This window comes from Methanocalculus alkaliphilus (genome assembly GCF_024170505.1).
Lineage (GTDB): Archaea > Halobacteriota > Methanomicrobia > Methanomicrobiales > Methanocorpusculaceae > Methanocalculus > Methanocalculus alkaliphilus.
Map to the genome: position 1 here is coordinate 1 of NZ_JALJYG010000003.1, position 111,191 is coordinate 111,191.

Sequence of the window (111,191 nt, forward strand, 5' to 3'; positions counted from 1 at the left end):
CTGGAAATGATGGGGAAGAGATCGCTGGGGATGGCTGATTGTTGATTCGGAGTGATGAAATTCAACGGATCATGGGAGCTGCCTCGCAAAGTGAGGTAGATGGCAATTGCGAGGACGACGTAGACGATCCAATGCATTGCTATTTATTGGGTTTCCGTCATCTTAAAACCACAACGTATCTCAAAAATCATCGAGAGAAGACTGATTCTGCCGTGCAAGGAGCGCAGAGACGGTCTTCCAGCTTCTTCTGGCACACGGGGGAGGGGAGCGATGCTCCCGGATATAGTCGGTGAGAAACCTGATCGTTGCTGGATCAGACGGGTAGCCGCTCCCAATCGCTCCGTACTCTTCTTTGAGAGCCTCGACAGCCCGATCCCGTGTCACCTTGGCAATGATGCTGGCAGCCCCAACGACAGTATAGGAGTGATCTGCCTTGTGTTCTGCGATGACAGTACATGAAAAGGGAAGAGAACGGGAGACATTCTCACCGAACCTCCCTGCATTGACGTCGCATGCATCGAGGTACGCAATCTCCGGGGAGAGTGCGGTAATACAGGCTGCATCTGCCTCAACGATGAGATGGTTGATGGTGGTCCCGGCGAGGGCAGCATCAATAGCAGATGGAAGATACGAGACAACATAATATGGGTATGATGAGACGAGATCATCAAACAACAGCTCACGCTGGCGGGGCGAGAGGGATTTTGAGTCGCGTATGCCAGAATTCCCGATTGAAGCAAGGTCAGAGACACAAATGGCCGCAACCACCATCGGACCAAGAACTGCGCCTTTCCCTGCCTCATCGACCCCACAGATCATACAGAGAGATCGTGTCGCAATCTATTTCAATATCTCCGCAGGCTAATCTTTATTATGTACATCATTGTGGTCGGTCTTGGTGGCATCGGGAGGAATCTTGCGGCTATCGCTACGGAGAATGGTGACAGTGTTGTGGTCATCGATCGGGATGAGGACCGGTGCGCCGATATGCTTGAAGAGTATGATCTCCTTGCCATTACCGGCAATGCAACAGACAAAGCCGTCCTTGAGGATGCCGGAATCGATCACAGCGATGCGCTCATCGCAACCACAAGTGACGATGCAGCAAACCTGATGACCTGCTGGCTTGCCAAGCGCTATTCTGTTCCCAATGTCGTCTCTGTCGTAAACCAGAAGGAGCATTCGGAGCTTTTTAATGAGGTCGGAGTCAGGATTAGTGAAAATCCTGATGAGATCGTCGCCAGAACACTCTATACCTGGGCTGAAAACCCAAATACACAGGCACTCGCCTCAATTCCGGGGGGCAGGATCTTTGAGATAACCGTCGAGGAGGGGTCAGTAGGAGTCGATAAGGAGATTCGTCAGCTTGAGGTGAAGAACTATATATTCATCGCTATCCACCGGGCAGGAGATCTCATCATCCCAAGTGGTGAACTTGTTATTTTACCCGGAGATACAATCACCGTCTTCTCAAAGAAGGACTCTGAGGTTCAGAGCCTTCGGTACCTCAGTCAGCAGTTTCAAAAAAGTAAATGAGGGCCATCAGACCCTGCATCTCATAGAAGTGAACGAAGGTGCCTCAGCTCAAGGAGCAGTGATGGATTTGCCTTCATTATCTCCTTAAGCAGCATAAGGGTGCTGAAATGCTCCAGGTTGATCTTAGATATGGAATGAACGATAGAGTTGAGCTTCTCATCATTGAGTTTGGTAAAGAACTCTTTTATGGCATAGTTTCTATCAATGGCCTTCCCCATCTTTGATGCCCGCCAGGTTGTATCATAGGGCATCAGTGCATCCCTGCTGGTATCACCCGCTTCAATCGCGGTGACAGCGGTCTCTCCGGCAAGCCGGCCGGTATACATTGCGTTGTAGATGCCCCCACCGGTTATCGGATCAGAGATGCGTGCCGCATCGCCAACGATCAGCATGTTATCAGCCACGGTTGATGGAAGAGGTCTGCAGACCGAAACACCACCGATGATCAGTTCAATCGTCTTTCCGTTGGGGAATCTGCGCGCAATGAAGCGATCAAGATAGTCCTTGGCCCGGTGGCCGTTTCCACTCTTCCCACCGCCGATACCAATGCCGACATTGGCAGTACCATCCCCTTTCGGGAAGATCCAGAGATACCCGGCCGGTGCAACCTCATTTCCAAGATAAAAGCTCGTCCTGGTGGAGTCGATATCAAGTCCCGTCATCAGGTACTGGGCACAGGTCTCAAGCTCCCTGTATGGCACAGTGGTGTCAATACCTGCCCATCGTGCAAACTTTGATTCAATGCCATCGGCTGCGATAACAATATCGGCATCGATCTCGTATCTCTTCCCATGCTGTTCGATAACTGCACCGGCAACAGCACCATCCCTCATGATCGGTGCAGTCGCCCGGGCCTTTACATAAGTCTCTGCCCCGGCCTCCGCCGCCTTCCAGACGAGCTCCCGGTCGAAGACCTTGCGGTCCAGGACATAGCCGATCTCATTTCCTGCCTTACTCGGCTCAAGGAGCATTGAAAAACCATCAGGTGCAACGAGCTCGGCACTCTCGATATCCGTGCAGATCCATTTGGGATCAGGGGGGAGAAAATCGGTGAGAAGCTCCTTTCCGATACCCTCGGCACAACGTACGGGAGTTCCGATGGCCGGCCTCTTCTCGACAAGACAGACAGAGAGACCTTTCTCAGCTGCAGTCTTTGCGGCAAACGCCCCGCCGGGTCCTCCGCCGACAACAAGCATGTCATACCGCCGCTTCATTCCTTGATAACCTCCAGAGCTCCAAGTGGGCATATCTTCTCACAGATACCACAGGTACTACAGGTATCTTCCACTGTAAGATACGCATCGACCAACTCAAGGGCACCTTCCGGACAGACGGAGACACATGCTCCACAGTATCCACAGATATCCCGTCGTATATTGAGCATTGTAAGATTCATTGATCATCCGAACCTTTAATGATATTGTTTTGATTGACAAAAGAAGGTGAGACTGAATCTTTCAGGCAGAAATACCAATACCTATTAAGAAAAAGCGCCAATACAAACGGACCAGCAGGCGGGTACAACCACCTGATTGATGCCCTATGACGACGAGTCCGTTAAAAGGGGGACCGACACAGCCCGAGGTCTGTGCGGTCTCGCTCCATAAACTTGGGGTACAGAAGGACGATATCGCAATCGATATCGGCTGTGGTACCGGGACGGTCAGCCTTGCCATCGCTGCAACAGCCCGGCAGGTCTATGCCGTTGATATCAGGCCTGAGGCAGTCGGGACTGCACGAGAGAATATCAGATCAGCAGGCTGCTCAAACATCACTCTCGTCGAGGGTGATGCCATCGCCCTCATCAGGGAGATGGAGAGGATTGATGTCGCCTTCATCGGAGGAACACAGGGTCTGACCGGGATACTCACCCTTCTTGCCGAAAAGAGGGTCAGATCGATCGTCGTCAATGCGGTTCTTATTGAGACTGTGGCCTCTGCTATTGAAACAATGAAGTCCCTGGGAATCTTTCAGGACGCGGTCCTGCTCCAGGTTTCACGATCCCATGATCTCCTCGGGAAAACGATGTTTAAGCCAATTAATCCAGTCTATATCATTCATGGAGGTGTTGTACCATACTAATTGCAGTCGGTCTTGGACCAGGTGATCCCGAGCTTCTTACAATCAAGGCTGCACGGCTCCTCAGGGAGGCGGATGCAGTCTATGTGCCCGGGGAGATGGCATATGATCTCGTCGCCCCGTATCGGAGTGACGCAGTCACCCTTGACTTCCCGATGACACATGATGAGGCGTATATCGAGCGGTGTATGGAAGAGAACGCTGATCGGATAGCCCCTTCTGCGCTCTTTGGGACTGCAGTCTTTGGGATCATCGGAGATCCCAACTTCTTCTCGACATTCTCACGGTTAACAGCGATATTGCAGAGAAAGCATCCGGAGATAGTATGTGAGACCGTTCCCGGGATCAGCTCAATCACCGCCTTCTCTTCAGTTGCGCAGATTCCGGTCTCCTCCAGCTTCTCGGTCTCGGACGGATCAGAGGAGCAGGTGGCTATCAGGCTCAAGGTTCGGCGGCCGAGGGATCTGGCAGACCAGCTCAGGCAGGACGGCTACACCGGGTTTACCCTGATCGAACGGATGTACATGGATGGGATGGCAGTCTTCACAGGCGATGACCTCCCGGAGGAGAGCAGTTATTTCAGTATATTATATGCGAGGAAATAGATGACAACATTTTATATTGTAGGTGCAGGATGCGGCGATCCGGGTCTCATAACAGTGAAAGGGATGGATCTTCTCAAGAGGGCCGATCTCCTCATCTATGCAGGATCACTCATCAACCCCGAACTCATCGAGGCCTCCGGTGCAGCCATGAAGCTCGACTCTTCGAAGATGAACCTCGATGAGATCTGTGGTGCCATCAGAGAAGGCATCTCCCGTGGAGAACTTGTTGTGCGTCTTCATTCGGGAGATCCAGCCATCTATGGTGCGATAGTCGAACAGATGGCCATCCTCTCACAAGAGGGGATCGAGGCAGAGATTGTCCCGGGGGTCTCCTCCCTCTTCGGGGCGGCTGCGGCACTGAAGACACAGCTGACCCTCCGTGGCGTCTCTGAGAGTGTCATCATCACCAGACCGGCAGGAGCAACCCTTGCGGAGGATCGGATCAGGGAGCTCTCCCGTATCGGTGAGACCCTTGTCATCTTCCTTGGAACAGAGAAGCTCAGGGAGATCATGGAACGGGTCGAGTATCCACAGGATACACCGGTCGCCGTCATCTATCACGCAACCTGGGATGACCAGAAGATCGTCAAAGGAACGGTTGCCGATATTGCAGAGAGAGCAGATGAAGCCGGAATAACCCGGACAGCCCTCATCATCATCGGAAAGGCCGTCCTTGGGATCGAGAGCGATTTTACCCACTCACACCTCTATTCATGAAGATCGCCGTCATCACCCTGCCCCGGTTTAAAACCGCAGGAGAGGAGATAGCTGAAGCGGTTGCAGGTGATCTCCTCATGTATGACGACAAGGTCTTTGAGCGGGCTTTTTCGGAGTATAAAGCCATCATTGCGGTCATGTCTGCGGGTATCGCGGTACGATCCGCAGCACCACTATTACAGGATAAATGGCATGATCCGGCGGTCATCGTTGTCAGTCCGGACTGCCGGTATGCGATTCCCGTGCTCGGAGGCCATCATGGCGGAAACGAGATAGCAAAACGCCTCTCTGCACGTGGGATTGTACCGGTGATCACCACTGCAACCGAGGTGCATGGCCGGCCTTCGGTTGAAGGGATAGCAGACGAGGCGGGATGCCGGGTCATCAACCGGCCATCGACACGACGAGTGAATGCCGCTTTCCTTGATGGCGAGGTTCCTGTTTATGAGATCCCGGAGCCTGGCATCGTCGTCGCCGGCCCGGGTGTATCGGTCCTTATCCAGGAACGTCCATATATGGTCGGGATTGGAGCACGGCGCGGGATTACCGCAGCCGAGGTCATCGATGCCATCAGATCCGCACTCTCCTCAGAAGGAATCAGCCAGGAGGAGGTCGGGGCATACGTGACGACAGAGAAGAAGCGGGGTGATCCCGGCCTGGCAGAAGGGATTGCCGGGATAGGTGGCGTACTCATCTATCTCAATGACGAAACGATCAATAGAACAGAGACACCATCCCCATCACGGGCAGGACTCATCGGGCTCTCAGGCGTTGCAGAGCCATGCGCAGTTGCCCTGGCAGAGGTGGGGAGGCTGGTTATGAAGAAGAAGACCTATGGAAGGGTTACCATTGCAATCGGACGATAAAAAGACCGGAATCCTCTCAATTGTCAGCACAGGACCGGGAAATACACAACAGCTGACTCCTGCCGCCCTCAAGGCGATAGCGAAGGCAGAGTATATTATTGGGAATAACGTCTATATCGATCTCATCAGACCGCTCATTACAGGGAAAGAAGTGGTCAAAAGTCCGATGGGTGAAGAGGTGAACCGGGCACAGATGGCGCTCGATCTTGCGGCAACCCACAGGGTTGCAATGGTCTCCGGGGGCGATGCCGGCGTCTACGGCATGGCAAGTATCGTCCTTGAAGTCGCTGATCGTACGCAGTCGAAGGTTCCGGTCGAGGTGATCCCCGGTGTGACGGCGGCAACTGCTGCGGCATCCCGCCTCGGATCCCCGCTCTCCGGAGATTATGTCACCATCTCCCTCTCTGATCTCCTCACCCCATGGGAGGTGATCGAGGAGCGGCTTGATCTTGCATCGCGTATGGGAGTTCCCATGGCCATCTATAATCCCCGAAGCCGGGGACGGCCACATAACCTTGATACGGCGATTGGGATCATCGGCCGGCATCGGGGAGATGAAACCCCGGTTGGTGTTGTAAAGAATGCCTACCGACCAGGTGAAGAGGTGCATGTCATGACACTGGCGGAGCTGAGAGCCGACACCTCCCCCATCGACATGCATTCGATTGTGATCATCGGCGGCACTGAAAGCCGGATTTGGAAGGTTGAAGACGATGTCAGAGGAATTATCACCCCACGGGGATACCACCGGAAATACGTATATTGACCTTGGCGCAGACACACGCGAAGGGTATGCAATTGCATCGGCGAGCCGGAGGCTTGCACGTGAGACGATCGGGGATTTAACCCCGGAGGATCGGATTCGACAACGCTGTTCGGTTGCAGTGGGCGACTTTGCAATGGCTGACCTGATGCGGTTCTCCAATGATCCGATCACTGCCGGTGTCTCTGCGGTCAGGGAGGGTGCACCCGTCTTCACAGATATCAGAATGGTGCAGATCGGCATTCTCAAGAAAGGACACCAGTGCAGTATCGAATGTGCCCTCGATTATGGTGCGAATATTGCAGAGGAGACCGGTATTACCCGGACATCCGCAGGGTTCCTCGCCCTCAGGGAGAGACTCCATGGATCGATCATTGTCATTGGAAACGCACCGTCTGCCCTTCTTTCCATCTGTACGATGATCGATGAGGGGATCATCCCCCGCCTCGTCATCGGGACGCCGGTCGGATTTGTGAATGCGGCAGAATCAAAAGAGCTTCTCAGGACTAAGCCGGTTCCATCGGTCTCAAACCTTGGCACACGCGGAGGGACACCAATCGCCGTCGCCAGCATCAATGAGATCATCACGTTATCCTTATGATCGATCCCGTGACAGGGTTTCCCTATCCTGATGACTGGGTATCCCGTATTGAAGACGATACGGCCCGTGCCCTTGTTGAAGAGGGAAGAGCCGTGCTGACCGCATCCGGAGCAATCCTCAGACGGGGAATAACAACAGGGGCGACGGCCGCCGCTTCGGCAAAGGCAGCCGTTCTTTCTTTTAAAGAAGCTGTGTCAGAGGTGAATCTCCTCCTCCCCTGCGAAATCCGGGTGGCTGTTCCGGTATCTGGTGAAGAGGGGCAGGGCAGGGCTGTCAAGGATTCTGGGGACTATCCGGAAGATCGGACGGCAGGCCTCATCTTCAGGGCAGACGCGGTTTTGGAAGGGGATGGAATCATCATCCGGGCTGGTGAGGGGATCGGGAGGTTCACCCGTGATACACCACGATATCAGAAAGGCGAGCCTGCGATATCCCCACCCGCCCTGGAGTGTATCCTGACCGCAATCCGGGAAGCACTATCTGAAACCGGGTATCCAGGCGTCTCAGTCACCCTCTCTGTTATTGGCGGGGTTGAAGCCGGAGCCGACACCTTAAATCCGAAGGTCGGGGTTGAGGGGGGCATATCTCTCCTTGGAACAACCGGATTTGTCGAGCCATGGGACGATCACCTCGGTTCGGCGATGGAAGACAGGATCAGGGGGGCGGACCGGGTGGTGATCACCACCGGGCGTATCGGCCTTCGGATCTCACGCCTCCTCTTCCCGGATCACGAGGTGATCCTTGCCGGATCAAGGATAGGCCAGGCCCTTGGTGCATTGGAAGGAGAGGCAGTACTCTGCGGCCTTCCCGGACTGGTTCTGAAGTTCCTGGTCCCGGATATTCTTAAAGGAACCGGATTCCAGACGGTTGAAGAATATATGGCAACAGAAGAGGGAATGCAGAGAATGCAGGCGATTCTCAGGGAGAGGAAATATCCGGATATCCGGGTCGTCATCGTCGATCGACATGGCGGAATCATCGGTGATTCGCGATGAAGGTGGTTGGTGTCGGATGCGGCGAGGGGATGCTCACAGAGGAGGCGATTGCGGCGATCCTCTCTGCCCGGCTCATCTATGGATCCGGACGGGCAATCGAACGGGTGAATCGATATATTCACCCTGATTGTGCTGTCAATACAATCACCGACTACAAGGCGCTTAAGGGTCTTCCTGATGATGCAGTCATCCTCTCGACCGGAGATCCCCTCCTCGCTGGCCTTGGATACCTTGGAGGGGAGATCATCTCCGGGATCTCATCACTTCAGGTCGCTTTTGCACGAGTCGGTGTACCATGGAGTAACGCCTCCGTGATCGATGCCCATGGAAAGGATCATGAGAAGGCAGTCGATGATATTCGTCATGATCTCAGCCGGAACCGTCCCGTCTTCGTCATCGCGGATCCGAAATTTCCGGTACACACGCTTGCAGGTGCACTGCGTGGGATGGATTGTGTGATATATATCTGTCAGGATCTTGGGGAGAAGGAGGAGCGGATCATCACCGGTACGCCCGAGAAGCCTCCCGTTCCGGATTCAAAGCTCTTCTGCTGTATTGTTTCACCAGGCCCGGCAGAGTGAGATAGTCTTTTTTGCTACCATAGAACGATCTATTCTGAATCAATAAGACATATTTTTATAGTAGTCTATCGTATCGAAGTAGTATAACCATATTCATAGGTGATTGTACTAATGATTACGTATAAAAGATTTGTATTAACATGTATTACGTCTATCCTGGTTATGACACTGTTATGTTTGCCGGTATCAGCAGACCGGATGACAGTTGAAAGCCTTGAGATCATTGACAGGAGTGTCAGGGAAGTTACCGCTGACCTCCATGGCGATCACTGGCACGGCAGGCTCCCGGTTGTTATCCAGGGTAAGCATATCTCGCTTGGGGGAATATTCACCGGAGCAGATGGAGAGGCTATCCCACTCATGGAAGAAGATACATTCTATGATACCGGGAGGGGAACCTTTACCGGAGATTATATCTTCAATGTCCGGCTCGCCGAAGGTGCACCGACAGGCATCGTCACACTTGTCAATCATGGCGATCATGTCCATGTACGTGGCCAGCAGGCAGGAGAGACTGAGATAGTGTTCCTGCTCCAGCAGGATGATGCGGTCGTCTGGGAGTCACCCTCAATCGGAGTCAATGTACGGAAGGACGATACACCGACAGAGATTGTGGGAGATGGTACGATCCAGATCTCTGAACTGACGATCATCGACAGGAGTGTCAGGGAAGTGACAGCTGATTTCCATTTTGATCACTGGCATGGCAGGCTTCCTGTTGTGACGAAAGGGAAGCACATCTCACTTGGAGCAGAATTTACAACCGATGATGGAGAGATGGTTCCGCTGATGGAAGAGGATATCTTTTATGATCCCGGACGTGGAGTATTCACGGGAGCATATATCTTTAATGTGCGACTGGCCGATGGTGCACCAACCGGTATCGTCGAACTCCTCTGCCATGGCGACCATGTCCATGTCCGTGGCATACAGGACGGGAGAACGTCTATCGTCTTCATGCTACAGCGGGATGATGATGTTGTCTGGGAGTCCGCTGAAATCAATGTGATGGTTGAAGATCCGGATATGGCACCTGCAACTCCTGGAGCTCCAGTAGAGAGTCCGGGATTTGGTCTCCTCGCAGCTCTGGGCGGGCTTATGGTCGTGATCTATGCATCACGGAAATAATACCGGTATAATCAGGAGATCCACTTCCCACTTTTTCCTTTATATTGAGTGTTCTTCTCTAAATCAATGGTTTTTATAACCGGTGACTGATATGGTTCATGTATCCGATGGAATTCTCCCCATGCCGGTAGTTGCAGCAGGCTGGATTATTACCATTATCCTGCTTGCAACAACCTACCGCTGGGTGGGACGGGAGGAGGATCTGGCAGCACAGATACCAAAATTATCAGTGATGACAGGTGCATTCTTTGTCGCCTCGCTTGTGCATATCGACATTCCCCCTTCCAGTGCACACCTTATCTTAAACGGGCTTGTCGGAATCGTGCTTGGTCCACTCTCTTATATTGGCATCTTCATCGGCATCACGCTCCAGGCGCTGCTCTTCCAGCATGGAGGTATCACCGTCATCGGGGTGAATGCCGTGATACTGGGTGTCCCGGCTCTCATCTGCTATCTCTGCTTCCTGATAACCTCTGGGCGGGGACTGCCACTCACCCTCATTAGTGGTATCATTGGCGGGCTTGCCGTTCTTCTCAGCGTCCTTCTTCTGGTTGCAACCCTTGTCATCTCAGGAAGCGAATTCAGTGCAATCGCAGGTCTCCTCGCAGTTGCACATATTCCGATTATCATTACCGAAGCGATCATTACAGGAGTGATAGTGGGGTACCTGGTGCGTGTAAAACCCCAATTATTACCAATTCAACTGAAGGGAGGGAAACGATGAAGAGATATATCAATTTACTCCTGGCCGGCCTGATGATCATTCTCCTGGCATCTGCACTCATCGTACCGGTATCTGCACACAGAGGATATGTTGGTGCATTTTTGACTGGTGACCAGTACGATGAAATACTGATCAGGGCATGGTATGAAGGAGGAACTCCCATGGCACATGCGGAGATTACCATCTATACCATCAGGGATGGAAATGAAGAAAAGTACATCCAGGATACCGCAGATGAGCTTGGGTTCTATGCCTTTGATCCCGAATGGAGAGTGACAGAATATCGGATCATCGCCGAACATACAGGACATCGGGCAACAATGACCCTTGATCTCACATCAGGCATGACAACCGGAAGAGAACCCGAACTCCCGGTTGTGGCACGGATCATCGCCGGGTTCGGTTACCTGACAGGGCTTGCAGGAATTGCCATGATCTATTCCGCAAGAAAGAAGCAGAAGGAATGATCCCGCCATTTGCAACCGTTCTGAACCTCGCTGTTTTTAGTCTCCTTCACAGTCTGACAGGTAGCAGACCCAGAAATCAGCCAGGAGAGGAATGACACGATTTTTTCTTCTTTACCGCCTTTTTCACGGTACTCAGCCATATCTCCGACCAGAGTATATTTCTCTCCCCGCGCCATATGCCATAATTAAGGAGAGGAGCTGCTCATTGTCAGATAACCAGATACATATCCCAAGAATAGTCATCGCAGGCACGCACAGCGGCTGCGGAAAGACCACCGTCGCTACCGGGCTGATGGGGGCCCTGACCGCACGAGGACTGAAGGTCCAGCCATTCAAGGTCGGCCCCGACTTCATCGATCCCACGCATCATACAGCGATCTGCGGGAGGAGTTCACGAAACCTCGATCCCTACATGATGGGGAAGGATGAGGTGATGAGGACCTTCACCTCTGCCTCGGAAGGAGCGGATATCGCCGTCATCGAAGGGGTGATGGGCCTCCATGACGGTATCGACGGCACAGGCATTTCAAGTACCGCCGATTGTGCGAAGATCCTCTCAAGCCCGATCATCCTCGTCTGTGATGTCAAGGGGATGAGCAGGAGCGTTCATGCATTAATCATGGGGTATACAGGCTTTGATCCGGCAGTCACCTGCTCCGGTGTCATCTACAATCGTGGGGGATCTGAACGCCACCGGAGTATGATACGTCTCGAAGAGACGATCCCATCGTTTGGCTGGATCCCCCGGAATGATAGTCTCACCGTCGGAAGCCGCCATCTCGGACTGGCAATGGCAGGCGAGGGAGAGGGGATGGAGAAGACCAGTGCGGTCATCGAGGAGTGCTGCGAGATCGAGGGGATCATCAAGGCGGCTTCTGCTGCTCCCCCCCTTCCAATGAGGAGAGAGGAGGGAAGCAGTGAATCCGGGAAGGTCCGGATCGGTGTTGCGATGGACCAGGCGTTCTGCTTCTATTATGCAGAGAACCTGACGCGCCTCCGGAGAGCGGGTGCGGACCTCATCTTCTTCTCTCCGATGACCAACCACCTCCCGGATGTTGATTGCCTGTACCTCGGCGGCGGGTATCCCGAGCTGTACGCCAAGGCGCTTGAAGAGAGCCCCTGTCGACAGGAGATACAAAAGGCTGCTGAAGGGGGACTTCCAATCTATGGTGAGTGCGGAGGTCTCATCTACCTCTCCCGATCGCTCAGCACGGATGAGGGAAGGTACAGCCTGGCGGGTGTTGTCCCGGCAGATGCAGAGATGAAGAGCCGTTTCCAGGCACTTGGCTATATCGATGGAGAGGTCAGCCACACATCTTCATCATTTACGAAAGGGCTCTCCTTCAGGGGCCACGAATTTCATTACTCAACCGTCTACCCGGATACTGATACACGCTACGCCTTTACTCTGAAGAGGGGAAAAGGGATTATGGATCAGCAGGACGGGATTATTGCGGGAGAGACCATCGCAGGATACAGCCATCTCTACTTCACGGACCGGTTTGCAGAGGAGCTCGTTGCAATGGCTACGAAATACAGCTCAGAGTGAGAAGGATCCATACTGCCCGCCGCCACCGGGATGAAGGGTTACCCTCCCTTCCCTGAAGGCGGCGACGGCATCGCCCACACCCTGATGAACCGACCGGATCTCATCAGGAGGAATCGCAACCAGAAGGGCAAGCTCATTATCGAAGACCTCGATAAGTTCATTGTAGAGGAGCCGGCACCTCTTCGTTATCGGAGAACTGGTCCCAAGAACCGTGCTGATGATCTCCGGCAGCGGGATGATATGGAGGTAGGGAGGGCGTCCCTTCGGCTCACCACTGGATAGTTCCAGGGCGCGATCCCTGACCCCTTTCTTGATCCTCCCTTTATCAACCGGGCACCGCCACCCGTACTCCTCTGCCTCAGCCAGCGAGTACTGGTGATAGCACCGGGTACAGGCCGTTCGGTTATACTTGCCTTCTTCAGGGAAGAATCCGATATTCATCTCAATGGATCCCGATTGGATCGCCCGGAGAAGGCTTGCGGGAGTCGGCGATGATAGCGAGAAGATAGTACATTCCCGACCGAGCTTTGCCGGGTGCGGACTGTGGGCATCAGAGTTTGTCAGAAATGGAATCTGTGCAAGCTCACTGATCCCGGCACCATCCCTGCTGTCCGCAGAGAGGCCAAGCTCCAGAAAACCGACCTTTGCATCGCCATAGCAGTCCTGAAGCGAAGAGAAAGCGGCATAGATCGACCGCCACGGGGTGAAGGCATGAGCCGGGCCGATCACCCCGCCTGCTTCATTGACATACCGGGCAATCTCAGAGCCGGCAAGGCGAAGGTGCGGCCTCCCTGATGTTTGGATATGGGAGCAGTATGGAGAGAAAGTCTCCTCAAGTGCTGCAAAGGTCTCAAAATCCTCAGAGACGATCAGGTGATGAACCCGGTTCTGATCCTCGACCTCCGCCGTCGGAAGGATGATGATACCCTCCGGATTATCAGCATCCCCCCACATCCGCCTCCATTCCGGATGAAGAGCATCCCCACTTCCGATAGCATTGAGACCCTTTATCCTGCACCCGGCGAGGATATGGTCAGGGAGCATATCCTTCGACGTTGCCATCGAAAAACAGGAATGGATATGCAGATCAGCTGCAACACGGATCATATCTACCCGATATAGGAGAGATCATCGCGTTCCCGATCAGCTTCAGACTCCTTCAGCTTTTCAAGGGCTCCTTCAAGTTCTTCAGCCGTCCTCTGAAGACGTGCGGGATCGAAGTCCCTGCCGATGAGTTTTGAGAGGACCGTGATGACGGCACGTGCGCTGATCGGATCAACGAGGTACCCTGAGGTCTCCCCGAGAAGTGCAATGCCTTCAATACCACGGAGGGAGCCAAGGGCGACGAGGAGACCGGCTGCACCGATGATCCCTCCAGGAGGTTCGTCCGGTGAAAAGGTACAACCTGCTTCCACTGCCAGAGTGACAAGCGCAGCCTGATCAGCTGCACAGAGAACCCGGGGCGTCTCGACAAGGTGGCCGACACCATATCCGCCGAGGGTATAGATGCGGGTGACACCAAACACAACGGCGAGATCAAGATAATGACCGGTCATGATATAATGGCCTTCAGGGGAGACACTCTGGCAGTCTCCCGTCAGAATGAGCATCGGCTGATCGCCGGGAATGTAGTAAAGCTCGTTTTTGGGGAGATGAACAGTACCCTCCCGGTCGATCATCACCTGCGGTGGAAAGTGGGGCGAGATGATCTCTGCAACCAGAACTCCCTCGAGTTCGTCAACGATATGATCGGCGACGAGTTTGCCGACATGGCCGACACCCGGAAGCCCCTCTATCATAATCTGAGCGGAGTAGTCATCCGGATTATCAACTGTATAGGTGATTGTTACTCGATCCATGAACGCATCTGCCTCCTGTATCTGCCATAGCGATCCTGTGGTGAGAATCGGGGTGGATGCACCGGTCGCGTGCGAAGAGCACACCTGGTGCAGATCTGAGAAAAAGTATAGGTGCCATCCTCAGGGCACCGTCTCATCCGGCCAAACATAGTACCGGCTATCTTATTTCTGTTTACGGATCAGCTTTCCGGTTCCGCCAGCTCTCTCAACGACACCAATGACGTTTGAAGTAACCTTCTCGATCGCCTTCTCTGCAACCTTGTAATCGGTGGCGGTGACCTTGACCTGGTATCGTGGGGCGCCAAGATAGGTGATATCGACATCGACACCGGGGATCTTCGTCTCGGCACTCCTGAGGGCGCGCCTGATGATATTCACACCATCCGGTTTATCAGACATCATGTCGATGATTCCCGAGATCATCACCCTCTGAACCTTCACATTCTCGGCTGCGACATTCATGAGCGCTTCAATCACAGGGTCAGGCAGATTAAACCGGCGGAGGGCATCATCGCCCTGAATGACAAGCTCTTCAAACAAGGGATAGAAGAGCGAATACTCTGCGCGGAGGGGATCAATGATTTCGGCAGGATTAATACCGGTCGCCTCTGCGGCAAATCCTATCCATTTATGAGCCTTCTGCTCGTTCTTCCATTCCTGGATCTTCTCACGCCGCTGGTGATCGTTGACATCCTTTAATGAGAGGTCGATATGCCCGCGCGAGGTATCCACATGAAGGACTTTACAGACGACTTTCTGCCCCTCACGGATATAATCACGAATATATTTGATCCACCCACGCGCGATCTCGGAGATTGGTATGAGACCCTGGCGGCCTTCATATTCATCCAGGGTAACAAATGCTGCGAAGTCCTTGACATCAACGACGGTGCAGACGACCAGTTCTCCATCTTCAGGCCATAACCTCTCGCTCATCAGACAATCACTCAAATGTTGATACGATCTCAGCCTTTATCATTGCTTTGCCGCCGGTCGGCTCAGTAAGAAGATGGCCACAGACGATACAGTCCACAGCCGTGGTTGCCTTCTCAAAGACGATCTGCTCATTCTCACAGTCCGGACACTTCACTTTCATGAAGCTGCTCCGGTTCTCACGTGTTAATTCAACCATTGATAGACTCACTCCGTCAGTTCAAATTTCGCAATGCGGTATCCTTTTCTCAGGTGGGCTTTGGAACATGTCTTGCAGCGGTACCTGACATTGATCTTCTTTGTTGGCTTGTCGCCTCCAGGCACCTTGCTGAATTTCCCCATATTTCCGACACGGGGCCTGCGAGCCTTCTGTCGGTCAATCCAGTGAAGACCTGTCGTCTTCCCCTTCTTGACCTTCTCGATCTCATGCTCGGTGTGTGTCCGGCAGAACGGACAGTAGGTGTTGAATTTTGCTGGTCTTTTCATGAAAAATACCTCGATTTCAGGAACCCGAATACCATATTTATTTGCGAATCCTTGTATTTAAGGCTATGTTGCGGTTGCAGAGGACATCGGCATTTGGCCGGGGAAGAACGACGATGTCACCAGGGAGAAGTGAGTATGTCCTTCCATCATACCCCATAAACTGCTCAACAGGGGTGGTGATTCGGACCGGCGTCACCTCCTGGGGGGTGATCACCTCCCCAGCCTCCTCCTCCACCTTCTCCTCAATAACCGGGGTCTTTCTCCGGATATGAAGTTCGACCATCGTGCTGCGTGCATGGGAGACGGCCTGGGAGACATTATCGAAGAGAAGCCGTTCCTCGGAGGTCATGAGTCGCATCATCTCCCGGTCGATCATATCCCCGTTCGCTTTGGCGGTGGCAAGCTCGATGATCCGGCTCGTCCGGATAGCGAAGATCTCCTGGAGGAAGGACTTGATACTCTCAATCTGGCGGATCATATCCTGCGTCTCCTCAGAGAGGGGATCACCGGAGTCATAGAGAGCCCGGTACATCCGTTCGATCTCTTCATGGACGTTCTGATAGAACTCAGACGGTATATCAGTCAGGGTGCCGCTCGCCCGTTCATCAAAGAGGATCGATCTGAGGCGATCAAATGAGATGCTCATACCATACCCCCTCCATACTCCGCAATACCCCTGGAGCAGAGGAAGATACCAAGTGCTTCAGGCACAGTATTGATCCCCTTTTCGATGGCATAGTTGTTTCCAAGGATCGGCATCTCCAGAGCAAAGGATGATTCCACATTCACCGGACGATCGGAAAAGACGACCGCATCGATGAGCGGATCAAAGTCATCAACCTCGCGCAGATCAAGAGGAGTAACCCGGAGTCCACTCCCCCCGTGAAGAGACGAGGGGTGGCGGATGAGCCGCCTGATATCGGTCGTCACCGGCTCATCTGCAAGCGCAGCCTGATCCCGTATCTTTTTTGAGAGAATACTCTCCGGATCAGAAAACATCGCCTGCATTACCCGGTCATGAATGCAGAATGAATAATCATTCCTCTCGATTGAACGAATGAGACCTGCACGCCGCTTCAAAAAGCTGCCAGCACCCTGTGGGGAGACCCCCCGGACAGCCGAGAGGAGTCCTGCCTGCTCATCCTGAGGCAGGGATCCGATGGTATGGAGGGTCTCTGAGACGGCCTTCTTCAGCCTCAGCCTCCACCCGCGATCCGGCAGATTCGACGGGCTCAGAAGGAGAGTCGGGGATAGCCCCGTTCCACAGACATAATCCACAAGCTCACGCCGTTCTGCACTCTTCCATGACCTCATCGCAGTGGAACGGAGATGGATATGATATCCCCGCCCTCCTGAGAAGACTATCGAGAGTTCCCGTTCAGGGTCAATCCCGCAGTCATTTGAGAGCATCTCGATCAGTTTGAGAAGCTCGTCTTTTACCCTGCCAAGCATCTGATCATAGGGGCCGCGCATGATATGATCGGCATCAAGATCAAAGATGAGATCCGCACCCCCCCACTCCTTCTCCTCCATCACCGGGGCAGCGGGATGGTCATAATAGGCTGTCGAGTAGTAGACATGGGCCGGTGTCATCGATCTGAGATAGGAGAAGAGTTCTTCCCGTGTTGGAAATGAGAGATGACGCCGCATACCCGGCGTTATCCTGGTCCCAAAGAACATGAAACCCCATTCCCGTTGGGAGAGTGCCTCCGGTATGCCAAGAGGGGCGGTCTTTGGTATACGCCCCCCATAATAGTCAGAGAACCGGTTTTTGAGAAACTCAACGGTCGCAGATTTCATATAATTCGTTTCACCATATATGGTCCTTCTCGCTGATATCCCTGCTTCCGGTAATATGGACGGACACCGATGCCGCTCATCACGGCAAGACGGTGATATCCGCCGGACCGTGCCATCTCCTCTGCGGAATCAAGAAGGAGCTTCCCATAGGATCTGTGCTGCCGTTCATCCCCCAGGGGATCGGCTGTAAGAGGGACGATGCTCCCATAGACATGCAGCTCCCGGATAAGGGCGGTATCCTCAGGACCGGGGGTGAACGCCTTCCCCGGGAAGCGAAGCCGCACAAAACCAATCAGCGAGTCTCCTGCCACGGCCTGTATGAAGAACTCACGGCCACCACAACAGTCATAGGCAACAGATTGGATATCCCCTTCATTCGGATCAGGACTCCGTCCAATCTCACGGCACCTGATACACCGGCATCGTTTTCCTTCCGATATGAGGTGCTGCTGCGCAAGCTGCCTGAAGTTTCCATGCCGGGAACCTGCCACGATCAGTTTGGCAGGAATATCACGCTGGATCCGCTGGAGCCGGGTATACTCAGGAAGCTGCTCCTTTGCATAGGCGACGAGGGCGACAAGTTCATCCTCATCATACGGCCGGTACTCCCCACGATGATAGAGCGCCTCTATCTCGGATCCTGGTGTGACCAGTGTCGGATAGATCTTGAGGAAATCAGGACGAAAATCCGGATTATCAAAGAGTTCGCGAAACATCCACTGATCGGTTTCGATAGTACTTCCTGGAAGGTTGGGCATCACATGGAACCCGACCTTGAGGCCGGCATCCCGCAGGAGCCGGTTTGCCTCTATCGTCTCTGCAACGCTATGACCTCGCCGGTTATAGTCGAGGATATTGTCGCGTAGATGCTGAACTCCGATCTCCACCTTTGTCACACCAAGACCAAGCATCTGCCCGATATGCTCACGCCTGCACCAGTCGGGCCGGGTCTCAAAGGTGATCGCAACACATCGGACTGCTGCATGCTCATTGGCTGATGCCGCCTCCTCATACGTACATTCAGCCGATGATCTCTCCGGAAAATCATTCATCGCACGCAGGCATGAGGTGACAAACCATTCCTGATATGCGGGATCCCGTGCAGTAATTGTTCCACCCATCACGATCAGCTCCGCCTTATCGACATGATGTCCAAGGAGGCGGAACTGGGAGAGGCGGGCATGTACCTGTTCATATGGATCATAGGCATGCTCACGCCCACGGAGAGCCGCAGGTTCCTCACCCGTATAGCTCTGGGGAGAGCCGAAGAGGTGGTCAGGGCCTCCCGGACAGGGAAGACAGATCCCATGCGGACATGGATGGGGAGATGTCATCGCTGCGATTGGAGCAACACCTGAGAGGGTTCTTGTCGGCTTGACCATCAGAATTCGCCGGAGATATTCACGTTCATCAGGTCTCGCCGCCGCAAGGATGGCGGAGTTCTTCGGCATCACCGCGAGGCGGTATTTGCGGCAGACAGAGAGCTTGACCCGCTGGATATCCTCAGGCGTAGCTGCAGAGGGAAGAAGGGAGATAATCTCCCGATACGCAGTTTGTTCGTCCATGAAGAAGTCAGGGTTTGATTGCAATTACAGGAGAGGATTTGTTCTGGTATTCTGAATATACTCCATGACTAGTCCCGATCCGCTCAACCAGCTCTTCTGCCAGTGTGAGAAGGGCTTCTTTATGGGAGTTTTTGTTTTTATGGATATGAACGGGAGAGATAAGGAGAGAGTCATATTTGTTCGTCGTAATCGCGTCGCCGGTGACGGTCTCGTAATACTTCTTTACTGTGACCATCAACATATGGAGATGTAATAATTCTTCTTTCTGCACCCAATCACCTGTATAGTAAACACTCACGTGAGTATCATGATATAATTTATTGGTGATCTTTATATTCCAATTCACGCGCATACCCGGATCCCTCATTGGGCTTGCAATTGGCGACTCCTTTGGTGCGCCCTTTGAAGGGATGGAGAATATCAGTCTGATTCCCGAGCGTATGATGGGAGGAGGTCCTTTTCGGACACGCCGGGGGGAGTACACCGATGATACGCTCCAGATGATCGCGCTTGCAGAGAGCCTGGTCACCTGCCGGGGTTTTCAGGCCATCGACTTTGTGAAAAGACTGCTCGGCATCTATGCAATACACCCCGAATACTTTGGTCCGACGAGCCGTCTGGTGCTTGAGAAGATCAGATCCGGCGTACCAGTGAGGCAGGCTGCAATGCTGCCGGATGGAGCCATGGGAGGGAGAACCAACGGCGCAGTGATGCGGGGTGCGCCAATCGGGATCTTCTACAGGCCGGATGATGCCCTCGCAGTGAGCAGGGTGGCTGCAGCGGTCACCCATCCCCACCCTGTGGCCATTGCCTGCTCAGGTTTTGTCAACCAGATGATCGCAATCCTCTGCCGGGGAGGAACAAAAGAGACCGCATTCTACCGGGCACTTGCATCATGTGACAATGGGGAAGTCAGACGAAGGGTCGCTGCCCTCTCCCTGGCAGAAGTCATCCCTTCGCTTGATGCGCTGGATACAACACATGCCGCGATCACCTGTTTCATGGAGGAGGAGACCTTCAGGGAGATGATCCGGCGTGCGGTCGGGTATGGCGGGGATACCGATACCATCGCCGCAATCGCAGGTGCACTTGGGGGTGCCTGTCTTGGTATCGAAGGGATACCAGAGCACTGGATCGCAGAGGTCGAGGGAGCAGGCGGTATCCTTGCTCTGGAAGATGCGGTATGGCGTGCAGGAACGATGTAATCACACTATTATAACGGAAGGAGTTCAACGAGTTTCATATTCTTCCTTCCCCGGAGACATTCATCAGGGGCGTTACCAAGGATTTGTGTAATAATATAACGCTCTTTTTCATTCAGGCCTTCCGGATGGCAGAGATCATAGCTTCGGCAGTCGTCGCGGTTGCATGGATACTCAAAGACAATTCTCGAATTCATTATTGCCATCTCCCCGGCGATGAGTGCAACGACCGGCGCCTCGATCACCTCAACGACCTGTGCACCATCCTCGAAGACGGAGCAGGTATGGGTTGTCGGCCTGACGGTTTCAACCCGGTAGCGCCTCCCTTCCAGAAGATTATGGCATGCCTTCCTGACTTTACACCCCTCACATGCCGGAACGGATCCGACATAGATGAACTCCTCACCAGGTTTGGCCATCTTAATACCGATGAGTGTCACCCGGTTCTTCGCCTCTGTCATCTTCCTCACTCCTGATAGAGCATCCGGACAAGCGTCGCCGCTGATGCTTCCGTGATACCCATATCAAATATCGTAAAGCGTTCAGGACGTATCTCTTTTGCCCTGACCAGCGCCTCTGCAACGATCTGATCGGAGAGGCCCGCCTCCTTCGGGGTGACGGGGGCGCCAATCATCCTGAGGGAGTCCCGTATCCCCTTCCAGTCTCCGCCATGAAGGTACATCGAGATGATCGATCCGATCCCGCAGGCCTCTCCATGCAGGATTGTTCCGGGAGCCAGCCGTTCAAGTGCATGGCCGAATTTATGCTCTCCACCACTTGCGGGGCGTGAGGACCCGGCGATGCTCATTGCCACGCCAGAGGAGACGAGGGCTTTGGTAACGATCCATGCACTCTCCTCACTCCGCGGGCGGATAAGATGGGCATCCTTTACAAGAATCTCAGCAGTCATCCGAGAGAGTGCAACAGCATATTCAGAGATCGGCTCCCCCCGGAGGCGATGGGCAAGCTCCCAGTCAAGGATTGCGGTATAGTTTGAGATGATATCCGCACATCCCGATGCGAGGAGCCGGTGTGGTGCGCCAGCAATAATACCGGTGTCGGCAACGACGGCTACAGGAGGATGGGCATCAAGGGAGGAGTTTCCCTCATCGGTTGATACCGAGGCGCGTGAGGAGGCGATCCCATCGTGAGACGCCGCCGTTGGAACACTCATGAACTGAATATCCAGGTTGAAGGAGGCTATTTTTGCTGTATCAATGACACGCCCCCCGCCGACAGCGATGATGACATCAGATCCGGCGCCGGCAGCTTCTATTGCAGCAATTGAGGCCGGGCTGATGGTATCAGCCGTCTCGGTCCGAATCTGAAATGAGTCCTCAAGGAGTCCGGCGACCCTGGAGCCAACCTTCTTCATCGTCTCCGGTCCGCTCAGAAGGAGGACATTGCTCCCGATTTTGAGATCATCAAGTACCCGTGGAATCTGATCAAGGGCATCATGGCCAATGACGACATCGCGGGGAAGCTGCATCCATTTGGACTTATCAAAAACTTTATTTTTGAGTATCTTGAAGTATTCTGAACCCATCAGGATCGTTTCATGATTAGTGACTTCATATACAAATACTACATCGATCCCATCCGCTACGGAGAGGCATATACCCTGGTCGATACCCTCACCTATGCACTGATACTTATCATCTCAGTCTTCCTCGTCTACCGATGGCTGGAGAGGGCAGGGATCAGAATCGATGCAGATTTTATCCTTGCCACAATACCATATGTCGTATTTGGAGGATTCCTCCGGGTTATCGAAGATACCGGGATGATACAGAGTGATCTCCGCTTCCTGCTGGTCACCCCCCTCATATTTTTTGCGATCTTTGGAATCACCATCTTCTGCCTCTTCATTGCGAAGGGGGTCGAACGTCTGGGGGCTGTACCATCCTATCTGACGGCATATCGATGGCTGGGAGTGCTCATCTCATTCCTGACGCTGGGGATGCTTCTCTGGTGGGGGATGGTGGAGACACAGATTGACCTTCCTGTTGCCCTCATCATCCTTCTGATGGCAGGTGCCAGTACAGCCCTGACATATGCCGCCATCAGGTACGTGTTCAGATGGGAGTATGTACAGAACCCCCTCTACATTCTCCTCATCTTCGGCCATCTTCTCGATGCAAGCGCAACAAGTTATGGGATCGATATCCATCCAATCAGGTATGTTGAACAGCATGTCGTCGGCGCGGCACTCATCGACTGGGCAGGGACGGCCTTTGCAATGTTCCCACTGAAGCTCGCCGTCCTTATTCCCGGCATTTACATACTTGAGATGTACAGGAGGGAGAATGGCGAAGGGGGACTCTGGTACCTCCTCCTGCTTGCAATGATCGTGGTCGGAATGGCACCCGGGATCCGGGGTATGATGAGGATGATCATCCATGTCTAGGGATCTCTTCATCAGTACGCTCATCGCAGTCCTGATCTTTTCAGGATCGGTCGCCGCCGGTGCGGGCCTTGTGTACATGAATCCGGATATCGGAGATGCTTTCATGGAGCTTGCACATGAAGCTCTCAATATTGAAGAGATGATGGGCAGTCCACCTTCCACACTCGCCCTCAATCTTTTTATCAATAATGTTCAGGCCTGCATCATCCTCTTCCTTGGGGGGGTGACATTTGGCCTGCTGACAACCTTTGTGCTGATCGCAAACGGGGTTCTTGTCGGTGCCGTCGCCCAGATAGCAATGAAGCTTCAGGGCATCACCTTTGTCATAGCCGCTCTTGCACCCCATGGGATCACCGAACTTCCGGCACTCTTCATCTCAGGAGCACTCGGCTTTATGCTGGCCCGGGAGATGAGGAGAGAGCTGGAGGGAGAGGGGGATGCCGCTTCTGAAGCAGGAAAGTACGCAGCGATCTTTGTAAAGGTGGTCGTCCCTCTCCTTCTCATTGCAGCGATTACGGAGGCTTTTATAACGCCCGCTATCATACTTATGGTCGTTTAGGTGTCAGATTATGGAAGAGAAGACCGACGCACTCCCACCAATTGCCGATTTCAGTGCATGGTATAACGAAATTCTCAGGCGCGCAGAGATTATGGATGTTCGCTACCCGGTGAAGGGGCTGTACGTCTGGTACCCGTTCGGGTTTGCGATCCGGAAGAATACATACAACCGGTTACGGGCACTCCTGGATACTGATCATCAGGAGACCCTCTTCCCTCTCCTCATCCCTGACCATGAGTTTATGAAAGAGGCGGAGCATATCAAAGGATTTGAAGAGGAGGTCTACTGGGTGACCCGGGGCGGACTCTCCGAACTTGATGTGAAGCTCGCACTCCGCCCGACGAGTGAGACATCAATCTATCCGATGTATGCCCTCTGGGTGCGCTCACATGCCGATCTCCCCCTGAAGCTCTATCAGATCGTTAATACCTTCAGGTACGAGACGAAGCATACACGCCCACTCATCAGGCTCAGGGAGATAACCTCCTTCAAAGAGGCGCATACCGTTCACTGCACCTGGGAGGAGGCGGCTGCACAGGTTGAGGAGGCTGTCCGGTTATATACAGAGTTCTATACCGGTCTTGCCGTTCCCGTACTCATCTCGAGGCGGCCCGACTGGGATAAATTCCCCGGTGCCGATTACACCATTGCTGTTGATACCATCATGCCGGATGGAAAGACCCTCCAGATAGGAACCGCCCACCATCTCGGGACACACTTCTCAAAGACATTCGGGATCACCTATGAGGATCTGAATGGGGAACAGCAGCTCGCATACCAGACCTGTTATGGGATCTCCGAGCGGTGCATCGCCTCGGTCATCTCGGTCCACGGAGATGACACCGGGCTTGTTCTCCCCCCCTCCGTCGCACCGGTCCAGGTCGCCATCATCCCGATCATCATCGGGAAGCGGAGAGACGAAGTGCTGGCAGCAGCAGAAGGGCTCCTCACCGAGCTGAAGAGTATGGGAATACGTGCAGAACTTGACACCCGTGATATGCGCCCAGGGGCAAAATACTATCACTGGGAGCTGCACGGCGTCCCGCTCAGGCTTGAACTTGGCCCCCGTGACATTGATGCCGGTACGATTGTTGCTGTCGACCGCTTCAAGGTCAAACGCCAGATCAGTTCAGCCGCAGAAGTTGCACCCCTCCTCGATGAGATTCAGGAGATGATCCGAGTACGTGCAGAAGATGCACGGGAAGCAAAGATCAGACTCTGTCACTCAATCGAGGAGATCAGATCAGCAGTTATGGGAGGGGTTGCAGTTGCAGCATGGTGCGGCGACCGTGCCTGTGCGGATCAGATCGAGGCTGAGACCGATGCGCCACTCCTTGGATCAGATCTCCGTGGTCCGTACAATGAACGGCTTGGAGATTCTGGATGTATCGTCTGTACAAAGAAGGGAACGGCAGCCCTCATCGGGCGGTCGTACTGATTTTTTTATCAGCTGTCTTTTGTATATGCCGGTACTCGAAGTCCGGATTCTTTCAGGTTGTTTCAAAAAGGCGGATCGTATCCTCGATCCCCTCTAATGCCGCATCCAGTTCACCCAGCCTGACCGCCACGGTATCTGCATGCTTTTTTCTTTCCGTACATGCTGACGAGATAGCGCCATGGGTTGCCTCGATGGTGAGGGAGAGATGCGTTTCAAAATCTGTGCTGAATTTTCTGAATGCCGAATCAATATTCTGTATCGTCTCCCATCTGAGATTCTCAAGGTTTTGCACCAGCAACGATTCGATATGCCGCTGTGCACGATCCCTGGCACGTTTTTTCCGAACTGCTCCGGGTAACAATTTTCCGACAACGCCAGGGGGGACGGGAGAGAAGGTCCGATCCCATGCACGATCGATCCAGGAGGTCCGTCGTACCGGTTCGTATACCCGTTGTCCATCCGGGGCATGGTACGGAATATCAAAGAGATCAGCTGCAGCTTTCCGGATGGATTCGATCAGGAGGTCCGCCTGTACCTGATGCTCTTTCAGGCGCATGGCGATCTCCCTGTCCATCCTCTCGGTGAGTTTCCCAAGTTCACCCTCAAACCATCCGGGGATAGCGTCTGCAAGAGCCTCCTGAGCTGCATTGTCCGGATCATCCTCCGAGTTCAGAATGGCATTCTCCGCAACCGAGGTGAGCATGTCACGAAGCGGATCGGAGAGATCCCTGATATGATTCTCAAGCAGTTCACGGACACGCTTGTGGTCGCCAGCCAGAATATCGCTCGTTGTTATTCTCCGGGAGTTGATCTCGCTGATTTTCCGGTCAAAGAGTGCAAGCCTCTCTTCAAGCTGGTTGAGAGGCAGTTTTCGTGCTTTTCTCTCAAGGCTCAGCTGGAGGTGGATCTCCCGGAAGATATCATATGCCTTTATCCCAATTGCTTCTCTCAGGACACGATTCTTATCATGAGCGAGAAAGTTGACGATATGGTCGTAGATCGCTTTAAGCCCGCTCTCCTTCCAGAGTGCGGCATCCCCTGACAACTGAGCCTCAAGCCCTTGCCGTGCAGAAACGGCAAAAATCGGCGTTGCGGGATCAATGCCAGCATCCTGAATTAATATGGTGCGAAAAAAGTCAAGAGCCCTGACCCGGTCGGTATCGTTGAGATAATCGACCTTATTGAGAACAAAGAAGAGATACCCGACGCGGTTTTTCACTTCCCTGAGGAATGCAACCTCAACTTCGGTGATGGGTGGATCTGCGGAGATTACAAAGAGTGATGCATCACATTGCGGCAGGAAGTTCATCGTAGCTTCTGTATTGTGCCTGTATATCGAACCGATGCCGGGGGTGTCAATCAGGACCACATCACGGAGCAGCTCTCCGGGATGATCGATCTCAACCTCGCGAATCCCTTTACAATTCTTTGGATTTTCATCCTCACTGATATACTGCATCAACTGATTGTTCAGCCAGAGGGATGAGTCACCATTCAGTACAATGTCAGGCCTGGTATCAATATAACGAACCCTCAGTGTCTGCTGATCGCCATACCGGATAAATGTCGGAAGAGCGGTGAGCGGGATCACTGAGCTTGGGAGTACATCCTCTCCGATCAGCGCATTCAACAGTGTGCTCTTGCCACGCTTGACCTGGCCAAGAACCGCGAGATGGAATCTGCCCTCCAGAAGGCGCTCCTCAAGGTGACGCAGCCGCTCTGCATAATGCTGGCCCCACGAGCCATTCTCCTCCAGACGACGTTGTTGATCAGAAAGTACTTTCTCAAGATTTTCAGGAATTGATAGCCGTGTATCATCCATTGCCGTATTTCCTCCGGTTTTCATGCGAATAGCCGATACCTCTTCTGTTGACGTACCATTGGCATTCGGATGAGCAGGAGTTATCAGCACAAAATGCGGTTAACGGTGAACTCCATCACCAGATAAAGATTATATGCCGACAAAGATAGTTAATCCTTTGTTTATCCGGCGATTATATCTGAAAAAGAAAACTATTTGCCGGATTACTCATCATCTTTAACAGTCAATGGCGATGAGGTCCGCCATAACCGCCCAGCGGGCTGATGACTTCTGTTTTACCGATGAACCGGCTGGTTCCTTTCCCTGGCAAATCAGGACCTGTCAATGAATGCGACTCATGATGCCGGATCAGTCTGCAGTTCATCAGAAAGACCACAAAGAGATGAGCAGGTGACGTACGAGATGATGAAGACAGCAATAGCAACGATTCATGGGCGTGAAATACTTGATTCGCGGGGAAACCCAACAGTCGAAGTGGATATTGTTCTCAATGATGGTACAATGGCACGGGCAGCTGTTCCTTCCGGTGCATCAACGGGAGTTCACGATCTAACAGGCAGGAAGCCCACGACTTCAGTCGTGGGATGAATGCCGACATAGGTATGTTTAAATATACTTTTGAGATATGTATATATAATGCTTCTAACAGTGAAGGTGAAACTCCATCCAACCGAGGATCAGCACCAGAAACTGCTCCGTACAATGGAGCGTTTCAACGAAGCATGCAACTATATTTCAGAATTCGCCTGGAGAAACAAGGTTTTTAACAAAGTCGACCTTCAAAAGAACCTGTACTATGACATTCGCGGTACATTCTCCCTGTCATCTCAAATGGTAATTCGTGCGATTGGCAAAGTATCCGAAAGTTATCTTGCGGATCGATCCGGTTACCATGAGTTCAGGCCTCATGGAGCAATCATCTATGATCAACGTATCCTGGCGATAAAGACTCCTGATACCTGTTCTATCCTGACACTTGACGGAAGAGAGATGGTATCGATGTCATATGGCAGATACCAGCCTCTCGATCTCAAACGGGTAAAGGGTCAGGCTGATCTCGTCCTCGTCAAGAACCAGTTCTATCTCCTGATCGTGGTAGACGTACCTGAAGAACCACAGATTGAACCTGAGGAGATCATCGGAGTCGATCTCGGTATCGCCAATATCGCAACAACATCGACAGGTGAAACCTTCTCCGGGCAGAAATGTACTGAATCCAGAAAGAGATACACCCGTATTAAAGCGGATCTTCAATCCGTTGGTACATGGGACGCAAAAAAACATCTCAAAAAACTCAGTGGAAAAGAACGCCGATTCAAGAATGATACAAACCACTGTATCAGCAAACAGATCGTCGCTGAAGCCAAAGGCACACAATCCGGTATCGCGTTGGAAGATCTGACAGGTATCCGTGATCGGACACCCGGTTATAAGGCGTTAGCAGCGGCAATCGGTAAATGGGCGTTTTATGAGATAGCAATGTACATCCGATATAAAGCACATATGGCTGGTATCCCGGTCTACCTCGTTGATCCCCAATATACATCCCAACAATGTTCTCATTGTGGATATACGAGCAGGGAAAACCGGAAAACCCAGTCTGACTTCTTCTGTATCAAATGTGGATATACGGATAATGCGGATATCAATGCCGCAAAAAACATTGCATCAAGGGCTGATGTCAACCAGCCTATCGCACTCCGTCCTGAACCTAAACGGTCAGGAAGATGGAAGGGCAAGCCCACGACTTCAGTCGTGGGTAGTTGACGAGGCGACTGAACTTCGTGACAATAATCATGAGCGGTTCATGGGAATGGGCGTTCTTACTGCCGTGGATCACGTGAATCGAACTCTCGCTCCATCCCTGATCGGAATGGATGCAGGAGATCAAAGGGCCATTGATCTGACCATGATTGATTGTGATGGCACCCCGAATAAGAGCAGGATTGGTGCAAATGCGATTCTCGGAGTATCAATGGCAACAGCCCGCGCCGTTGCGCTATCACAGGGAATCCCGCTGTATGAGTATCTGAAGATAGATGCAGGATATCTGATGCCGGTCCCGATGATGAATGTTCTCAACGGAGGAGTGCACGCGCAATGGCAGGGAGCGGATTTTCAGGAATATATGATTGTCCCCTTCGGTGCCCCGGATTTTCGCACAGCACTTCAATGGGGGGCTGAAACCTATCATACATTACAGATCCTCCTGAAGAAGAAAGAGTACCCGACTGCTGTAGGGGATGAGGGTGGCTTTGCCCCGAAGGTGGCATCCAATGAAGAGCCGCTTGAGCTCATCACCGAATCAATTGAGGAGGCGGGATATACACCGGGCAGAGAGATTGGCATATCACTCGATCCTGCATCAAGCGGCTTCTTTTCTGATTCGAAATATGAACTGAAGCGTGAGGGGAGGAGACTGGATAGCAACGAAATGATTGCATATTACCGATCACTTGTTGAATCATACCCCATCATCTCAATCGAGGATGGCCTTGCCGAAGATGACTGGAAAGGGTGGGTAAAACTGACAAATGAGCTTGGAGAGGATATCGAGATTATTGGAGATGATATCTTCGTCACATCCAGGCCGCTTGTACAGAGAGGAATTGAGACAGGGGCAGCAAATTCCGTGCTGATAAAGCTTAATCAGATTGGAACCGTTACCGAAACACTCAGCACAATCAGATCTGCACGGGATGCTGGCTGGGGTATCAATATATCCCATAGGAGTGGAGAGACGTCCGATTCCTTCATTGCAGATTTTTCCATCGCCACATCCGCAGGAAAACTCAAGACCGGTGCACCCTGCCGGGGCGAACGTGTTGAGAAGTACAATCAGCTCCTGAGGATTGAGGAAGAATTAGGGAGTAAAGCAATGTACGCAGGAAGAAAGGCATTCATACGGTGATTTCCCTGACCAGTACAAACGATGGCAGGATGAATGAACACCAGGAACGTCACCTTCGTACTACCTGCCGCCATATCGATAGAAAGATCGCAGAAATAGAAGAGATATTGGACGGTTCAGGGGCAGATACTCTCTTCCCGAGGTATTGTACGGATCTAACAGCATATCAGAAAAGGGCAGTCAGAGAGTATTGTTCCCTCATCCGGTCACGGCTCATCACGATACTTGACGAAGAGGGGATCTCAGGAGACTCATCAGCGATTCCCATGAAGCGAGCGATTCAGAGCAGACTCTGTTCCATCGATTGCGCAGCAGAGGAGCTCAGGCCAAAGTACACAGAAGGGTTTGGTGACGTTGCAGAAACCCTCGCTGCAAAACTCAACCGGATCGCTGGAGAGCTCCAGGATCCCGTCATCCACCTCATGCAGTACCTTGAGACGGAGAGCGAGGAAGATCCGGATACCACCCTCGAAGAACAGGATACGGCATAGGTCCGGAGCAGATAAGAACGTTTAGGGGGGAAACGCTCTGTTATGGCCTTTTCCTGATCATCTGTACCTGCTGGATAATTACCAGCCCGTGCTCCACCATCTCCTCCACCTCAGGTACAACAGCCATAATCCTCTCGCTTGTGTCTACCAGATCGATGACAACCGGAAGGTCCAGTGAAAGGTTAAAAACATCCACTGTCCTGAGTTTCTTCTCATGACCAAAGCCGATCATACCCCGGAAGACGGTGCATCCTGGAAAGCCTTTCTCTTTGAAATACTCAACAAGAACCTTATACCCTGTTTTACCATTAATTTTCGCCGATTCAGCAATATAAATGCGAAGTAACAATCCATCGTCCAACATACTCATTTCTCCATTCTTAGCAGCATAGTATCAGCAGATATCCAAGGCCCACTCCAAGAATACTTCCTGCACAATTTAACAGGATATTTACCCCCATTGTGTTATAATCATGGTTTTCCAGCATCCTGAACGTCTCAAAGCTGAATGTTGAGAAGGTTGTCAATCCCCCAAGAGATCCGGTTGCTATGAGGCGAATCGAATCTTCAAACATAACCGAGAAGACGATAACGGATAGGAGGAAGCTGCCAATTACATTAACGAGCAGCGTTCCGGTCGGAATACCCCCAAGCGGCTGAAGCTTTGAGATTTCGTACCTGAATACCGATCCGACAGCCCCTCCGATACCAAAAAGAAGTATGGATTCCATCTCAAATCCCTCGTTTGTAGGTTATCAGGTACCTGCCGATATAGATCCCGGAAAGCCCCATGAGGAGGTTCGTAATAATATTCATAACTGCAATATGCGGAGTCGCAAGAAAAGTCTCCACAGCGAGCGTCGAAAATGAAGTGAACGACCCGGTCATACCAACTCCAAAGAAGAGACGCGCCTCACGGCTGAATGCCCCGATGTAAATTGATTCGTACATAAAAATACCGATAAAGACACAGCCGACAACGTTCGCAAAAAGGGTTCCAGGGAGTGATGGAATCAACTGTTCAACACATTTATGGAGAGCCGCCCCGATGAAGCCCCCCAGTGCGATGAGGAGGTAGAGAACATAATTACTCTTCATTCTGTGTTTCTCCTGTCAGAATTTCCGGATAATTCGTATTAGATTCCCGGAGTTTCGCTGCCTCATGTGATAGAGAAGCTCTCGCTTTGCCGATTACGTCTGCAAACCCCTCACCAAGACCGCCGTACCTGATGTCCCGTATTACACCATGAAGGAAAATCTGGTAATAGATGCATTTCTCATCAAATTCAGGCTCGGAGAGGCCGGAAAGCTGATTTACGAGGATCGTCTGGCGATATATCTTTCGTATTTCATCAGGAGATTCAAAATGACATAACGTGTCAAAGAACGTATGCGAAGCTCTGACCATCTCATCAATAAGCTCCGGCAGATCGCCGTGCAGGGTTTTGAATGGTCCGGTAAAAATCTCGCAGAACCACGGTACTCTTCGAATCTCCGGGCGTAGATCATGAAATTCCGGATAGTGATAGACCTTCAGCAGTGCTTCGCGATTCCGGTTCAACTGGCAACAATGTCCCGTCCCTCCCTTCTCTTTCTTTCTTACGATAAATCCGGCCCGTTCAAACGAATCTATCCATTTCCTGATCGTCGCTACCCTGGTAAACCCGACACCGGTTGCGAGATCGATCTCACGGTGGGATTTGCCATCAAGCAGAATCCGCATCAGCGGAGCCTTGACCGGTGATTTCAAGGAAGGAGTTCCTCCTTACCCGTGTCAGAGACGGTCCGGCAGGCCTTTCGCACTACCACAGACGGGTGGTGATTCAGCCTTTCCAGTAAGCGGCGGCTTTCATCAGTGCAGAGTAATGAGAGGGAAAAAACGATCTCCCGCAGAAGATACACATCCGTTTCGGTAGTGACAAGATGTGCAAATACCGGTAGTGCAGGTTCAAACCTCAGTTGCCCGAGTATCTGTATCGCAATCATTCGTTGTGCCGGGATCGGATGGTTCAGGGAATGAAGGAGACGTTCCTCATATGGAGTTTGTCTCCAGGAATCAAGGCCTTTTCCGCATACAGGGCAGACCTGGAGATCAGTTGATCCTTCAGCCCAGCAAAAGGGACAGAAATACGTTATGCTCATCTCCGGAGACCACCCTCAGGCAACTGCCAGGAGATCAGATCTCCCTTCGGCATTATCATTTCGGCTAATCCTGATCATCCGCAATGCATCCAGCGCGTAATACGTATTTTCCAGCGTCGTCGAACCTCCAAAAATCGATCGTACATATCCACCGTTTGCATGGTAGCATCTCCGAATGAATGATTCACAGTGGCGAAGGAAAGAGGAACGGTATCCGAGGATTGAGGATGCAAGAAGGCCGGCATGAACATCCTCAAGATACGAGGGGCGTACGCCGGGCATGGGAAGAAAACCATATTCCAGGTCCTCACAACGCTGAATGAATAGCTCAGACCCAGGTACTGCAACAGGGTACCCAAGATTATGAAGTATTGAGAGAGCATGAGAGGTTTCTGCCATGGTTGGAGATTGAGAGCCAAACCCCCCCTCATTATTTCTCTGATTACGAACTGCAGTACCGATTGTTTCGCATCTCTTTTCGGGAAGGGTGATGCTCAGGCACCGGCAGAGACTGGTCAGAAGATACAACTGCCATAAGCCAGAAGACGATTCTATCGGCCGGGTTCGATCAGACGGCGGGAGGAGCGAAGAGAGGATCCAGTCTGATGGGTCCCTGGATGGCTTGTCGCCGAGAAGAATCAGGCTTCTGATCACCGCATATCCGACATACACATTTGAGAAACTGCCATCCTCTCTCTGAAATGTATGAAGAAATGAGAGAGTATCTTCATCGTCTTCAGGGATCGAATCGAGCATCTGAAGCGATGCAAGAGCATAGTATGTATCGGAGGCATTTGGTTCATTCAGGCGGTAAAAACAATATCCGCCATCCTGACACCGTCTTTCCCGAATATACCGGATAGTGAACTGAAAAGGATGTATCATCGGCATCATCTACCATTATCTGGTAGAAGTCATCAGCCGACGAGGCAGTTTTGGCGGACTTCATCGCCATTGGAAATACTATTGGAGATTCAGAGAGTGTATCACTTGTCTTGTGTACAGACACAATCTGAGCATAAAAACCTGATCGTCATATCACCATGCACAAGATCACCGATGATCTTCTTGGCACCACCGAAGAATATGACCCGTCTGCATGTGGAGCACCGTTTCGGAAGTATCCTCTCCATCCTCGAGAGATCCGCATCAAGCGCAAACCGGGTGTTCTCACCGGGGACGGCCGGGCATTCGCCCTCCTCATCGATCCTGGAAAGGAGTCTGTATACCTGAAGCGGATGCGCTCCATACTCCTGGAATTTTCTAAAGAGGAAATACTGCAGCACAAGCCATGATAATTCTGACCGCTCGATGCTGTCATCAAACTGGATCTCTTCCTCTGAGGCATCAACATCACCGACTGATGAACCACAGAGGGGGCAGTCACCGCCGACGAGCTCTTCAATATAAACTTCTTCACGACACCCAGGGCATGTGGTGTGGCGTGCGTGTGTACGATATCCCATACCTTTCTCTCCGGACTCAACCATTCCTATTCAGCATGCTCATCTGGGCCGGTATCGCCGGTACCACACGCCCCCGGTAGACAGGGGGTTCCGTTCAGTGATAGATCTTTGTTATTAGATCATATAAATATATTTCTCTATGCAAAATAGGACTTTCATTTCAAAAAATGGATATTTTAAATTTTTACGAATATATAATCAATTTACCACCTCAAGCTTCTTTGCTGGTGGAGTATATCCCTTCAGGAGAAGGGAGAGAGAGACGATGGTGACAGAGGAGAGCGCCATGGCAAGACCGGCATACTCAGGCCGGAAAGTAACCCCAAAGAACGGGGTAAGGAGCCCGGCTGCAATCGGGATGAGAAGAATGTTATAAATAAAAGCCCAGAAGAGATTGCCCCTGATCCTCCCCATCACCTTTTGTGAGAGCTGGATCGCGGCCGCCGCATCAATGAGATCATCATGCATCAGAACGATCCCACCGGTCTCAACCGCTACATCGGTTCCACCTGATATGGCAATGCCGACATCGGCCTGTGCAAGCGCCGGAGCATCGTTGATCCCATCACCGATGAAGGCGACAACACCCCCCTGCTCCTGAATTCTCTGCACCTCCAGAGCCTTTCTGTCAGGGAGAACACCGGATAATATCTTCGAAATACCAACCTTCTCACCAATGACACGGGCAGTTCGCTCATTATCACCTGTGATCATCACCACGGCGAGCCCCATTTCCGTGAAAGCTTTCACAGCAGTTGCTGAGGTTGGTTTGAGGGGATCGGTGATGGCAAAGAGACCGGCATACCGCCCATCCACAGCAACGAGCGGAACGGTTTTGCCTTCATTTTCCAGTCGAACCATCGAACCGAGAGCCTTCTTTGGAATAGAGACCGAGCGGCTTTCCAGGAAGGCACGGGTACCAATCATGACGGACTGGCCATCTATCACTCCCAGAACTCCCTGGCCCCCTATCGTCTCAAATCCGGTCACATCTCCGGCAGCAATTCCGGCTCTCCCGGCCTTCTCTGCTATCGCCGTTGCCAGAGGATGAAGGGAGAGTTTCTCCACAGACCCGGCAAGATAGAGGAGGTCGTCTTCGGATCTCCCGGAAGGAACGACATCAGTAACGACAGGGCGGCCCATCGTCAGGGTGCCGGTCTTATCAACAGCAACAGTGGTGATCGCACCGGACCGTTCCAGTGTCTCGCCGCTGCGGATGAGAATACCAAGTTCGGCACCCCTGCCGAGACCGACGGTGATCGCCGTCGGGGTCGCAAGCCCGAGCGCACATGGACAGGCGACGACAAGGACGGAGATGAGTGCCGTCGTTGCAAAGAGGAGTGTTTCACCGAGGATAACGTACCAGAGAAAAAACGAGACGGTGGCGATCAAAAGGACAAAAGGTATGAAGATTGAGACAACGGAATCCGCAATCCGCTGAACAGGGGGTTTTGTTCCCTGCGCCTCCTCAACCATCCGGATGATCTGTGCAAGAACGGTATCCCTGCCGATCCGTGTTGCCGTGACGGTGAGGGTTCCGCTGGTGAGGATCGTTCCCCCAATAACCTCGGATCCATCCACCTTCATCACCGGGACCGACTCACCCGTCACAAGAGATTCATCAACTGACCCTTCACCCTTTATTACAATGCCATCAACGGCGACAGCTTCCCCGGTTCGGACGAGGATCTGATCTCCGGCCTGGATCTCATCTGCTGGGACCTGTATCTCTGTACCATTCCGAAGCAGGGTCGCTCTCTTGGGCTGGAGCGAGATGAGGGACCGGATGGCTTCGCCTGTCCTGCCTTTGGCACGTGCCTCAAGGTACCTGCCGAGGGTAAGAAAGGCAGCAAGCATGACAGCCGTCTCATAGAAGTTGAATTCACCTGTAAGGAAGATATTAAAGGTCGATAGGACACTGGATCCATAAGCGGTTCCGATACCCATCGCATACATAACATCCATATCAAGGATGCCATTGGAGAGGGAACGTACTGCTGACCGGAAGATGGGATAGGCAAGGTAGAGGAAGAATGGGGTCGAAACCAGGAAGAAGAAGTACGGCATCGGGAGGGGGAGCGGGGGGTGGAGATACATCACAAGTATCAGAACGGCAGAGACGGCAAACCCGATGATCGAACGGGTGAGTTTCTCTCGGAGATCCTTCTCCTGTGCTGCCTGCTCCTCCTCTGCTCCTTCATCACCAGTGCTATGGGCGGTATACCCGGCAGAGGTGATCGCTTTCTTCAGCTGATCAACCGATATAATGCCAGGATGATAGCTGATGGTCGCCTGTTCGGTTCCGAGATTAACAGATGCTGAAACGACACCGGGGAGTGAGGAGAGGATCTTCTCAACCCCCGCCGCACACATCGCACAGGTCATCCCGCCAATACGAATGGTGATCGTCTGAGCTGCAGGGGTGAAGCCGGCTTTTTTGATCGCTTCTTCTATCTCCGGTAAGGGAATGGTCTCTCCACCCAGTACAACCCGTACCTTTTCGGTGGCGAGATTCACGGTGACGGAATCGACGCCCTCGATCTCTGATACGGCCTTCTCCACCGCGAGAGCACAGCTTGCGCAATGCATCCCGACAATTCCAATATCAACTGCCTTTCTGTTCTGATCGGTCATTCCGACTCCTGCAAAAAAGAAAAGATATCTGTATCAGCGCTTCCCGAGATGGTGATCAAGCTGGAAGAGACCACCGGTGGAGTCGCCGATCTTCTCAAGCTTGGCGACAAGTTCCGAAGCATTTGCCTCTTCCTCAACCTGCTCGGAGACGAACCAGTGAAGCATGACCTCCGCTGCATAATCCTTCTGTTTGATTGCCTCGGCCATCATCGCATTGATCATCCCGGTGACCTTCTGTTCATGTTCATACACCTCTTTGAAGAGCGCAAGCGGGCTTGCCCATGCATCCTTCGGCTTCTCAATAGCTGCCAGCCGGACCGTGCCGCCGCGTTCCACCAGGTAATCGTAGAGCTTCATTGCATGGGAGAGCTCTTCCTGTGCCTGAATTCTCATCCAGTGGGCAAAGCCATTCCAGGTCTCCTGTGAGCACCAGGCTGACATGGAGAGGTACAGGTATGACGAGTACAACTCCGCATTAATCTGGTTGTTGATCAATTCTTCCATCTTCTGTCCGATCATAACTATCACTCTTGTATTCTGTCTATGCCGCTCTGCGGCAATAGAACTCCATTACCTCTCCCTACTTATAATATATTTCTCTGTGACACCATCTGGTGAGGAGCCGGTGACTCCATGATTGTACACAAAGGAATAATACGGGAGAACGACAATATGTATATCTCTTCATGGGCTTGTGGCTTAGCCAGGATAGAGCGTCGGGCTTCTAACCCGAATGTCGGGGGTTCGAATCCCCCCAGGCCCGCTTCTTTTTCATTTATCCTGTTACCATGCTCTTCCCAATATCAATCCCATGCCGTATGAGGTCGACCTTCTAAACGTACTATCGACTTTCGCTGTAAGGGTATCTCCACAAGGAATTGGGTGCAATTATCATTTCCTGCCGAACACACGCTTTTATGGGTCAGTATCTTCTGCATGCATTCCGAACAGCTTTTCATCCCTGAGATGTATTCTGTCTGTATGCTCACCCCCCAGGAGATTGCCGATGCAGCGGATCTGATCCGGCCCCACATCCACAGGACACCGCTCGTCTATTCGCCGACATTCTCCGCAATGACCAGCTGCGAAGTGTACCTGAAGCTCGAAACCCTCCAGAAGGCGGGATCGTTCAAGGTCAGGGGTGCGGTCCACTCGATACTCCGGAACCGAACAAGAATTGGTACTATAGGGGTGGTTGCGGCGTCTGCCGGGAACCATGCGCAGGGGGTTGCGCTGGCGGCTGGCATTGCCGGGGTGCGGGCGACGATCGTGATGCCGGTCGGGTCCTCAGTTGCCAAGCAAGAGGCGACACGGGGATATGGTGCTGAGGTTGTCCTTGTCGGGCGGACACTCCAGGATTCGATCACCTATGCCAGCTGCCTCGCAGAGAGAGGAGCCTTTCTGATCCATCCCTACGATGACAGGGATGTGATCACTGGTGCAGGGACCATCGGATCTGAGATCCTCGATGAGATGAGGGATGTGAACTATGTGATCGTACCTGTCGGTGGAGGAGGGCTGATCGCGGGGATCGCAGCTGCAGTCAAGGGTGCCGGGAGTCAAGCCCGGATTATCGGTGTGCAGGCCGTGGCCTGTGACGCGGCATATCGTGCATTTGCTTTTGGGGAGCGGCAGCCTGTCCGACCCGGCCGGACGATCGCTGATGGGATCGCCGTCCCTATCGTCGGCGAGCAGCCGTTTCGGATCATCAGGTCATCTGTTGATGAGATTGGAACCGTCTCTGAAGATGAGATGATTCAGGCGATCCTCCTCCTCCTCGAGCGCAAGCACCTCGTGGTGGAAGGGGCGGGGTCGGCACCCCTTGCCTATCTCCTCTCCGGGAGAGCGGTATTTCCAAAGGGAAGCCGGATCGTGCTGGTCATCTCAGGAGGAAATATCGATCTTCCCCTCTTTCAGCGGGTGATCCACCAGGCGCTGGTGGCACGGGATCGCTCAATGACGATCTCGGTGGTGATAGATGACAGGCCGGGATCGCTTGCGAAGGTGCTTGGCATCCTTGCTGGTGCCGGGGGAAATATCCTTGAAATTATCCAGAAAAGGGATGAGAAAGGACTCCACCCGACCGAGATCAGGGTGGAGATAGAGATCGAGGTTCGCGGTGCAGATCACCAGCAGCGAATCCAGGGAGATCTCCTATCAGCCGGATACCGGCTGCGGTGATCACCGGATCCGGGTGCCGGGCTCAACCTCCCTGTTCGGGATGAGAAGGGCGGCATCATCACCGGCGGCAAGGATCATACCCCTGCTCTCAACACCAAAGATGGTTGCAGGTTCAAGGTTTGTTACCATCACAACGAGGGTTCCCTCAAGCTCTTCGGGTTTATAGAAGGGTGCGATCCCCGAGACGACCTGTCTCTTCTCAGATCCGATGTCAACGGTAATCTTCAGGAGCTTCTTCGATCCCTTGATCGGCTCGGCGCCAAGTACCCGGCCGACACAGAGTTCCATCTTTGCAAATTCATCTATCGTCAGCATCTCTTTCTTCACCTCATGCCTCTCCTGCTTCTTCCTTGCTTCATCAACCCGGCGCGTAAAGGTCGCTTCGAGAACAGCATACTGTTCATCATCAATCTTTTCAAAGAGCGGGGCGGCTTTCCTGAGGGTGACACCGGAAAGGGGAATATCTGCCTCATCCAGGTGGTGGCTGGCAAGAGGAGTCTCATGGCCGAGCATCTCCCAGCAGAGCGACGCCTTCTCCGGCATCACCGGCTCAAGGAAGAGGGCTAATGCCTTGACAATCTGGAGGCAGTCGGCAATGACCCCTTCAGCTGCCGCCCTGTCGGTCTTGAGGAGCTTCCATGGTGCGTTCTTCTGAATGTAGTTATTGCCAAATGTGGCCAGACCCATGATCGCATCGACACCTGATTTGAACTCAAAAGCACGGAATGCAGGGTCAACAAGGTCGCGGGTCCTTCGTATCTCATGAAGGATCTCTTCCTTTGGAGGAGTTGCCGGTATTCCGCCGAGCTTCTCTTCTGCAAAATAGATGCTCCGGTACATGAAGTTGCCAAGGGTATTGACAAGCTCGTTATTCACCCGTTCCTGGTAGGCCTTCCATGAAAAGTTCAGCTCTTTGGTATGGCTTGTATAGCTGAGGAGATAGTACCGAAGGTAGTCTGCAGGAAGGTTGACATCGAGATAGTCCTCATTTGCCCAGACGACGTATCCCCGTGACTTTGAGAACTTCTGATCCTCGACCTTCAGCATCCCCGAGGCGACGACAGCATCGGGGGAGCCGTACCCGGCGGCATGGAGGAGGGCAGGCCAGAAGATGCAGTGGTGATAGATGATGTCTGATCCAATGAAATGGGTCACCTCACCATCACCGCACCAGAACCGGCGCCAGTCATCCCCATGGGCATTCGCCCATTCCTCGGTGAAGGAGATGTAGCCGATCGGGGCATCGACCCAGACATAGACGACAAGATCCTCATTCCCCGGGAAACGGACACCCCAGTCCATGGTCCGGGTGATGCACCAGTCATGAAGCTCGTTTTCGATCCAGCCGATGGCATAGTTCTTCGCATTAATTGTGCCATTGAGATCCTTGAGATAATCAAGGAGATAATCTTTGAATGTGCTCAGTTTAAAGAAATAGTGCTCCTGCTGCCGTGTCTCTGCCTTCGTCCGGCAGACGGTGCAGGTCGGCTCAAGAATCTCGCCGGGTTCAAGATGCCGGCCGCATCCCTGGTCACACTCATCACCTCGTGCATGCTTCCCGCAGTGCGGGCAGGTTCCCTCGACATACCTGTCCGGGAGCGACCGTTTACAGGTGGTACAGTAGCTCTGATTGATCACCTCAGCGTAGACATATCCCCTATCGATCAGCCGTTTCACTATCGACTGGGTGCGGGCGTGATTGGTCGGATCATCAGTCATCCCGAAATGGTCGAAGATGACACCCATCTTCTCAAACGTCTCTTTAAAATGGGTATGGTATATCTCAGAGAAGGCTCTCGGGGTGGTGCCCGCCTCTTCTGCGGAGACAATGATCGGCGTCCCATGATTATCTGAACCACAGACGAAGAGGACATCCTCACCTGCCCGCCGGAGATACCTGACATAGCAGTCCGCGGGCACATAGGTGCGGAGGTGTCCGATATGGCATAATCCGTTGGTATACGGAAGACCACAGGTGACCAGTTTCGGTTTCCCACTCATCCGTATGCTTTTTGCGTGGGGACCGTATAAATTACAGTGTCAGATATGGTCAGACAACGAACGATCCCGGTACGATCCCTCGGATCCATGGTCACAACGCCTTCTGCCGGAGAGCTTACCGCATGGGCGAAGACCCGCACAGGCGTTGGGGGAGACCTGACGACGTTTCATCTGATGCGATCAGCTGAAGCGCAGGATTCTCTGGATCTTCCGGCAGCCGGGGGATGGTTTTACGGCGGGAGGGCAGCTGCCGCAACGCTTCCGGATGCCCCCGCAGACGAGGTGACTGATGATATCAGGGCTGTGGAATCCTTTTTTAAGAATCCCTGGTGGTCACTCCCCTCCCCTGCATCGCTTTGGCAGGACCCGGATGAAGAGTACCTGCTCGGATACCGCAGACTCCTCCGGACGATGCGGGATAACCGGGTAGCAGGCCATATCATCCTCTCGGAGAGGAGGCCGGCCTCTATTGAGCTTGAGTTTCTCACAGGCCGGCGCGTCCTCTGGCATATCCTCCGCCCCTCTGAAAAGAGCCTGGCTGGTCTCCTTGAGGTTCAGCGGGATATCGCCATCAGGCCGGAGATGCTGGAGGTACTTGAAGATCTGATGGGATCCTATACTGTCCGGACGATCATCGTCATCGATCCTGGAGAAGGAGATCTGAAAAGGGCAGCAGAGCTGGTTGATCCGGATAATCTCCTGACCGGCGGGTATGCCCCGGCAGACCAGGCAGATTACTGGAGGGATCTTATGTCACGATCCATTCTGCCCCGATAACGACTCGGCAACATCGACGAAGCGATCAAAGTGAGCGGTCTTTCCAAAGAGAGCAAAAGAGATCTTATCCCAGAAGGTGAACGGGAATGATCCTCCTGAAGCGTTCGGATGGCCGCCGCCACCAAACTCCGCAGCGATGAGATGGCTCACCGGAGGCGCGGACCGGAGTGAGAATCGGCCGGTATCTGAGATGATCACCTCAATATCGGTCTTCAGCTCATCCCTGATCGCCGCTGCGGTCTCGCTTGGATAATTATAGAGGGGGGCAAATGCGATCCGGTACCGGCCATCACGGATCGTTGCCTTCCGGATACTCTTTCTGATGGCGATGGTCCTTTCTTTATCAATTGCGGCATAGGTCTCTTCAATCCAGTCATCAGTGAAGATCCCGTCCTGGAGCCGGTCACGCAGGGGGCGGAGGTTTTTATTGATCGATCCGATCTGTCCGAGGATGGCGGAGCGGGGGTCTTTGTGTGTCCAGAGATCATAGTCACAGACGACCCGTGCAATCTCAACCGAGACGGGATCATCAGCGGCGATGGTACGGGCGACAAGGCCGCATCCGCAGGTTGATGAATCGACGGTGAGCTCCTCGGTATACCGGCTGATCCGCTCGATCTCTTCCTTCTTCCACCGATGGTGATCTCTCCAGACTATCTTCCAGCCTGCCGCCTTTGCCCGCCGTGCCGCCTCATCGACTCCTTTCTGAAAGCCAAGATCGGAGATGGAGAGGGTATCTCCGTTCCCGGGAACGTTGGCGATGGTATTGAGATTCTTTGTGAACCTTCCAACCGAGGAGAAGACGGTGAATATGGCATCGCGCCCATAGACCCTTCTGTGGATGGCGTCGGCGCCCGCGGCATCAAGATCGTTATGCGTCAGGTGAACGATGCCCGCCGTCCTGTTCCGAACCCTTTCCTCAAGGCCAGGTCCCTCTTTCTTCTCTTCTGGTCTGCCAAAGGGCCATCTCATGCATATTATCTCTGTTCTTTCGGCTGATAAAGAGGGGCGATGGGGCGGGCTATCTGACATTCAGGATGGAAGGGTGGAGAGGAGAGGAGAGATCAAATCGGATGTATTAAATAGAGATCCTGCGTATATTGTAATCCCAAAGCCTCAGTAGCTCAGACTGGGAGAGCGCCAGACTGAAGATCTGGTTGTCCCCGGTTCAAATCCGGGCTGGGGCATCTTGGACTTTTCTTTATGATATAACCATCGAACTCTGTTATTTCTGAACTATCTCTTTACGATTTCGGAAGAGAGAGATCAAACCCTCTTCGATCCAGTTCGAAAAAAATAAATCCACTTCTCCCATCTGCATGTAGTGGAAATACGGAGGCAGGAGATGGGAGTGGGATATGAGCAGGCATTTCGTGAGTCGATAACTGATCCTGAGACATTCTGGGGTGCTGCCGCAGAGAAGGTCAGATGGTACCGGCAGTATGACAGGGTACTCAATAGCGACAACCCGCCAATGTACCGCTGGTTTGAGGGAGGAGTTCTCAATTCATGCTATAATGCCCTTGATTATCATGTCGAAGAGGGGAGGGGAGAACAGATCGCCCTCATCTATGACAGCCCGGTGACAGATACCATCACGACGTTCACCTACGGAGAACTGCTTGACCTGGTGGCACGCTGTGCCGGAGGGCTCAAAAACCTCGGAGTGCAGAAAGGCGACAGGGTGATCATCTACATGCCGATGATACCTGAGGCGGTGATTGCAATGCTCGCCTGTGCCAGGATAGGCGCCGTTCATTCGGTTGTTTTTGGAGGTTTTGCCGCACGTGAGCTCGCCACAAGGATAGAGGATGCCCGTCCGGAGATCATTATCACGGCTTCCTGCGGTATCGAGGTGAACCGGTTAATCCCCTATAAGCCACTCCTTGACGCAGCCCTTGCCCTCTCCTCCCATACGCCCTCACAGTGTGTCTTTGTTCAGCGGGAGGAGCTGCCGGTGGATCTCATGGAAGGCAGAGATATCGCATGGGATCACCTGATGGATGCAGACCCCGTCCCCTGTGTACCAGTCGGCTCAACAGATCCCCTGTACATTCTCTATACATCAGGCACCACCGGAAAGCCCAAAGGTGTCGTCCGAGACAACGGGGGGCATCTCGTCGCATTATTGTGGAGCATGGAGAATATCTACGGTGTCAGGCCGGGGGAGATCTACTGGGCGGCATCGGATATCGGCTGGGTGGTCGGCCATTCGTACATCGTTTACGGACCGCTCTTCTATGGATGTACAACGATCCTGTATGAGGGAAAATCGGTTGGAACGCCTGATCCAGGGGCATTCTGGCGGGTGATTGCCAAACATAGCGTCTCTGTATTATTCTGTGCGCCGACTGCCTTCCGTGCTATCCGGAAAGAGGACCCTGATGGACTGTATCGGCAGAAATATGATCTCTCATCATTGAAGATGCTCTTTCTTGCCGGTGAGCGGTGTGATCCAGAGACACTCCTCTGGGCGGAAGAGTTGCTTGACATCCCCGTCATCGATCACTGGTGGCAGACCGAGACCGGCTGGGCCATCGGCGCAGACTGTGCAGGTCTGGAGCTCCTCCCGGTTAAACCCGGATCCTGTACAAGACCGGTGCCGGGCTATGATATCCATGTGCTTGACGATGCCGGCAACGATCTCCCCAGAGGAGAGACCGGAAATATTGTCATCAGTCTGCCGCTTCCTCCAGGGTGCTTCATAACACTCTGGAACAATGATGCCGATTATATCAGGACATACTTCTCCGCCTATCCCGGCTATTATCTCACCTCTGATGCCGGGTATCTTGACGAGGACGGGTATCTCTGGATCATGGGACGAACCGATGATATCATCAATGTCGCCGGACACCGCCTCTCAACGGGTGCAATGGAGGAGGTCCTTGCATCGCACCCTGATGTGGCAGAATGTGCAGTCTTTGGCGTCTATGATCCGGTAAAGGGCGAGGTGCCTGTTGGCTTTGTCGTCCTGAAATCCGGCCATGATCCGGGTGTGGAGAAGCTTCAGGCTGAGCTGATCGCCCTGGTCAGGCAGAAGATAGGGCCTATTGCATCGTTTAAATCAGTTGCCGTTGTACAACGCCTCCCAAAGACCAGATCCGGAAAGATCCTTCGGGGAACGATCAAGAAGATTGCAGACGGGGTATCCTATACAGTACCTGCGACGATCGATGAGCCGGTAATTCTTGATGAGATCACTCTCGTCCTGCAGGAGATAGGATACCCGAAGCGGTAACCCTCCATCCTATATGAAATAAAAAACCCCTTTTTTCAGCGAGAATCGTTGACATTTTCGTTTCTGCCACCACACCAATATTCAAACATAAAATTATATATAACCTAATATATAATTCGAACCATGACACTATTGGACGGTTATGCAGGAAAGATTGCGTATGTCAATCTGACAAACGGACGTATCGAGATCCAGGAGACCCCTGCTGATCTAAAGAAGAAGTACCTTGGAGGGCGGGGTTTTGGAACAAAGATCATCTCAGACAGGATGGATCCCCTCGTCGACCCCCTCTCCCCCGACAATATCTTCGTCATCGCCTCAAGTCCCCTGACAGGAACCGGCATCCCCCTTGGGAGCAGGTATATGGTCAGCACCAAGTCACCCCTTAACAACACCCTTATGTCTGCAAACAGTGGCGGAACATTCGGGTGGAAGATCAAGAAGGCCGGATTTGATGCAGTCGTCTTCGAAGGGCGTGCAGAAAAACCCGTGTATCTGTACATGAATGAGGGGAAGGCCGAGCTCCGGGATGCCACCCCGTACTGGGGCCTTGATGTCCATGAGACAACAGACGCACTCGTCGCGGACCTCGGGGACAAGAAGGCGAAGGTTGCCTGCATAGGACCGGCGGGAGAGAAGCAGAGCCTGCTTGCCTGCGTGATGAATGACCGGGATCGTGCAGCCGGCCGGGGTGGAGCAGGAGCGGTTCTTGGTTCAAAGAATGTCAAGGCGATCGTTGCAACAGGAGAGCTCCGAATCGATGAAGCGGACAAAGACCAGCTGAACGCCGTCAAGGAGAGGGTCCGAAATAAGCTCGAAGAGAATGGCATCTGCCAGGCGCTTACCGCGTATGGAACAGCTGTCCTCGTCAATATCATCAATGAAAACGGCATCCTTCCAACGAAGAACTTCCAGAGCGCCCACTTCGCCGGGGCAGAGAAGATCTCGGGTGAAAGACTGGCAGAGACCTTCCTGAAGAAGAAGAGCGGGTGTTTTGCCTGTATCGTGCAGTGCTCCCGTATCTGCGAGGTCGATGGAATCACTGGCGAAGGACCGGAGTATGAACCCATGTGGGGATTTGGTGCAGATCTCGGCATTGATGATCTCAAGACAGTTATCCATGCTGCATGGGAGTGCAACAAACTTGGCCTGGATGCCGTCGGCACCCCGACAGCTATCGCATGTGCAATGGAGATGCGTGAGAAGGGCTATATTAAAGATGGGCCGCAATTTGGCAATCCTGAAGGTATCGTTGAACTTGTCAGGCAGATGGGACTCCGTGAAGGGTTCGGGGCTGAACTCACCGATGGATCATACCGATTTGCAGAGAGGCACGGGCACCCGGAGCTCTCAATGAGCGTCAAGAAACAGGATCTCCCGGCATATGATCCCCGTGGACTCCAGGGTCATGGACTTTCATATGCCACATCCGTCCGTGGAGGGGATCATGTTTATGGATACATGGTCTCTCCTGAAGTGCTCGGAGCTCCGGAGAAGCTCGATCCATTCGTCAATGACGGTAAGGCCACATGGACACGAACCTTCCAGGACCTCACCGCTGCTATCGATGCATCAGGGATGTGCCTCTTCAGTTCGTTTGCACTGAATGCTGATGATTATGCAGATCTCGCCGCCGCAACAACCGGTATTCCGATGGATAGCGCCGCTCTCCTGAAGATCGGAGAGCGGATCTGGAACCTCCAGAAACTCTTCAACATCACGGTGGGCTATACAAAAGCAGATGACACACTCCCTGCACGCCTCCTCAAGGATCCCCTCCAGGAAGGCGGAGCAAAAGGGCGTGTCTGGGAGCGTGAACCACTCCTCAGCGAGTATTATGCCGAGCGTGGCTGGGATGCCGAAGGGGTGCCGACACCAGAGAAGCTCCGTGAGCTGGGACTTGAATGATTAGCTGACTCATGGAAGAGCATAGAAATAAACGGAGATAGAGAAGAGAATGAAAGTCACCGTCAGGTCATTTGCAACACTCCGTGACTATATGGATGCAGAATTTGCAATTGAGATACAGGAGAGTGCCACAATCAGAGATCTCCTCACAACACTCATCGGGAGGTATCCAAAACTGAAGGACGAGATCTTTTTGGATGACGGCACCCTGAGGGATTTCGTCAACATCCTTCAGAACGGACGGAACATCGCCTTCATCCAGGGACTTGATTCAATACTCGCTGATGGGGATCGCATCGCACTCTTCCCACCCGCCGGTGGGGGGTAGAGGAAAGAGACCCTCTTTTGCAAGGGGAGGTGGGATCAACCAGGATCTCATCACCCCATCCGATGAACGCCCTTTTTGAGAAACCCTGATATTATCCCGGCAATCTCCTCAGGATACTGGAATATGATACCATGGCCACCATCCTCCATCATAATGGCACCTGCATCAGGGATGGCCATGGCAAGAATCCCGGCATTCTCCGCAGGGGTGACGAGATCCCGATCACCGGATATGACCAGAGTCTTTGCCTGGATGTCCCTGAGGCAGGGATAGACCCCGGTCCATTGTCTGAGGGCATCAGCCTGCTGCCTGATAACAGCCGCATCAACCGGTTCCCCGGCATCCGGGAACCATGATGATGGATCAGGATGCAGCCTCCGAAACGAGTCGGTCATGAGGAGCCTGCCGGCACGATCCAGATACGCATCGATCGAGTCGGGTTCACCTGCCATCTCCTCCTGGACCCACTCCTCAGAGGGGACGGCCTCCACCCCACCACAGTGGGCGTTGAGAAGGATGAGGCGATCCACCTCATCAGGATACCGAATCGCATGTTCAAGTGCGACCATCCCACCCATCGAATAGCCGATGATAGTAGCAGTCGCTTCACCAATCCCGGCTATCAGGTCATGAAGATCCTCCGCTGCCTGTGGGATTGAAAAAGGGACGGCAGGGTTTGCACACCCGGAGATGCCCCGATGATCATACAGTACAAGGCGATAGCGGTCAGCAAGAGGCGAGAGCATCCTTTTTGGCCACTCTGCCGCAGTCATCCCATAGGCAGAGACGAAGATGAGTGGATGCCCCGCTCCATGCAGTGTATATGGAAGAGGACTACCGTCCCGTGTACACAGATGATGCATGCCATCTACATCAACGCCATACCCCAAAGAGCCTGCGAAAGGTTTTTCAGACCCCGGAATCATAAGGACGAGTCCGGAAGGCATGACACAATATAGCATGGTATCCGGAGGAGGAGTCAGATGAAGAGAGTCATACTATGTATTCTCCTTTCAGCCCTCTTCTGCATCTCTGCAGGAGCTGCGCTTGAGATCGATACCCTTGCATCAGAGTATTCCGAAGGGGAGTTTATTTCCATCTCAGGAACGACCAACCTGGCACCTGACCATGAACTCCATATTACCGTCGTCTCACAGTCCTTTTACCCGACAGTAAAGGATACTGCGGCAGGATTTACCGGAACCTCAGGAGTCATATCCGTTGTCGAAGGTGATGAGGTTAACACTTGGTCGTTCCTCGTCGATACAACAGGATTTATTCCGAATGAATATACAATTCTCGTTGAATCCATCGAGGCGGATGTACGTGCATCATCATCCTTTACCCTTCGTGAAGCAGAACCGATCCCTGAACCGACACCAGAAGAACCACCGGAACCCTCACCAACTCCAACTCCTACCCCAACACGGTCACCAGAGCCCCCTGAAGCCACAGGATCAGCAATTATCTCCCTGATGGGTGTACTCTGCGCTGTCGCCACCCTTATCCTGAGGGGAAAGGATTAAACCCCAATTGTCAGGAGAATACAGATCCGCACGGGTCTCACCGGGATGATAGTCACCCAAAGAGGGCTATCATCCCCGCCCCCGTAACCATCACAAGAGCACCGGTGATCCGCCCCCAGGAGAGACCTTCTCTGAATATAGTGATACCTGCCACAACGGAGAAGAAGATAGCAAGCCTCTTGACGGTGATGACATAACTGACAATACTCATTGTATAGGCTATATTGATCATGACGATCTCAGCAGCGAGTATCACCCCGACACCAATGAACAGCGGGAGAGGCGCTCGTAGTGAAGCATACATGAGATCAGCCCCCCGTCTTTTTGAAAGCAGAGCAATCAGAAGGAAGGCGGATCCCAGCAGGAGGAAGACGAAGGCCGATCCAAAGACGGGATCAGAGTTCTCGACCACTTTTTTATCATAATTGACAGAGATAGAAAAGAGGAATGCAACAAGAAGCATTGAAAGAACCCCACGATCCACGGTGAGCCGATGAAAAGGGGCAGCAAGCCGATCACATCGGGCAATGCTCCCTCCGGATGTAAGGAAATAGGCACCGGATGCCACGAACAGTATACCGCATGCCCCTGCTATGGTTGGTATCTCACCGAGGATCAGAAACGAGGTTCCGATCAGAAAGACCGGGGTGAAGGCAAGCATCGGCATACAGAGGGAGATATCCGAGGTTCCCAGAGCATGATACAAAAGGATGGTTGCGAGAATATTGATACAAACCGTCACTCCTATTGACGGAAATAGTTCTGGACCGAGAGAAGGGATCCCAAAAAAAAGAGAGATGATACAAAGGAGACCGGATGCGGCAAGGAATGAACACCCGGCAAGGAGGAATGGATCTGTTCTTCTGAGGAGAATCTTCACCGCTGTAGCATACGCAGCCTGTGAGAGGGCACCCCCCAGGGCAAAGAAGAACCAGATCATACGATACCTTTCATCACCCTGTGGGCAGATTTAGATTCGCATACCATCCGGTGAAGAAACAGACCCGGAAAACTGATAGAGAAAACCTCTGGAAAAAGGGGGATGGGAGAATCAACGAATTGTATGCAGAGAAACCTGGATGGTCACCTATGCATAGGCAACAAGCCGAAGACCCATCTTCTTCTCAAGATCCCTGATCACCGAGAGGTCGTCATCAGAGAGCGTGGCAACCGGTGCCACCTTTTCATGTGCCAGGAGAATGACACCGAGTTCCTCTTCAAGCTTCGCGATCTTTTCGACCGCAGCCGAATCCATGTGGGCATAGCCGGGACATACCATTGGTATCACCAACCCTTCATTATCGATTCAAGCTTATATATCTAACGCACGATACAGCCAATTTGAGTTATATTCAGCATTCTGAAGTAAATGCACCGGCTTTATCAGTCAGATGCAGCACCGGGTCGGGATCCGATCCTGCCGTATCATCGTGGAAGAGAAGCAAATCTCCGGAGATACAGGGGAGAGGGTCAGTTCCTCACCTCGGGATCGGCCTCCGGGTTGAAGGGATTGGTCCTGACTGCAAGTGAGAAGAGAAACGGATAGTACAGTTTCAGATACTCCATATGCTCAAGCCACCGGAGAAGGAGCAGGTGGAATACCCTGTCGCAATCACGGGAGAGATGGGCACAGTCTGATGGTGAGAGATGGTTGAGATCCCGTCGTGCTGAAAGCTCCTCTTCAAGATGGGAGATGGCAAGTATCATGTCAGAGAAGGGATCATGCTCAAAGAGCATCGGATGCTGAAGAAGCATAATCAGAAATGTCCGCTTCTCCTTAAGGAACTGGTGAAGGGCAACACGATTGACCGAGCAGATATCCGTCTGCAACTTCAGTGATGAGATATTCTTCCTCGCTTGTGCAAAACGCTTCGCATCCCATTGATCATTCACCATGAGGTCGTTAATTCCGGCTCGTATTTCAGGAATACCGGCTTTACAGAGTTCTATCAGAGCAAAGCCCACCTCAGAGAAGAAGACACCTATTATCATCCTCACCTTCTTCTCACGAGCCCGGAGAGAGGACCGGGATAGTGCGATATCGATGGAATATGCGACAACAGTCACAAAGGTCCCTACCCCTGCGATAATCAGAATGAGGGATAATAATCGTCCCTCATCGGTGACCGGTACAATATCACCATATCCAACAGTTGCTATCGTGACGATGATGAAATAGATGGCATCAAAGAGAGAGAGCCCTTCAAAAGTCACAAGGCCAATCGAGCCTATGATAAAAACCGAGAGAAAGACGAGGAGGTAGAGACGAAACCGTGTATCACCTGCTGACATACGTACAGATGAATTGTCACCGGATCAGATTATAGTTCCTCTCTGAGAAGACGGTATCAGAGGACTTATAACCCCTTCTGTAGATTATTTCTGCAACGAGGAAGTCATGAACCAGCCAATTCCGCCGATGGGCGTCAGAACAAAAATTCTCATTGCATTTCTTCTCATCTCGGTGATCTCGCTCCTTATTGCCGGTGGTGTCGCATCTTCCGCCATCAATACCCTCGGCGCATCTGCAGTATCCCAGAGTGAGGCACTTGGCGAGCAGGCGGTCAGGGACAGCACGGCGGCACTCCTTGAAGATGCAGAGGAGTACCTCCTCAGAATCGCCATCGACCAGGCAGAACAGGCATCTCTCCACTTTGAACAGACCGGGATAGCAATTCTGACGATTGGGGCATATGCAGAGGCCCTCAGATCCGGAAGGCCTGCAGCACCCGTTGCAGGGACGGAAGAGTTCATCGTTGCCGGTACCTCCCCTGCCATCCGGGAACGGGAAGCCCTCGCTGAGATGGAGGATATCATGGTCTCTGTTGCGACTGCGCATCCAGAAATCACATGGATCTACATCGGATCCCAGTCCGGGATATTCCGGGTCTATCCGAAGACGATCAATCTGGATCCGCAGTTTGATCACCGTAAAAGAGACTGGTTCAGAGACGGACTTAGTAGTGACGGCATCAGCTGGTCCCGCCCATATGTTGATGCCGGGGGGGAAGGGCTGACGGTCACCTGTTCGTACAAAATAGCGGATGCCGGAGATGCCTGGATAGTTGGTGCTGATGTAACCATTGAGACCATCAACCAGCAGATTCTTGGCACCAAGATCAGCGGTGACGGATATGCGATGCTCATTGACAAAGATGGGCATGTCATTACCAGGCCTGGCCTCAGTGCTGAGGATCGCCTCTGGGACGAATCATTTACTACAGAAAATCTCCTTAGTGCACCAAATCGTGAGCTTCGGGCAGTAGCACAAAAGATGATTCTCGGTGAGAGCGGCATCAGCAGAATCTCATTTGAAGAACGTGAGGTATTCTTCGCCTATGCACCCGTTCGGACGACAGGCTGGAGTATTGCTGTGGTGATGCCGGTCGAAACGGTCATCGCACCCGCTCTTCTGACAGGAGAGAAGCTTGAAACTCTTACAAAGAGCACGTCAAAAGAGATTGACTCGCAGATAAACAGAGCATTACACCTCTTCATCGTCAGCATGGTCGTCCTGATCGGTGCTGCCATCGTCGGGTCAGCCATCTTCTCCCAGTTCATCACCAGACCACTCAAAGACCTTCATAAAGGCGCCACCGCCATAGGAAAGGGAGATCTTGAGTACCGTGTCACCCTGCAAACAAAAGATGAGTTTGAGAGCCTTGGAGAGAGTTTCAATACGATGGCAGGGGAGCTCAAAGCGATGATGGCGAATCTTGAGAGGGAGACGGCTGAACGGGAGCGCCTCTCGCGGGAGCTTGAGATCGCCCATCACATCCAGGAGAGCTTCCTCCCGGACCGGGCCCCTGCTGTGCCTGGATTTGACCTGGCCGCACGGAGTATTCCTGCACTCTTCGTGGGTGGGGATTTCTATGACTTCATTCCAATAGGGGAGAACCGGTATGGCCTTGTCATCGCAGACGTCTCGGGCAAAGGCGTCTCAGCAGCACTCTTCATGGCACTCTCACGTACGCTGGTGAGGGCGAGTACGGCAGATGAGCCATCCCCTGCAACCGCTATAACTCAGGCAAACAGGCTTATTTATGAGGACTCAAAGACGAGCATGTTTGTCACCCTCTTCTATGCAATCCTTGATGCCAATAATAACACACTCACCTACGTCAATGCCGGCCATAACCCCCCGGTCTTCATCAGGGGAGATGATGCAACCATCACCCTCCTCAGAGCAGACGGGATTGCCCTTGGCGTCATTGAGGAGATAGCACTTGAGACGGTGACAATCCCCCTTACCCCCGGGGATCTCCTCGTCCTCTATACCGATGGAGTCACTGAGGCTGAGAACGCCGCTGAAGAGCTCTATGGTGAGGAGAGGCTTGAGGCACTGATGACAGAGATCCGGGGCAGAGGGGCCTCTGAGATCATCGATGCCATCATCGATGATATCAAGGAGTATGCAGGCGAGGCACCACAGTCAGATGATATAACCCTCCTTGTCCTCAAGGCAAAAGATGGGGAGGAATAACCTGATGCATGAGAGATGGCAGTGCCTCCATTGCGAAACCATCTTTGTTGTAGAAAACCCCTGTCCGACCTGCAGGCCGCCACCGGATGCGGCGATATGTCCCGGATGCGGACGGAAGATTCACCGGCCAGCCAGAATGGTTTTTTATTCGGGATTGGATGACGACTGACTACGTTCCGCCAAAACCCGGGATTACAATTCTTTTTTCCACCCTGCTTATCACATAGCCGGCAATGGTCACAAGGCCAAGATAGAAGAGACCTATCAGAATAAAAACCTCAAAGAAGGCAAAATGTTTTGTGGCGAAGGCCTTGGCAGCACCAGTAATCTCAACAACCGTGATCATATAGGCAAGTGAGGAATATTTGATGAGATAGATAAACTCATTTGAGAGACCGGGGAGGGATCGCCGGAGTGCCTGGGGAAGGATGATGCTTCTGATAGCCTGACTCCGCGACATCCCAAGAGAGAGGGCGGCAGTCATCTGGCCCGCAGGGATTGACTGGATCCCGCCCCTCAGGTACTCCGAGTTATACGCGCCGTTACAGAGGATAAATCCAATTACTGCCGAAGTAAATGCCGTGAAGGTTATCCCGATGGAAGGCAGGCCAAAGTAGATGATAAAGAGGAGGAGGAGGAGAGGACACCCTTTGAAGAAGAGCACATATCCATGACAGAGCGTTGAGATGAACCGGTTTCCATACACCCTTCCGACAGCTATCAGGATTCCATTGAGGAACCCGAAGGGAGCAGAGATGAGGATCAATGCAAAGGTCACTAATGCACCCTGATAGAGGACAGGGAGGAGAAGATCAAAGTCAAACTGTAGCAGTGTCATAGATCCGGATCAATCCTGAAAACTGCCGAGGAACCTGCGTGTCCGGGTAAAGTCCGGGCTTGTCGGAATCTCGGATGGCGGTCCCTTTTCGGCGATCAGCCCATGCTCCATGAAGAGAATCTCATTGGCAACCGATAAGGCAAAACCCATCTCATGGGTGACGATGAGCATCGTCATCCCATTTCTTGCCAGCCTCCGCATCACTTCAAGTACTTCGCGGGTCAGTTCCGGGTCGAGTGACGACGTCGGTTCATCAAAGAGGATCACTTCGGGATCCATGGCAAGAGCTCGGGCAATAGAGAGGCGCTGGGCCTGCCCCCCTGATAGTTCTGCGGGATAGGAATTCACCTTATCAGAGAGGCCTACCTGTTCCAGTTCCATCAGGGCCTTCTTCCGCGCCTCCTGGCGGCTCATCTTCTTGACCCGGAGGAGGGCAATCTCAACATTTCCAAGAGCCGTCAGATGATCGAAGAGATTGAAGTTCTGAAAGACCATCCCAATCTTCTGCCTGTAGAGGTTGATTGCGGGCCCGGCATGGGTCACCTCCTCACCATTCAGCCAGATAGATCCACTGTCAGGAACCGTCAGCTGGTTGATACATCGGAGAAGGGTGCTCTTTCCCGTACCGGAAGGGCCGATGAAGACCTTCGTCTCTCCACGCCGGACGTCAAAGGATACCCCCTTCAGAACCTCATTCTCACCATATCGCTTATGGATCTCCTGAACCCTGAGTATTATCTCATCTGTCATCATCTCGTATCACCTTCTCCATATCCGGGTATCCTGTAGCGCCGCTCAATCCGGGCAAAGACCCATTGCCCGCTATAATTAAGAATGATGAAGATTGCGGCGATAAGAACAAATATCGTCATCGGCTCATGAATTCTGGCCACAATCTGGTTTCCTCGTGTCAGAAGTTCCGCCACACCGATGGCATAGCAGACTGATGAATCGGTGAGGAGGATCGGGTATTCATTTGTCCATCCGGGGAGTGCATTCCGTAATGCCTGGGGAAGGATCACATGGACAATCGCCTGGCTTCTGGACATCCCAAGAGAGCGGGCTGCAAGCATCTGCCCATCCTGGATCGATAGTATCGCCCCCCGGAAGATCTCTGACTGGTATGCGGCAGTCCGAAATCCAAGGACAATGGCCGCAATCCAGAATGCAGATATATGCAGTCCAAGCAGCGGGAAGATACCAAAGTAAAAGAGGAAGAGAAGAACAAGGATCGGCAGGCCCCGGAATATCCAGACGTAGGTTTTTATAATATACTGAAGTGGCCACGATCCATAGACATGAATAAGTGCCATCGGAACTCCCATGATAAGCCCGATGCCAAGGGCAGTGAGCACAAGCCCAAGGGTTGTGAAGATCCCGGGAAGGAGATATGGGAGAGAGTCGATGACTGCCTGGGAGAGAATCGTCAATTGAGATCACCACGAAAGATTTGGTTCATACCGATCCAGCACACCTACTATTATGCCGGAGATGAGAAAAAGGTAGAGGAAATTAATTCTGTACAAAGACAGACGGATCAGTCAAGACCGTACTTCACCTTCAGCTCATCCCATTTCGGATCTGCCTGAAGACGGGAGATACCTTCATTAATCATCTCAAGAAGCTCGGTGTCCTCCTTTCGGACCGCAACACCATACTCCTCTCTCTCATCGATGATCCCAATCTTTATGATCCCCTGTTCTTCAACAAAGGTATCAATAACAGGCTCATCAAACATCACCGCATCCACACGGTTATTCTTCAGATCGGTAACTGCAAGAGGGAAACTTGCATAGAGTTTGAAGTCACCGGCAGCGAGGAGTCCGGTATCAACAAGGTTCGTCTGGATGTATGTGGCGGCAGTCGATCCACGCTGTGCACCCATAACAATCTCACCGGCAAGGACATCGTCTGTGGTGAATGTTGCACCTTCACGGGCACCAATTGCCTGGTAAATGACCCAGTACGGCTCACTGAAGGCTACACGCTCCTTCCTCTCAGGGGTGATCGTCATCCCTGAATAGACCATGTCGATCCTCTTTGTGACGAGGCTTGTAACAATGCCATCCCATGCCATCGGCTGAATGGTGACATCAAAACCCATCTCTTCACCAATCCATTTGATGGATTCCACATCAAATCCGGCTGCCGAGCCATCTGCCTCGATATAGCTGAATGGAGGATAATCACCATCAATACCCACAATATAGTGTGGTCGTGCATCCGGGGACGGCTCAGCCTCTCCCATACACCCTGCTGCAAACAGGAATACCAGAACCGCTGCCACGAGGGCAGCGCACACCTTAGCGTTCATGAAATAGAGATTAACGAGAGGATCATATTTATCAGTTATGAAATGATTCCGTATAGGGATCGATAAAGCTCCATTCTCTGGAAGATTGGAACGACCCCTGCCCGGAAGGGGGAAGAAGGTGAGAGAAGAAGATTGTATAGAACGGATCAGGTATCAGATCTACTCTGAAAGAAGTCATGGAGTGCCACTTCAAGCTCCCGAAGTGAAACAGGTTTCTGGAGGATCTGGATAATATCTTTCTTATAGGGGGCTATCTCCTCATCACGAATATATTTTGCAGTGAAGAGCATGACAGGAAGCCTGGATAACCCTTCTTTCCGTAACTCATCGAGGAACTGCCACCCGTCAATTGGCGTCATCATCAGATCGAGAAGGATGAGATCGGGCTTCTTCTCCTTAATGGCAGCGAGCGCATCCCAGCCATTATGTATAGTTATTGCACTATATCCGATCTTTTTTAAAAGGAGACCCATAACCGTAAGGTTTGGGATATCATCATCAACCACCATCACCGTCTTTGTCATATCTCTATCTCCTTAGGTATTCGAATGGTAAATATACTTCCCTCTCCAGGCCTGCTCTCAACTGTGATCTCCCCACCATGAAGCTGGACATAACGTTGGGCTATCGGGAGTCCGAGACCAAGACGGTCATATTTCCTGTTGTTTTTATTCAGATCCGCGATATTGAATGGCCTGAAGATCTGATCCAGTACTGATCCATCTATCCCCACTCCATTATCAACTATTCGGATTGTATGATCACGCAGCCCTGAGCTATACATTAGCCGAACCTCGCGTGGAGGGTCATTATATTGAATTGCATTTGTTATAAGACTATGAAAAACCTGATAGAGGAGATTGACATCGGCATGAATGGCAGCCGATTGCGGGACATCATTGATGATATCGCCTTTGCTTCGGCACCCGGAGCTATCGATCACATCCTCAAGAAGAGAATAGACATGTATCTCCTCATATACAGGAGTTATCGTACCTGAATCAACCACAGAGAGTTCAATCATCCTGTCGATTATTCGCCGCTCCTGATCAACATTTTTCTGAATGAGCTGCAGGAGATGCAGTACCTCTTCAGAGAGACCAAACCCTTCGGGATCTGAGAGAAGAAGGCCGATATACCCCACAACCGGCTGAAGAGGTGTCCGTAATTCATGTGAAGCAACCGTCACAAAATCGGATCTCCGCTCAATCTCTCTCCTGAGCACATCTTCAAGATCCTTATGCTGGGAGATGTCTATCAGTATCCCCAGATCCTCATTCCCATCGGAGGAGCCACGTTCCCGTATATACAACTCCCCCATACGAAGAGAGCCGTCTTTATGGATAAATGAAATTTCCCCACAAGATTGTGGCAACCCATAATCAAAGGGGGCGGGAAAGAGATCCGTCAGCAACCTTCCGGTCAGCTCCTTCTCCGTATAGCCTGTCATGCGGCAGAATGAGGGGTTCAGATAGCTGAGTTTCCCATCCCTCGATGTAAATATACCTACGGGGATCTGGCTGATAAGCTGGCGATAACTCGTCTCCTGCTCCCTGATCAGTTCGATCATCCTTCGTTCATCGGTAATATCAAGTATCGAGAGGAGACGATGATTATTACCAGGAAGGATCGAGGTCAGAAGGATACAATCGCGTTCTTCCCCCATCGAATCAAGGATCTTCACCTCGTACTCCTCATGTGAAGAGGCAGAATCCATCTTGCAGAGGCATTCCATCATAACCCTTCGATCACGCTCTGGGAAGAGCATCTCAAAGATCGAGCGGCCGGTAAGGTCTCCCTTCTCATACCCGGTTAATGAGCAGAATTCATCATTCACCGATGAGATGATGCATTCCTGATCAAGAATGATGATGCCCGATCCGGCATTCTCAAAGATGACCCGGTGCAGGGCCTCCGATTCCCTCCAGATCTGTTCAGCATTTCTCACATCAGTGATATCATGGATGATGACCGTTGCACTCCCGCTATCAGGGACAGTTCTGATCGGGTTTACTGATATATCATACCAGGAGGTCTGGCCGGATCGTTCATATGAGACCTCTTTGCGAATGGATCTCTTCTCCGAGAAAATCCTCTGATGATTCTGGAGATTGGAAAGGAACGAGGTGAATGGATAAATCGCCTCGATCTTCCTCCCGATAACAACTGAATGGATCCCATCTGCCCTGAGCCTCTGTTCAGCTGCAGTGTTAATAAGAAGGAGCTGATGATCCCGATCAATGACAAGGACCGGATCATCCATCGCATTGAGTGTCTCCCTGTATGCCCCCTCCGCATGCATCCTCATCGCTTCGGCATGCTTAAGCGGGGTGATGTCTATCGAGGAGATGACGATTGAATCATCATCCAGAACCGACCCTGAGAGGCGGACGTACCGCTTTGTTCCATCCCGGTGAATCAGTATCTCCTCACGATCCGAGACCTTCCGGGATGCCTCGATCTCATCAATGAGAGTATCAGCGGCTTGCTGATCATGCCAGAGGGACCGCATCGGCCTTCCATGGAGAGAATGTGGAATATAATCAAGGAGAGAGGCACAGAGTGGATTGGAATCCAGAATCGTTCGTGACCGCCTGTCCACGATCCAGTTGCAGGATTCGGCTTGTTCGATGACCCCTGCATACATCCCGGTTCTCTTCCTCACCTGTTCTGATATTGTGGCTGCCACAAGGCCGAACGCAACAAAGAGGATAAAATGTACCGTTGATGCATAGATGATCGCAACATCATCCCGGGCAAGTGAGTAAACGAGTCCAAAATATCCAAGGGCAAGAGCAACTGCAACGATCGTCTCTCTCTTCGGGAAGAAAAGCGTAGCATAGAGGATTGGAATAAAAAAGAGAGCGGGATAGACATCCGTTATCCCATGCTGCACCCCGTGGTAGGTGATGAGGTAGGCAGTTATTGTAAGTGCAGAGAAGACCCATATCCTTATAAAAAGGGTTGAACGCTCACCCTTTCCATAAAAGGAAAGGAGTCTTGAATCTGCCATCATTAATTACTACTTCCTCCTGAAATAAAAATTTTATCTTTTGATATTTCTCTACTGATACCCCTCTTTTGATTTTTATTGAAGAATGAGCGATCCAACAATGCGAAGTTTCCCGCCCTCAAGATAATGAAGCACCAGACGATCACCAGGAAGATAGACAAGTTGTTTATCCAGGCTGATACGGAGGCGGGGTCGCCGGAAGTCTCCCGCATCGGTGACTGATGTCACTTTACCGGAGATGAACTGCATCCAGTGTCCTGAATAGATAACCATGCCCTCACGCAAAGCGGACGGCCAGTACTTCACAAGCTCTGCATCACTCTCAATCTCATCTGTAACCAGAATATCAGGATCTGTTGTCAGAACAAAACCCCGGTCAAGATCATCAGAATCGATGTTCTTTAATGCAAGCCCGACACGGTCCCCACGTACCGCATATGTATAATCATCATCATGCTTCTGGATTGAGCGGAGGATAGCCGTCTTCTCATCAGGCAGGACCTTCAGCTGATCATGTTTGCGGATGCATCCCCAAACAACAGCACCAAGAACGACAGTTCCGATACCCTTCACATTGAAGTGATGATCAATGGTCATCGTGCCATATGGCATCGATCCCGCCGGCGGCTCCTCTGATATGACCCGGGCAGCCTGATCAAGAAGGGATTCCTTGATCTCAATCCAGTTCTCCTCCATAAAGCGGTAATTTTCAAGAACAGTCCCTTTGAGCAGGGGCATAACCTGATCCTGACCGAGATAATTTCTCAGGACAATAGAGCCATCCCGGATACCGGCCGAATCGAGCATCAGAATGCACTCCCCAAGGACAGGAGTTATCTCATCGATGACGACAAGGGCTGTAGTCGCCATTGAGACAGAGAAGTAAAGGGAAGCAAGTCGCTCAGGATACCGTGCAGGTTCAATAAACGTGACCGTATCTGATCCGCGTTTTAAATTATAAAATGTAATATCCGAGGTCGTACCCGGCTTTCCAAGCTCACGCAGGATTTCGGGTGGGGCGATTGCAGCAACGGTCAGATTACCCATACCCTCATATTCAACGGCACGGCACTAAAAACCCTGCCTGGGAGAGATCAAAACGAGAGATTATAAGACCACACACCGCCAGACGCTTCTATCATGCGACCATATGTCATCATTAACGCCGCAATGAGCGCAGACGGGAAGCTCTCTACACGGGAGCGGCGGCAGGTCCGCATCTCAGGGTCCGATGACTTCGCCCGCGTTGACAGGATGCGTGCAGAATGTGATGCAATCCTCGTAGGGATTGGAACAGTACAAGCAGACGACCCATCCCTGACGGTCAAGTCTCCTGACCTGAAGGCTGCCCGGCGAAGAGAGGGACGCCCCGAGAACCCGATCCGCATCGTCCTTGACTCCCATGCCAGGACACCGATCACCGCGGATATTCTTGTAAAAGGAGAGGGGGAGAGGATCATTGCTGTTGCAGAAGATGCTGAAATGGAGAAGATACGGGCTCTTGCAGAGCATGCCATGATCATCAGCTGCGGAAAGGGACGGGTTGATCTGCCATATCTTCTGAACAAACTATCAGAATCGGGGATAGAGACGCTGATGGTCGAAGGTGGGGGAACCGTCATATGGTCGTTCCTCAGTGAGGGACTCTTTGATGAATTGATCACCTATATCGGTTCATGCATCATCGGCGGGGCGGCAGCACCAACACTTGCAGATGGCGAGGGCTTTATCAATGAGTCTCAATTTCCAAGACTGCATCTTGAGGAGGTGCAGAGGATCGATGACGGACTTCTGATTCGTTGGAAAAGAAAGGTGGATGGGTAGCGTATTCCACCATTATTCGCGGGACGCTCCTTATCTGCTCCTATACTCAAAGAGGCCGTCGTTGATGACAACAACCTCTCCTGTATTATAGAGAACAGTCACTTTGACCCGATCTGTACCCCGTGTCCCGGTAAATGTAATGGATTCACCCATTCTTGGGCGTGCCATCGATTGTTCCTCTACCCTGCCATCTGAGGCATACATTGTCGCATCCAATCGAACAATAGCACTCATCCCCCTCCCTCCATTAAAGGTTACATAGATATCAGTCCTGAGGGGATCCCGTGATATTGTTGCCTGCACATCCTGGCCCGGTGGCATCGTTCCCAAAGGACCCGGAACCAGCAGATCCTCCGCTGGCGCCGGCTCGGTTGGAACAGGTGTTATTTCAGGAGTCGGGGTGACAACTCCGTTTGAATCCGGAGATTCCACACACCCTGCGGTTAACAGTGTGGCGGTGATGATGGCGATGATCATCAGGGAGAGTATCTGCTTCATATGCCATCATTGGAAGATCGCCTATATTATTCTTTCGCAACACCGGATAGTTGCAGGAATACAAACCCCAACCGGAGATCAATCCTGTATCCTTCATTATCCTCAATGATCCAATAACAATACACGGACATCTCAGGTATCATCCTTATTCTCGTGCTGGGGGGGATTGCATGCCGCCAGATCGGAGGGATTCGGCTTCCCATCTGGGGCATGATGCTTGCGGGAGCGGGAGCTGTTCTTATCTGTGGCAGTATCACTCCGACCGAGGCACTCCATGCAGTCAATATTGAGATCATCATCTTCCTCTTCTCTGTCTTCCTCATCGGATCCGCCATGGAAGAGAGCGGGTATCTCGGGTATCTTGCACGAATCATCTTCTCAAGGGCAGAAACACCAGGGCAGCTCATCTCCCTCTTCATCCTGACGATGGGGGGTTTCTCCGCTCTCCTGATGAATGACACACTTGCCATCGTTGGAACCCCCATTGCCCTTGCACTTGCACGGACCTGCGAAATACCGGACCGCATTTTCCTCCTTGCACTTGCAGGGGCGATAACAACGGGAAGCATCATCAGTCCGATCGGGAACCCGCAGAATCTTCTTATTGCAATCGGATCCGGAATGGAGAACCCGTTCCTCACCTTCATAGCAGTGCTCTTTATTCCTACAGCTCTATCAGGACTCATTCTCTATGGTATCATCCGGAGAATGACGCCATCCCTTCCTGCTGTATTGCCACCGGTTCTTCCTGAAGCGGGGATCAGGGATCAGAAACTGGCTCGTCTCTGCAGGCTATCCCTTGGCATCTTTATCGGCCTGATCATCCTGCGTATCATATGCATCGCAACAGGCCATCCGCCAATGTTTACCCTCCAAACGATTGCGGCAATTGCCGCAGCCCCGATCCTCCTCTCTCCACACCGCTTTGCCATCATGAGGAGTGTTGACTACCGGACACTCCTCTTCTTCGTTGGTCTCTTTATCCTGATGGAAGCGGTATGGATCGGGGGGACCTTCCCCGGCCTCATCCCACAGAACCTGATACACTCGATCCCATGGCTGATCGGCGGTGGCATCCTCATCAGCCAGATCATCTCGAATGTGCCTTTTGTTGCATTGATCATCCCCTCCCTGATGGAAGCGGGCTCTTCGGAGATAATCTTCCTCGCCCTTGCCGCCGGGAGCACCATCGGAGGCAACCTGACCATACTCGGTGCGGCAAGCAACGTCATCATCATCCAGAACGCCGAGCGGCGTGGAGCAACGATCACATTCATCGAGTTTCTCAGATTCGGGATTCCGGTGACGATCCTGCAGGCTGCTGTATTCATCGGATGGTTCGCTCTTATCGCCTAACCCAAGCCTTTTCCCTGAGAAGATCCTTCCATTGATTGCGGAGAGACGGAGATGAAACTCAGATGGGAGACGAAACTTGGTATCGTGCTCATATCCCTTTCCATCATCATCTATGGTGCCAAGTTCCTCATCATCGGCGATGTGGGGGAGAGCAATACCCTCACCTATATCTTCAATGCCCTCGGTTTTCTCCCAATTAATGTCCTTCTGGTCACGATAATCCTCAACCAGCTCCTTGCTGTTCGATCACGTAGAGAAAGGCTCCAGAAGATGAATATGGTAATAGGGGTCTTCTTCTCCGAGATCGGATCGCATCTCCTGAAGATCCTCTCTGATGCCGATCCCGATCTTGATACAATCCGAGGAGATCTTCTCATTCGCGACTCCTGGACAGACCGGGAGTTTGACACAATCATCGCAACCCTGAACGGATTTCGGCAGACGATCAGTATCGAGAGGATCAATCTCATCGAGCTGTATACAATGGTAAGAGGACACCGGGATTTCCTCCTCCGCCTCCTTGAAAACCCGGTCCTTCTCGAACATGCCACCTTCACCGAGAGCCTCAGGGCGGTATTTCACCTCTCCGAGGAGCTGGAGAGCCGGGGGGATCTGAGTGCCCTTCCAGAGTCTGATCTTGCACATCTTGCCATCGATCTCCGCCGGGTATATGATCTCCTCACCCCCGAATGGGTTGAGTACATGCGATATCAGAAGACCCATTATCCCTACCTCTTCTCACTGGCGATGCGGAAAAACCCCTTCGATGACAATGCCAGCCCTGTCATCCGGGAGGAGAAAAATATATAACCTCACAAATGTAAGTTCGGGCATCGGGAATAACCCGGATATGAGAGGTGAAAAAGATGTCAGAACTGTACAAAAAAATCATAGCTGAGGCAATGGGTGCCCAGCGTGCCGATGTTGAGACGGTAAAGAAGAAGAGGGGGACGCAGTTCACCCTGAGCGATGCACAGCCTTATGTGGATGCGGTTAAGAAGATGACGGTCGCATCCGGCCAGAGTGCGGCAGTCATTGACCTGCACAAGACCTCGGTCACATCACATTTCGATGCACTGAGCAAGCTGACAAAGGCGATCCGGCCTGAGGATGATCCTTTCGTTGAGCATTATCAGACACCGGTCGTCCTTGAGATCCTCTGTGATGAGGACAAGAAATTTGAAAAGAGCCTGGAAGCCTTCGTAAAACAGATAGGAAAGTCCGAGGCGCTCATCGGACGGGAGTCTGCCCGAAGGTATGCCGGCTTCTATGGTCCGACCTGTGTCGTCGACTTTGCCCTTATCCCCGGTAGTACAAGCAATGTTGTCAACCAGATTCTGAAAACCACCGATATTCCGACAGACCACAAACAGGCGATCCTTGCTGCGAAATCCTGGGGAATGAACACCAGCTACGGTGTTGGTGAGGTCTTTGCAACACAGATTGAAGCAGGTGACACCCTGGCTGATGCCTCTGCAAAAGAGGTGAAGCAGCTTCAGGCGATCTATGAGAGCCCGGTCAAAGCCCAGGCAGAGTTGATGGACGGTGCGGGACATACCTCATTTGATGTCAGGAAGTACATGGAGGATTACCGCCGCATGATTACACCTGCCGTGAAGGCAGCCATCGATGATGGCGTTCATTACGGAAACATTGCAACCATCCCTGCCTATTGTGTCGGAGATATCGCCCATCACATCGCCCAGTCGACCTTCAACATGTGTAAGGACGACGTCATCATGGCGACGATTGAGGCGGTCACCGAGGTGATGCAGAAGACACTCGATGCAAATGTCGAAAAATTCAAGAGCGAATATGATATCCTCTCTGTTGTAACGGGATCATCAGCCGCTGCAACAGAGTATATCCTGGAGCTTGACGGATTCAACGCCCCGATGATCGTGGATCTTCTGACTAAGCGTTTCCACAATCTTGTTCAGCTCAACCCCACCCGGGGGGCAGCTGCAGAGCTGCACAACTGTGACTTCATGGACATGCTCTACCGTGGATGGAAGATCATCGACCGGGCACGGAGGACAAAGGCGGGATCGAATGACCTGCTCGCACCGAAGGTCGCAGGGTGTACAATCGATCTCTCTCCAATCCATGAGAATGAGATCCTGATGAATCCGCAATGGTATGCATACCCGGCATGTGCCATCACCGTCAGGGCATCTGCCCTGATGCGTCTCTCCGACTATCCATGCCTCCTGACGAGCGAACCCGTCACAGCGACGATGATGACAAACATCATCGCACTCCACAAAGAGACTGCGGCGGCTCCTGTTCGTTCATGCAAGGACTGTGCAGCCGCGTGTCTTGTTGACTTCAGGCACCAGTACTGTGAGTACAGGGATGCGGTATAGAGCAGGTGAACAGATATGAAATGTTATATCTGTGCAGAAGAGGGGAAGGATAGTGATGCGGTTGCAATCTGCATCGTCTGCGGGATGGGAGTCTGTAAACACCATGCTATCAGGGAGGAAGTTGAGAAGTGGGAGGGGGGCTACCCCTTCCCTGCAAAGAAGCTGAAGACAAGCATTCCAAGAATTCTCTGTCCCCCCTGCCATCATGCACTTACATCTTAAGGAGTTGATGCAATGACATCATTAGCCAAACGATGTGTCGCTGAGATCGTCGGGACCTTCATTCTCGTCTTCTTCGGAGCGGGAGCAGCGGCAATAACCCTGATGATCGCAAAAGGGGAAGAACCCCTTACCGATTTTAATATCGGGATAGGGTACCTCGGGGGTCTTGGAGACTGGCTTGCCATCGGTCTTGCCTTCGGTATCGCCATCGCCGCTGCGATTTATGCACTTGGAAGGGTCTCCGGAGCCCATATTAACCCGGCGGTGACGATCGCTCTCTGGGCATCAAAGCGGTTCCCGACTGCGGAAGTAGCACCATATATCATCGCCCAGCTGATCGGAGCAGCTCTTGCAAGCACCCTCTTCTTTGCATGTGTCGGCCCTGATGCCGTCCTCGTCGGCGGGCTCGGTGCAACCGCTCCATTCCCCGGCATCACCTATGGCCAGGCCATCCTCGTCGAGGCGATCGGCACATTCCTCCTGATGCTCGCCATCATGGGAGTTGCCGTTGACAAGCGGGCACCTGAAGGGTTTGCAGGACTTATCATCGGCCTGACGGTCGCCGGCATCATCACGACAACAGGAAATATCGCAGGGTCGTCCCTTAATCCGGCCCGTACATTCGGCCCGTACATTGGCAATACCCTCTTTGGTGGTGGAAATCTCTGGGAGTTCTTCCCGATCTATATCATAGGACCGATTCTGGGAGCCCTGGCCGCAGTCTTCCTTTATGACTGGCTAACCTCCGAATGATTCTTCCTATAACCAACATCCTTTTTGATTCTGCGATCAACAGTGATGCGACAGACCATGGCAGATGTTATTCTGATTAATGCAAGCCCCCGTGCAGGGGGGAATACCGAACAGGTACTCGAAGAATGCAGCAAGGCACTCCATGCCGGAGGATGCAGTACCCGGGTGATCAGTCTGCGTGGCAAGCAGATTCAGTCCTGTATCGCCTGTTACACCTGTAAAAAGACCGGTGTCTGTTCACTCGATGACGGGGTAAACGAGATGATCGACGAGATCAGGCAGGCCGACGGCCTCATCATCGGATCCCCGGTCTACTTTGGAACCGCACGCGGTGATCTGATGTCGGCAATCCAGAGGATAGGGATGGTCTCGCGGGGATCGGATCAGTTCCTCTCGCGGATGGTCGGTGGGCCAGTCGCAGTAGCGCGAAGAGGGGGCCACACCGCCACAATCCAGGAACTCCTGATGTTTTACCTCATCAACGATATGATCGTCTGTGGGTCAACCTACTGGAACATCGTCTTTGGAAAAGAGCCAGGCGATGTGCAGCAGGATACAGAAGGTCTCGATACTATCCGACGATTCGGAGAGAATGTCGCATACTGTATCAGCCAGGTAAAAAAGTAAGAAGGTTTTCAGACCGCATGGAAACAGGTGCACTTTACAACATCGGCAAAATACGCCTTGCAGCAGGAGAGGGTGCCACTCTCCTTTATTATTGAAGTCCCGCAGTACTTCAGCTGAACACGGGCTGATGTCCGCTCGCGCTCCTCAAAATGATGGCCATGTGAGTACTCGATCACCCGCTTCATCGAGATGGAAACCGCCTGGACTGTAAGGATAAGCCCTGAGTCTCCGGGGGAGAGATCTTCTGCGGCAATACTTGTCAGGAAGATATGATCACCCGGTTGCACCTCGGAGATGGTGATAATATTATGGGCACTCTGGAGTTCTATGGTACGTGGTTTGCCAATTTTAAGATCGGCGATTACCTGTGGGGATATCCCCGTTAACGCTGCTACCATCATGATGATTCACCCATACATTGGAAGGTTTTCTTTCTTCTGTGGTCCAACTTCAGCACTCTGAACCTCCTCAGCAAGCCGTTGCATTGTTGCTTCGATCTCTTCTGCCTGCTCAAGCAGGGGCGCCGTATCGATCCCAAAGGAGTAGAGCTGGTTGAGAACCTCAACTGCCGAGACTGCCGCCCGGGGATCAGGGTTGTTCACCGTCTCTCCCAGAAGGCCCATGCAGGGTATCTTTCGTAGCTTGCATTCTGTCAACAGGCTCGATGCAATCCCTGAAATACTCCCCATCGGAAGGATGATCGTATGGTCAGCAATACGTTCAGCCGAATCGGAGTCGCTTGCCACCCCAAATACCCTCTTCTCCGGCTCGTTCGTAATAATACCGGCAATGGTAACGATCTCTTTGACATCATACCCGGCAAGCCAGTCAAGGATGCCATTAGCAACCTCATAGCAGATCATCGGATGAATCGGAATATCCGCAACAAAGGCAACAAACCGATCTTTCTCATAGATCCGAATCGCCGCATTGACCACCCCTTTCTGCATCATCGACATGGGAGGGAAGAAACGGCTTGTTATATCGCCAACATGGGCAAAATCCATCTGATCGACAAGGTACTGCAGGGCAATGCTCCCGACAAGACCGGATCCCGGAAAGCCCATCATCACAACAGATCCCTTCTCACTGAGATCCTGTGATATGATCTTTAAATCACTCGTATCTCTGGACATTAAAATTACATATAACCCACCCCAAAATAATACTATGCAGGAATATCAGGTAAAGAGAGGTCTGACAAAAGATCTTGAGGAACGACTGCTCAGCGGTTTCATTGACATCTTCGGCGTAGAGGCGGAAGAGAAGGACGGACACTATTGTATCGCCTATGGTGCCATCAAACGTCTTGAGGTGTGGTCTGGTGAAAAGGGGAAGACGGTATATGTCGATACTGAATCGGATATCACCGCATCTGATGATCTGATCCTTGATTCAAATAAAAAGTTCAGGCAGTACCTGGATCATATCACTGGTTTCTCAACAAAAGAACGGGTCAAGCGGGCAAAACCAAAAGAGTAGAAAAAAATTATTCAATAATTATAGCCGGTTTGAAGGGGAGGGCCATTCCTGCTTTTGCATGCATGCTCTCTTCTGCAAAAACGACCTCAAATGCAACCTTAAACTCCTTCTCCAGGAAGGAGAGGGTCCGGGTGAAGACGGCCATCTCATCCGGGGGATGCGATACAATCTCTGAAACGACCTGGGGTGGAAGGCTGTGGATAAGCTTTGTCACCTGCGTGATGGTCGTGATCGCCTCCTTGCCACGGGTTCGCATCGATGCATCCTTCATCAGCTCTTTTGTCACCATACGGTGATCCTCGGAAGTAGCAACCGTTTTGAAGATATCATACTTCCATGAGGGGGCGAGGCAGAGTATCACCTTCGATGGTGTCATCGGGATGATCCTGATGATGGACTCGATATCCTCAACAGTCCGCATGATGAGATCCTCCGCCTGCTCAATTGCCGGATTCAGAAGACCGGGATCCGGCAGAGGCCATTCTGCATATGATATGAGCCCTTCATGGCCGAGTTCACCCCACAATTTCTCACAGGTGAAAGGAATGATGGGTGCAAGGAGCCTGGCCCATACATCAGCGACACGGTGCATGACAGCGCCCCCATCGGATCCTGGAGGGAGCCGCCTCCGATACCACTTCAGGTCAGACTCGATCCCAAAGTATGCTTCCTGGAGGGCCTGACGGGTCTGGAAGAGTTCAAGTGCCGTGGTTGTCTGTTCGATCCGCCGCTGAAGGCGTGACAGAAGCCATGCATCTACATCCGTCTCCCCTGATGATGATGCCGCCTCCTGCACATAGGAGGTGAGCCGCTCAATCTGTTTCCGGGTGGATGAGACGAGTTCATTCCTCCAGTCGAAGTCCTGCCAGGGCTCGGCTGAACCGATCAGGAACATACGGACGGTATCTGCCCCAAACTCATCTGCCGCATCCTCAAGGAGGAATACATTCCCTTTGCTTGAGGACATCTTTGCCCCGTTGAGCAGACCCATACCGAAGACAACCATACCCTGTGGCTGAAGTTCATCAGGGAAGATGGCGCGGTGATGGAAGAGCTGGAAAGTCAGGTGGTTTGATATGAGATCCTTGGCCGAGAAGCGGTGGTTGTAGGGGTACCAGTACAGGAATTCGGATCTGAGCGAGTCCAGAACCTGACGATCAACCTCCTTTGGATCACCCACTCCAAGGAAGATATAATCAAAGACTTCAGGGGTGAGAGACTCCGGAGGAATATCACTGATACGGTGTGCAATGGTATAGTACGCCATATAGACCGTCGAGTCTGACAGGGGCTCAAAGAGCCAGCTGGAGTCCCAGGGAACCCGTGTTCCAAGCCCCACCCGACGGGTGCATGCCCAGTCCTTCAGCCAGTCCACGGTGCGGTCAAACTCAGCACGAACCTCGGGTGGAACAAGGGCAAGAGAACTGATCTGCTCATGGACCTGTGCCTTCCACAACGGATCGCTATAGGTCAGGAACCACTGATCGTCCAGTATCCTGACATATGCCCTGCTTCCGCACCGGCAGACGACCGGTTGGGTATCAAAGTCAAAGAACCGGATGGATCCATAGTCCAGTTCCATAATCTCCCCAAGATCATCGCGCGCAACACGGACCGGCTTCCCTTCGTGCTCTCCGCAGAGGGGAAGGAGTTTTCCACGGGTAAATTCAGCCCCATAGACCTCCTGGGTCACCTCATCCATCCTGGGATCAAGCTGGTCATGGATGCCGGCTCGTTCGACTGCCTCCTGTGCAGGAACTGCACCATATCCATCCACTGAAATAAGAGGGATCGGAACGATATCCGTATATTCCCCCTTCTGCTGGAGGTCACGGAGGGCAATATAGTCATAAGGGGCATGCGCTGGAACACTCATCACAACCCCTGACCCCATATCAGGATCGACAAAATGAGCAGGAAGAATCCGAACATCCCCTGAGAGCGGGTGGGAGACGGTTGATCCCACGAGGTCCGCGCCATCAACCTCCCCAACAATGGTGACGGTATGCTTCTGCATCGAGAGTTTCCCGGCAGCCTCACGGGAGATGAGCCAGAGGGCACCATCAACCTCTGCGTGTACATATCTGACATCCGGGTTGATCCAGAGGTTTGTAACACCAAAGATCGTCTCCGGACGGAGCGTGGCACAGGGGATCAGGAAGCCGTCTGCTTCGAAATTGACAAAGATAAATTTGACAACCTCCGCACGGTCACCCTCAAGAAGATCATGATCCCCGACCGGATTTTCGCATTGTGGACAGTATTTAACCGGATGAGCCCCCCTGACGACACGCTCCTGAGCATAGAGATGGCTGTACTGCCATTCGATGAACTTTGAATACTGGGGAATAATGGTGGTAAACCGGCGCCGCCAGTCTATCGAGAGGCCGAGCCGCCGCATCACGCGCTCATATTCGTTGGAGAAGTGCTCAACTATCGCAAGTGGATCAGCAAAACCCGCAAGGACGTCTTCCGGTACCTTATAGAGATCACGATAGAGGGTTATCGTATTCTCATCACCCCGTGCAATCCGCTTTGAGATCCCGATTACAGGAGATCCCGTCACATGGAATGCCATCGGATAGAGAACCTGCTTCCCCCGCATCCTCCAGAAGCGCGCGATGACGTCGGGGACAATATATGTCCTTCCATGGCCGACATGCATCGCTCCACTTGGATATGGATATGCGACGGTCAGATAGTACTTCTCCTTCTCTGATGGATCGGATTCAAATGCCCGCTTCCATGAACCGGCCACCCCGGCCTCTGCTATATGTATTGGATCTTCGGTCACGCTAAGCTCCCCTTTACAATTAGTCAACAGGGCGAACCCTGATATCTTCACCTGCCTCGAACCGCCTGATCATCTCCTGGGCGATTGAGTTGTTCCGGGCAAGGAGGATCTCCCCGCTCTCTTCAACAGTCCCTGTGAAGAGATACTCCTTCCCTGAGAAGACATCCACAATCTTGCCGGAATGTTCGGGGCAGATCAGGGCGAGCTGTTTTTTGTCAGTCCGTATCTGAATACTCTGTTCAGATGAGACAGCTTTCAGCGGCATCTCCTCCACAGCATCATCATCGGTATCACTGAGTTCTGACCGGGATCTGATATCGATGCCAACCCCGACTTTATTGACGATCCCGGAGATGTTTTTGCCACCTTTCCCGATCGCGGCAGGAATATCCTGGTCATCGATGAAGACCGTCGCTTTGGTGTCTGAGATCATCCGGACATCAACAAATCCCTCGGTGAACCTGCCGATCTCTTTCTGAATCTCCTTTTCAATCACTTTCCAGTGAGGGGGTGTCTGAGGTTGTGGAGCGGATACCTCCGGTTCTGATGACAGGGTGTCGTTCTCCGGCTCTTCCAGTGCATTCTCCGGAGAATCTGCCGGCCCCGCTGAAACAACGATCGTCTCCCCCCCAAAGCGGAATATCTCAACAACGGGAGTTCCGTCTGCACTATTGCTGATCGTCACAACTGGGGAGGGGGGTATCTCCACACCAAGATCAGCAAGCCCAGTTGGCCGGTCTATCGAGAAATCAATGGTAAATACCTGTTCAATCTCTCCATCAGAGACGAAGATGATGGATGAGATGACCTGGGGGAGAAGGCAGTAATCTATCCTTCCGATGAGCCGCTGGATGGCATCCTGCACCCGCTGTGCATGCATCACGCCGACCATGCCAATTCCGGAGAGCTGGAGATCTGCATATATCGCAAAATCATCCTTTTTTCGTATCTCATCAAAGATTACAAAGTCGGGGCGGACGAGCATCAGCAGTTCTGCGGTTGCTTCCATACTCCCTTCAAGAGAGGTGTACTGCGTGATATGATCAGGAACCTGGAGATCGCGGGGTGCCTCCATCGTCTTGACGACGAAATCACGGTCCGCAAGGAAGATCGCAATGCTCTGTGCGAGGGTCGACTTCCCCGAACCCGGCGGTCCAACGATGAGGGTGCCGCACCTGTCACTGACAATGCCCTCTTTGATCTCTTCTGCGCGGTCATAATCATCGAGAGAGATATGGGCGATGGGCCGGACCGCAGAGATCTCCATCCCGTCTGAGAAGGGGCGGCGGGTGATGGATATCCTGAGTGAGCCGATCTGGACAACGGTAACACCACGCTTCTCTATCTCGATAAAACCATCGGGATCGCGTTTTGCTCGTTCCAGAATCTCCTGTGCGAGCCGCCGCAATTCATATTCAGTCATCGGAGCCTCGCGTATCGGCACCAGGCGCATCTCCTTGAGGCGGCCTTTCCTGGCATACGGGGAGACCCGATCCTTGAGATAGACGGCGATGGTATTCTCATCAAAGAAGTTATCAATCAGGAGGGGGGTGAAGTTCTCCTGCTGCGGTTTGAGATAGATGACCTCAAGTCCCCGTGCCCGCGCAACCTCGGCCTGAACCACATCAGAGGTGACGAAGGTGGCATCATATTCTATAGCGGCGTTTCGTATCATCGCATCTATCTCACCACCGCTTGAGAGTTTCACCTGATCAAGACGGGGGCGCTCTCCCACAAACTTCAGTTCAAGGAGACCTTCATCGCGCATTCTGCAGAGTTCCTGAATCTCGGTGAGGCCAGAAAACCCTATCTCACGACCATGGTTGGCCTGCGCCTCAAGTTCTGCAAAAACCGCCTCCGGAATGATTATTGTAGGGTTTTTGCAGTCTCCATTGTGTATCATTGTTGTTATGCGTCCATCGATGACGACGCTTGTATCGGGTACCAGTTTCATAAAAAATCTACCATAAGGTACGTGTCATTCATCGTTATTATTTGTACACTTTATCAGGATCAACTATTCTCTCAAAGAGAAGATTCCCATCGATAGATCGATAAAAGCATGATCGGTATCCCATATGGCACGCAGCACCGGACTGGGTAACCATATACAGAAGGGTATCAGCATCACAGTCCACACGGATCTCATGAACCCTCTGAAGGTGACCACTCTCCTCACCTTTCTTCCATATTTTCCGCCTGCTCCGGCTGTAATAATGGGCATAACCGGTTCTCCGGGTCAGCTCCACCGCCTCCTCATTTGCCCATGCAACCATTAAAACGATCTGCGTCTCCGTATCCTGAACGATCACCGGAATGAGGCCATTTTCATATACAGGTTCGATCATGCATCTACACCCCGGTAAGAATGGTGATCAGGGTAAAGAGGATATCCCCGATGAAGAACGAGACGAAGAGGCCGGCGGTGATCGGGATGAAGAAAGGAACACCATATGATATCCAGACGGACCCCGCCTTCGCATAAAGCTTTCGTTCACGTATGAACTCTTCGGGATGCTCCCGGAGATCACGCGTATAGACCCGATCATCGCCTGCCATCCGACGAACCGCTTCTGAAAAGGGCATGAACCGCCGCCTGACACCATCCTCAGTCTCCTCAAAATCCTCGATCACAAAGCCAAAGACTGTCGTGAGCTTCTCTGCAGGTACCGGGTATCCGATGAAACGATGCAGCAGAGGTGCCCGGTTGCCCCTGATAGTATTGTAGAGGAAGAGTACCGGCGGAATACAGAGGTTGAGAATAAGAGCGTTTGCAAGGACGCTGAAGACGAAGAGAGGTACCGGAGAATATCCAAGCAGTGGTTCGATGGGGAAGATCGGGATGAGAAGTGCGATGAAGATGAGACCCCAGGCATCGGCACCACCAAAGAGCCCGAAGTACGCGATCCCGTACATCATGATGCAGAATATTAACGTTGCGATAAGCACCATCAGAAACCAGGCAGGATCTCCTTTCAGGAGGAGATAGTAAACATATGCCGAGAAAGGGGCAGAGAGGAGGATCATAGGGTACCATGTCCGGAAAGGCACCCTCCGATCGCGGATATCAAGAACCGATCCATAGAGAAAGGTTGCTGCAACTGCGATGAAGACAATGATCAGGGGGGGGATCATGGAGAATGATATCTGACTAATACATATATATACCAAGCCATTGTATCACTTCTTAATTACAAGGGTGTTCAAGAAAGGAAAAGCATACTAAATTTAGATAAAAAAATTGATAAAGAGGAGGAGAAGGATATTACCACTAGGAATATGCAGGAAAGGATGATAAGAAACCTCCATGATTGCTTACAGGAGGCATTCAATACCAAAATGACCGGAGAGATACGTTGTGAGGAGGGTGGAATGATCGCCTCTGTCATCACCATCTCCGGAGAACCAGGTGGTGCAGAATATACCGATGCGGCTGGTACAATATATGGCGATACTGCGATACTCCGATTCCCGGCAGATGGTATCTTCAGCTGCATCCCCCTTACTCTCAAGGAGGCAGAGGAGCGCTCCGGAAGAGCACGCATCTTCAATCCTGCACGCCTCTTTGTCAATATAAATACTGAGCTTCAGACAGATCTCAAACCAGAGGCCGATACCGGTGTTGGAAGACTGACAATACGGATTGAAACACCTGAAACCCCACTCCAGGATCTTCGTATCGAGCTCTGGAACAACAGCAGGATGTGTGCAACAGACACAACAGATCACCGAGGAAAAGTAACCTTCAAGCTCCTTAGTGGAAACTATGAGTGCAGGGTACGTGATGGTATCAGGCTTGTCTCACGATCCATCATCGATTTCCCGGGTGGAGATCTCGAAACAAAAGTATTGATCCCAAGAGATGGGCAATGAGCGGTGAGAAGAAGGGATGGAGATCTCTCTTCAGGAAAAGAAGAGAAGAACCAATCATCTCCGAAGAGTCCCTGGACACAATGGACGAACGTGGGGAGCTTGTTGACGAACGTGTTGTATCCACTCACACCGGGAAAGAGCAGGATATCAATGAACATAGAGGTCCTGAGCAGTATCCGGAAACGCAATATCAGGATATTCAAGATGATACTGATCGAACAGTGAAGAAAAAAAACCATACCGCACACCCACTCCCTCTGGAGGAGGTGGTAATTGATACTATAGCACCACACGCTTCATCAGAAGCTCCACAGCACCAGGAACATCAGACAGAAGAAAAGCCAGCTAAAAAGAATACTGAAAAGAAGAGAACTTTCCTTGATCTCTTCTCAATCCGGCGTCGCACGCATGAGGAGTACTCCCCTGAGAAGCATGGTCCACTCGTCGATCTATCATTTCTGCCACCCCCCGGTGTCGAGGAGATCGAGGTATATCCTGTACACCCCCCCTATGCCTACATACGGATACTCTACGACATCGTCTCGCATGAGTATACCTATCAGGTGATTGAGCCGATCCTGACAGAGGGTGAGGAAGAGTTTTATCATGAGATAAAAAGCAGACTCTTCGAGACCCTTGATATTAGCACCCGGGGCCTTTCGAGAGAAGAAACAAGGGAGCTCCTTCGGAAAGCCTGCCGGGGGATCATAGCAGACTATGAAATCAATCTTGACCCTGCAGAGGAAGAGAAGATCCTCTACAGGATGGATCGCGAGTTTCTTGGCGATGCCCTCATCGATCCGATCATGCATGACGTATATATCGAGGATATCTCCTGTGACGGGCTGATGGCGCCGATCTTCGTCTATCACACACGTTATGAATCGATGAAGACGACCCTTACCTACAAGGATTCGAAAGAACTCGACTCTTTTGTCACAAAACTTGCACAGAGAGCCGGGAAGTATATCTCCATTGCGGAGCCGATCCTGGATGCAACAATGTCCGACGGGTCGCGCATCCAGATGACCCTTGGAACTGAAGTGACCGCACACGGATCGACATTCACCATCAGGAAGTTCCGGGAAGAGCCGATCACCCCGACCGATCTCATCGAGTGGAAGACCTTCTCATCTCTCTCCATCGCATTTCTCTGGCTTGCCGTAGAGAGCGGAAAATCATGCCTCTTCGCAGGCGGTACTGCATCCGGGAAGACGACCTCGCTCAATGCAATATCGCTCTTCATGCCCCCGCTTGCCAAGATCATCACCCTCGAAGACACGCGGGAGCTGAAACTGCCGCATCCAAACTGGATCCCAAGTATAACACGGGACTCCTTTGATACCGGGGGGCGGGGGGAGATTGATCTCTATGAGCTTCTCAGGGCAGCATTACGGCAGAGGCCCGAATACCTCCTCGTCGGAGAGGTCCGGGGGCGGGAGGCGCTCACCCTCTTTCAGGCGATGAGTACAGGCCACATCACGTACTCAACCATCCATGCCGACTCCGTTGCAAGTGTCGTCCACCGTCTTGAGAACCCACCGATGAATGTTCCAAGGAACATGCTCTCTGCACTCAACCTTGTATCCGTCCAGGTGCAGGCACGGGTCGGCGGTCAGAGGATCAGGAGAAACAAACAGATCATCGAGATACTGGATATCGATCCCCGAACAAATGAGCTCATTACAAACGAGGTCTTCAGATGGAAGCCTGCAACCGATGAGATCGCATACCTTGGAAAATCCTTCATCCTCGAGGATATTATGGAGGAACGGGGATGGAATGATGAAAGGATGCAGGAGGAGCTGAAAAGACGGCAGGAAGTGCTTGAATGGATGCGGGTGCGCAAGATTCGGCATTATCATGACGTATCTGCCATCCTGATGGAGTATTTCCGAAATCCAGAAGACGTTATCAGACGGGTACGAAGAGATCTTTATGAACAGGTATGAGAGGTTCTGTTTCAATCTCCTCGGCTCGAGGATGAAGGAGAAGCGCTTAAGCCATAGTGAACTCCTTGGAAGCCTTATATCCGCACGACACAGCGTCCCGTTTGAGGTCTACCTCTCAACGGCAACCATCACGTCAATTATTGCAGGACTCGTGGGTGCCATCATAGCAGGAGTCTGCACCTATATCTTCAGACTTCCCGAATTGATCAGGTACCAGGGAACACTACCAGGATTCTTCTATGAATATGCACAGTACGGGTTAATCGCTGGTACGATCTTCATCACGATCCTCTCACTCATCATTATCGGAGGGTTCACCTATCTCTTCTACCTCATCTACCCATCCATTATGGCTGGAGAGAGAAGGCGAAAGATCGATACCACCCTCCCCCACGCAATCAATTATATTACAGCAATGTCCACGGCGGGCATTACACCAGCCGAGATCTTTCGTCTCCTTGGAGAGTCTCCGGTCTATGGGGAGAGTTCGACTGAAGCCAGGCATATCGCACGTGAGATAGATCTCTTTGGCCGGGACCTCATCGATGCTCTCAGGGTCGTCTCAACGACAACACCAAGTGAGCGTTTAAAAGAATTTCTTCAGGGAGCAATGGGCGCAATTACCAGCGGGAGCAATCTCACGGATTATTTTAAACAGAAGGCAAATCAGTATGCAATTGAGAACCGACACGAGCAGAAGGCATTTCTTGAGACGCTTGGACTCATCTCCGAATCCTATGTGACAGCACTGGTTGCCGGAACCCTCTTCCTTGTCATCCTCCAGTCCGTTATGTCGATGCTCTCTGGGACAAGCAACCCGCTTTTCCTCTTTGTGATCATCTACCTGATCATGCCATTTGGCAGTGTGATGTTTCTTGTGATGATTAGTTCGATGACACCGGAGGCCTGAGATGAGGGATCTTCTTCGAAGGAACAGGAGCGAGGCAGAAGAGTCGCCTGATCTGATAATCCGCAGGAAGATCGACGAGAAACGGGCAGAGGACCAGGGGTTCCGGGGATTTATCCGCCATCCTCTCCGTTCACTTATCAAAAGTCCCCTTCACAGCCTCTATCTTACCGTCCCGATTGCATTGGTATTATCGTTCATCTGGGTTCTGATCAGCACCCGGCGTTATGGAACAGAGATGGTATTTGGAACCACAATCATCGACGACGTTCTGATTGTTGCTCTTCTCATCATCATCACTCCCCTCTCCATCCTCGACTTCATTGAGGACAGGCGCCAGAGAAGCCTGGAAGCGGCACTTCCAAACTTCTTCCGGGATCTTGCAGGAATGAACGAATCAGGGATGACACTCCCTGGTGCCGTCCATCTCGTCGCTCAGGCAGAGTATGGAGCCCTGACCAGACACATTCGGCAGCTGGATCAGGAGATGTCATGGAATGTCCCATTTGTTGAGGCGATATTCCGGTTCGGTGAGGCTATCCGAACCCCACTTGCAACACGGAGTGTCGAACTGATTGCAAAGGCGAGTAAGGCAGGGGGGGACATCTCCAATGTCCTACGTGCCGCAGCCATCGACACCTATGAGTTCGTCAACCTCAAAACAGAACGGCTCAATAATATGTTCATCTATATCGTCATCATCATCATCTCATTCTTCGTCTATATGTTCGTCATCGGTGTCCTGACGAGTACGTTCCTTGAGACGATGGCGGCTGCAGGTGAATCGGCGCAGGCATCCGGTGCTGGCGCCGGCTTCATGGCAGCGATTGATATCGATTTTTATAAACGCATATTCTCCCATGCCGTCATCCTGCAGGGATTCTTCTCAGGTCTTGTCGCAGGGCAGATGGGTGAGGGAAGAGCGCTTGCCGGATTAAAGTTCTCTGCGGTTATGGTCTTTATCGGCTGGATGGTCTTTCGTTTTCTCATCTGAAAGAAGACCCTGAATAGAGAAAAAAAGCGGTAAGTGGTTAATTTATATTATCAATCTTATACCCCTTCTGCGAGAGGAGGTCCTTCACCCTGTCACGGTGATTTCCCTGCAGCTCGATGGTATTCCCTTTAACGGTTCCTCCACAGGCAAGTTTGCCTTTCAGGAACTTCGAGAGGTCTTCAAGATCAATCTCATATGGATCAAGTCCGTCAACGACGGTTACTTCCTTACCGTACCGTCGCCGGTTAATCTTGACGAGGATCCTCTGCTGTTCCTTAGCTACCTCTTCACAGATACAAAGTTCCTTTGGAAGTCCACATTTTGGGCATATGCCACTGTTCATTAACCATTACTGGACGTTCATCTCTATTTATTGTATCCGGTAAAAGAGGGATTTCATGCCCCATTGATGACCCCCTTTTTTATCTTCATAGAAAGAGTACGTATGGAAATATGTCGCTTATCGTGCTTGGAACTGCCTCACACGTCGGAAAGAGTGTAACTGTTGCAGGAATATGCCGTGCGCTCTCCGACCGTGGATATACAGTCACTCCCTTTAAAGCGCAGAATATGAGTTTAAACTCATATGTCACCGGAGATGGTGCCGAGATCGGAATAGCACAGGCGATGCAGGCAGCCGCAGCCCGTCGTGAACCCTCAGCGGATATGAACCCGATCCTGCTTAAGCCCAAGGGGGAGAGCATTTCGCAGGTGATCGTCCTTGGAAAGCCCTATAAGGATCTGCCAATACGAGAATACTATAAGGAGACCGATGCGCTCCTTGAGATAGCCGTCTCCGCGTATGAACGGCTCGATAAGGAGACGGGCTGTGTGATATGTGAAGGAGCGGGGGGTGCGGCAGAGCTGAATCTCTATGATCGGGATATCGCCAATATCAGGCTTGCAGAACGACTCAACATTCCAATTATCCTGGTTGCCGATATTGAAAGAGGGGGGGTCTTTGCACAGCTTTATGGAACGATGGAACTCCTCCCACCACATATCCGCAGACTCGTTGCCGGTATAATCATTAACAAATTCAGGGGTGATCCCGGAATATTCGAATCAGGCATCAGGATGGTTGAATCTATCTGCGGTGTTCCGGTCCTTGGGCTTGTCCCGTATACAGATCTCCAGCTTCCAAGCGAGGATTCCCTCTCATTGAATGATAAGCGCGCATCAGGGTCACCGATACGCATTGGTATCATCCGCCTCACAAGGATCTCCAACTTCACCGACTTTGAGTCGCTGGAACGGGGTGCTTCAGTAGAATATGTCGTCCCCGGCAGCACACTTGAGCCATATGACTGTATCATCATTCCGGGTACAAAAAATTCTGTTGAGGATCTGGAAGAGCTCAGGGAGAAAGGGACAATACAGGAGATTTGGAAGGCACATGAACGAGGCATCCCGGTGATTGGAATCTGCGGGGGATACCAGATGCTTGGGGAGCAGATCATCGATGATGCGATAGAATCAGGTCGCCGGGGGGTATATACAGGCATTGGCCTCCTCCCGGTTGAGACACGGTTTTCCGAATACAAAAAGACAACAATCCAGGTTGTCCGCCAGGCAGAGCCGATCGGACCCATCCTCTCCGGTATCGGGGAAGTGAGGGGATATGAGATCCATATGGGTGAGACAGTACGAAAGGGTGGAAATCAGGCCTTCTCCGGAGAGGGGGCATCCAGTGATGATGGAATGGTCTTTGGGACATATCTGCACGGGCTCTTTCAGAACAGAAATGCCGCTCTCGCCCTTCTCAGATACCTGCATGAGAGAAAGGGATTATCATATTCCGAAGAGATATACATCGATCCATACGAAGAGCTCGCCCGCCATTTTGAGAGGCACCTTGACATGGAGGCGATCATCGCATTGAACAACGGGGATGATGGCAGGAAATGACAACACGGATGTCATTTACACTGGAGAGCAAACTGTCAGATCAGATTGAACAGTTTGCACAGGAGATGAGGGTCGATCGAAATGAAGCAATTCTCAGACTTATTGAGGCGGGCATCATCAAGTATTCCGAAGAGAAGGGATTCATTCCGATACAGCAGGAGCGGGGTTTTCAGGAAGTGAAGGTGATCAAAAGATCCATTGATGACCTGACGGCAACAGTCAGCGACCTGAAGAAGGAGATCAGGGTTATCCATCACATCCTTGATCTGAGACATCAGAAGGAGAGCAGACCTGTTCAGAAAGAGAGCCGCCGCTGGTGGGAGTTCTGGAAAGGTATCTGAATGATCAGCTGATGATCGACATGATACTCCGAAAACCCTCCCCCTGCAGATCGTCACACCAGACCTTTGTCACAGTTTTGAGGTTAACCTCTTCTGAAGCCCCGCTCCTTGAACAGTACGCACGGGCAGGGGAGACCACCTTCTTCCCTTTTGCCTCAAAATGCGTCGAGTGAACACAGAAGCGGCACCGATCAAGTGTAACAGGTTTCTTTGGCAGGCAGGCAACCATACCGTTCTCAACGACCAGAATTCTCAGGCGGGCATCATCCATAATAAACCACCGTATACCCGTCTTTTTGTAATGCTTCCTGAACCTTCTGCTTCCAGACAGTGTCATCAGACCCTCCATACAGCGAAACGAGTTCTGACCACCGCCTCGTTAGATCAGGATCATCGGTTTTGATATCCCTGCGTCCCTTCATCTCACCACATACGATATCATCACGTCCGATTCTTCCGGTGCAGCAGACATACTCACGGCAAAAGCGGGGGCGTGATCCATGGATAGTACAAATAATCCTCTCTTCAGCTTCCTTTCTGAGAAAAGGACATGCATGTGGATGATCTCTGAAATATGACCGATCCTTCAGAAGATCCGATCTTCCGGGATCCGGAATTGCACGAAATGTCTCCCTGGTCAGGGTGAGGGTGCACCGGTACGTAGTGCCAGTCTGCTGATCGATTCTGATATACCGTCCAAACCCATTGCAGCAACGCCCGCAGAGGGTACAGGAAAACTCCGACTCCATATCATTCCTCTCTGGCTCCGGGTAGATAAGAGTATGGCAGGTCAAAACACCACTATTAACTGGAAATGATGACCATCTCATTATCATGAAAGTCTGTATCATGTGTGGGGGGGAGGGGACCCGTCTCCGCCCTTTGACCTTTGAGAGGCCAAAGCCGACGATTCCCATCGGAGGGGTTCCCTCGATCCAGCATCTGGTCATTCATCTCGCCAACCTCGGCTTTACTGATATCGTCATCACACTTGGCTATCTGGGGGATCGGATACGGGAGGCGCTTGGTGACGGATCGCTCTACTCTGCAGATATCACCTATGTCGAGGAGAAGACAAAGCTTGGAACCGCCGGATCAGTCAAGAATGCAGAGGAATACCTTGAGGGAACACCCTTCCTTGTCGTCGGAGGAGACCATGTTACAGATATTAACCTCCTTGAGTTTTACCGTGAACACAAAAAGAACGGTGCCATCACCTCAATCGGATTGATCAGCATCGACGATCCATCTGAATACGGGATTGCAGAACTTGATGCAACCTTCACCATCCGCAGGTTCAAAGAGAAGCCTTCTCCCGGTGAGATCTTCTCGAATCTCGCATCCACAGGAATGTATGTCTGCAATTCTGAGATCTTTGATTACATCCCCACCGGCAGAAAGTTTGACTTCGCACGGGATCTCTTCCCGGCCCTGATGCATGATGGCAGGACCATCAAGGGCTGGCTTGCCAGGGGAAACTGGACCGATGTCGGATCCCCATCGATGCTCAGGCAGGCGGAACGCTGGAAACTGGCTGATATCGGTATGACAACAATCAAGGGAACCCTCTCTGTCAGGGATGCACAGATCACAGGACCTGTCCGGTTTGGTGACGCCATCTCTCTGGGATCACGATCACGCATCATCGGCCCGGTCTCCATCGGAGAGGGGGCAACGATTGGAGAGGATGTTATCATCGGCCCCTACACATCCATCGGAGATCACTGTGTGATCTCAAATGGCTCCAAGATCTTCTCATCATCCATATACTCAGGAGTCAGGATCGGGACCGGTTCAACAATCAGCGGGAGTATCATCGACAATGATGTTGTCATCAGAGATGGCTGCTCAATTGAGAATGATACCGTCATCGGTCCACGTGCTTCCATAGGAGAGGGGGTCGTCGTCCATTCACGAACCCGGCTCTGGCCTGAGGTTAACGTTCAGCCAGGGACAGTGGTAAAAGAGTACGTCCTGAATGATGCATATGACACCCGGCATGAGGGGTCATAGAACCCCTGCTTCAGCTATGTGGTACAAGCCGGTGGGTGATAGCAACGAGTGGGTGTCTGGCATAGTCCAGAACCACAATATCATCGAGTGAGTGAAGGTTCATGGTATTAGCCGTCCTCTCCAGCCCAAGCTCGATATCCTCGGTTATATCGATGATATACGCCTCCAGATGCCTGATGCCGAGCCGCTTGGCAGCAACGGCGCGATGGTGGCCATCCACCATGATCAGCTTCCCCGGCTGCCTGACAGCGATGACAGGTTCGGCCAGACCTTTTCTGATCTCGTACATCCTCCCCTCAAGTTCATCCTGATAGATCTTTGCCTGGGTCGGCCGGAGCTTGTCGACGGGAATCATGCCCCGGTCAAGGGTCGGTTCGATCCCGTACAGCTTGGTGAGGGTCTTCATAAAGTTAAAGACCTTCTCCGGGGATACATGCTCAATCTGGGAGCGGATAACATCAGCATTTGAGATGATACCGACGAGTTCGTTCTTCTCGTCGATTACCGGGAGTTTCTGAATGCCTGATCGGAAGATGACCCGTGCCGCATCGGTGATGCACATCTCGGGATCGGCAACGATCAGGTGGCGTGACATGATCTGGTCGATACGGGTTGATGGATGGACCCCGATGATATCCCGTGCGGAGATATAACCGACGACCTTCTTTCCCCGGACGACAGGAAAACCGTCATGATGAGTCGATCTGATATGGGAGATAACATCCTTTACCGTTCCAGCCGCCTCGACCGTCACAACGTCGTAGGTCATATAGTCACTGACCTTCTTCTTCTCCATTGGTATTGATATTCCCACAAAACACCATCAAAGCATCGGTCTTTAAAAAAGTATCAGTTGACAGGAATTGTCCTTCCTGTCTCCTTCTCGGACAACTTCAGCCGGATCTCAAGGACTCCGTTTTTAAAGGAAGCTTGTGCACTCTCCTCATCAACATCGCCAGGGAGGCGGACGACGCGGCGCATCGATCCATAGACTCGCTCCCTCATGAAGTAGTTCTCCTCTTCCTCCTTCTTCTCTTCCCGCCGTTCTGTTGATATCTCAAGGGTCCGTGGATCATGGAGCCGGACATTGACCTGCTCCTTCTCGATTCCCGGAAGATCCGCGACGACGACAACGTCGCCCTCATGCTCACAGACATCAACCCGGAACTCCCCTCTGACAGCCGGGATAAGGCGATCTGCCGCCCCCCCCTCAGGGAGCAGTGTCCTGCCTCCGGAGAAGAGATCCTGGAAACGGGTCTCCATCTCTCCCATCATCTCATCAATCTCATGGCCAAGTGAGCCGAACGGATATCTTCGCCTACGCCATACCATAGTTTGTACCTCCAGACCACACAGGGTGTGTGGTTAACCTTCGGTTAGGAATAGCAAGAACATAATTTTTTCTATGGTGCCAATGCTTATCCCTGGTATGGGATCATCATAAAGGAATGAGGGGGCTGTCATAGTAGCGAGCCCGTCATCCCGGTAATCACGGGAGTGAGTGCGTCTCGATCCAATGCCATGGTCCGGACCGGATGCTGATATTTTTTGTAGTACCAGAGCAGAGAGAGTACAATTCAGGAGATCGAAGATGGAGATCACACCGACAGAGATACAGAATATCCGATTTTTGAAAGTATCCGGCAGAATCGACTCTTCCAACGCCCCCGACGCTGAAGAGAAACTCCGGGGATATGCAGAGGGCGGGGACGGCCCGGTCATCATCGACGGGAGTGAACTGACATATATCAGCAGTGGCGGCCTTCGCGTCCTGCTTACCATCGAAAAAGGGTTGGCAAAAGAGGACCGGCATATCATCCTCTGCTCCCTCCGTCCGGATGTTGAGAAGATCTTCAGACTGACCGGTTTTTCATCCATCTTTTCCATCCATCCCTCCATTGATGCCGCTATGGCGTATCTTCAGGGATAGAGCCTGGAGTCAAATTGTAAACGGCGGCATCCAGATGCGAGGATAAGGAGAGGATCAGAATCACCTATCCATCCTAACGAAGCATTATCTGGATCAATACCATTACAGAAGATATGCATATCCATACGCCCATCCTGATCGTGGGAATTCTGATCTCCCTGCTCATCCTTATCTCCCCCGTCAATGCAGCAGAGACGGGATCTGTTGAGATCATCTCAGACCCTGGCAACGCCGAGGTCTATATCACGGGCCAGTTCCGGGGCTACACCCCCATCACCATCAGCGAACTCAGACCCGGACTGACCCGGATCTCTGTGAGGAGGCCAAACTACCAGAACTGGGACGGGGTCGCCTACATTACACCGGGTGCAACCGTCCGGCTTGAGCCGGAACTTGCACGAACAGGAACTGTTTTCCGAAATACCGGAAACATCGTCATCACCACACATCCGGAAGCGGTTGTATTGCAGAATCAGAACTATGTCGGAGTGACAGATGAGGACGGGAGCCTCATTATCGCACGGACCGACCTGGGCGCCCACCTGATAACAATAGAGAAAGAGGGGTATTACAGTTATCAGGAGTATACCACCGTCTATCCGGGGAAGACGTCCGGTATTGTGAAAGAGCTTCAGCCACTCACCACACCGGAACCTGCCCCACCGGTCCCGACTCCTGATCTCCGGGTATCGCCTGTTCCGACACCGCCTGAGCAGAGTGCGCCGGCCCCTGCAATCATCATCGCAGGGATCGTCGCAGCATCATTGGCAGCAGGAGTTATGCGCCGGTTCTGATCTGTTCTGCTATCCAGTCGCCGACACTGCTCGTCGACTGGCTGCCACCCATATCTTTTGTGACATGGCCGGCGATAATCGATGACTCGATTCCTCTGATGACGGCATCAGCAGCTTCTTTCTCCCCGATATTCTCAAGCAGAAGTGCGCCGGCCCAGATCGTCGCAAGGGGGTTTGCGATATTCATCCCTTTGTACTTCGGGGCAGAGCCATGGATCGGCTCAAACATTGAGATTCCATCAGGGTTGATGTTTCCACCGGGTGCGAGACCAAGGCCCCCCTGAATCATCGCTCCAAGGTCAGTGATGATATCCCCAAACATATTCGGGGTGACAACGACATCGAACCATTCAGGGTTCTTGACAAACCACATCGTCACCGCATCGACAAAGGTGAAATCGGTCTTGACATCAGGATATCTGCCCGAAACCGAGGTGAAGACCTCACGCCAGAGTCCGTAGATGTCGGAGAGGACGTTGGCCTTATCAACCGATGTGCAGCTCTTCTCCCTCTCCTGGGCACGCTCAAAGGCATAATTGATGACCCGCTCTGCACCCTCCCTGGTGATGAGGCCGATCTGGTAGGCGACCTCCGTCGCATCACTCTCAACATCAACGCCGAATTTGATGGAGTAGAGATTGCGGATCACCTCAAGGCTCGTCTTCTCAGATCCAGTAAACCGTGATCCGATACCGACATAGAAGTCCTCGGTATTCTCCCTCACAACAAGGAAATCGATATCCTCGGGCTTCTTGTTGGCAAGGGGTGTGGTGACGCCATCCAGAAGCTTGATCGGGCGGAGATTGATATACTGGTCAAAATGGAACCTGAGGGCAAGGAGAATACCCTTCTCAATAATGCCGGGTTTGACGCGATCATCGCCCAATGCACCAAAATAGATCGAGTCACAGGCTTCAAGACCGGTGATATCTTCCTCGGTCAGAAGTTCTCCGGTCCTGAGGTACCGTTCCGATCCAATATCGAAGTTGACCCAGTCGATATCAAAGTTGAACCGCTCACCGGCGGCATCCAGGACAGTGACTCCTGCATCAATGATCTCAGGTCCGATTCCATCTCCATCTATACGTGCTACTCTGTGCATGTCTTCACCTCCGGGTGCGCCCGCGCATAGGCGACGAGCCCCCCCGCTTTTATTATTTCAAGAAGGAATTCCGGAACAGGATCGATCGGGTATCGCTTCCCGGCCGACTCAATATATCCTTCATCCGTATTTACAATCAGTTCTGCCCCATCCGCAATAGCTCCGGCATCTTCACAGACAAGCGGAAGAAGTCCGGTATTAATGGCATTTCGATAAAATATCCTCGCATACGACTCAGCGACGATCACCCGGACACCGGAGCCCCGGATAGCAAGGGGTGCATGCTCACGTGACGAGCCACAGCCAAAGTTGCGGCCACCGACGATGATATCCCCTTCTTCAGCCTGCTTTGAAAAGTCGTCACGGGTTCCCTCAAACGCATGTGAGGCAAGTTCTTTTTCATCATAGATCGTCAGAAAACGACCCGGTATGATTGCATCCGTATCGATATCGTTGCCAAATTTCCAGACACGCATCGCCATTACACCCCCCTCGGATCAGTTATCTCACCATACAGGGCACTTGCCGCAGCCGTTGCCGGGGATGAGAGATAGACCTCAGCCTCCGTACTTCCCTGCCGTCCCCGGAAGTTCCGGTTGGATGTTGAGAGGGAGACTTCACCCGGTGCAAGGAGACCAAATGCCCCACCCATGCACGGACCACAGCAGGGCGCCTCGACAAGAGCGCCTGCCTCGACGAACCGTTCGATGAGCCCTGCACGGAGGGTCTTGAGATACTCGTCACGGGATGCCGGGATGATGATCACCCGCACCTTATCAGAGAAGGTCTCGTTACCCAGGACCTCGGCAGCCTCCTGCATATCCTCAAACCTGCCGTTTGTGCAGGAGCCGATGAAGACCTGATCGACCTTTCGTCCTGCAACCTCCTCAACGGAGACGACATTATCGACATTATGGGGAACGGCAACCTGTGGTGAGAGATCAGCGACATCATATGACCGCTGATCAAGATAGACGGCATCCGGATCAGGTGCGATATCGACGGGATCAAACGACCTCCGTTCCTTCAGATACGCCAGTGTCACCTCGTCAGGGGGGACGATCCCTGCCTTCCCACCCATCTCGATTGCCATATTACAGCAGGTCATCCTGCCCGGCATATCCATCTCGTTAAAAGCAGATCCACCAAACTCGAGCGCACGGTAGGTGGCACCATCTGCACCGATATCACCGGTAAGCCTGAGGATGAGATCCTTGGGGCCGACCCTGGGTGAGAACCGGCCTTCTGCTTTAACCCTGATACTCTCGGGGACCCGGAAGTACAGGGCACCGAACTTGAGGGCAAACCCCATATCGGTCGATCCGATACCGGTTGCAAATGCCCCGACAGCTCCGTACATGCAGGTATGGGAGTCACTCCCGACAACGATATCGCCAGGAGCGACCCGCCCTTTCTCAAGAGCAACCTGGTGGCAGACACCTTCACGGAGATCATAATTAACAATTCCCTGATCCTCGGCAAATGCCCGCATCATCACGTGATTTTTTGCAGCCGGAATGGAATCGGCAGGGATCTGGTGATCGAAAAGGAGAATGATCTTCTCGGGATCAAAGACGCGTTCTCCCCCCATCTCCCAAAACTGGGTAATAGCAAGGGGTCCGGTGATGTCATGAATCATTGCGGCGTCTATTGGCGCCATAACGACATCACCAGCCTTCTTCTCCCTGTGACATCTTCGTGAGAATATCTTCTCAGCAACAGTCAATCCTCTGGCCATCGGTGTACTTATCCTCCTTCATGCTATACTATTCTTTGGATGAGAAGAGATCGATTTCATATTTGCAGAAGAATCAGGCATAATGTGGATATCAGGCGGTGAATAACTCGTGCACAGTCAGACAGGCAGGCTGAAGCTGAAGGGAGAGCCGGCTAGAGAGGAGATAGAAGCGATCACATCACGCCTGATGGGAGCAGAGACGCGATCTGACCTGGGTGATCTGATCGCAGAGGAGCTGCTCAATTACACACCCTATGACCTGATGGAGATTGCTTCTGCCCTGAAGCAGGAGATTAGAAACCTGCCACCAGACTATCGTGAGGAACTCTCTGAATATACATCCGAGCAGATATTTGGGACATACCACAGGATTCTCCTGATGAAGAGAGAGAGAAAGATGAGATATTTGCAGGATCATCTCCATAATAAGGTGGTTTTTCTGACATACTGCCATACGATGAAAGAGGCCTGCCTCCAACCGAATCATGCGGGGAGTGCACACATGACCCCGATGGGGAGACTCCTCTACTATCTCCTCTCTGCGTTTCGCATCTTCGTGCTTCATGAATCGGTCCACCCGGTTGGAACGCCCTTTCCCGGAGGGCTCCGGGTGCAGGAGAAGGGAGGGGTGATCTACTGCCCTGTCCGGGATCGGGCGGATGAGGTGCTCTATGCGCTCTGCCGGTTCTGCCCGGCAGAACAGGGATAGGAAGTCATACCCGGCAGAGATCCCGCATACCAAGCAGGACGATGAGCTTCTCGCCTTCACATACTTCTTCTGCAACGGTAAAAGCGATCATTCCCGCTTCGGTAAAGAGGGTGGTCACCTCTGCAATACCGGTCAGGGAAGAGATAAGGAGAAGAATCCTGCCCTGTATGGTCAGGTGATCAGGAGCAGACGCAAGGAAGCGTCGAATTGTCCTTCTTCCATCCTCTCCGCCATCAAGTGCATATTCCAGCCAGTCATCCATCCGCTCCTCCGCAGTCGTCGGGAGATACGGAGGATTGAAGATGATGAGATCAAACCGGCCCCTGATACCGGAGAAGAGATCGGTCCTGATGACCGGAACACCACGGGAATACGCCATCCCGGCGGCATGAGGATTGATATCTGTCGCCACAACCCTTTCGGCTATGGGAAGCAGACCATACGAGATTTCGCCGCTTCCCGTCCCTATCTCAAGCACCTGATCTCCCGGACGGAGAGCCCGGCGTGCCGCCTCAAGGAGGAGATGGGTATCCTCTGCAGGGGAGTAGACCTCGGGGTGATAGGGGGACATAGATACGCATTACTCTCTGTCTGCAAGGGCATTTGACATCTCTGCAAACGCCTCCAGAGACAGGTTCTCCGGCCGCATCGCAAGGGTTGCATCATCAAGGCTCTCTATGAGATCATCAATCAGGTCGGAGCCAAAGATGCCCCGGGCTGATTTCAGGCAGTTTCTGATGGTCTTTCTCCGGTGGGAAAAGAGCACCCGGACAAGATCCGCATACGCCATATGATCATGGATAGGGACCGGGGGATCCGTCGGGGTAAGCCGGACGACCATCGACCAGACCTCTGGCGGCGGGGAGAAGGCCTCGGGAGGGAGTTCAAGGAGGGGTTTGACCTTCGCATAGGTCTGCACCATCACCGAGAGGCGGCTTGTATCGGGCATACCCGCCGGGGTGAGCATACGCCGGGCAAACTCCCACTGGTACATCAGGACAGCGACCTCAAACCCAATCGAGAGAAGGCGGAATGTGATCGGAGAAGAGGCCGAATACGGAAGATTGGCAACGACGATATCAAATGCAGGGAGATCGCACCGGGTCGCATCACCATGAAGAAGGATGAGGCGGCCGGCAGCAATCTCATCTGCGAAACGAACCTGAAGATCGGAGACGAGAGAGCCATCAATCTCAACTGCGATGACGGTCGCCCCCCGATCAAGGAGGGCACGGGTCAGAATACCCCCGCCCGGACCGATCTCAAGGACCCGGCGGCCACTCACCGGAACCGCACCTGCGATCCGCCCGACTGCCAGGGGATCTGTAAGAAAATGCTGATCCAGCCGGGCTCTCATCGTGAAGTGAAGAGATGGTATTTGACGCTCGGATCCATAATCTCCTCAAGAATGCGTTCAGCAATCATCCTCTCAGGGTGTTGCATCGCCTTAATCCGACTCCTGATATCCTCAAAGCTTGTAAACGGTGCCTTCTGGCGCGCATCAAGGATTTCAGAGAGCAGCTTCTTCCCGATACCGGGGAGAAGGTGGAGCATATGAAGCTTCAGACTTATCGGTACGGATTTATTGAAGAACTCAATAAAGCGTGCCTCATTCTGAGAGACGATCTTCTCAATTGCAAAGGGAAGTTCAATACGGGCTGTTGATGTCAGCTCCTCGTATTTCAGCCGCCGTTTCACCCGTTCAACCTTCGGACGCTCCCCATCACCGATATAGAGCATCTCATGGATGTCCACATCGATGGTCTTTGGAATGATCTCAAGGAGTTTGAACTGATCAACACCAACTGCAATAACCACAGGTTCACGCTTGACAATCGGACGGGGATCGTCTGCGTACCCATGTTGCAGTACATCAATCGCTAACGCTTGATTCTCTTTCTTCTCCTCCCTCACTCTCATACCACATCACCGCTTTGATGAAACGAGATCAAGGATCGAGTCGAGTTCTTCAGGCGTCAGGGTGAAGCGTTCCTTTGCATACACTGCACGGAGCTCATCTCTGTTGACGGGCATCAGGTTTGCGATCCGGTATGCGATATCCGGTTTCATCTTCTCCATGCCAAGCAGTACGGAGACGAGCTCCCTTGAAGCTTCTGACGAGATTTTTGCGAGGTGATTGACATGTTCGATGCTCTTCTTCAGCTCGTAGGACATCTCTTTTCCGGACTCCAGGCGTGAAGCCTCAATCCTGAGAAGTTCTTCACGGATCTCCGGAAGGGTAACCCTCTCCTCGCTAATAAGTGCCTTGACTTTCATGACAATCACCAGATTACGTCTATTTAATATTTCTGCGCTTTTAGATGTTGTGGTCGTGCAATGACGGTCTTCGTTGCGTTTCCGTCTTTGATCTCAAGGACCCATGCCTGACCCCGCTGACCGATAACCGTTCCGGTCTTTCCATGGAACCTCCGGTGCGGCATCCCTTTGTGGATACTTGGTTCCACAACAATGTGAACCTTCTGCCCCTCGTCAAACTGCTGGATGACAGAGGTAACTGGTGGGAGACCACGTGCTCTGAGTGCTTTCTTGAACTTATATCGTGTCTTCTTCCGTGGACCGTTATGTAATGCCATGATTATTCGTCTCCATTCTCAGGCATACCCTCAACAGAGGTGACATCAAGTGTCACGACCAGTGCTGGTATACCGAGGATCTCTGAGAGGCTGGGGGTCGTCCTCCCGCCATCCCCTGATATGAGTTCCTTGATGTAAAGACCGGCCTCACCAACCACTTCGATCAGGTACCGGCCATCCTCCACATCCAGACACTCTATCTGAACGACCATACGTTCCCTGACAAGATCTGCCCTCCGATGTGCAACACGGCGGGGGGTGCGTTGATGGATAACTGCCCCATTCAGGGTATCCAGGGCTTTTCTGACCTCATCAAGGGACGTGTGGCCGTCAATATCGACCAGAATCCTGTATGTTTTATGCGCTTTGTGCGATTTAAGGGTTTCCACCTCACGCCTCGCACTCCATCGCTCAATCGAGACCTCGACCCTGCCATTCGCTGACTGATTGATGGCAGATTCAAGAGTCTTCAGATCAACACCACGATGGGTCGGAGAGAGAATCTCCATGATGAAGGGGCGGCCGGATCCGACCATCAGCGCATCGATATCTTCCCGGCCGGCACCATGCAGGAGAGCCCCTTCTGCCCTGAATAACTCCACAGCCGGTCTTCCGATGAGCTCTTCCACCGAATCGGGATACTGCCTCCCCGATCCCCCGCAGACCTCACAGCCGGATCCACGGCATGCGCGACAGTCCCAGTGTGTCTGGGGGATTCCACGCTCAAGTTTTCTGTATCGTCCATAAAAGAAGACCGGAGCGATCTGTACCTCAACGATCTCTTCAGGAATATTGAGGATGATGGTCACCTCGGGATTCTTCGTCTCACCACGCTTTCCGGTGATCCTGGCAACCGCCTTTCCGACCTCACGGTTCATCTCAGATTTCAGCGGTTCGGGATCTGATAAGGAGAAATCACTCCAGAGCATCTCCTCGGATTCTGCCATCATGGGAGGGACACGGGTCCCGATGACGAAGGTCTCATGATCGATGCCGGAAAGAGCAGCCGCAACACGCTCAGCCCACACATCAATCTCAGTGAAGAGATCCATACAGACGCTGCAGGTTCCGGGTTCGTAGGGGGTGAAGCGGTGATTCTCTGCAAGTGCGTGGCTCAGCCGGAGGGCGTGACCCCGCTCATCATTTGAGATCCCAAACGATCGCTTTGCAAAGAGCCGGCCGAGACAGTGATCGCAGATCGGTCCATATTCAAGAATTCTCCCGGTCAAAGAGAGGATATCCATTACAATCCCCTCCGATCCGCCTCATTGAGGACGATGGTGATCGTATGATCGGCATGCAGGACCTTTGGCCCGACCGAGATGCGTGGAAGATCAGCAACCAGTATCTCCTCTTCTTCGGTGAAGTTCTGATGATCAGAGAGGATGAGGTTCTCAGGAATCACCTCTGCAGACCGGATATCGGTACCCCCTTCATCAAGGATGGCAAACGGGTATTCTGTCAGAAGCCTCTCCAGGCCGCCACGCCGTACCGAGACCCCCGGTGATGATTCGGTAAACTCTTCCCCACAGGGCTTTGCAAGGGCTTTTTTGATGAGGGCTCCACTGCTCCGTTCATCAGGATTGAGTGATCTGACCCTCTCTCCGGAGAAGCGGACCGTCGTCTCCTCTCCACCTTTGAGTATGAGGTAACACTCAACATCCCGTCTCAGGTCATGGGAGAGGAAGAAGGAGGTATTCACACAGCGGCAGAGGACATCCATCCTCCCTGCACTTCCGGGCATATCATTGAGGGAAAAACCCGGATCCGTGACGGCACGATGGCCAATAATTGCAAACCGTCGCATAATGATTCCACACTGGACTCCTGGAGGGTGTTTGTGCCACAAACCAGGAAGGTATAGCTTAATTATATTGATGGACAGCCGCTTAATGATATGGAGAGGTATGGATGCAGATACCAAACGGGAGAGAGAGATAATGGGAACCTATAATCCGCGTGATGTCGTTATTGCACCATTCCCGTTCCACGATGGCAGGGGGAACAAAAACAGGCCGGCGGTCGTCCTCTCGGCCGGGGATAACCAGCTCCTCCTTGTACCCTGCACAAGCCGGCCGGCAGACAGGATCCCGTCGATCAGGATCGATCTCGACGACTTTGAGGAAGGTGGTCTTGACCTCTTCGATGAGAGCTACATCCTCACCACCGATCAGACCTGGATACCCGTACGAAAGATACTCTCAAAGAAAGGGAGGCTGACAAATGAAGCTTTTATGGAAGTAAAAAGGATAGCCCGGTCCTGAAACTATCCGAGCCTGTCACCGCCAAACTGCTTCATCATCCGGTTCATGGAGAAGCGTCCTCCTCCCTTGAAACCTTTCAATGCCTTCTGCATCATCTTATAATATTTGATGAGCTCCCGGACCTGGTCAACTGACGATCCGGAACCATATGCAATCCGGTGTACCCGGGATGTTCCAAGGACAGATGGATCATCAAGCTCCGCATCCGTCATCGAGTCCATGATCACCCGGTACCGCTGCATCTTCACAGAGGTGACATCATAGACCTCCCCGGGAAGATTCATATTACCGAGAGGAAGCATCGAGAGAACCTGCTTTAACGGACCCATCTTATTGAGGGCTTCAAGCTGTTTGTACATATCACGAAGGGTAAACTTCCCCTTCATCATTGCATTGACATCGAGATCATCGCTCTCGATCACCTCTTCAGCCCGCTCGACGAGGGCACGGAGATCCCCCATCCCAAGCAGCCTCGAGATGAATCCATCGGGATCGAACCGCTCGAGATCGTCGATCGTCTCACCGGAACCGATGAAGACGATGCCCGATCCCGTCTCGGCAACAGCCGAGAGGGCACCGCCACCTTTGGCAGTCCCATCCATCTTCGTGATGATGACCCCATCAATACCGATGGCCTCATGGAATCTCTTCGCCTGATCACGCGCCCCCTGACCAAGGGCCGCATCGATGACGAGCCACCGGTGCGTCGGTTTCGCCACGTCGTTGATCTGCATGATCTCCTCGATGAGATCATCTTCAAGGGCATGGCGGCCGGCAGTATCGACGATGATAACCTCAACATCACGGAGAGCCGTGAGGCCGTCTCTGACGATCTTCAGGGCATCCTTCTCGTTTGGATCGCCATAGACCGGGACATTAATCTTCTTACAGAGGGTCTGAAGCTGAACAAATGCACCTGGCCGGAAGTTGTCGCAGCAGATTGCTCCAACTTTCATCCCTTTCCGCTGAAGATACCGGCAGAGTTTGCCCGTCGTTGTCGTCTTCCCGGAGCCCTGCAGACCTGCCATCAGGATCTTCTGGGGTTTGAGCTCAAGCTCGGTCTCGGGACCCATCAGGGAGACGAGCTCCTGGTAGACGATTCGAAGGACATGATCCTTCACACCCATCCCTTTTGGAAGCTCCTCTTCAAGGGCACGATTCTTGATCGACTGAGAGAGCTGCATCACAAGTTTGACATTGACATCAGACTGGATGAGCGCCCGCTGGAGATCACGTATCAGCTCCTCAACGGCTGCCCTGTCGATAACAGCCTTCCCTGCAAGCTTTTTAACGGCATCTTTGAGAGATGTGGAGAGAGAATCGAGCATCGTTTAATCAGTCCCCCAGGATCGCATCGAGGATGAGATCAGGTGTAAATGGTTTGATATCCGAGTATTCCTGGCCGACCCCGAGGAAGACCAGTGGCTTTCCGATGGTGTAGGCGATGGAGATTGCCGCTCCACCTTTTGGATCCATATCCGCTTTCGTCAGGATGACACCATCAGCGCCGACGGTCCGGTCAAACTCGGCAGCCCGCACAACAGCGTCATTACCTGCCGTCGCCTCATCAACATACAGGATGAGATCCGGCTTCATAACCCGCCTGATCTTCTCAAGCTGACTCATCAGGTTTGCCCGGTTATGGAACCGGCCTGCGGTATCGGCGAGGACAACATCTATGGAATGAGCCCGTGCATACTCAACCGTGTCAAAGAGGACGGCAGACGGATCCGCACCCTCCTGATGGTGAATGAGGCGGACACCTATACGATCTGCATGAACCTGTATCTGTTCGATTGCCCCGGCACGGTAGGTATCACCGGCACCGATGACAACGGAGAAGCCTTCTCTTCGGAGGAGATCGGCGACCTTCGCAATTGATGTCGTCTTTCCGGTTCCATTAACACCTGTGAAGAGGATCTTCACCGGCCGGTCATGTGAACGGATATATGCAGAGATATCAAGGCCATCACCGAGAACCTCACGGAGCGCCTCTCTGAGTGCACCACTGACAATCTCTCCAGGTTCCTGACGGATCTTCCTGTTTGTGCCGACCAGGGAGGCCTTCATATGAGCGATGATCGCATCGGTCACCGGAAGGGCGACATCAGATTCAAGCAGAATCATCTCAAGATCAAAAAGCGGCTCTGCAACATCCTTCTCGGTCAGAACAAACTCACGTTCGACAACAAGTGTTTTGAATTTCTGAAAAAAACCGGTCTTTCGGACGGGCTGCTCCGTCTCCTCAGCCCATCTCTGCTTTGCAGATACGCGCCCCTGCTCATCCTTTTCAGGAGCCGGTGCAGAAACGGTATCTCCTGGTACGGTTTCCACCAGCGGTGCCGGGTCAGGCTCCGGATCTGCCGATGGGATATCTGCCTGTGCAGGAAGAACCGTCTCATCCTCTGCGACAGGTGAACCGGACTCCAAAACAGGCTTAGAATGCGCCTCTATGGAAGCGCCAAGCCTGTTTCGGACATCACGGAGTTTATTCCTGAGTCCTTCAAACATACTCCCCGATCAGCTCCGGCCACGGGACTGGGTCTGACCTGCCTGGTACAGCTGATCAAGGCGTCTTCCAACCTCTGCGGCCTGATTCTGAAGTTTCCCTATCGTCTCGGCAAGGCGTCTCCCCTGAGCCTCCATCTCACTGATCCGATCAGAAAGATACGAGACAGCCTCATCATTGGACTTCTTCACTGACACCCCTGAACCGATGCTGACGATGACAGCATCCGGATCGATGACGCGGGCATGGATGGCTGCGCCGGCACCGATGGGAAGGAGGGTGATGGCATCAGTCGTCTCTTTCAGCCCCTTCAGGCTCTCGATGGCGGCAGCCGACTCCATCCGTGCCTGTTCAACCATCTGGAGCTGCTGTGAGAATAGCTCGATCTGCTGGTTAAACTCGGATAGATACATCTGAAGCGTCTGGAACTCCTGTTCGGGCGTCGGAGTGCGGGTATTACTCTGCATTGACACTCTTTATGCTTTCAATTTTGATTAATCTTCGCTCGAGACGGTGTTTGCTACCGATCAGCGTATAAATGCGCTCTCTCGCCTGTACTTCGTTTGGTGCACCGATGACCTTGGTATATGGCTTCCAGGAATCACCGATCTTCACAGCACCACTCACTTCAAACTCTCTTAACTCCATTCATCTCACCGTAGTAATCCTAAGACGTCTTCCATCCTTCCAAGCTCAAAGCCTGTCGTTGCACCACCGGCGATGAAACCTTTTGAGTTTGCAATCACCCCGGTGCCAACAAGGATTGAACCCATATTGACAGAACCGCATCCGACCGGAAGCGAGGTGAGGGCCTCGACCCGGTCAATCTCATGTTGTGTCGCCCGTGGAGAGAGGAGAACACCTTTGTTCGTCACAACCGATGCCATCCCGACAGTCGGTATCCCGGCTATCTGCATCCGCTCGACGGGAACCTTGAGGAATTCGCTGATTCGATCCATCAGCGTGACCGGCATCTCCGGATGAACAAGGGCAAATTCGTCATTGACAAGAATGACATTGCCGGCAGCATTCATCGTCTCATCCAGGAGCATGACCTCCCCGTACTCCTCGAGCCGACCACGCTCTTCTTCACTGATCATCCCGGAGACCACCATTCCACGGCTGTTTCCCGTAATGAGAGATCCGATGATGGATGTACCTTGCAGGAACATCCGGACAATCTCAACATCAAGGGCTTCTGCTACAGCATCAGCAAAGCTATCGGGGACGGTCTCAGGAAGGATGGCAAACTCTTCAAATGCCCGGGCAAAAACCCCGATATTTGGATCGCCATCGAGGGACAGGGTATATTTCATCTTACTCACCGGCAAGTTCTGCCTGTACCTGGCCGTCAGAGAACTTCATTGCACGGACACGGATCATCCGTGGTGGCTTCTGGCTTCCGCGCTCCCAGACCTTCTCGTTGATATTCCGATCCAGTTTGACGTCCTCTGCCTTCATATGCTTCTCAAGGAATGTCCTGATATCCTTGATGGCGACTTTTGCCCGCTTCCACTTTGGAGCGCGTTTTGCATCCCTGAGCGGAATGTTATAGATCTGTTCCTTTACTGCCTCAACCATTGCCTACACCTTCAGAGTACTGCGTCTCCAGTTACGCCGCTTTGGATGGGACACAACTGCGCGCTTCGTCTTGATCATGACCCATGACGGAACTCTCCGGTTCTGCTGGGCGGCTTTCGCCATTCGAATCTTTCGGCCTTTTGTCAGCTTACTCATTGGTATTCACCAACCTGATCTCGTAATTCTTTTCTCCCGGTGACGAGAGACTGCTGATGATTCTTCGGAAAGATCCCCGACCAGTCGATGCCACGCCGGGTCATCTCATCGCGGATCTCGCGTTCATAATCACCATTCTGAATTTGTGACGTTTCACCATAGACGACGGTGAGCATCTGACCCACCAGTCGTTTTATTTCACGTCTGCCAAACCCAAGAAGGGGGCGTATATATGAGACCCCCGTTCTGTCTTCAAAGCTCTGCACTTCCGCTGGTGTCAGCATCGGCACACGGTCGAGAAACCGTGTGCCATCGGCGACCACCTCATATTCCTGTGCAAGAACACAGAGGGACCGTCGGTGGATCTCATTGATGGCCTCGTTTGGATACCCACACCGATTCAGTATCCCGATAACCTCATCAATGAAACCTGGCGCAAAGGTCATTTTTCTCCAGGGCAATCCCAGAGCCTCTGCCGCCGCCGCGACCTGTGAAACCTCCCGCATCGGGTCAAAGACAAACGTCGCAAGCTCTACTGAATAATCCCGCGACAGCAGGATTGCGGCAAGGCTGCTGTCCTTACCACCACTGTAGAGCATACCAACCTTCATCCTACCCGTCGGATTTTGAAGTCTTTCTTCTGCGGCACCAGTTGTGCGAGGAGCTGTTTGAGCTGTGCATCAGTGATCTTCTGTGTACTGGAGAGGCGCCCCTGCTGGGCAAGCATGACAAGCTGCTGCTCTACAGCACGTGCAAAGTCGGGTTTTGTCAGCTTGATGGTGTTTAACCGCTCACGTGCTTCAGGCTCAAGAACCTGCATGAGCACCATCTGGATCTGCTGTTCGACCTGACGCTGGCGCTCGGCCTCATGCTCCTCACTCTGCTGTTGTTGTTGAAGCTGTGCAAGCCGGCGCTGCCGGAGTTCGGCTAACTCATCGTCTCCCATGGAAGCGTCACCTCAGTACTTTTCAAGGCCGGGAGCCTTCGAAACAGCCTCATCTTTGAGACTGTATGCAGCCCGGTCAAGGAATGAACGGCCTGCGGGCGATACCTTCCGGCCACCGGCTGCCTTCTCAAGAAGACCGGCAGCCTCAAGCTGCTGGAAGATCTTCCTGGCGATTGATCCACTTCCTTTTCTGAAGCGGGAGGGTCTGGAACCCCGGTTCTGGGCTCCCCCATAGACACTCCGAAGTCTCTCAACGCCGACAGGACCGTCGACGTATACACGGCGCAGAACTGCTGCTGCGCGGAAATACCACCAGTCGGTGTTCTCTGGGGGCATCTCTTTATGAACTCCCGTCTTCACATACTCCGCCCATTCGGGTGCCTGGATCTCAGGTTTCTCCTTAAGATCCAGAGCGACCTTCCTGATGAGGAGATCAGCCGGGACATCAAATACCGTAGTCATGGTCTTTTCCTCACTGCTGTGTTTCACTAACAGTCTTTACTTATAAGCTGGCTCTATTGATATAAATTTCGAGGTCATGGGAGAAGAAGAGTCACCCTCTCTTCTTTGCAATCACCATCATCCGGCCACGGGTGGCAACAACAACCCCGCCTGTCCCTTCAACGATCGCCTCGGGATCGATTGAAGCGTTCTTCAGCCACTTGACCTTGATGATCGTTCTCACTTCCAGCTGTGATCTGATCTCCTGGGTAACCTCAGGAGTGATCCCCTGCTTTCCCACCCAGATCGTCGGTTTCAACGTCTGGATAGCTGATGTATCATACTTTTCCGTTATGCTCTTTCACCACCGGATAGCGTCGCTGATCCCGACAGAGAAGACAGGTTACAATCACCTTTCCATGCTGAATCCTGACCCGGGCAGTCCGGCCCGGTACCAGATATCCATAGCAGGTGCGACAGAACTGCCTCCTGTATCGTTTCGGCATTCGTAATCTCTGTTTCATTGCAATGCGTCGTGCAAGAGCAATGCACCGTTCTGCACGGCCGGTATCTCCATCTGCCCATTCTGCTGCCTGTGCAAAGAGAATATCGATGCGTTCCCGTGCGATCCGTTTCCCATTTCCCGGACGAAGTTTCTCTGCCATACCATCCACACCCGGAAAAGCCGTTTATTCTGCTTCATCAGAGATAAAGACCCGCCGCCCGTCAATCGTCAGGCGCCCCTCACAGAAGAGGGAGACGGCCTTCGGCAGCGCCTCATGCTCAAGCGTGAGGATTCGATCAGAGAGGGTTGATTCATCATCATCTTCGCTAACATCACACCAGCGCTGAAGGATAATGGGGCCGGTATCTGTACCCTCATCCACAAAATGTACCGTGCAGCCGGATAGGCGGACACCATACTCGATTGCCTGGCGGTGTGCATTCAGCCCGGCAAATGAAGGAAGGAGTGAAGGGTGGATATTGATGATCCTTCCGGCATACTCCCTGATGATGGACGAGCCAAGAATCCTCATGTACCCTGCAAGCACGATCAGATCGGGGTTCAATGATCGAAGAACAGCAGAAAGTTCCGCCTCATACTCATCCCTTGACCGGAACTCCTGATAATTGATAGTAATGACCGGGATACGCTGCCTCTCTGCCCTCACGGCAGCAAGTGTTCCGTTGCGATCAACGATGAGCCCAACACACCGGCCCGCAATCTTCCCCTCTGCAATCGCAGAGGCGACGGCAAGGAAGTTCGATCCCCTTCCCGATGCAAGCACGACGATGCGTTTCATACCATACCTATGGGTCGCTCATATCGTTAAGGATTCGCTACCACCAGGCTGCTTCCTGAAGATAAGTTTCACCTTCAGGATCTGCCTCCCCCGCATCTGGGTGACGATCAGCCGGGCAGATATCTCAGGGATCTCAAAGGACTCGCCAAGGTGGGGGATGTGGCCGAGACGGGTGAAGACGAGCCCCCCCACCGTCTCATAGCAGTCAGGCTCAAGTGGAAGGGGAGATTCAAGGATCTCATTGACATCCTCAACCCACGCCTGGGCATCGATCATATAGATGCCATCACCGAGTTTCTGAACCTCCTCTTCTTCCGTGTCAAACTCATCAAGGATATCGCCAACGAGTTCCTCAAGGATATCCTCGATTGTGACGACGCCGGCAAAACTCCCATACTCATCAAGGATGATTGCAATATGGGTCTGTTTAAACTGAAGCTCCTTGAGGAGATCATCGATCTTTTTGGACTCCGGAACAAAATACGCCTCATGGATAATATCCGGTATCTCCGTCTCTGATTCTCCGGAGTGGACCGCCCTGAAGACATCTTTCACATTCAGAATGCCGATGATATTCTCTTTCTGCGTATGATACACAGGAATCCGGGAGAATCCTGTCTCATGAAAGATATCCAGTGTCTCCTCGAGGTTTTTTGTATCATCAATCATGACCACATCCGGCCGGGGTGTCATCACGACACGGGCGGTTGTGTCCCCGAACCGGAAGACCGAGAAGAGCATCTCACGTTCATTCTCTTCTATTGCACCAGTCTCTTCACCGACATCGATCCATTCCTTGATCTCCTCTTCCGTCACCTCCTGATGGTAGGAAGCATCATCACGGGCATGAGCCTTCCGAATAATATCATTGAGCCAGAGGACCGGGGTGAGGATCTTCTGAAGGACCAGAATCGGGCGGGCAACAAAGAGGGCAAATGAGTCAACACGCTTTGAAGCATAGGTTTTTGGACCGATCTCCCCGATGACGAGCATCAGGATGACGACAACACCTGTTGCGATCCCCACCCCGGCATCTCCGAAATAGTCAATTGCAATCGCCGTTGCCAGGGTCGCCGCAGATACATTGACGACATTGTTCCCAATCAGGATCGTGATCAGAAGATGATCGGTGTTCTCCTTGAGTTTTGCAAGGGCAACAGCACTTTTGCTCCCTTCAGCGAGGAGGGTGCGGACCTTTGCCTTGTTAATTGCTATAAGAGCAACCTCGGATCCGGAGAAGAAACCAGATAAGAAGAGGCAGATAAAAAAGAGGGTAAAATGGAGTGCATCAGCCGCCATCAACTATCACCCCGTTCTGACGCTCTTCGTGAAGTATCGTTCATGGTTGCTTCGTGTAATCATTCTCTGGAGTTGAGAAATGATAAATATACCTGTTTGTGCCATGCTTCCCGGAAAGAGTCAGCCTCCCTTGAGAGGATGGCAATCTTCTCATCAAATCCTGGTGCCTCCGGGAAACCGAGATCTTCTATCTCGAAAATGACGGGACCGTCATACCCATATCTCCTCAATAGTCCGGCCAGCTCATTCATTCCACCGGTCAGGGTGAGGGGGTGATGCATGGATGAGCCTGAGGCATCACTTGCATGCACATTGACAAGACGATCCCCACAGAGTGAGAGGAACGCATCAGGAGATGAGGGGCCGCTCATCAGGGCATGGGCATAGTCGAAGGTAAAGAAGAGGTTCGGATACTCATCCAGCACGCTCCGGACAGCCTCAGGTGTTGTCAGGAGGGCGTTTACCTTCGGCTCCATATTCTCTACCGCAACTGCAACGGAGAGGCCCTGGGAAACCCGCTCAACTGCCTCCATGTAGTGTGCAAACCGATCCATGTCAGCCCTGCTCGGAGGCCGTTTCGCCGTCCTCCTGCCTGGATGAATCGTAACAACACCGGCACCGAGGTGCTCCGCAATCCGGATGGCTGAACAGGCAGTCTCAACCGATACCGTGGCGACTTCGGGGTTGACTGAGACCGGATTCAGATCAAGGACGGGGGCATGAACGGTGATCGGAACAAGTGACGGATAGTCGGCTGTCACCGCCTCAAGGCTCTTCAGCTTCCTCCCGGTCGTCCAGAACGATGGTGTTTCAAGCCAGAATTCAATCGTATCAAGACCTGATGCGACAATTCCCGAAAAGACAGAATGAAGGGCATACTCATGAAAGAACATGCTTGAAGCACCGAGCCGGACCATACGCAGATTCTTCACATCCGGACACAAATAGATTCCCATGCCCGGTGGTGAGCAGGCAACCCTTCTATCGGATGAGCCGGAGATCCTCTCCGTCGTCGATCTCTCCCGCATCATCAGGGAGAGGCTTGACACACCAGAACTCCGGGGGGTACGGGTCAGGGGTGAGGTGACCAATTACCGGCTCCACTCATCCGGTCATATGTACTTTTCACTCTCCGACAGAGGAGAGAACGGGGATGCGGCAATCGACTGTGTAATATGGCGCCGTGCCGCACAGAAGATCAGGATCCCGCCCGAAAACGGCATGGATGTTATCGTCACCGGCTATATCGATCACTATCCCCCGTATGGGAAGACACAGTTCATCGGAAATGAACTCATCCATGCAGGAGCCGGGGAAAAATATCTCCTCCTTGAACGATGGAGGCAGGAGCTGGCGAAGGAAGGCTGTTTCCTCGAATCCGAAAAGAAGCCTCTTCCCCCGTATCCCGCCCGTATCGGGGTCGTCACCTCAAGGACCGGGGCAGTCCTCCAGGATATCAGAAATATCCTTTCACGAAGGTTCCCGGTCGATCTCATCCTTTCACCGACACAGGTTCAGGGTGAATATGCCCATAGTGATATCTCAGCTGCGATAACCCGGCTGGATGGGCATGTGGATGTGATCATCGTTGCCCGTGGCGGGGGGAGCTTCGAGGATCTCTTCTGCTTCAACCATCCGGATGTCATTCGGGCAATCGCTGCCTGTTCAACCCCGATCATCTCAGCCATCGGCCATGAAGTGGATGTTACCCTCTCAGACCTTGCCAGTGATCTGCGGGCGCCGACCCCGTCTGCCGCCGCCGAACTCGTCGTCGCTGACCGGGCCCGGCTCCTGATTGAGCTTCAGGACAGGAGGGAGTCCATGCAGACAACCCTCCTTGACCGGATAGAGAGGTGCAGAGACGATCTGGAGGAACTCAGGCTCCGGATCATCAGCAGGAGATTAGAGCGGCGTCTCAGCGATATGAGACAGACCTCCTCGGACCTGCTGGAGCGGCTTCAGCGAGGGATGGCAGTCCGTCTTCAGAGGGAGAAGAGAGAGCTTGAGCACCTTACAACACAAATCCATGCCGCTGACAGCCGTGCACCCCTCAGACGAGGATATACCCTCCTCTTTGCTGAAGGAGAACTGATCAGATCAGCCGCTGAGCTGAAGAGAAGCGATACAGTAACGATCTACTTCTCAGATGGAGAGGCAGGGGCGACGATAACCGAGGTACACCATGACAGAGACATATGAAGAGATGGTAAAACGACTCCGTGAGATAGCACGGAGGCTTGAGGATCCGGATACACCCCTTGACGAGAGCATCAGGCTGTATCAGGATGGTATTGACCTGATCAAAAAGTGTGAATCATTCCTCTCAGACGCAGAACTTCGCATCCTCGAGATGACAGAAGAGTAGAGGGTCAGTCTACCCCTTCTGCAATAAGAATGACCTCCATCGCTGCACCGGAGGAGAGTGCCGCTATCAGCTCCTCCGGAAGGGTGCGCGCCACGAAATCTGACCTGATGCCGATTGTACGGCCGCAGACAAAGTCGCTTCTTCTCCAGACAAAATCTGTCGGATGATCGAGTGCCATCCGGGCAGATCCCTCTGACCGTATCTCACAGACGATACCCTCAACAGAGAGGATGGTCCGGAGAATCGTACGATCATCGGAGAGGAGATCACAAAAGGCATCTGAAAGGTCAATAAGAGATGCATCTGCTGAAATCCCGATGATACAATCACCTTTCAGGGTCATCTCGTCCTCAGTCGTGATCATAAATGTGGTCGGATGGCGGCCGGTTACATTGGCATGGCCCCGGCACTGAATGACTTCCCTGATCTCCATTGTTTAAGAGTCTCTATGTACTATCTATAGAGCATGTCGATATCGATCAGATGCCCTGGGTGTGAAGAGGAGACCGACCACGATATCGTTCGTGATGGATCACCCGCCACGGTACGCTGCTGTGAGTGTGATCACATACACCGCATCACCATTACAATCCCTGCCATACGTGAGATCCCTGCCATCGTCAGTAGCGAGGCTGAGTCAAAGAAAGGAGTCATAGAGCTTACAGATGATGAGCTGGTGAACGTCGGGGACACATTTGTCGCTGATGTCGGAGACGATATCTTTGGTGTCGAGGTGACCGGAATCGAGATCGGCCCTGCAAGGCGGAGGAGGGCTTCTGTAAAGGATATCACCTGCCTCTGGACGAGGGTGGTCGATACGGTCATTATCCGGGCATCACTCCATAAAGGGGCGACAACGATACCACTCTACGAAGCCGTGGATGGAGAGACTGCCTATACCATCGGGGAGATCACCGATGTCGGAGGACGTCAGTTCCGTGTAACCCGGATAAAAATGAGGGATGGACAGGTTATCAGAAAGCCGGGCTCCTATGCCGAGGCACGTTTTATCAAACGAATCTATGGTGAACGGTCATGATCGAATCAGGCAGGAAACTCACGACTTTAGTCGTGAGAGGAATGCCGATTGCCTGGTGTCGGTATAGTGTGTTGTTCTCCATGCTATTCTGGTCAGGATTGTGCAGTCTGTTGGTTTAGCAGATTGCGTTAATCGTTTTCCTGTTCTGAAATGGTGTAATGAGAGTCGTTCTTTGATTGAACCTCCTATATAGGATAAACCGTGTTTGAAATGGTTGACTAATGTTCCACGGATTAGGTTCAGAGAGATCGTTCCTCCATAAGGTTTTCTGATCCCTCCTGTTTCGGGTTGGAGTCGGTGGAGTTGACGACGATGGAACCTGATCGGAGTCCAATAAAATAAACCTCGTTCTGTTGGTTGTTTGGCTCCGGAAACGTCTGCCGCCATAACCCAGGCATCTACTGCATGAGAGGAGAAGACAGGTTTCTTCTTCTGAGAGGTCTTTCTGAGGTTGAATCGATCCCGGAGGTCTTTGGTTTCATATCCGGTACGAAGATGGAGATCGAGGTTGAGAGATCGGATTGTACGGTAAAACCATTGTTTACCCACCTCTAAAGGAGAGAAGTTGGAGTTCCATTGTTTGCAGTTCTTTTTGGTTACTGCGGCAATATCTTCGACAGCAACATCTGTCAGAGGGATGATCTTTTGGAGCTGTGTTACAATCCGGAGTTTGGCGTTCCATCTGGCGCGAGTACTCGGCGGGATGGAGGATCTGTTTTTGAGACGGTTTCTGAATCGTGCAGGACGCCTCCAACAATGACGGTATCTTCTGGATCTTCGCATGGTTCGACGGGTTTCAACCGCCTTTTCGACATGTTTTGGTGTTTCGGACATGCCGTTTAGAACGGTTTCTTGTGTACCAACAATAGACCATCCTTCAAAGGAACTACCCGGATCAATACCGATGACGAGAGGTTGGTTGTCTGGATTGACCTGATAGGTGAGGATGATGCAGAATATACCGAGTTTGTTCCAATAGGGTCTGGCTTTACCTTGTTTCAGTAAGAGCCGGGCTCTTGTCGGTGTTGTCGGCATAAGAGGTGTTTTGTTAGTGTCTAATACAGGGATTCGCATGAGGGATTACCTCCATCCGGTTAAACCGGAGTTACATGTCTCTTCGGAGTGGCAAGACAGGCTTAGTATCTGAAAAGATACGTCGGATTCGGCGTGTCCGGAAGAGGGCAGAACTAGAGAAACATTCTGCCGTTCTTGTAGCCCGTAATGCTGCTGCATATCTGAATATGCCTCCTAGTCTAACTGTTTAGTCTCGCGTAGCCGTTTGCAAGCCCATGACTTTAGTCATGGGTGGTTGACAGATATTTTTTAACAAGTTCCTCGAACTCTTCGCGATGAAGGACACCCTCAACCTTTTCGACGACGGCCCCATCTGAAATGATGACCGTCGTCGGTGTCACCCTGAGTTGGTACTCACTAATATATTCAGGGTTTGATTTTGCATTAATCGATTCGATGGGGACTGATAACGCCTCTTCAATCTCTGTATTGATCGGTTCCTGTTCAAGACACCCCATACACCCATCCTGGTAAAAGGAGAGAATCTTCACAACCATGATCGTGATTCTTCGTGGTGAAGATGAAAAAAGTATTGGTTTATGATACCGCTCTGACAGAGTGGATCGTGACAACGGCATGTGAATAGCCATACCTGAGCGTGATCGTATCATCGGTCATGGCCATCACATAGGCAAACCGTGTCTTTACATCAGGCTCAACGCCATCAAGTGCAATCGTTGGAGAGTCGGCAAATCCGAGCGGAACCAGTTCACCGATCTGTACCGTCTCAATGTCTCCGCCTATTTCTTTAAACTGGTCGAAGGTCATCTCCCTGGCAAGCGGGGAATCGGGATCCTCAAAAGTGAAGGGGACGGTGATCCGGTCACGTTCACGATGTCCGATGACTGAATCGGCTATCGCCTTAAATTCTGTCCTGAAGAGTGCAAACGGAGAGATCCCAGCATAGCGATGCGGAATAGCGATGGTATCATCTGCCGGAGCATACCCTGCAGTCACCTGGATCGGCCCGGAGAGGTAGACAAAAATATTATCCCTCTCTGCATCTGCCATAACCTGATCGGATGTGGTCAGAACAGGTATTCCATCATCATTGTATAGTGTATAATCGATAACAACGCCATCGCCCGGCTGGATAGCACGAAGCCCGCCAATCCATCCGGTCCCAAGGAGAGAGAGCGCCATCATTGCAGCAAAAAGAACAGCGATGGATATCGCTCCAATCTTCGTCCAGTTGACAGGCTCTGCCTTCTTTTTCTTCTTCTGCTGTGCCATATTGATATAAATATTGTCACCGGACATCTAAAGCCTTTGTCAATACCCCTCATTTTGATGCAGATGAGAGAAAGGGGTTGCTGATGGTGCGACAGGATCACGCGATGGCCGGTCCTTTGCAATAACTGATAACGAATATAATCCCCAATTGACCCAAACACCTATTAGGACTTTATACAAGGGTACTAATGCAGGAAGGTTTTTGATACAGAACTCATAAGAACATATTATTTTATCATCCAGAGCCAGGTCCGGGGGGAGCATGAGATCGGTGCAGCCACCGGATCGGAACAGATATGGAGGCAATACTATGGAAGAAGATAATCAGGAAATACAGATAGAAGTACAGGATTTATACAAGGTTTTTGGCAGTAAACCCGAAAAAGGCATTCAGATGCTGAAGGAAGGGAAGAAAAAACCGGAGATCTTTGAAAAGACCGGGTTAACCGTAGGACTTGACAAAAACTCTTTTAAAGTTTATAAAGGCGAGATATTCGTCCTTATGGGGCTTTCAGGATGTGGAAAGTCCACCCTTCTCCGATGCTTAAACCGCCTTGTCAAACCGACCGAGGGGAAGATCATCATAAATGGGAGAGATATTGTCGGAATGGATGAGGAAGAGATGCGGGAGATCCGCAGGAAGCAGCTTGGGATGATCTTTCAGAACTTTGCCCTTCTCCCTCACCGGACGGTCATCGATAATGTCGCCTTCGGCCTTGAGATCCAGGGGATTGAACTTGTTGAGCGGCATTCAAAAGCCACAGAGGCGATCCGGCTCGTCGGACTTGCCGGCTATGAAGAGAGTATGCCGGATCAGCTCTCCGGAGGAATGAAGCAGCGGGTCGGCCTTGCACGCGCACTTGCAAGTGATGCGGAGATTCTCCTGATGGACGAGGCATTCAGTGCACTTGATCCACTTATCCGCCGTGATATGCAGGATGAACTGATCGATCTCCAGCAGCGGCTGAGCAAGACGATCATCTTCGTCACCCATGATCTTGATGAAGCCCTCAAGATCGGCAGCCGGATCGCACTTATGAAGGATGGGAAGATCATCCAGATCGGGACCGCTGAAGAGATCCTGATGAACCCAAGCAACGAGTATGTTGAGCGGTTCGTCGCCGATGTTGATATGACCCGGGTACTGACGGCGCAGGATGTGATGAAGAAGGCTGATCCGATCATCTCCTGTAAGAGCGGGCCACGCCTTGCTGCCAGGCTGATGAAGGAGTATGGGATCTCAAACCTCTTTGTCGTTACACAGCACCGTATCCTGAAAGGGATAGTGACCATCGATGATGTCGTCGAGGCGGTGAGGAATGACCATAAAACCCTTGAGGAGATCGTTGTACGAGAAGTTCCACAGGTCCACCTGACGACACCCCTTGCGGATATCATTCCCGAGATAGCTGAATCAAGGTTCCCTCTTGCGGTCGTTGATGACGATACAAGACTGAAAGGAATTATTGTCCGAGGTTCGGTCCTCTCTGCCCTTGCCCGAAAGGAGAGTGAACCAATTGTCGCTTAATATTGGAATTGATCTCCCAAAGATCCCTATCGGGGCATTCGTATCCGATCTCGTCGACTGGATCGAGGCCAATCTCGGGTGGCTCCTTGATGGCATCACCGCGGTTCTCCGGTTCCTCCTGAATGGATTCCAGGATATTCTTACATTTTTGCCACCGGAGATCTTCATCCCGATCCTTGCGATCATCATCTACTTCGTAACCCGGCGGGATCATAAACTGGCACTACTCAGTTTTGCGGGGCTGCTCCTGATCTGGAACCTCCAGCTCTGGAACCATGCGATGATGACCCTCGCACTCGTCATTGCATCGACGATTGTCGCCCTTATCATCGGGATACCGATAGGCATCCTTGCCGCAAACAACGACACCATCAATGCTTTCGTCAGGGTGCTCCTCGACTTCATGCAGACGATGCCGGCGTTTGTGTATCTCGTTCCTGCAGTCATCTTCTTCAGCCTCGGTAACGTGCCGGGTATGATCGCAACAGTCGTCTTTGCGATGCCCCCTGCGATCCGGCTGACAAACCTCGGCATCCGCCAGATTCCAACCGAGTTGATAGAGGTCGCCGATGCCTTCGGCGCCACCCCCCGCCAGAAGCTGATCAAGGTGCAGCTGCCTGTGGCACTCCCGACGATCATGGCAGGTGTGAACCAATGTATTATGCTCGCACTCTCGATGGTCGTCATCGCATCGATGATCGGCGCAGCCGGGCTTGGATATCAGGTTCTTGTCGGGATTCAGCGGGTCAATATCGCGATGGGCTTTGAGGCCGGACTTGCTATTGTCATCATTGCCATCATCCTCGATCGGATCACACAGAATCTCATCAAATAAAAAGGTACCCACCAACTTTTTTAATATAATACTTGCAAAAGCAGTATCGGTCTCTATAGACTTTTATTTATCCCATCGAATAGGACGGGATGGATGGTGAAATGATGATTACAAAACGAACAATAATTCCCCTTATCATGGGGCTTATGCTCTTCTCAGCAGTCCTTGTAACAGGATGTGTTGATGAGACACCGGCTGAGCCTGCAAAAGAGATAACCATCGGGCTGGTCACCTGGGACTGTGCCATTGCAAGCTCATATGTCCTTGGAGAGGTCCTTGAACAGGCAGGCTATGATGTGACGATCATGGGTGTGGATGCAGGACCCCTGTATGCAGGTCTTGCACGGGGCGATATCGATGTCACCACGACTGCATGGCTCCCCTTCACCCACGCAACATACTGGGAGCAGTATGGAGATCGTCTCGACTATGTGAATGAGAACATCAAGGGAGAGGCACGTATCGGTCTTGTTGTTCCTGCATACGTCACCATCGACTCCATTGAGGAGATGAACGATGTTGCGGAGAACTTTGATGGAAAGATCATCGGCATCGACCCGGGTGCAGGAATTATGACTGCAACGGAGAATGCGATTGAAGAGTATGATCTCGAGTATGAGCTTGTTGCAAGCAGCAGTGCGGGCATGGCAGCTGAACTCCGATCAGCCATCAACAGGGACGAATGGGTCGTTGTCACCGGATGGGCTCCACACTGGAAGTTCGGTCGCTGGGATTTAAAGTTCCTTGATGATCCAAAGGGTGTCTATGGCGATGCAGAGGATGTCGTCACTATCGCCCGCCTCGGCCTCAAAGAGGACCAGCCTGAAGCATATGCCATCATCGAGCGGTTCGAGTGGACCGGCAATGACATTGCAGAGGTTATGACCGCGATCGAAGACGGGGT

Annotated in this window: 132 protein-coding genes, 2 tRNA genes and 3 riboswitches (1 of these 137 running past the window's edge); of the genes, 56 read left to right on the forward strand and 78 right to left on the reverse strand. The window is 52.3% G+C overall.

Annotated elements, in window-relative coordinates:
* Positions 1-180 precede the first annotated feature (180 nt).
* A complete protein-coding gene (gene rnhB / locus J2T58_RS02840; RefSeq protein ID WP_253487288.1) occupies positions 181-819 on the reverse strand; it encodes a ribonuclease HII in 639 nt (212 codons plus the stop codon).
* Between the two features lie 54 nt (positions 820-873).
* Between rnhB and J2T58_RS02845 the strand changes: the two genes are divergently transcribed.
* Positions 874-1,536 carry a potassium channel family protein gene (locus J2T58_RS02845; protein ID WP_253487289.1) on the forward strand — a complete coding sequence of 221 codons (663 nt, stop codon included), beginning with the start codon at positions 874-876 and terminating at the stop codon, positions 1,534-1,536.
* 20 nt (positions 1,537-1,556) lie between these two features.
* Here J2T58_RS02845 and J2T58_RS02850 read toward each other — a convergent pair whose 3' ends face one another.
* Both J2T58_RS02850 and J2T58_RS02855 read right to left on the reverse strand, forming a co-directional pair.
* Positions 1,557-2,750 carry an NAD(P)/FAD-dependent oxidoreductase gene (locus J2T58_RS02850; RefSeq protein ID WP_253487290.1) on the reverse strand — a complete coding sequence of 398 codons (1,194 nt, stop codon included), beginning with the start codon at positions 2,748-2,750 and terminating at the stop codon, positions 1,557-1,559.
* Positions 2,747-2,920: an ATP-binding protein gene (locus J2T58_RS02855; RefSeq protein WP_253487571.1), complete on the reverse strand. Its 174-nt coding sequence runs from the start codon at positions 2,918-2,920 to the stop codon at positions 2,747-2,749. Before J2T58_RS02855 ends, J2T58_RS02850 begins: the two co-directional genes overlap by 4 nt.
* 158 nt (positions 2,921-3,078) lie before the next feature.
* Between J2T58_RS02855 and cbiT the strand changes: the two genes are divergently transcribed.
* The 12 genes from cbiT to J2T58_RS02915 all read left to right on the forward strand — a co-directional run bounded on the left by cbiT (position 3,079) and on the right by J2T58_RS02915 (position 12,611).
* Positions 3,079-3,618, forward strand: coding sequence for a precorrin-6Y C5,15-methyltransferase (decarboxylating) subunit CbiT (gene cbiT, locus J2T58_RS02860; protein ID WP_253487291.1), 540 nt, complete (start codon positions 3,079-3,081; stop codon positions 3,616-3,618).
* 41 nt (positions 3,619-3,659) lie between these two features.
* A complete protein-coding gene (locus J2T58_RS02865) occupies positions 3,660-4,220 on the forward strand; it encodes a cobalt-factor II C(20)-methyltransferase (RefSeq protein WP_366518436.1) in 561 nt (186 codons plus the stop codon).
* On the forward strand, positions 4,221-4,937 hold the full coding sequence (locus tag J2T58_RS02870; protein WP_253487292.1) for a cobalt-precorrin-4/precorrin-4 C(11)-methyltransferase: 717 nt from the start codon (positions 4,221-4,223) through the stop codon (positions 4,935-4,937).
* On the forward strand, positions 4,934-5,803 hold the full coding sequence (gene cbiG / locus J2T58_RS02875) for a cobalt-precorrin 5A hydrolase (protein WP_253487293.1): 870 nt from the start codon (positions 4,934-4,936) through the stop codon (positions 5,801-5,803). Before J2T58_RS02870 ends, cbiG begins: the two co-directional genes overlap by 4 nt.
* Positions 5,772-6,569, forward strand: coding sequence for a precorrin-3B C(17)-methyltransferase (gene cobJ / locus J2T58_RS02880; RefSeq protein ID WP_253487294.1), 798 nt, complete (start codon positions 5,772-5,774; stop codon positions 6,567-6,569). Before cbiG ends, cobJ begins: the two co-directional genes overlap by 32 nt.
* Entirely contained in the window at positions 6,517-7,167 is a 651-nt protein-coding gene (locus J2T58_RS02885) for a precorrin-8X methylmutase (protein ID WP_253487295.1), read from the forward strand. The genes cobJ and J2T58_RS02885 overlap by 53 nt, the downstream gene beginning before the upstream one ends.
* Complete coding sequence (locus J2T58_RS02890; protein WP_253487296.1) at positions 7,164-8,162, forward strand: cobalt-precorrin-5B (C(1))-methyltransferase; 999 nt, start codon at positions 7,164-7,166, stop codon at positions 8,160-8,162. Before J2T58_RS02885 ends, J2T58_RS02890 begins: the two co-directional genes overlap by 4 nt.
* A complete protein-coding gene (locus tag J2T58_RS02895) occupies positions 8,159-8,743 on the forward strand; it encodes a cobalt-precorrin-7 (C(5))-methyltransferase (RefSeq protein WP_253487297.1) in 585 nt (194 codons plus the stop codon). The genes J2T58_RS02890 and J2T58_RS02895 overlap by 4 nt, the downstream gene beginning before the upstream one ends.
* Positions 8,744-8,941: 198 nt before the next feature.
* Complete coding sequence (locus tag J2T58_RS02900) at positions 8,942-9,871, forward strand: hypothetical protein (protein WP_253487298.1); 930 nt, start codon at positions 8,942-8,944, stop codon at positions 9,869-9,871.
* Between the two features lie 91 nt (positions 9,872-9,962).
* Positions 9,963-10,595, forward strand: a complete 633-nt coding sequence (locus J2T58_RS02905) for a CbiM family transporter (protein ID WP_253487299.1) — start codon at positions 9,963-9,965, stop codon at positions 10,593-10,595.
* A complete protein-coding gene (locus tag J2T58_RS02910; protein WP_253487301.1) occupies positions 10,592-11,062 on the forward strand; it encodes a hypothetical protein in 471 nt (156 codons plus the stop codon). Before J2T58_RS02905 ends, J2T58_RS02910 begins: the two co-directional genes overlap by 4 nt.
* Positions 11,063-11,267: 205 nt before the next feature.
* Positions 11,268-12,611 carry a cobyrinic acid a,c-diamide synthase CobB gene (locus J2T58_RS02915; protein WP_253487303.1) on the forward strand — a complete coding sequence of 448 codons (1,344 nt, stop codon included), beginning with the start codon at positions 11,268-11,270 and terminating at the stop codon, positions 12,609-12,611.
* On the opposite strand, the gene J2T58_RS02920 is transcribed toward J2T58_RS02915, so the two are convergent.
* The 10 genes from J2T58_RS02920 to J2T58_RS02965 are packed head-to-tail and all read right to left on the reverse strand — an operon-like array spanning position 12,603 to position 19,552.
* The gene (locus J2T58_RS02920) at positions 12,603-13,718 is read right to left on the reverse strand and encodes an endonuclease Q family protein (protein WP_301287453.1); all 1,116 of its coding nucleotides are present in this window, start codon (positions 13,716-13,718) and stop codon (positions 12,603-12,605) included. The genes J2T58_RS02915 and J2T58_RS02920 overlap by 9 nt on opposite strands.
* Positions 13,719-13,720: 2 nt before the next feature.
* Positions 13,721-14,470 carry a proteasome assembly chaperone family protein gene (locus J2T58_RS02925; protein WP_253487305.1) on the reverse strand — a complete coding sequence of 250 codons (750 nt, stop codon included), beginning with the start codon at positions 14,468-14,470 and terminating at the stop codon, positions 13,721-13,723.
* Positions 14,458-14,619 (reverse strand): RNA-protein complex protein Nop10, encoded by a 162-nt coding sequence (locus J2T58_RS02930; RefSeq protein WP_253487306.1) that lies wholly within the window; start codon positions 14,617-14,619, stop codon positions 14,458-14,460. Before J2T58_RS02930 ends, J2T58_RS02925 begins: the two co-directional genes overlap by 13 nt.
* Positions 14,620-14,632: 13 nt before the next feature.
* Entirely contained in the window at positions 14,633-15,406 is a 774-nt protein-coding gene (locus tag J2T58_RS02935) for a translation initiation factor IF-2 subunit alpha (RefSeq protein ID WP_253487307.1), read from the reverse strand.
* Positions 15,407-15,413: 7 nt separating this feature from the next.
* A complete protein-coding gene (locus J2T58_RS02940) occupies positions 15,414-15,602 on the reverse strand; it encodes a 30S ribosomal protein S27e (RefSeq protein ID WP_253487308.1) in 189 nt (62 codons plus the stop codon).
* An 8-nt stretch (positions 15,603-15,610) separates the two neighbouring features.
* Positions 15,611-15,889: a 50S ribosomal protein L44e gene (locus J2T58_RS02945; protein ID WP_253487309.1), complete on the reverse strand. Its 279-nt coding sequence runs from the start codon at positions 15,887-15,889 to the stop codon at positions 15,611-15,613.
* A gap of 37 nt (positions 15,890-15,926) precedes the next feature.
* Positions 15,927-16,535: a hypothetical protein gene (locus J2T58_RS02950; protein ID WP_253487310.1), complete on the reverse strand. Its 609-nt coding sequence runs from the start codon at positions 16,533-16,535 to the stop codon at positions 15,927-15,929.
* A complete protein-coding gene (locus tag J2T58_RS02955; RefSeq protein WP_253487311.1) occupies positions 16,532-17,689 on the reverse strand; it encodes a DNA primase small subunit PriS in 1,158 nt (385 codons plus the stop codon). Before J2T58_RS02955 ends, J2T58_RS02950 begins: the two co-directional genes overlap by 4 nt.
* A complete protein-coding gene (locus tag J2T58_RS02960; RefSeq protein ID WP_253487313.1) occupies positions 17,686-19,254 on the reverse strand; it encodes a tRNA uridine(34) 5-carboxymethylaminomethyl modification radical SAM/GNAT enzyme Elp3 in 1,569 nt (522 codons plus the stop codon). Before J2T58_RS02960 ends, J2T58_RS02955 begins: the two co-directional genes overlap by 4 nt.
* Before the next feature lie 7 nt (positions 19,255-19,261).
* Complete coding sequence (locus J2T58_RS02965; protein ID WP_436262630.1) at positions 19,262-19,552, reverse strand: UPF0058 family protein; 291 nt, start codon at positions 19,550-19,552, stop codon at positions 19,262-19,264.
* Positions 19,553-19,577: 25 nt separating this feature from the next.
* On the opposite strand from J2T58_RS02965, the gene J2T58_RS02970 reads away from it, so the two are divergent.
* Complete coding sequence (locus tag J2T58_RS02970) at positions 19,578-20,459, forward strand: ADP-ribosylglycohydrolase family protein (RefSeq protein ID WP_253487315.1); 882 nt, start codon at positions 19,578-19,580, stop codon at positions 20,457-20,459.
* Positions 20,460-20,467: 8 nt separating this feature from the next.
* Here the strand turns inward: J2T58_RS02970 and J2T58_RS02975 are convergent, their stop codons facing one another.
* Both J2T58_RS02975 and J2T58_RS02980 read right to left on the reverse strand, forming a co-directional pair.
* Positions 20,468-20,917, reverse strand: coding sequence for a UPF0179 family protein (locus J2T58_RS02975; protein ID WP_253487578.1), 450 nt, complete (start codon positions 20,915-20,917; stop codon positions 20,468-20,470).
* 5 nt (positions 20,918-20,922) lie between these two features.
* The gene (locus tag J2T58_RS02980; protein WP_253487318.1) at positions 20,923-22,002 is read right to left on the reverse strand and encodes an NAD(P)-dependent glycerol-1-phosphate dehydrogenase; all 1,080 of its coding nucleotides are present in this window, start codon (positions 22,000-22,002) and stop codon (positions 20,923-20,925) included.
* A gap of 12 nt (positions 22,003-22,014) precedes the next feature.
* Here J2T58_RS02980 and J2T58_RS02985 point away from each other — a divergent pair, with 12 nt between their 5' ends.
* Genes J2T58_RS02985 through proS form a run of 3 tightly spaced genes read left to right on the forward strand, consistent with a single transcriptional unit; the run spans position 22,015 to position 24,860 of the window.
* A complete protein-coding gene (locus J2T58_RS02985) occupies positions 22,015-22,863 on the forward strand; it encodes a DUF63 family protein (protein WP_253487319.1) in 849 nt (282 codons plus the stop codon).
* A complete protein-coding gene (locus J2T58_RS02990) occupies positions 22,856-23,422 on the forward strand; it encodes a stage II sporulation protein M (RefSeq protein ID WP_253487320.1) in 567 nt (188 codons plus the stop codon). Before J2T58_RS02985 ends, J2T58_RS02990 begins: the two co-directional genes overlap by 8 nt.
* Positions 23,423-23,432: 10 nt before the next feature.
* A complete protein-coding gene (proS, locus tag J2T58_RS02995) occupies positions 23,433-24,860 on the forward strand; it encodes a proline--tRNA ligase (protein WP_253487321.1) in 1,428 nt (475 codons plus the stop codon).
* Positions 24,861-24,912: 52 nt separating this feature from the next.
* Here proS and J2T58_RS03000 read toward each other — a convergent pair whose 3' ends face one another.
* Positions 24,913-26,682 carry a dynamin family protein gene (locus J2T58_RS03000; RefSeq protein WP_253487322.1) on the reverse strand — a complete coding sequence of 590 codons (1,770 nt, stop codon included), beginning with the start codon at positions 26,680-26,682 and terminating at the stop codon, positions 24,913-24,915.
* Positions 26,683-26,749: 67 nt separating this feature from the next.
* Positions 26,750-26,811: riboswitch (Fluoride riboswitch) on the reverse strand.
* Between the two features lie 90 nt (positions 26,812-26,901).
* Positions 26,902-26,962: riboswitch (Fluoride riboswitch) on the forward strand.
* Positions 26,963-27,006: 44 nt separating this feature from the next.
* Between J2T58_RS03000 and J2T58_RS11285 the strand changes: the two genes are divergently transcribed.
* The 4 genes from J2T58_RS11285 to J2T58_RS03020 are packed head-to-tail and all read left to right on the forward strand — an operon-like array spanning position 27,007 to position 30,084.
* On the forward strand, positions 27,007-27,270 hold the full coding sequence (locus J2T58_RS11285; RefSeq protein ID WP_436262628.1) for a hypothetical protein: 264 nt from the start codon (positions 27,007-27,009) through the stop codon (positions 27,268-27,270).
* Between the two features lie 48 nt (positions 27,271-27,318).
* Complete coding sequence (locus J2T58_RS03010; RefSeq protein ID WP_253487323.1) at positions 27,319-28,449, forward strand: RNA-guided endonuclease InsQ/TnpB family protein; 1,131 nt, start codon at positions 27,319-27,321, stop codon at positions 28,447-28,449.
* A complete protein-coding gene (eno, locus tag J2T58_RS03015) occupies positions 28,361-29,593 on the forward strand; it encodes a phosphopyruvate hydratase (protein ID WP_253487324.1) in 1,233 nt (410 codons plus the stop codon). The genes J2T58_RS03010 and eno overlap by 89 nt, the downstream gene beginning before the upstream one ends.
* Positions 29,590-30,084, forward strand: coding sequence for a hypothetical protein (locus J2T58_RS03020; RefSeq protein ID WP_253487326.1), 495 nt, complete (start codon positions 29,590-29,592; stop codon positions 30,082-30,084). The genes eno and J2T58_RS03020 overlap by 4 nt, the downstream gene beginning before the upstream one ends.
* Before the next feature lie 40 nt (positions 30,085-30,124).
* Here the strand turns inward: J2T58_RS03020 and J2T58_RS03025 are convergent, their stop codons facing one another.
* From J2T58_RS03025 to J2T58_RS03060, 8 genes are all read right to left on the reverse strand, one after another.
* Complete coding sequence (locus J2T58_RS03025; protein ID WP_253487327.1) at positions 30,125-30,448, reverse strand: DUF190 domain-containing protein; 324 nt, start codon at positions 30,446-30,448, stop codon at positions 30,125-30,127.
* Between the two features lie 16 nt (positions 30,449-30,464).
* A complete protein-coding gene (locus J2T58_RS03030) occupies positions 30,465-30,815 on the reverse strand; it encodes a fluoride efflux transporter FluC (RefSeq protein WP_253487328.1) in 351 nt (116 codons plus the stop codon).
* A gap of 1 nt (position 30,816) precedes the next feature.
* Positions 30,817-31,182 (reverse strand): CrcB family protein, encoded by a 366-nt coding sequence (locus J2T58_RS03035; RefSeq protein ID WP_253487329.1) that lies wholly within the window; start codon positions 31,180-31,182, stop codon positions 30,817-30,819.
* Complete coding sequence (locus tag J2T58_RS03040) at positions 31,172-31,834, reverse strand: hypothetical protein (RefSeq protein WP_253487330.1); 663 nt, start codon at positions 31,832-31,834, stop codon at positions 31,172-31,174. Before J2T58_RS03040 ends, J2T58_RS03035 begins: the two co-directional genes overlap by 11 nt.
* 407 nt (positions 31,835-32,241) lie before the next feature.
* The gene (locus J2T58_RS03045) at positions 32,242-33,111 is read right to left on the reverse strand and encodes a prenyltransferase/squalene oxidase repeat-containing protein (protein ID WP_253487331.1); all 870 of its coding nucleotides are present in this window, start codon (positions 33,109-33,111) and stop codon (positions 32,242-32,244) included.
* Between the two features lie 16 nt (positions 33,112-33,127).
* Positions 33,128-33,188, reverse strand: a riboswitch (Fluoride riboswitch).
* A 24-nt stretch (positions 33,189-33,212) separates the two neighbouring features.
* Complete coding sequence (locus J2T58_RS03050; protein WP_253487333.1) at positions 33,213-33,692, reverse strand: hypothetical protein; 480 nt, start codon at positions 33,690-33,692, stop codon at positions 33,213-33,215.
* 198 nt (positions 33,693-33,890) lie between these two features.
* Positions 33,891-36,326, reverse strand: a complete 2,436-nt coding sequence (locus J2T58_RS03055) for a heavy metal translocating P-type ATPase (protein ID WP_253487334.1) — start codon at positions 36,324-36,326, stop codon at positions 33,891-33,893.
* Between the two features lie 33 nt (positions 36,327-36,359).
* Positions 36,360-36,845, reverse strand: coding sequence for a ferritin (locus tag J2T58_RS03060; protein WP_253487335.1), 486 nt, complete (start codon positions 36,843-36,845; stop codon positions 36,360-36,362).
* Between the two features lie 169 nt (positions 36,846-37,014).
* Here J2T58_RS03060 and J2T58_RS03065 point away from each other — a divergent pair.
* Both J2T58_RS03065 and ilvA read left to right on the forward strand, forming a co-directional pair.
* Positions 37,015-37,089, forward strand: a tRNA-Arg gene (locus J2T58_RS03065).
* 218 nt (positions 37,090-37,307) lie between these two features.
* The gene (ilvA, locus tag J2T58_RS03070; protein WP_253487336.1) at positions 37,308-38,507 is read left to right on the forward strand and encodes a threonine ammonia-lyase; all 1,200 of its coding nucleotides are present in this window, start codon (positions 37,308-37,310) and stop codon (positions 38,505-38,507) included.
* Here ilvA and metG read toward each other — a convergent pair whose 3' ends face one another.
* On the reverse strand, positions 38,508-40,508 hold the full coding sequence (gene metG / locus J2T58_RS03075; protein WP_253487337.1) for a methionine--tRNA ligase: 2,001 nt from the start codon (positions 40,506-40,508) through the stop codon (positions 38,508-38,510).
* 45 nt (positions 40,509-40,553) lie between these two features.
* Here metG and J2T58_RS03080 point away from each other — a divergent pair, with 45 nt between their 5' ends.
* Positions 40,554-41,285 carry a hypothetical protein gene (locus tag J2T58_RS03080; protein ID WP_253487338.1) on the forward strand — a complete coding sequence of 244 codons (732 nt, stop codon included), beginning with the start codon at positions 40,554-40,556 and terminating at the stop codon, positions 41,283-41,285.
* On the opposite strand, the gene J2T58_RS03085 is transcribed toward J2T58_RS03080, so the two are convergent.
* Positions 41,262-42,257, reverse strand: a complete 996-nt coding sequence (locus tag J2T58_RS03085) for a DHH family phosphoesterase (protein ID WP_253487339.1) — start codon at positions 42,255-42,257, stop codon at positions 41,262-41,264. The two genes, J2T58_RS03080 and J2T58_RS03085, sit on opposite strands and share 24 nt — an antisense overlap.
* A 141-nt stretch (positions 42,258-42,398) precedes the next feature.
* Between J2T58_RS03085 and J2T58_RS03090 the strand changes: the two genes are divergently transcribed.
* The 4 genes from J2T58_RS03090 (at position 42,399) to J2T58_RS03105 (ending at position 46,762) form a co-directional block, all read left to right on the forward strand.
* Positions 42,399-42,472, forward strand: a tRNA-Phe gene (locus J2T58_RS03090).
* Positions 42,473-42,630: 158 nt separating this feature from the next.
* Complete coding sequence (locus tag J2T58_RS03095; protein ID WP_253487340.1) at positions 42,631-44,526, forward strand: propionyl-CoA synthetase; 1,896 nt, start codon at positions 42,631-42,633, stop codon at positions 44,524-44,526.
* Between the two features lie 123 nt (positions 44,527-44,649).
* Positions 44,650-46,434, forward strand: a complete 1,785-nt coding sequence (locus tag J2T58_RS03100) for an aldehyde ferredoxin oxidoreductase family protein (RefSeq protein ID WP_253487341.1) — start codon at positions 44,650-44,652, stop codon at positions 46,432-46,434.
* Between the two features lie 49 nt (positions 46,435-46,483).
* Positions 46,484-46,762 (forward strand): ubiquitin-like small modifier protein 1, encoded by a 279-nt coding sequence (locus J2T58_RS03105; protein ID WP_253487343.1) that lies wholly within the window; start codon positions 46,484-46,486, stop codon positions 46,760-46,762.
* Between the two features lie 50 nt (positions 46,763-46,812).
* On the opposite strand, the gene J2T58_RS03110 is transcribed toward J2T58_RS03105, so the two are convergent.
* The gene (locus tag J2T58_RS03110; protein WP_253487345.1) at positions 46,813-47,625 is read right to left on the reverse strand and encodes an alpha/beta fold hydrolase; all 813 of its coding nucleotides are present in this window, start codon (positions 47,623-47,625) and stop codon (positions 46,813-46,815) included.
* 120 nt (positions 47,626-47,745) lie between these two features.
* On the opposite strand from J2T58_RS03110, the gene J2T58_RS03115 reads away from it, so the two are divergent.
* On the forward strand, positions 47,746-48,288 hold the full coding sequence (locus J2T58_RS03115; protein ID WP_253487347.1) for a hypothetical protein: 543 nt from the start codon (positions 47,746-47,748) through the stop codon (positions 48,286-48,288).
* Positions 48,289-48,340: 52 nt separating this feature from the next.
* Here the strand turns inward: J2T58_RS03115 and J2T58_RS03120 are convergent, their stop codons facing one another.
* The 3 genes from J2T58_RS03120 to J2T58_RS03130 all read right to left on the reverse strand — a co-directional run bounded on the left by J2T58_RS03120 (position 48,341) and on the right by J2T58_RS03130 (position 50,580).
* Positions 48,341-49,228: a DMT family transporter gene (locus J2T58_RS03120; RefSeq protein ID WP_253487349.1), complete on the reverse strand. Its 888-nt coding sequence runs from the start codon at positions 49,226-49,228 to the stop codon at positions 48,341-48,343.
* A 147-nt stretch (positions 49,229-49,375) separates the two neighbouring features.
* Positions 49,376-49,567 carry a hypothetical protein gene (locus tag J2T58_RS03125; protein ID WP_253487351.1) on the reverse strand — a complete coding sequence of 64 codons (192 nt, stop codon included), beginning with the start codon at positions 49,565-49,567 and terminating at the stop codon, positions 49,376-49,378.
* A 191-nt stretch (positions 49,568-49,758) separates the two neighbouring features.
* Positions 49,759-50,580, reverse strand: coding sequence for a potassium channel family protein (locus J2T58_RS03130; protein WP_253487353.1), 822 nt, complete (start codon positions 50,578-50,580; stop codon positions 49,759-49,761).
* A 106-nt stretch (positions 50,581-50,686) separates the two neighbouring features.
* Between J2T58_RS03130 and J2T58_RS03135 the strand changes: the two genes are divergently transcribed.
* On the forward strand, positions 50,687-52,771 hold the full coding sequence (locus J2T58_RS03135) for a SpoIIE family protein phosphatase (RefSeq protein ID WP_253487355.1): 2,085 nt from the start codon (positions 50,687-50,689) through the stop codon (positions 52,769-52,771).
* A 4-nt stretch (positions 52,772-52,775) separates the two neighbouring features.
* Positions 52,776-52,940, forward strand: a complete 165-nt coding sequence (locus tag J2T58_RS03140) for a hypothetical protein (protein ID WP_253487356.1) — start codon at positions 52,776-52,778, stop codon at positions 52,938-52,940.
* Here J2T58_RS03140 and J2T58_RS03145 read toward each other — a convergent pair whose 3' ends face one another.
* The 7 genes from J2T58_RS03145 to J2T58_RS03175 all read right to left on the reverse strand — a co-directional run bounded on the left by J2T58_RS03145 (position 52,941) and on the right by J2T58_RS03175 (position 59,983).
* A complete protein-coding gene (locus J2T58_RS03145; RefSeq protein WP_253487357.1) occupies positions 52,941-53,609 on the reverse strand; it encodes an amino acid ABC transporter permease in 669 nt (222 codons plus the stop codon).
* Between the two features lie 9 nt (positions 53,610-53,618).
* Entirely contained in the window at positions 53,619-54,359 is a 741-nt protein-coding gene (locus tag J2T58_RS03150; protein ID WP_436262631.1) for an amino acid ABC transporter ATP-binding protein, read from the reverse strand.
* On the reverse strand, positions 54,359-55,039 hold the full coding sequence (locus tag J2T58_RS03155; protein ID WP_253487359.1) for an amino acid ABC transporter permease: 681 nt from the start codon (positions 55,037-55,039) through the stop codon (positions 54,359-54,361). Before J2T58_RS03155 ends, J2T58_RS03150 begins: the two co-directional genes overlap by 1 nt.
* 107 nt (positions 55,040-55,146) lie before the next feature.
* On the reverse strand, positions 55,147-55,923 hold the full coding sequence (locus J2T58_RS03160) for a transporter substrate-binding domain-containing protein (RefSeq protein WP_253487360.1): 777 nt from the start codon (positions 55,921-55,923) through the stop codon (positions 55,147-55,149).
* A gap of 146 nt (positions 55,924-56,069) precedes the next feature.
* Positions 56,070-56,447 (reverse strand): response regulator, encoded by a 378-nt coding sequence (locus J2T58_RS03165; RefSeq protein WP_253487362.1) that lies wholly within the window; start codon positions 56,445-56,447, stop codon positions 56,070-56,072.
* Positions 56,444-58,939 carry a PAS domain-containing protein gene (locus tag J2T58_RS03170; protein ID WP_253487364.1) on the reverse strand — a complete coding sequence of 832 codons (2,496 nt, stop codon included), beginning with the start codon at positions 58,937-58,939 and terminating at the stop codon, positions 56,444-56,446. The genes J2T58_RS03165 and J2T58_RS03170 overlap by 4 nt, the downstream gene beginning before the upstream one ends.
* 72 nt (positions 58,940-59,011) lie before the next feature.
* Complete coding sequence (locus tag J2T58_RS03175) at positions 59,012-59,983, reverse strand: EF-Tu/IF-2/RF-3 family GTPase (protein WP_253487366.1); 972 nt, start codon at positions 59,981-59,983, stop codon at positions 59,012-59,014.
* 93 nt (positions 59,984-60,076) lie between these two features.
* On the opposite strand from J2T58_RS03175, the gene J2T58_RS03180 reads away from it, so the two are divergent.
* On the forward strand, positions 60,077-60,760 hold the full coding sequence (locus J2T58_RS03180; RefSeq protein ID WP_253487368.1) for a 2,5-diamino-6-(ribosylamino)-4(3H)-pyrimidinone 5'-phosphate reductase: 684 nt from the start codon (positions 60,077-60,079) through the stop codon (positions 60,758-60,760).
* Between the two features lie 30 nt (positions 60,761-60,790).
* Here J2T58_RS03180 and J2T58_RS03185 read toward each other — a convergent pair whose 3' ends face one another.
* Positions 60,791-61,258 carry a hypothetical protein gene (locus tag J2T58_RS03185; protein ID WP_253487369.1) on the reverse strand — a complete coding sequence of 156 codons (468 nt, stop codon included), beginning with the start codon at positions 61,256-61,258 and terminating at the stop codon, positions 60,791-60,793.
* Positions 61,259-61,411: 153 nt separating this feature from the next.
* On the opposite strand from J2T58_RS03185, the gene J2T58_RS03190 reads away from it, so the two are divergent.
* Genes J2T58_RS03190 through J2T58_RS03215 form a run of 6 tightly spaced genes read left to right on the forward strand, consistent with a single transcriptional unit; the run spans position 61,412 to position 66,582 of the window.
* A complete protein-coding gene (locus tag J2T58_RS03190) occupies positions 61,412-62,614 on the forward strand; it encodes an SLC13 family permease (protein ID WP_366518430.1) in 1,203 nt (400 codons plus the stop codon).
* A 51-nt stretch (positions 62,615-62,665) separates the two neighbouring features.
* Complete coding sequence (locus J2T58_RS03195; protein WP_253487371.1) at positions 62,666-63,424, forward strand: MJ1433 family protein; 759 nt, start codon at positions 62,666-62,668, stop codon at positions 63,422-63,424.
* Between the two features lie 56 nt (positions 63,425-63,480).
* Positions 63,481-64,980: a DUF2193 domain-containing protein gene (locus J2T58_RS03200; protein ID WP_253487372.1), complete on the forward strand. Its 1,500-nt coding sequence runs from the start codon at positions 63,481-63,483 to the stop codon at positions 64,978-64,980.
* 15 nt (positions 64,981-64,995) lie between these two features.
* On the forward strand, positions 64,996-65,202 hold the full coding sequence (locus J2T58_RS03205) for a DUF2180 family protein (RefSeq protein ID WP_253487373.1): 207 nt from the start codon (positions 64,996-64,998) through the stop codon (positions 65,200-65,202).
* A 12-nt stretch (positions 65,203-65,214) separates the two neighbouring features.
* Positions 65,215-65,955: an MIP/aquaporin family protein gene (locus J2T58_RS03210; protein WP_253487376.1), complete on the forward strand. Its 741-nt coding sequence runs from the start codon at positions 65,215-65,217 to the stop codon at positions 65,953-65,955.
* Between the two features lie 45 nt (positions 65,956-66,000).
* Positions 66,001-66,582: a flavodoxin family protein gene (locus tag J2T58_RS03215; RefSeq protein ID WP_253487378.1), complete on the forward strand. Its 582-nt coding sequence runs from the start codon at positions 66,001-66,003 to the stop codon at positions 66,580-66,582.
* An 8-nt stretch (positions 66,583-66,590) separates the two neighbouring features.
* On the opposite strand, the gene J2T58_RS03220 is transcribed toward J2T58_RS03215, so the two are convergent.
* Positions 66,591-66,983: a DUF473 domain-containing protein gene (locus J2T58_RS03220; protein ID WP_253487380.1), complete on the reverse strand. Its 393-nt coding sequence runs from the start codon at positions 66,981-66,983 to the stop codon at positions 66,591-66,593.
* A 6-nt stretch (positions 66,984-66,989) separates the two neighbouring features.
* A complete protein-coding gene (locus J2T58_RS03225) occupies positions 66,990-67,718 on the reverse strand; it encodes a proteasome assembly chaperone family protein (protein ID WP_253487382.1) in 729 nt (242 codons plus the stop codon).
* A 34-nt stretch (positions 67,719-67,752) separates the two neighbouring features.
* On the opposite strand from J2T58_RS03225, the gene J2T58_RS03230 reads away from it, so the two are divergent.
* Positions 67,753-68,064 carry a DUF5611 family protein gene (locus J2T58_RS03230; RefSeq protein ID WP_253487384.1) on the forward strand — a complete coding sequence of 104 codons (312 nt, stop codon included), beginning with the start codon at positions 67,753-67,755 and terminating at the stop codon, positions 68,062-68,064.
* Between the two features lie 7 nt (positions 68,065-68,071).
* On the opposite strand, the gene leuS is transcribed toward J2T58_RS03230, so the two are convergent.
* Genes leuS through J2T58_RS03250 form a run of 4 tightly spaced genes read right to left on the reverse strand, consistent with a single transcriptional unit; the run spans position 68,072 to position 73,993 of the window.
* Positions 68,072-70,858: a leucine--tRNA ligase gene (gene leuS, locus J2T58_RS03235; RefSeq protein WP_253487386.1), complete on the reverse strand. Its 2,787-nt coding sequence runs from the start codon at positions 70,856-70,858 to the stop codon at positions 68,072-68,074.
* A 19-nt stretch (positions 70,859-70,877) separates the two neighbouring features.
* Positions 70,878-72,812, reverse strand: coding sequence for a PINc/VapC family ATPase (locus tag J2T58_RS03240; RefSeq protein ID WP_253487388.1), 1,935 nt, complete (start codon positions 72,810-72,812; stop codon positions 70,878-70,880).
* Between the two features lie 37 nt (positions 72,813-72,849).
* Complete coding sequence (hisI, locus tag J2T58_RS03245) at positions 72,850-73,203, reverse strand: phosphoribosyl-AMP cyclohydrolase (RefSeq protein ID WP_253487579.1); 354 nt, start codon at positions 73,201-73,203, stop codon at positions 72,850-72,852.
* A 7-nt stretch (positions 73,204-73,210) separates the two neighbouring features.
* The gene (locus J2T58_RS03250) at positions 73,211-73,993 is read right to left on the reverse strand and encodes an A24 family peptidase C-terminal domain-containing protein (protein ID WP_253487389.1); all 783 of its coding nucleotides are present in this window, start codon (positions 73,991-73,993) and stop codon (positions 73,211-73,213) included.
* Between the two features lie 156 nt (positions 73,994-74,149).
* Here J2T58_RS03250 and J2T58_RS03255 point away from each other — a divergent pair, with 156 nt between their 5' ends.
* The 4 genes from J2T58_RS03255 to J2T58_RS03270 are packed head-to-tail and all read left to right on the forward strand — an operon-like array spanning position 74,150 to position 78,584.
* Positions 74,150-74,731, forward strand: a complete 582-nt coding sequence (locus J2T58_RS03255; RefSeq protein ID WP_253487390.1) for a hypothetical protein — start codon at positions 74,150-74,152, stop codon at positions 74,729-74,731.
* Complete coding sequence (locus J2T58_RS03260; RefSeq protein WP_253487391.1) at positions 74,728-76,683, forward strand: type II/IV secretion system ATPase subunit; 1,956 nt, start codon at positions 74,728-74,730, stop codon at positions 76,681-76,683. The genes J2T58_RS03255 and J2T58_RS03260 overlap by 4 nt, the downstream gene beginning before the upstream one ends.
* On the forward strand, positions 76,670-77,593 hold the full coding sequence (locus J2T58_RS03265) for a type II secretion system F family protein (RefSeq protein ID WP_253487392.1): 924 nt from the start codon (positions 76,670-76,672) through the stop codon (positions 77,591-77,593). The genes J2T58_RS03260 and J2T58_RS03265 overlap by 14 nt, the downstream gene beginning before the upstream one ends.
* Before the next feature lies 1 nt (position 77,594).
* The gene (locus J2T58_RS03270) at positions 77,595-78,584 is read left to right on the forward strand and encodes a type II secretion system F family protein (RefSeq protein ID WP_253487393.1); all 990 of its coding nucleotides are present in this window, start codon (positions 77,595-77,597) and stop codon (positions 78,582-78,584) included.
* 37 nt (positions 78,585-78,621) lie between these two features.
* On the opposite strand, the gene yciH is transcribed toward J2T58_RS03270, so the two are convergent.
* On the reverse strand, positions 78,622-78,927 hold the full coding sequence (gene yciH / locus J2T58_RS03275; protein ID WP_253487395.1) for a stress response translation initiation inhibitor YciH: 306 nt from the start codon (positions 78,925-78,927) through the stop codon (positions 78,622-78,624).
* A gap of 110 nt (positions 78,928-79,037) precedes the next feature.
* On the opposite strand from yciH, the gene J2T58_RS03280 reads away from it, so the two are divergent.
* On the forward strand, positions 79,038-80,492 hold the full coding sequence (locus J2T58_RS03280) for a cobyric acid synthase (RefSeq protein ID WP_253487397.1): 1,455 nt from the start codon (positions 79,038-79,040) through the stop codon (positions 80,490-80,492).
* On the forward strand, positions 80,489-80,833 hold the full coding sequence (locus J2T58_RS03285; RefSeq protein ID WP_253487400.1) for a type II secretion system protein E: 345 nt from the start codon (positions 80,489-80,491) through the stop codon (positions 80,831-80,833). The genes J2T58_RS03280 and J2T58_RS03285 overlap by 4 nt, the downstream gene beginning before the upstream one ends.
* 4 nt (positions 80,834-80,837) lie before the next feature.
* On the opposite strand, the gene J2T58_RS03290 is transcribed toward J2T58_RS03285, so the two are convergent.
* Together J2T58_RS03290 and J2T58_RS03295 are read right to left on the reverse strand one after the other, a co-directional pair.
* Positions 80,838-81,104, reverse strand: coding sequence for a hypothetical protein (locus J2T58_RS03290; RefSeq protein WP_253487403.1), 267 nt, complete (start codon positions 81,102-81,104; stop codon positions 80,838-80,840).
* A complete protein-coding gene (locus J2T58_RS03295) occupies positions 81,097-81,582 on the reverse strand; it encodes a YkgJ family cysteine cluster protein (RefSeq protein WP_253487405.1) in 486 nt (161 codons plus the stop codon). The genes J2T58_RS03290 and J2T58_RS03295 overlap by 8 nt, the downstream gene beginning before the upstream one ends.
* A gap of 85 nt (positions 81,583-81,667) precedes the next feature.
* Between J2T58_RS03295 and J2T58_RS03300 the strand changes: the two genes are divergently transcribed.
* Positions 81,668-82,846: a nucleotidyltransferase family protein gene (locus J2T58_RS03300; RefSeq protein ID WP_253487407.1), complete on the forward strand. Its 1,179-nt coding sequence runs from the start codon at positions 81,668-81,670 to the stop codon at positions 82,844-82,846.
* Between the two features lie 10 nt (positions 82,847-82,856).
* Here the strand turns inward: J2T58_RS03300 and J2T58_RS03305 are convergent, their stop codons facing one another.
* Positions 82,857-83,642 (reverse strand): CBS domain-containing ParB/RepB/Spo0J family partition protein, encoded by a 786-nt coding sequence (locus tag J2T58_RS03305; RefSeq protein WP_253487409.1) that lies wholly within the window; start codon positions 83,640-83,642, stop codon positions 82,857-82,859.
* A 53-nt stretch (positions 83,643-83,695) separates the two neighbouring features.
* Positions 83,696-84,178, reverse strand: a complete 483-nt coding sequence (locus tag J2T58_RS03310; RefSeq protein WP_253487410.1) for an Hsp20/alpha crystallin family protein — start codon at positions 84,176-84,178, stop codon at positions 83,696-83,698.
* Positions 84,179-84,437: 259 nt separating this feature from the next.
* Between J2T58_RS03310 and J2T58_RS03315 the strand changes: the two genes are divergently transcribed.
* Both J2T58_RS03315 and J2T58_RS03320 read left to right on the forward strand, forming a co-directional pair.
* Positions 84,438-84,776 carry an STAS domain-containing protein gene (locus tag J2T58_RS03315; RefSeq protein ID WP_253487411.1) on the forward strand — a complete coding sequence of 113 codons (339 nt, stop codon included), beginning with the start codon at positions 84,438-84,440 and terminating at the stop codon, positions 84,774-84,776.
* Between the two features lie 113 nt (positions 84,777-84,889).
* Positions 84,890-85,570 carry a PEGA domain-containing protein gene (locus tag J2T58_RS03320; RefSeq protein ID WP_253487412.1) on the forward strand — a complete coding sequence of 227 codons (681 nt, stop codon included), beginning with the start codon at positions 84,890-84,892 and terminating at the stop codon, positions 85,568-85,570.
* On the opposite strand, the gene J2T58_RS03325 is transcribed toward J2T58_RS03320, so the two are convergent.
* From J2T58_RS03325 to J2T58_RS03335, 3 genes are read right to left on the reverse strand one after another with little or no spacing between them, the layout of a single operon-like run.
* On the reverse strand, positions 85,554-86,672 hold the full coding sequence (locus J2T58_RS03325) for a 3-isopropylmalate dehydrogenase (RefSeq protein WP_253487413.1): 1,119 nt from the start codon (positions 86,670-86,672) through the stop codon (positions 85,554-85,556). The two genes, J2T58_RS03320 and J2T58_RS03325, sit on opposite strands and share 17 nt — an antisense overlap.
* On the reverse strand, positions 86,660-87,148 hold the full coding sequence (locus J2T58_RS03330; protein ID WP_253487414.1) for a 3-isopropylmalate dehydratase small subunit: 489 nt from the start codon (positions 87,146-87,148) through the stop codon (positions 86,660-86,662). Before J2T58_RS03330 ends, J2T58_RS03325 begins: the two co-directional genes overlap by 13 nt.
* A gap of 5 nt (positions 87,149-87,153) precedes the next feature.
* Positions 87,154-88,410, reverse strand: coding sequence for a 3-isopropylmalate dehydratase large subunit (locus J2T58_RS03335; RefSeq protein ID WP_253487416.1), 1,257 nt, complete (start codon positions 88,408-88,410; stop codon positions 87,154-87,156).
* A gap of 109 nt (positions 88,411-88,519) precedes the next feature.
* Here J2T58_RS03335 and J2T58_RS03340 point away from each other — a divergent pair, with 109 nt between their 5' ends.
* Complete coding sequence (locus J2T58_RS03340) at positions 88,520-89,119, forward strand: DUF2115 domain-containing protein (RefSeq protein WP_253487418.1); 600 nt, start codon at positions 88,520-88,522, stop codon at positions 89,117-89,119.
* A 4-nt stretch (positions 89,120-89,123) separates the two neighbouring features.
* Here the strand turns inward: J2T58_RS03340 and J2T58_RS03345 are convergent, their stop codons facing one another.
* Genes J2T58_RS03345 through trmY form a run of 7 tightly spaced genes read right to left on the reverse strand, consistent with a single transcriptional unit; the run spans position 89,124 to position 93,520 of the window.
* Positions 89,124-89,690, reverse strand: a complete 567-nt coding sequence (locus tag J2T58_RS03345; RefSeq protein ID WP_253487420.1) for a HemK2/MTQ2 family protein methyltransferase — start codon at positions 89,688-89,690, stop codon at positions 89,124-89,126.
* A gap of 9 nt (positions 89,691-89,699) precedes the next feature.
* A complete protein-coding gene (rsmA, locus tag J2T58_RS03350; RefSeq protein WP_253487422.1) occupies positions 89,700-90,476 on the reverse strand; it encodes a 16S rRNA (adenine(1518)-N(6)/adenine(1519)-N(6))-dimethyltransferase RsmA in 777 nt (258 codons plus the stop codon).
* Positions 90,473-91,033: a DUF655 domain-containing protein gene (locus J2T58_RS03355; RefSeq protein WP_253487580.1), complete on the reverse strand. Its 561-nt coding sequence runs from the start codon at positions 91,031-91,033 to the stop codon at positions 90,473-90,475. Before J2T58_RS03355 ends, rsmA begins: the two co-directional genes overlap by 4 nt.
* 12 nt (positions 91,034-91,045) lie before the next feature.
* Positions 91,046-91,396 carry an RNA polymerase Rpb4 family protein gene (locus tag J2T58_RS03360; protein ID WP_253487423.1) on the reverse strand — a complete coding sequence of 117 codons (351 nt, stop codon included), beginning with the start codon at positions 91,394-91,396 and terminating at the stop codon, positions 91,046-91,048.
* Between the two features lie 23 nt (positions 91,397-91,419).
* Positions 91,420-91,713: a 50S ribosomal protein L21e gene (locus J2T58_RS03365; protein ID WP_211530280.1), complete on the reverse strand. Its 294-nt coding sequence runs from the start codon at positions 91,711-91,713 to the stop codon at positions 91,420-91,422.
* 2 nt (positions 91,714-91,715) lie between these two features.
* Positions 91,716-92,957 carry a tRNA pseudouridine(54/55) synthase Pus10 gene (locus tag J2T58_RS03370; protein ID WP_253487424.1) on the reverse strand — a complete coding sequence of 414 codons (1,242 nt, stop codon included), beginning with the start codon at positions 92,955-92,957 and terminating at the stop codon, positions 91,716-91,718.
* Entirely contained in the window at positions 92,957-93,520 is a 564-nt protein-coding gene (gene trmY, locus J2T58_RS03375) for a tRNA (pseudouridine(54)-N(1))-methyltransferase TrmY (protein ID WP_253487425.1), read from the reverse strand. The genes J2T58_RS03370 and trmY overlap by 1 nt, the downstream gene beginning before the upstream one ends.
* A 100-nt stretch (positions 93,521-93,620) precedes the next feature.
* Here trmY and J2T58_RS03380 point away from each other — a divergent pair, with 100 nt between their 5' ends.
* On the forward strand, positions 93,621-93,977 hold the full coding sequence (locus J2T58_RS03380) for a type II toxin-antitoxin system PemK/MazF family toxin (RefSeq protein ID WP_253487426.1): 357 nt from the start codon (positions 93,621-93,623) through the stop codon (positions 93,975-93,977).
* A gap of 2 nt (positions 93,978-93,979) precedes the next feature.
* Here the strand turns inward: J2T58_RS03380 and J2T58_RS03385 are convergent, their stop codons facing one another.
* The 15 genes from J2T58_RS03385 to J2T58_RS03455 form a co-directional block, all read right to left on the reverse strand.
* Positions 93,980-95,305 carry a signal recognition particle protein Srp54 gene (locus tag J2T58_RS03385; RefSeq protein WP_253487428.1) on the reverse strand — a complete coding sequence of 442 codons (1,326 nt, stop codon included), beginning with the start codon at positions 95,303-95,305 and terminating at the stop codon, positions 93,980-93,982.
* A gap of 7 nt (positions 95,306-95,312) precedes the next feature.
* The gene (gene ftsY / locus J2T58_RS03390; protein WP_253487431.1) at positions 95,313-96,488 is read right to left on the reverse strand and encodes a signal recognition particle-docking protein FtsY; all 1,176 of its coding nucleotides are present in this window, start codon (positions 96,486-96,488) and stop codon (positions 95,313-95,315) included.
* Positions 96,489-96,497: 9 nt separating this feature from the next.
* Positions 96,498-96,953, reverse strand: coding sequence for a prefoldin subunit alpha (gene pfdA, locus J2T58_RS03395; RefSeq protein WP_253487433.1), 456 nt, complete (start codon positions 96,951-96,953; stop codon positions 96,498-96,500).
* Positions 96,943-97,134, reverse strand: a complete 192-nt coding sequence (rpl18a, locus tag J2T58_RS03400) for a 50S ribosomal protein L18Ae (RefSeq protein WP_253487435.1) — start codon at positions 97,132-97,134, stop codon at positions 96,943-96,945. Before rpl18a ends, pfdA begins: the two co-directional genes overlap by 11 nt.
* Positions 97,135-97,139: 5 nt before the next feature.
* Positions 97,140-97,802: a translation initiation factor IF-6 gene (locus J2T58_RS03405; RefSeq protein WP_253487437.1), complete on the reverse strand. Its 663-nt coding sequence runs from the start codon at positions 97,800-97,802 to the stop codon at positions 97,140-97,142.
* Position 97,803: 1 nt separating this feature from the next.
* Entirely contained in the window at positions 97,804-98,067 is a 264-nt protein-coding gene (locus J2T58_RS03410) for a 50S ribosomal protein L31e (RefSeq protein WP_253487439.1), read from the reverse strand.
* 3 nt (positions 98,068-98,070) lie between these two features.
* Positions 98,071-98,223, reverse strand: a complete 153-nt coding sequence (locus J2T58_RS03415; RefSeq protein WP_211530270.1) for a 50S ribosomal protein L39e — start codon at positions 98,221-98,223, stop codon at positions 98,071-98,073.
* The gene (locus tag J2T58_RS03420; protein ID WP_366518431.1) at positions 98,220-98,822 is read right to left on the reverse strand and encodes a DUF7411 family protein; all 603 of its coding nucleotides are present in this window, start codon (positions 98,820-98,822) and stop codon (positions 98,220-98,222) included. The genes J2T58_RS03415 and J2T58_RS03420 overlap by 4 nt, the downstream gene beginning before the upstream one ends.
* 8 nt (positions 98,823-98,830) lie before the next feature.
* Positions 98,831-99,169, reverse strand: coding sequence for a DNA-binding protein (locus J2T58_RS03425; RefSeq protein WP_253487441.1), 339 nt, complete (start codon positions 99,167-99,169; stop codon positions 98,831-98,833).
* Between the two features lie 12 nt (positions 99,170-99,181).
* Positions 99,182-99,631: a 30S ribosomal protein S19e gene (locus J2T58_RS03430; protein WP_253487442.1), complete on the reverse strand. Its 450-nt coding sequence runs from the start codon at positions 99,629-99,631 to the stop codon at positions 99,182-99,184.
* Positions 99,632-99,722: 91 nt separating this feature from the next.
* Complete coding sequence (locus J2T58_RS03435) at positions 99,723-99,965, reverse strand: YhbY family RNA-binding protein (protein ID WP_366518437.1); 243 nt, start codon at positions 99,963-99,965, stop codon at positions 99,723-99,725.
* Positions 99,949-100,275: a ribonuclease P protein component 4 gene (locus tag J2T58_RS03440; RefSeq protein ID WP_253487444.1), complete on the reverse strand. Its 327-nt coding sequence runs from the start codon at positions 100,273-100,275 to the stop codon at positions 99,949-99,951. Before J2T58_RS03440 ends, J2T58_RS03435 begins: the two co-directional genes overlap by 17 nt.
* A gap of 24 nt (positions 100,276-100,299) precedes the next feature.
* Entirely contained in the window at positions 100,300-100,914 is a 615-nt protein-coding gene (gene purN, locus J2T58_RS03445) for a phosphoribosylglycinamide formyltransferase (RefSeq protein WP_253487445.1), read from the reverse strand.
* Positions 100,915-100,932: 18 nt separating this feature from the next.
* Entirely contained in the window at positions 100,933-102,213 is a 1,281-nt protein-coding gene (locus J2T58_RS03450; protein WP_253487447.1) for a hemolysin family protein, read from the reverse strand.
* A 59-nt stretch (positions 102,214-102,272) separates the two neighbouring features.
* Positions 102,273-103,130 carry a sugar phosphate isomerase/epimerase family protein gene (locus J2T58_RS03455; protein ID WP_253487449.1) on the reverse strand — a complete coding sequence of 286 codons (858 nt, stop codon included), beginning with the start codon at positions 103,128-103,130 and terminating at the stop codon, positions 102,273-102,275.
* Positions 103,131-103,167: 37 nt separating this feature from the next.
* Here J2T58_RS03455 and xseA point away from each other — a divergent pair, with 37 nt between their 5' ends.
* Positions 103,168-104,412 (forward strand): exodeoxyribonuclease VII large subunit, encoded by a 1,245-nt coding sequence (xseA, locus tag J2T58_RS03460; protein ID WP_253487451.1) that lies wholly within the window; start codon positions 103,168-103,170, stop codon positions 104,410-104,412.
* Positions 104,396-104,578, forward strand: a complete 183-nt coding sequence (gene xseB / locus J2T58_RS03465) for an exodeoxyribonuclease VII small subunit (RefSeq protein WP_253487453.1) — start codon at positions 104,396-104,398, stop codon at positions 104,576-104,578. Before xseA ends, xseB begins: the two co-directional genes overlap by 17 nt.
* A 4-nt stretch (positions 104,579-104,582) precedes the next feature.
* Here the strand turns inward: xseB and J2T58_RS03470 are convergent, their stop codons facing one another.
* Positions 104,583-105,011, reverse strand: coding sequence for a DUF371 domain-containing protein (locus J2T58_RS03470; RefSeq protein WP_253487455.1), 429 nt, complete (start codon positions 105,009-105,011; stop codon positions 104,583-104,585).
* Between the two features lie 33 nt (positions 105,012-105,044).
* Between J2T58_RS03470 and J2T58_RS03475 the strand changes: the two genes are divergently transcribed.
* Positions 105,045-105,617, forward strand: coding sequence for an HVO_0476 family zinc finger protein (locus J2T58_RS03475; protein ID WP_253487457.1), 573 nt, complete (start codon positions 105,045-105,047; stop codon positions 105,615-105,617).
* Between the two features lie 18 nt (positions 105,618-105,635).
* Here the strand turns inward: J2T58_RS03475 and J2T58_RS03480 are convergent, their stop codons facing one another.
* The 3 genes from J2T58_RS03480 to J2T58_RS03490 form a co-directional block, all read right to left on the reverse strand.
* The gene (locus tag J2T58_RS03480) at positions 105,636-106,691 is read right to left on the reverse strand and encodes an RRXRR domain-containing protein (RefSeq protein ID WP_253487459.1); all 1,056 of its coding nucleotides are present in this window, start codon (positions 106,689-106,691) and stop codon (positions 105,636-105,638) included.
* Positions 106,692-106,912: 221 nt separating this feature from the next.
* Positions 106,913-107,188, reverse strand: coding sequence for a thioredoxin family protein (locus tag J2T58_RS03485; RefSeq protein ID WP_253487461.1), 276 nt, complete (start codon positions 107,186-107,188; stop codon positions 106,913-106,915).
* Positions 107,189-107,228: 40 nt separating this feature from the next.
* Complete coding sequence (locus J2T58_RS03490) at positions 107,229-107,924, reverse strand: hypothetical protein (protein ID WP_253487463.1); 696 nt, start codon at positions 107,922-107,924, stop codon at positions 107,229-107,231.
* Positions 107,925-108,234: 310 nt separating this feature from the next.
* Between J2T58_RS03490 and J2T58_RS03495 the strand changes: the two genes are divergently transcribed.
* From J2T58_RS03495 to J2T58_RS03505, 3 genes are all read left to right on the forward strand, one after another.
* Positions 108,235-109,452 (forward strand): quaternary amine ABC transporter ATP-binding protein, encoded by a 1,218-nt coding sequence (locus tag J2T58_RS03495; protein ID WP_253487465.1) that lies wholly within the window; start codon positions 108,235-108,237, stop codon positions 109,450-109,452.
* A complete protein-coding gene (locus J2T58_RS03500) occupies positions 109,442-110,287 on the forward strand; it encodes an ABC transporter permease (protein WP_301287458.1) in 846 nt (281 codons plus the stop codon). Before J2T58_RS03495 ends, J2T58_RS03500 begins: the two co-directional genes overlap by 11 nt.
* Positions 110,288-110,388: 101 nt before the next feature.
* A protein-coding gene (locus J2T58_RS03505; protein WP_253487467.1) for a glycine betaine ABC transporter substrate-binding protein crosses the window boundary here: on the forward strand, positions 110,389-111,191 show its 5' portion. 73 nt of this gene lie beyond the right edge of the window; 803 of the gene's 876 nt are visible here — the first part of the coding sequence; the start codon lies at positions 110,389-110,391; its stop codon lies beyond the right edge, outside the window.

Coding starts and splice junctions, on each gene's coding strand:
- rnhB (WP_253487288.1), bottom strand. CDS start 819: ATGATCTGTGGGGTCGATGAGGCAGGGAAAGGCGCAGTTCTTGGTCCG.
- J2T58_RS02845 (WP_253487289.1), top strand. CDS start 874: ATGTACATCATTGTGGTCGGTCTTGGTGGCATCGGGAGGAATCTTGCG.
- J2T58_RS02850 (WP_253487290.1), bottom strand. CDS start 2,750: ATGAAGCGGCGGTATGACATGCTTGTTGTCGGCGGAGGACCCGGCGGG.
- J2T58_RS02855 (WP_253487571.1), bottom strand. CDS start 2,920: ATGCTCAATATACGACGGGATATCTGTGGATACTGTGGAGCATGTGTC.
- cbiT (WP_253487291.1), top strand. CDS start 3,079: ATGACGACGAGTCCGTTAAAAGGGGGACCGACACAGCCCGAGGTCTGT.
- J2T58_RS02870 (WP_253487292.1), top strand. CDS start 4,221: ATGACAACATTTTATATTGTAGGTGCAGGATGCGGCGATCCGGGTCTC.
- cbiG (WP_253487293.1), top strand. CDS start 4,934: ATGAAGATCGCCGTCATCACCCTGCCCCGGTTTAAAACCGCAGGAGAG.
- cobJ (WP_253487294.1), top strand. CDS start 5,772: ATGGAAGGGTTACCATTGCAATCGGACGATAAAAAGACCGGAATCCTC.
- J2T58_RS02885 (WP_253487295.1), top strand. CDS start 6,517: ATGTCAGAGGAATTATCACCCCACGGGGATACCACCGGAAATACGTAT.
- J2T58_RS02890 (WP_253487296.1), top strand. CDS start 7,164: ATGATCGATCCCGTGACAGGGTTTCCCTATCCTGATGACTGGGTATCC.
- J2T58_RS02895 (WP_253487297.1), top strand. CDS start 8,159: ATGAAGGTGGTTGGTGTCGGATGCGGCGAGGGGATGCTCACAGAGGAG.
- J2T58_RS02900 (WP_253487298.1), top strand. CDS start 8,942: ATGACAGTTGAAAGCCTTGAGATCATTGACAGGAGTGTCAGGGAAGTT.
- J2T58_RS02905 (WP_253487299.1), top strand. CDS start 9,963: ATGGTTCATGTATCCGATGGAATTCTCCCCATGCCGGTAGTTGCAGCA.
- J2T58_RS02910 (WP_253487301.1), top strand. CDS start 10,592: ATGAAGAGATATATCAATTTACTCCTGGCCGGCCTGATGATCATTCTC.
- J2T58_RS02920 (WP_301287453.1), bottom strand. CDS start 13,718: ATGATCCGTGTTGCAGCTGATCTGCATATCCATTCCTGTTTTTCGATG.
- J2T58_RS02925 (WP_253487305.1), bottom strand. CDS start 14,470: ATGGATCGAGTAACAATCACCTATACAGTTGATAATCCGGATGACTAC.
- J2T58_RS02930 (WP_253487306.1), bottom strand. CDS start 14,619: ATGTTTGGCCGGATGAGACGGTGCCCTGAGGATGGCACCTATACTTTT.
- J2T58_RS02935 (WP_253487307.1), bottom strand. CDS start 15,406: ATGAGCGAGAGGTTATGGCCTGAAGATGGAGAACTGGTCGTCTGCACC.
- J2T58_RS02940 (WP_253487308.1), bottom strand. CDS start 15,602: ATGGTTGAATTAACACGTGAGAACCGGAGCAGCTTCATGAAAGTGAAG.
- J2T58_RS02945 (WP_253487309.1), bottom strand. CDS start 15,889: ATGAAAAGACCAGCAAAATTCAACACCTACTGTCCGTTCTGCCGGACA.
- J2T58_RS02950 (WP_253487310.1), bottom strand. CDS start 16,535: ATGAGCATCTCATTTGATCGCCTCAGATCGATCCTCTTTGATGAACGG.
- J2T58_RS02955 (WP_253487311.1), bottom strand. CDS start 17,689: ATGAAATCTGCGACCGTTGAGTTTCTCAAAAACCGGTTCTCTGACTAT.
- J2T58_RS02960 (WP_253487313.1), bottom strand. CDS start 19,254: ATGGACGAACAAACTGCGTATCGGGAGATTATCTCCCTTCTTCCCTCT.
- J2T58_RS02975 (WP_253487578.1), bottom strand. CDS start 20,917: ATGACAGAGGCGAAGAACCGGGTGACACTCATCGGTATTAAGATGGCC.
- J2T58_RS02980 (WP_253487318.1), bottom strand. CDS start 22,002: ATGGGTTCAGAATACTTCAAGATACTCAAAAATAAAGTTTTTGATAAG.
- J2T58_RS02985 (WP_253487319.1), top strand. CDS start 22,015: ATGATTAGTGACTTCATATACAAATACTACATCGATCCCATCCGCTAC.
- J2T58_RS02990 (WP_253487320.1), top strand. CDS start 22,856: ATGTCTAGGGATCTCTTCATCAGTACGCTCATCGCAGTCCTGATCTTT.
- proS (WP_253487321.1), top strand. CDS start 23,433: ATGGAAGAGAAGACCGACGCACTCCCACCAATTGCCGATTTCAGTGCA.
- J2T58_RS03000 (WP_253487322.1), bottom strand. CDS start 26,682: ATGGATGATACACGGCTATCAATTCCTGAAAATCTTGAGAAAGTACTT.
- J2T58_RS11285 (WP_436262628.1), top strand. CDS start 27,007: ATGAATGCGACTCATGATGCCGGATCAGTCTGCAGTTCATCAGAAAGA.
- J2T58_RS03010 (WP_253487323.1), top strand. CDS start 27,319: ATGCTTCTAACAGTGAAGGTGAAACTCCATCCAACCGAGGATCAGCAC.
- eno (WP_253487324.1), top strand. CDS start 28,361: ATGTCAACCAGCCTATCGCACTCCGTCCTGAACCTAAACGGTCAGGAA.
- J2T58_RS03025 (WP_253487327.1), bottom strand. CDS start 30,448: ATGTTGGACGATGGATTGTTACTTCGCATTTATATTGCTGAATCGGCG.
- J2T58_RS03030 (WP_253487328.1), bottom strand. CDS start 30,815: ATGGAATCCATACTTCTTTTTGGTATCGGAGGGGCTGTCGGATCGGTA.
- J2T58_RS03035 (WP_253487329.1), bottom strand. CDS start 31,182: ATGAAGAGTAATTATGTTCTCTACCTCCTCATCGCACTGGGGGGCTTC.
- J2T58_RS03045 (WP_253487331.1), bottom strand. CDS start 33,111: ATGATACATCCTTTTCAGTTCACTATCCGGTATATTCGGGAAAGACGG.
- J2T58_RS03050 (WP_253487333.1), bottom strand. CDS start 33,692: ATGGGATATCGTACACACGCACGCCACACCACATGCCCTGGGTGTCGT.
- J2T58_RS03055 (WP_253487334.1), bottom strand. CDS start 36,326: ATGACCGATCAGAACAGAAAGGCAGTTGATATTGGAATTGTCGGGATG.
- J2T58_RS03060 (WP_253487335.1), bottom strand. CDS start 36,845: ATGATCGGACAGAAGATGGAAGAATTGATCAACAACCAGATTAATGCG.
- ilvA (WP_253487336.1), top strand. CDS start 37,308: ATGCTCACCCCCCAGGAGATTGCCGATGCAGCGGATCTGATCCGGCCC.
- metG (WP_253487337.1), bottom strand. CDS start 40,508: ATGAGTGGGAAACCGAAACTGGTCACCTGTGGTCTTCCGTATACCAAC.
- J2T58_RS03080 (WP_253487338.1), top strand. CDS start 40,554: ATGGTCAGACAACGAACGATCCCGGTACGATCCCTCGGATCCATGGTC.
- J2T58_RS03085 (WP_253487339.1), bottom strand. CDS start 42,257: ATGAGATGGCCCTTTGGCAGACCAGAAGAGAAGAAAGAGGGACCTGGC.
- J2T58_RS03095 (WP_253487340.1), top strand. CDS start 42,631: ATGGGAGTGGGATATGAGCAGGCATTTCGTGAGTCGATAACTGATCCT.
- J2T58_RS03100 (WP_253487341.1), top strand. CDS start 44,650: ATGACACTATTGGACGGTTATGCAGGAAAGATTGCGTATGTCAATCTG.
- J2T58_RS03105 (WP_253487343.1), top strand. CDS start 46,484: ATGAAAGTCACCGTCAGGTCATTTGCAACACTCCGTGACTATATGGAT.
- J2T58_RS03110 (WP_253487345.1), bottom strand. CDS start 47,625: ATGCATCATCTGTGTACACGGGACGGTAGTCCTCTTCCATATACACTG.
- J2T58_RS03115 (WP_253487347.1), top strand. CDS start 47,746: ATGAAGAGAGTCATACTATGTATTCTCCTTTCAGCCCTCTTCTGCATC.
- J2T58_RS03120 (WP_253487349.1), bottom strand. CDS start 49,228: ATGATCTGGTTCTTCTTTGCCCTGGGGGGTGCCCTCTCACAGGCTGCG.
- J2T58_RS03125 (WP_253487351.1), bottom strand. CDS start 49,567: ATGGTATGTCCCGGCTATGCCCACATGGATTCGGCTGCGGTCGAAAAG.
- J2T58_RS03130 (WP_253487353.1), bottom strand. CDS start 50,580: ATGTCAGCAGGTGATACACGGTTTCGTCTCTACCTCCTCGTCTTTCTC.
- J2T58_RS03135 (WP_253487355.1), top strand. CDS start 50,687: ATGAACCAGCCAATTCCGCCGATGGGCGTCAGAACAAAAATTCTCATT.
- J2T58_RS03140 (WP_253487356.1), top strand. CDS start 52,776: ATGCATGAGAGATGGCAGTGCCTCCATTGCGAAACCATCTTTGTTGTA.
- J2T58_RS03145 (WP_253487357.1), bottom strand. CDS start 53,609: ATGACACTGCTACAGTTTGACTTTGATCTTCTCCTCCCTGTCCTCTAT.
- J2T58_RS03150 (WP_436262631.1), bottom strand. CDS start 54,359: ATGACAGATGAGATAATACTCAGGGTTCAGGAGATCCATAAGCGATAT.
- J2T58_RS03160 (WP_253487360.1), bottom strand. CDS start 55,923: ATGAACGCTAAGGTGTGCGCTGCCCTCGTGGCAGCGGTTCTGGTATTC.
- J2T58_RS03165 (WP_253487362.1), bottom strand. CDS start 56,447: ATGACAAAGACGGTGATGGTGGTTGATGATGATATCCCAAACCTTACG.
- J2T58_RS03170 (WP_253487364.1), bottom strand. CDS start 58,939: ATGATGGCAGATTCAAGACTCCTTTCCTTTTATGGAAAGGGTGAGCGT.
- J2T58_RS03175 (WP_253487366.1), bottom strand. CDS start 59,983: ATGGGTAATCTGACCGTTGCTGCAATCGCCCCACCCGAAATCCTGCGT.
- J2T58_RS03180 (WP_253487368.1), top strand. CDS start 60,077: ATGCGACCATATGTCATCATTAACGCCGCAATGAGCGCAGACGGGAAG.
- J2T58_RS03185 (WP_253487369.1), bottom strand. CDS start 61,258: ATGAAGCAGATACTCTCCCTGATGATCATCGCCATCATCACCGCCACA.
- J2T58_RS03195 (WP_253487371.1), top strand. CDS start 62,666: ATGAAACTCAGATGGGAGACGAAACTTGGTATCGTGCTCATATCCCTT.
- J2T58_RS03200 (WP_253487372.1), top strand. CDS start 63,481: ATGTCAGAACTGTACAAAAAAATCATAGCTGAGGCAATGGGTGCCCAG.
- J2T58_RS03205 (WP_253487373.1), top strand. CDS start 64,996: ATGAAATGTTATATCTGTGCAGAAGAGGGGAAGGATAGTGATGCGGTT.
- J2T58_RS03210 (WP_253487376.1), top strand. CDS start 65,215: ATGACATCATTAGCCAAACGATGTGTCGCTGAGATCGTCGGGACCTTC.
- J2T58_RS03215 (WP_253487378.1), top strand. CDS start 66,001: ATGCGACAGACCATGGCAGATGTTATTCTGATTAATGCAAGCCCCCGT.
- J2T58_RS03220 (WP_253487380.1), bottom strand. CDS start 66,983: ATGATGGTAGCAGCGTTAACGGGGATATCCCCACAGGTAATCGCCGAT.
- J2T58_RS03225 (WP_253487382.1), bottom strand. CDS start 67,718: ATGTCCAGAGATACGAGTGATTTAAAGATCATATCACAGGATCTCAGT.
- J2T58_RS03230 (WP_253487384.1), top strand. CDS start 67,753: ATGCAGGAATATCAGGTAAAGAGAGGTCTGACAAAAGATCTTGAGGAA.
- J2T58_RS03240 (WP_253487388.1), bottom strand. CDS start 72,812: ATGAAACTGGTACCCGATACAAGCGTCGTCATCGATGGACGCATAACA.
- J2T58_RS03250 (WP_253487389.1), bottom strand. CDS start 73,993: ATGATCCCCCCCCTGATCATTGTCTTCATCGCAGTTGCAGCAACCTTT.
- J2T58_RS03255 (WP_253487390.1), top strand. CDS start 74,150: ATGATAAGAAACCTCCATGATTGCTTACAGGAGGCATTCAATACCAAA.
- J2T58_RS03260 (WP_253487391.1), top strand. CDS start 74,728: ATGAGCGGTGAGAAGAAGGGATGGAGATCTCTCTTCAGGAAAAGAAGA.
- J2T58_RS03265 (WP_253487392.1), top strand. CDS start 76,670: ATGAACAGGTATGAGAGGTTCTGTTTCAATCTCCTCGGCTCGAGGATG.
- J2T58_RS03270 (WP_253487393.1), top strand. CDS start 77,595: ATGAGGGATCTTCTTCGAAGGAACAGGAGCGAGGCAGAAGAGTCGCCT.
- yciH (WP_253487395.1), bottom strand. CDS start 78,927: ATGAACAGTGGCATATGCCCAAAATGTGGACTTCCAAAGGAACTTTGT.
- J2T58_RS03280 (WP_253487397.1), top strand. CDS start 79,038: ATGTCGCTTATCGTGCTTGGAACTGCCTCACACGTCGGAAAGAGTGTA.
- J2T58_RS03285 (WP_253487400.1), top strand. CDS start 80,489: ATGACAACACGGATGTCATTTACACTGGAGAGCAAACTGTCAGATCAG.
- J2T58_RS03290 (WP_253487403.1), bottom strand. CDS start 81,104: ATGGATGATGCCCGCCTGAGAATTCTGGTCGTTGAGAACGGTATGGTT.
- J2T58_RS03295 (WP_253487405.1), bottom strand. CDS start 81,582: ATGGAGTCGGAGTTTTCCTGTACCCTCTGCGGGCGTTGCTGCAATGGG.
- J2T58_RS03300 (WP_253487407.1), top strand. CDS start 81,668: ATGAAAGTCTGTATCATGTGTGGGGGGGAGGGGACCCGTCTCCGCCCT.
- J2T58_RS03305 (WP_253487409.1), bottom strand. CDS start 83,642: ATGGAGAAGAAGAAGGTCAGTGACTATATGACCTACGACGTTGTGACG.
- J2T58_RS03310 (WP_253487410.1), bottom strand. CDS start 84,178: ATGGTATGGCGTAGGCGAAGATATCCGTTCGGCTCACTTGGCCATGAG.
- J2T58_RS03315 (WP_253487411.1), top strand. CDS start 84,438: ATGGAGATCACACCGACAGAGATACAGAATATCCGATTTTTGAAAGTA.
- J2T58_RS03320 (WP_253487412.1), top strand. CDS start 84,890: ATGCATATCCATACGCCCATCCTGATCGTGGGAATTCTGATCTCCCTG.
- J2T58_RS03325 (WP_253487413.1), bottom strand. CDS start 86,672: ATGCACAGAGTAGCACGTATAGATGGAGATGGAATCGGACCTGAGATC.
- J2T58_RS03330 (WP_253487414.1), bottom strand. CDS start 87,148: ATGCGTGTCTGGAAATTTGGCAACGATATCGATACGGATGCAATCATA.
- J2T58_RS03335 (WP_253487416.1), bottom strand. CDS start 88,410: ATGGCCAGAGGATTGACTGTTGCTGAGAAGATATTCTCACGAAGATGT.
- J2T58_RS03345 (WP_253487420.1), bottom strand. CDS start 89,690: ATGTCCCCCTATCACCCCGAGGTCTACTCCCCTGCAGAGGATACCCAT.
- rsmA (WP_253487422.1), bottom strand. CDS start 90,476: ATGAGAGCCCGGCTGGATCAGCATTTTCTTACAGATCCCCTGGCAGTC.
- J2T58_RS03360 (WP_253487423.1), bottom strand. CDS start 91,396: ATGAAAGTCAAGGCACTTATTAGCGAGGAGAGGGTTACCCTTCCGGAG.
- J2T58_RS03365 (WP_211530280.1), bottom strand. CDS start 91,713: ATGGCATTACATAACGGTCCACGGAAGAAGACACGATATAAGTTCAAG.
- J2T58_RS03370 (WP_253487424.1), bottom strand. CDS start 92,957: ATGGATATCCTCTCTTTGACCGGGAGAATTCTTGAATATGGACCGATC.
- trmY (WP_253487425.1), bottom strand. CDS start 93,520: ATGCGACGGTTTGCAATTATTGGCCATCGTGCCGTCACGGATCCGGGT.
- J2T58_RS03380 (WP_253487426.1), top strand. CDS start 93,621: ATGGATGCAGATACCAAACGGGAGAGAGAGATAATGGGAACCTATAAT.
- J2T58_RS03385 (WP_253487428.1), bottom strand. CDS start 95,305: ATGCTCGATTCTCTCTCCACATCTCTCAAAGATGCCGTTAAAAAGCTT.
- ftsY (WP_253487431.1), bottom strand. CDS start 96,488: ATGTTTGAAGGACTCAGGAATAAACTCCGTGATGTCCGAAACAGGCTT.
- pfdA (WP_253487433.1), bottom strand. CDS start 96,953: ATGCAGAGTAATACCCGCACTCCGACGCCCGAACAGGAGTTCCAGACG.
- rpl18a (WP_253487435.1), bottom strand. CDS start 97,134: ATGGAGTTAAGAGAGTTTGAAGTGAGTGGTGCTGTGAAGATCGGTGAT.
- J2T58_RS03405 (WP_253487437.1), bottom strand. CDS start 97,802: ATGAAATATACCCTGTCCCTCGATGGCGATCCAAATATCGGGGTTTTT.
- J2T58_RS03410 (WP_253487439.1), bottom strand. CDS start 98,067: ATGGTTGAGGCAGTAAAGGAACAGATCTATAACATTCCGCTCAGGGAT.
- J2T58_RS03415 (WP_211530270.1), bottom strand. CDS start 98,223: ATGAGTAAGCTGACAAAAGGCCGAAAGATTCGAATGGCGAAAGCCGCC.
- J2T58_RS03420 (WP_366518431.1), bottom strand. CDS start 98,822: ATGCTCTACAGTGGTGGTAAGGACAGCAGCCTTGCCGCAATCCTGCTG.
- J2T58_RS03425 (WP_253487441.1), bottom strand. CDS start 99,169: ATGGGAGACGATGAGTTAGCCGAACTCCGGCAGCGCCGGCTTGCACAG.
- J2T58_RS03430 (WP_253487442.1), bottom strand. CDS start 99,631: ATGACTACGGTATTTGATGTCCCGGCTGATCTCCTCATCAGGAAGGTC.
- J2T58_RS03440 (WP_253487444.1), bottom strand. CDS start 100,275: ATGGCAGAGAAACTTCGTCCGGGAAATGGGAAACGGATCGCACGGGAA.
- purN (WP_253487445.1), bottom strand. CDS start 100,914: ATGAAACGCATCGTCGTGCTTGCATCGGGAAGGGGATCGAACTTCCTT.
- J2T58_RS03450 (WP_253487447.1), bottom strand. CDS start 102,213: ATGGCGGCTGATGCACTCCATTTTACCCTCTTTTTTATCTGCCTCTTC.
- J2T58_RS03455 (WP_253487449.1), bottom strand. CDS start 103,130: ATGGTCCGGCTCGGTGCTTCAAGCATGTTCTTTCATGAGTATGCCCTT.
- xseA (WP_253487451.1), top strand. CDS start 103,168: ATGCCCGGTGGTGAGCAGGCAACCCTTCTATCGGATGAGCCGGAGATC.
- xseB (WP_253487453.1), top strand. CDS start 104,396: ATGACAGAGACATATGAAGAGATGGTAAAACGACTCCGTGAGATAGCA.
- J2T58_RS03470 (WP_253487455.1), bottom strand. CDS start 105,011: ATGGAGATCAGGGAAGTCATTCAGTGCCGGGGCCATGCCAATGTAACC.
- J2T58_RS03475 (WP_253487457.1), top strand. CDS start 105,045: ATGTCGATATCGATCAGATGCCCTGGGTGTGAAGAGGAGACCGACCAC.
- J2T58_RS03480 (WP_253487459.1), bottom strand. CDS start 106,691: ATGCGAATCCCTGTATTAGACACTAACAAAACACCTCTTATGCCGACA.
- J2T58_RS03485 (WP_253487461.1), bottom strand. CDS start 107,188: ATGGTTGTGAAGATTCTCTCCTTTTACCAGGATGGGTGTATGGGGTGT.
- J2T58_RS03490 (WP_253487463.1), bottom strand. CDS start 107,924: ATGGCACAGCAGAAGAAGAAAAAGAAGGCAGAGCCTGTCAACTGGACG.
- J2T58_RS03495 (WP_253487465.1), top strand. CDS start 108,235: ATGGAAGAAGATAATCAGGAAATACAGATAGAAGTACAGGATTTATAC.